The sequence below is a fragment of the Ruegeria sp. K7 genome (assembly GCF_056531785.1).
Window position 1 is genome coordinate 115,344 of record NZ_JBQFMJ010000007.1, and the last position, 106,029, is coordinate 221,372.

Sequence of the window (106,029 nt, forward strand, 5' to 3'; positions counted from 1 at the left end):
AATGCCCTGATCCCGGAAAATTGCTGACAAACAAGGAATCCCGACCCGTTGACAGACCTTTATCTGACACCGCCGCTGGCTGCGCTGATCTTTTTCGCCGTCGTGGTGTGTGGTCACAATTTCCGAATGGCGTGGAAACAGCAGCAGGCGGGATGGCAAAAACGGGCCTGGCTGTTTGGTGTACCTGCCGGGGTCGGATTGCTGGTGCTGGGTTTTCTGCCGCTGAAACTGTGATGTCGATTTGACTCTGTAATGGGGCGCTGGCATATGCCCGGCTAGGTTTTCCAGGGAGTTCCCCGATGCGCCATCTGCCTGTTCTGGCTTTAGTTCTGTTTGTTTCCGGCTGTTTGTTTGACAAGGAACCCGAAGTGGTCCGTCTGTCGGGCGAAACCATGGGAACAACATTCAACATCACCGCCATTGGCGAAGATGTGGATGAGGAAGCCCTGGCCGCAGCCGTGCAGGAAACACTGGCCGCAGTGAACGCCAAGATGTCCAACTGGGATCCCAACTCAGAGGTTTCGACATTTTCAGCTTCGACCGACACTTCGCCCGTTCCGGTCTCGGACGAGTTCGCTCTGGTTTTGTCCGCCGCTGACGATGTGCATGAAAAATCCGGCGGAACCTTTGACGTGACTCTGGGCCCGCTGATCGAATTGTGGGGGTTTGGCCCGCGCAAGCCCGAGGACCCGGTGCCGTCGGATGCTGAGATTCAAGCCGCTCTGGAAGGTGTCGGGCAATCCCGGCTGCTGACCTTGGACCGTGACGCCGGAACGCTGGCCAAATCCGATCCGGCAGTGGGCATCAACCTGTCGGCTATCGCCAAAGGCTATGGGATCGACGCGGTGGCCGAAACCCTAAGCGAGGCGGGGATCGAGAACTACATGGTCGAGATCGGTGGCGATCTTGTAACCAAAGGCGAAAATGACAAGGGTGAGGTCTGGCGCATCGGGGTCGAAAAACCCGAAGCGGGCGGGCAAAACCTGCAACTGATCGTATCACTGAACGATCTGGGCATGGCGACCTCGGGCGATTACAAGAACTTCTTCGAACAGGACGGTGTGCGATATTCCCATATCATCGATCCCACGACCGGACGACCGATCACACATCGCACCACCTCGGTCACCGTACTGGCCGAAAATGCGATGATGGCGGATGCGTGGGCGACGGCAATGCTGGCGCTGGGGCAGGAGAAGGGGCTGGAACTGGCCGAAAAGCATAAACTTGCCGTGTTCTTCATCTCTCGGGATGTGACAGGCGGCGAAGATGCCTTTATTACTGTTCACAGTACCGCGTTCAAAGACGCTTTGGGCACCAACTGACAGGCAGGACCTGAGATGAGCACATTTATTCTGGCCTTCGTATTACTGCTGATCATCATGGTCGGGATGTCGCTTGGCGTCATGCTGATGGGCAAGACGATCAAAGGCAGCTGCGGCGGCCTGAATGCAATCTCGGGCGCGGACAAATGCGTTGTGTGCAAAAAAGACGTCGACCCCAACAGCCCGCTGCGGGACCAGTTGCAGTGCAAACGCGCCAAAAAAATGCTCGAACAGATGGAACGGCAAGCCTGATTGAAGTTTGGACTTCGCTCTTGGGCAGGAAATAGCTAAGCAGGTCCCGGATCAAAGGGGGGCATTGCATTGGCCGAAGCCAAAAATATCCTGTTCATCATGTTCGATCAGCTGCGCTGGGATTACCTCGGCTGTTACGGACATCCACACCTGCATACCCCGAATATCGACAAACTGGCCGCACGCGGTGTCCGGTTTGATCGCGCCTATATTCAGTCCCCGATCTGCGGAAGTTCGCGCATGTCGACCTATACCGGGCGCTATGTGCATTCCCATGGTGCCTCATGGAACAACATTCCCCTGAAAGTTGGTGAAATCACATTGGGCGATCACCTGCGCAAAGCGGGGATGGGGTGCTGGCTGGTCGGCAAGACACATATGGCTGCCGATGCCGAAGGGATGGCGCGCCTGGGGCTGGAACCCGACAGCGTCATCGGCGCTCGCGTCGCGGAATGCGGATTTGACGTCTTCGAACGCGATGACGGGTTGCGCGCTGAAGGACCGGACGGGTTCTATGATCCGGACGGGGCAAAGAAATACAATCAATATCTCCGGGACAAAGGATACGACAGCGACAACCCCTGGCATGACTTTGCCAATTCCGGCCTGGATGCCGACGGCAACGTATTGTCAGGCTGGTTCCTCAAAAACTCATCCGAGCCGGCAAATATCGCGGAAGAAGACAGTGAAACGCCATACCTGACCACCCGTGGCATTGAGTTCATGGAAAGTCATGACGGGCCGTGGTGCTGTCACCTCAGCTACATCAAGCCGCACTGGCCTTACGTGGTGCCGGAGCCTTATGCCTCGATGTATGGACCCGAACATGTGCTGCCTGTGGTCCGGTCCGAGGCCGAGCGCGAAAATGCGCATCCAGTGCTCCGGGCCTTCATGGACACGAAAGTTGGGCAGGCCTTCTCGCGTCAGGAGGTCCGCGATGCCGTGATCCCGGCCTATATGGGGCTGATCAAACAGGCGGATGACCAGATGGGACGGTTGTTCGACTGGATGGAGGAAACCGGGCGGATGGACGACACGATGATCGTGCTGACCTCGGACCATGGGGATTTTCTGGGCGATCACTGGATGGGGGAAAAGACCTTCTTCCATGACGCCTCGACAAAGATGCCCCTGATCATCTACGACCCTTCCTCTCAGGCGGACGCCACGCGAGGCACCACATGCGACGCGCTGGTCGAGGCGATTGATCTGGCACCAACCTTTCTTGAGGTGGCGGGCGGCGAAAAGGCCGGGCATATCCTGGAAGGGCATTCCCTGCTGCCCATCCTTCGCGGGCAAGCCGACAAAACGCCCCGCAGTGTCGCAGTCTGTGAATACGACTACTCCGCTTCTCCCATAGCGCAAAAGCTGAATGCGTCTGTACGCGATGCCGTGATGTTCATGGTCGCCAACGAAAAATGGAAACTTGTCCATTGCGAAGGCGGGCACAGACCGATCCTGTTCGATCTTGAAAACGATCCCGACGAACTGGTCGATCTGGGTGACAGTGCGGATCATACGGACGTCATCGCCCAGATGTATGATCACCTGTTTGCCTGGGCGCGTCGCCCGTCACAGCGCACAACCCGGTCTGAAGAGCAGTTGATCGGAATGCGCAGCCGAAGCGGGGGCACAGGGATCATGATCGGTATTTACGACGAAAACGACACTCCGCTGGAACTGACGGTCAAATACCGCAACCGCAAGGCACATCCTTACAAGGATTATCTGAAGGACTGAATACGCGGGTTTCGCGCCAAAGTGACGAAGGGACCGATTAATTCTGCTTCACACACCGCAAAGACGGTTCACGCCCGGATGGGCAGCGGGTAGAAGACTGTCAAAGCAGTTTTCCGGAGAAACTTCATGGCCGCCCCCAAACCCGTTGTCCTGTGCATCCTAGATGGCTGGGGATTGTCCGAAGACACGCAGGCCAACGCACCTTATCTGGCGAAAACGCCGACTTTTGACGCGATCATGGAACGCGGTCCCCATGCGACGTTGATTACACATGGGCCGGATGTGGGTCTGCCCAGCGGGCAGATGGGAAATTCTGAGGTCGGGCACACGAACATTGGGGCCGGGCGAGTGGTTGCCATGGATCTGGGACAGATTGATCTGTCGATCGAAGACGGCAGTTTCTTTAAAAACAATGCCCTTCAGGCCTTCATCGGTAAGGTAAAGGCCTCGGGCGGGACGGCGCACTTGATGGGTATCGCTTCGGATGGCGGGGTACATGGCCATCTTGATCATATCGTTGCCGCGGCCAAGGCCGTAACTGACGCAGGTGTACCTGTCGCCTTGCACGCCATCACAGACGGACGGGACGTTGCGCCAAAATCCGCATTTGGGTTCTTGGCCGAACTGCAGGAGCGCCTGCCAGATGGCGCACGGATCGTGACTGTCAGCGGACGGTATTATGCCATGGACCGCGACAATCGCTGGGAACGCGTTGCAGAAGCCTATGAGGCGATCATCAAGGGGCAGGGGCGTACCGCCGCCACGGCGCATGGCGCTGTGGACCATGCGTATAATCAATCCGAAACGGATGAATTCATCACACCCACGGTTCTTAGAGGCTACACAGGTGTCCACGATGGCGATGGTATTTTCTGTCTGAATTTCCGCGCCGACCGTGCGCGGGAAATACTGCGCGCCATTGGCGAGCCGGGATTCGACGATTTCGACACCGGACCGCGCCCGGCCCTGTCAGCTTTGCTAGGAATGGTTGAATACTCCGACGGGCACAACGCCTACATGACCACCGTTTTCCCGAAACGCGCCATCGTCAACACGCTTGGGGAATGGGTTGCCAAACAGAGGTTGCGGCAGTTCCGCTTGGCGGAAACCGAAAAATATCCTCATGTGACGTTCTTTCTGAACGGCGGCAAGGAAACGCCCGAGGTTGGCGAAGACCGTTTCATGCCGAAATCGCCCAAGGTGGCGACCTATGATCTTCAGCCCGAGATGTCGTCAGCCGAGGTCACGGCCAAATTCGTCGGGGCCATCGAAGCCGGGTATGATCTGATCGTCACCAACTACGCCAACCCGGATATGGTCGGGCACACAGGCGATCTGAACGCCGCGATAAAGGCCTGCGAAGCCGTTGATCAAGGTCTGGCGCAGGTGGTTGCCGCGCTGGACAAAGCAGGCGGAGCCATGATCGTGACAGCCGATCACGGGAATTGCGAAGTCATGGTCGACCCTGAAACCGGTGGACCGCATACCGCTCATACATTGAACCGGGTGCCGGTCGCGCTGGTCGGTGGACCCGCTGGTGCCAAGTTGCGCGATGGCCGGTTGTCGGACCTGGCGCCAACGCTTTTAGCGCTGATGGGGCTGGATCAACCTGCGGAAATGACCGGCCAGAGCCTTCTGTCATGACAGTGCGGGCCGTGCTTCTTTCAGTCTTTCTGGCCTCGCCTGTTTACGCCCAGACGGACTCGTCGGCTGCCGCGTTGGAGGCAGCGCAAATGCTGGAAGAGGCCTCGATTTCGCTGGCCGAAGCCGACAGCGCCCGGGATCGGGTGCGCGCCCTGACCGAAACGGTGCAGGCTTATGAAGCCGGCCTAAGCGCCATGCGCGACGGCTTGCGCAAGGCCGCCACCCGAGAGGTGCAGCTGACAGAAGAACTGCGCGCGCGGGAAAAAGAAATCGCGCAGTTGCTAGGCGTGTTGCAAACCATCGAAACAACGACGCCGCCCGTACTGATCCTGCATCCGTCCGGTCCTTTGGGGGCCGCCCGTACCGGCATGATGCTGGCCGAAGTCACGCCCGGCCTGAATGCGCGTGCGCAGGCGCTTGCTCAGGACTTGCACGAGGTCCGGACACTTCGCCAACTGCAGCAAAACGCCGCCGAAACCCTGACCAAGGGTCTGACCGGAGTGCAGAATGCGCGCACCAAACTAAGCGAGGCCATTGCCGATCGAACGGACCTGCCGCGCCGGTTTGTCGAAGACCCCATCAGCACGGCAATCCTGATTTCCTCGACGGAATCACTGGATGGGTTTGCCAGCGGTCTGGCCGAAATATCGGAAGGCGGTATTGCCGAAACAGACGCCGATATTTCGAACAGAAAAGGAAACCTTGCTTTGCCCGTTCAGGGTGTTCTGCTGCACAGTTCAGGGGAAACGGACGCCGCCGGGGTGAAACGACCCGGTATCGTGCTGGGCACCCGCCCGCGCGCGCTGGTCATGACACCCACCGCAGCGACGATCCGGTATCGCGGGCCGCTGCTGGACCTTGGCAACCTGATGATCCTGGAACCCCAGCCCGGATTGCTTTTTGTCTTTTCCGGGTTGCAAGAGGTCTTCGGTACACCCGGAGAAGTGATCACCGAAGGAACGCCGGTGGGGCTAATGCCTGGTGAAACGCCGGAAATCGGCGCTATTTTGTCAACTACAAGTGATGGCACTGGAACTGACCGGTCAGAAACGCTCTATATAGAGGTAAGACAGGATAATAGCCCGGTGGACCCGGAATCGTGGTTTCGGACCCAAAAGGATGGATAAACAAACATGAAGAGATTTGTGATGGCCGGTCTGGCCGGAACTGTGGCAGGCATTATCGCAACCACTCAGATTGCCGGACCTTTGCTGGCGCAAGAGGCCGAAAGCAAGGCCAGCGTGTATGAGCAACTGGATCTGTTCGGGGACATTTTCGAACGTATCCGCGCCCAATATGTCGAAGAAGTCGAGCCGGAGGAGCTGATCGAGGCAGCCATTGACGGAATGCTGACCTCACTGGATCCGCATTCCAGCTACCTGTCGCCTGACGACGCCGAACAGATGCGCGTGCAGACACGCGGTGAATTCGGCGGGCTGGGGATTGAGGTCACACAAGAAGAAGGCTTCGTCAAAGTCGTCTCACCCATTGATGATACCCCCGCAGACGAGGCGGGGATCGAAGCCGGTGATTTCATCACCCACGTTGATGGTGAAAGCATTCTGGGCCTGACGCTGGACAAAGCGGTGGATCTGATGCGCGGGCCGGTCGGCTCGGAAATCGTGATCACGGTGGTGCGCGAAGGCGAGCAGGAACCGTTTGACGTCACCATTATCCGCGACACCATCAAGTTGACCGCCGTACGTGCACGGACTGAAGGCACCAGCGTCGTTCTGCGTGTGACCACATTCAATGATCAGACCTACCCCAATCTGGAAGCCGGTTTGAAAGAGCAGATCGAAGAAGCCGGCGGGATCGATAAGGTCAATGGCGTAGTGCTGGATTTGCGGAACAATCCGGGCGGCTTGCTGACACAGGCGATCAAGGTGTCGGACGCCTTTTTGAATGAAGGGGAAATCGTTTCGACCCGCGGCCGCGATCCGGGCGAAGGCGAAAGGTTCAATGCAACTGCTGGCGATCTGACCGAAGGCAAGCCGATCGTGGTTCTGATCAACGGCGGGTCAGCCTCGGCTTCGGAAATTGTGGCAGGGGCGCTTCAGGATCATCGCCGTGCGATCATTGTTGGTACCAAAAGCTTTGGCAAAGGTTCGGTCCAGACGGTCATGCCATTGCGCGGCGACGGTGCAATGCGTCTGACCACTTCACGCTATTATACGCCTTCGGGCCGCTCGATTCAGGCGCTTGGCGTCAGCCCCGACATTATCGTCGAGCAACCGCGCCCAGCTCCAGAACCCGAAGAGGAAGAGGGCAATGCACGCACCCGGTCCGAGGCCGACTTGCGTGGCAGCCTGAACAACGACAGTCTGAGCGAGGATGAAATTCGCCAGATCGAAGAAGACCGGGCCCGTGCCGAAGCGACTGCCGAGTTGCGGGAAAAGGACTATCAGTTGGCCTATGCCATCGATATCCTGAAAGGCCTGTCGGCCTTCAACCCCAACGGGCCTTCGCAGTAACAAATAAATAGGGCCGCCGGTTTCGGCGGCCCTCGTTACCGGAACGGATCTTTCATCGGCTGCGATCAGCTTTCGATTTTGTGCAGCTTGCTTTCATCCAGCATCAGCGCAAGTACGATCCCGACGGACACGGAAATCGCCGCAAAGATAAACGCCATGTTCATGCCGGTATCGAATGCTCCGGCTATTGCGGTTTTGACCGTCGCAACTTCACTTTCGCCGAGCTTCTGCATGACTGCCTGCGCGGATTTGGTGGTCAGCGTTCCGCCATTGATTGCCTGAAGTTCACCATCAGACAGTGTGACACCGGCCGCTGTCAGTTTGTCGCGCAGGCTGGCAAGGCTTGTGACATACATGATTGCCGTGGCGCAGGCGACGGCAATGGCCCCGTAGACCAGGTGGGTCATGAAGCTCAGCCCGCCAACAAGACCCGCCCGTTCGGGCTTTACAGCGCAGACTGCCGCCGTTCCCGACGGCCCGACAGTCAGCGTCGCCCCCAATCCGATGAACGCCATGCCTGGCAGAATTTGGAAATAGCCAAGGCCCTGCGGCAAGACGACAACAGTTACTGCGCCAATTGTCGCGATCAGGTAGCCCCAGAACATCAGCCTTTTTGGACCGAAATCGTTGTAAAGCGTTCCTGAAACAATGGATCCGACCGCCAATAGAACAGTCAGCGGTGCCAGCCCAAGCGCCGATTGAAAAACGGTCCAGCCCAGTACTTTCTGCATGTATTGCGGGAAATACAGCAAACCCACAAAGGCCGCAGACACATTGAACATGTTCAGGCCCAGCGTGATCAGAAATTCTCGGTTCTGCATCAACTGAGGCAGCAGCAAAGGTTCCTTTACGCGTTTTTCGACACGTGGGAACAACAGAAACAGGACTGCGCTGACAAAGAACAGAAGAAGCAGCGGAACCGAAGTCCAGCCCCAATCCGCACCGACATCCAGGGCGTACAGCAGCAGCAAGACCGCGAAGGACAGGATGCCCATCCCGGCAAAATCGATGTGTTCGCCTTGTTTGTGTTTGGTCTCACGTTCCATCAAAAACAGGGCTGTCGCCATCGAAATGCAGGAAAACACGACGTTGGCCAGAAAGAACAATCGCCAGTCACCAAGGTTGACGGCAAAGCCGCTGATCATCGGACCGAAGACATTGCCGCTGGTTACACCCGCAAGGATCAGCCCCATAACCAGAGCCCGATGCTCGAGCTTTGACACTTTGGTGGCGCCGAAGGCCAGTGTGCAGGGCCAGATACATCCGGCTCCGATGCCTTGCAGGGCCCGTGCTCCGATCAGGTAGTCCAGACCGGGGGCGACAAAGCATAGGATGGAAGAAAACAGGAAGATCGAAAGACCGATGATCATGATCTTTCGGTGCCCGTACATGTCGCCGAGCCGCCCGCCGGCGACCATGGTCATGGCGAAAAACAGGGCGTAGATGTTGAGCACCCACTGGGTGCTTGTAATGTCGGCATCAAAGCTGTTTTCGATGGCCGGGATCAGCATCAAAGCGCCGGTAAAATCAATTCCGATCCCAAATGCGGTCACCATAAGGGCGATGACCTTGATGATACTACTGCGGTCCATTGAGAAACCCAGGTTGCTCCGGATGTCCCGATAATGCATCAAGCCGGTCAAAAAAGATAGGAAAACAGCAGTTTAACGGTCCAGCCGGTACGACAGGCTGAACGCCCGGCCTATTCCGCGTTGCCGCAGATCCGGCGGAATGCGCGTTTCAGCATGTCCAGTTCGGCGCGCAAAAGCTCCACCTCAGCCCTCAGGTTATCCGCAGCGGGAGTGCCCGCGATCACCGTGATGTCGCCTAGTTTGTTCGTCGTTGCGGTGTCGACGATCACAAAACAGTGCACCCCTTCGGAAAGGGCAGAGATGGGCAACTGAATACTCAGATCCCAACCGCCATCCGCGCGTGAAACGCTGAACTTTTCCAGCGGTTCACCGAGATAGCGCACTTCGATCTTGGGTTCCGTTTCGGCCTGCAGATGGCCTTGCCAAAGCCCGTCTTCGAACCGTGTGCATGTGAGGGAGGGAAGGGTCATGCGGCAAGCACCTTACAAGTCAGCTCGGAAATGGCGGCAAAACGTCAAATCGCGCAAAACGATCCGATTCATCCCAGGATCGTCAAAGATCAGATCCAGCCAGATCTTTTCTATGCGTTTCTCGTTGAAAGACAGATGCGCAAGGTCAAAGTCCATTGCGTTCGAAGTTCGGCTTTCGTCAAGTTTGCGCAACACCTGTTCCGTATTTGGGCCGTGCTGAATGTTGAGACGTTCGAAAATTTCTCCGTTCCGCTCGCATTCGATCAGCGTATCGACACGCATCAGGTGTTGGCGCGTCAAGTCTAGCGCCGCATCTGGTGGCAGCTCAACCGACAGGGACAGGAAAGAACCCATGAACCCGAACACCTCGATCGCAAGGCTGAATGGGGCGAGGTCCTTGTCACGGCGATTGCGTATTTGGCGCATTCCGATTTCGGACTGCTCGCAATCATGAAACAGGGTTACCTGCCGGTCCATCGGCGCTTTTCGCGGGGCCGACGCGATACCGTGCCTGGACAGCGGCCCGCGCCACAGATCCGGACGCCAGGACCAGTCCGTGCCAAGCGGTTTGGGAAACTGCACCGAACCAATCAGTGGCCGGGCCAGCCGCCCGTCGGCCTGTTGGATCAACAGGTCAAGATGTGTCCGCAATCTGCGCGCCTCATCCCGTTGCCTGCGCAGCAATGGCTCAGGCGTTTCGGTCGCAGCCTTTGCGGCTTGGCGCCAATGCCCCAGAGACTTGCGATGCATATAGCGATCCAGAAAACTGCCCATGATCCTATCGTCCAAAGTTGTACCTGTTTAGTCAAAGACCAAGTGGCGGTTAAACCCGAATTACAGCATTTCAGCGCTTAATTTTCCGGAAATGTGATCTGCGGCGGGCTGGACAGAACCGCACCTTTCTGCCAAAGCCGCGCCCGTTCTTGCAATAGACCGGGGCAGTGCTTACCGTCTGATACCGGATCGCAGTGGAACATCCGTCAAACAGCGCACATCCGAATTTCTCAGGACAAGGGCGGTCATGGAACCCACTCTGTTTTCGTTTATCTGGAAATACTCGAAGAAACAGCAGCTTGTATTGTTGCTGCTGACCGTATTGTCGTTTCCCTTTCTCTATGCCTCGCTCGAGTTGCCCAAACAGATCATAAACGATGCAATTGGGGCGCCCACTGACACGGTGACGATCTGGGGCTACACTGTGACGCAGATCCAATACCTTTGGATTCTGTGCTTTGCTTTTCTAGCCACGGTGATTGCCAGCGGGTTGATGAAGATGCGCATCAACACGATGAAAGGCGTTCTGGCCGAGCGTATGCTGCGCCGCCTTCGCTTTTCCCTGATCCAGCGAACGATGCGGTTCCCGAAATCCTATTTCGCCACCACCAGCCAGGGCGAATTGGTTTCAATGATCACCTCCGAGGCCGAACCGATGGGCGGGCTGATGGGCGACGCGATTGCCCAACCGGTGTTTCAATTCGGGCAGATGATGACAATCGTCACATTTCTGTTCATGCAAAGCGTCTGGTTCGGATTGGCCAGTGTCGCGCTCATCCCATTGCAGGCCTGGCTGATCCCGAAACTGCAACGCCAGATCAACCTGCTGAACAAGGACAGAATTCAACAGGTTCGACATCTAAGCTCTGAAATCGGTGAGAGTGCGGCGGGCATCAGTGATCTGCGCACCAACGGCGGCTGGCGTTATCGGCTGGCGCAGTTCAGCCATCGGCTGGGCATCTTGTTTGAGATCCGCTTCAAGATCTACAACAAGAAATTTTTCATGAAGTTTATCAACAACCTGATCACGCAGATGACGCCGTTTCTGTTCTACTCGGTCGGTGGTTATCTTGCGATCACGGGAGAGGTGACAGTGGGCGCACTGGTCGCCGCACTGGGGGCCTACAAGGACCTGAGTGGCCCTTGGAAGGATTTGCTGACCTACTACAATCAGGTGCAGGACATGTCGCTGCGCTGGGAAATCGTGATAGAGCGTTTTGCCCCAGCCAACATGATCCCCGAGGAACTGTTTTCCGGAGAACCCGAAACCATCCCGCACCTGACCGGTGACATCGAGTTGCGAAACGTGACGGTTCGCGATGACGACGGCAAGACCATTCTTGAAGATATCGACCTGACAATCCCAAAGGGTGCCCGGGTGGCGATACAGTCGCCACAAGCGGCCGAGCGTGGTGCGCTGGCTCAACTGCTGACAAGAGAGCTGCTGCCGGTACAAGGCGACGTGATTATGGCGGGTCACAATCTCAATTCGCTGCATCAAACAGTGATTGCCGCCCGAATTGGGTATGCCTATTCACGCCCCTACCTGTTCGATGGAACACTGGGGGACAATCTGCTGATGCCCCTGCGAATCCGCCCGCAACATCAGTCGGACGCGATAAAGGCCCCTTCGCGTCGTCAGATCGAGGCCGTGCGGGCCGGAAACCCCCCCGATTCCCTGTCGGATGAATGGGTCGACCCCAGCCTGGCCGGGCTGGATAGTGCTGACGACATTCGCGACTGGTGGTTTCAGCTTGTCGAGGCGATGGGGATCGACGAGTTCATGTTCCGCCGTACTTTACGCTCCCGGTTCGACCCGGAACAGCATCCGGCTTTGGCAAAAGACGTTGTTGATCTGCGCGGGATCGTCGCCGAGCGTCTGCGCGAGCGCGGCTTGGACCGATATGTCTTCAGATTCGACCCGGAACAGTTCAACCCCGCCGTTCCCTTGGGCGGCAACCTGCTGTTCGCGTCTCCGTCGCAGGATATCTCTCCGGAAACGCTTGCCGAAGATGATCGATTCCAGGCAATGCTCAGCGCGAACGCCCTGGACGATGACGCCATGAGCATTTCCAGTGCCGTGCTGGAAACGCTGACTCAGGCATTTGGCAGGGATGGCACGGACCACCCTCTGTTTTTGCGCCTTGGCCTGTCCCGCGACATGTTCCACAGCCTGCTGGACATCGAAGACCGTCGCAAAGCCAAGGGTGATGCCGCGATCAGTCAGAAAGAAAAAGCCCTGCTGATGACCGTGCCCTTCCTTCTTACAGCCGAGCAGATTGGTCCGAATTTTCCGGACGAGTACAAGAACAGAATTTTGACGATTCGAAAGACGCAGGCAGAAAGAATCCGGGAATCGATGCAGGGGATGTTCCTGCCAGTGTCGCCGGATCTCTACATTCCGCGTCTGACCGTGATCGAGAATGCGCTTTACGGACGCATTTCGATCATGGCCGGGGCCAAAAAAGACGAGATCGAAGATGTAGTCGCCGAAGTTATGAACGAAGCCGGGCTGCGCCGCCGCGCCGCCGCGATCATTTACGATCTGCCGTCCGGACTGGGGGGAAACAACCTGCCGACCGTTTTTCAGGAGCGTGCCGCGTTTTCGCGGGCGGGCATCAAACGCCCCGACATTCTGGTGCTGGACAAGGTGCTGGCCAGCCACGATTCGAAAAGCCGACTGCGCACCCGCCTGAAACTGCGTGAGTTGCTGCCTAATTCAATCATGATCTTCATGGAAGATCATTTTGCCCATCCCGAAGCGTATGACCTGTTCGTCGAAATCAAGGACGGTCGTATTGACGGTGTTTCAAGAACACAAACAGAAGCGGAAGATGGCGCTACGGCGGACCTGAGCCGGAAGCTCAAGATCATCTCCTCGACCGAGTTGTTCTCCAAGCTGGATGGCAGAAACCAACGTTTGCTGGCGTTTTCCGCACAATGGTACGAGGCCGCAGCCGGGCAGACCATCTTTGCCCGCGGCGAGGCACCTGACGCGGCCTACCTGTGTATTTCCGGTCAGGCCAATTTGGAATGGAACGACAGCAAGGGTCTCAAGCGGGTAATCTCGGTCATCGAGCCGGGACGATTGATCGGAGACCTTTCGATTATCACCAAAGACGCCAGACAATTCGATCTGGTTGCAACACAGGATTGTACCTTTCTCAGGATCGGCGCCGGAGAGCTGCGCGCCGTCGTGGAGAGCGACGTTAATGTCGCCGTACAACTTCTTGAAACCGTTGCCGGTTACCTGATGACAGTGTCCGATCGTGTTGCCGCCGCGCAAACCCCAGAGGACATATTCACCGATTCCGGCAGTTCCAGTGGAACCTAAAATCACGACACATACGGCATACGCAGCCCATGAGATGCTTGTCCGCGACGCACGTGACAGACCGGAACTGTGGCGGCTGACGGTTGGGCTGGTGATTGTTGGTGGTGTTGCAATTTTCCTGAACCTCACCCTGTCTTCCGTGATTTTCAGTCTCGGCTCAGCGCGGTGGGTTTCCGGCTTTCAGGCGGGGGCAACACCGTCTGCTTTGTTGATTCTGTTGTCGAGTTTCGGGTTCATCACATTGGGCGTCAAACTGGCTGCCGGGGCGATGCAAAACCGCCCGTTGCACGCCATCCTGGGTCCCCGCCGTCTGGGCGTTCGCCAGTTCTGGCGCGTACTTCTGGCATTGGGGCTGCTGGCCGCGTTGATCTTCATCCTGCCGCCATACAATCTGGGCGCACCGTTCAAACCCAATTTGGCTTTCGAAACGTGGCTGCTGCTGTTGCCGCTGTCTCTGACTGCGGTTTTGATACAAACCAGCGCCGAGGAAATCCTGTTTCGCGGCTACATTCAGCAATCACTGGCTGCGCGGTTTCGGTCACGCCTGATTTGGATGGGTCTGCCTGCCTTGTTGTTCGCGGCCGGTCACTACGCACCGGCCACATCCGGAGAGAACGCCCTTCTGATCGCAATCTGGGCCGGCGCTTTTGGCCTGATCAATGCCGATCTCACCGCGCGGTCGGGTACCCTTGGTCCTGCTATTGCGCTGCACTTTTTCAACAACGTTGTGGCGTTGCTGTTTTTCTCGATACCTGACAACCTCAGCGGTCTTGCCTTGTTCCTTCTGCCCTATGACATGTCCCAAACAGACGCGATACGACACTGGCTGTATGTGGATTTCGTGATGATGGTTGTTTGCTGGCTAACCGCACGGCTTGCGCTGAGGCGCTGATTGCATTTCCTGACGTAGCGCCTTATTTGACGTCAAAACCGCATCAGCAAGGTTCCGACATGAACTGGATCACAAACTACGTCCGCCCCCGGATTAACTCGATCTTCTCGCGCAGGGAAGTGCCCGAAAATCTGTGGCACAAATGCGATGAGTGCGGAACCATGCTGTTTCACCGCGAACTGGCCGACAACCAGAATGTCTGCACGCAATGCGATCACCACATGGCAATCACGCCGCGAGAGCGGTTTAAGCATCTGTTTGATGGCGGTATTTTCACCGAGGTCGAAGTCCCCGCGCCGAAGGACGATCCACTGCATTTCCGGGATCAAAAGAAATATCCCGACCGCATGAAAGCGGCCCAGAAGAAGACCGGCGAGAAAGAGGCGATGCTTGTCGTGAGCGGTGAAATCGGCCGCACGCCAGTTGTAGCTGCGGCGCAGGATTTTTCGTTCATGGGCGGATCGATGGGCATGTATGTCGGCAACGCCATCATCGCAGCCGCGCAGGAGGCCGTGAAACTCAAACGCCCGCTTATCCTGTTTTCGGCTGCCGGTGGCGCGCGAATGCAGGAAGGCATCCTGAGCCTCATGCAGATGCCCCGTACCACGGTCGCGGTGGAAATGCTGAAAGAGGCGAACCTGCCCTATATCGTGGTGCTGACCCACCCGACCACCGGCGGCGTCACCGCGTCTTATGCGATGCTGGGTGATGTGCATATCTCGGAGCCGAACGCGCTGATCTGCTTTGCCGGACCGCGCGTGATCGAACAGACCATCCGCGAGAAACTGCCCGAAGGATTCCAACGCGCTGAATATCTGCTGGATCACGGGATGCTTGACCGTGTGACAAAACGCACCGAAATGCGCGATGAACTGATCACCATCACCCGAATGCTGATGGGCCTGCCGCCAGCTGTCAAAGGTGACCTTCCCGCACCAGAGCCGGAAGAAGCACCGGTCGAAGCTTCGACCGAGGGCGCAGGCGAGAAATGACGACCCCGACATCCGACGTCATCCTTGATCGGATGATGGCGCTGCATCCCAAGATCATCGATCTGACTCTGGATCGTGTGTGGCGCTTGCTGGCAGCTCTGGACCACCCGCAAAACCGATTGCCGCCGGTCATCCATATTGCCGGAACCAACGGCAAAGGTTCGACGCAAGCCATGATCCGCGCAGGGATCGAAGGGGCCGGGCTGACAGCTCACGCATACACATCCCCCCACCTGGCCCGCTTTCACGAGCGAATCCGACTGGCGGGAGAGCTGATCTCGGAGCCTGACCTTACGGCGGTTCTGGACGAGTGTTACGCCGCAAACAATGGTGAGAATATCACCTATTTCGAAATCACCACCTGTGCGGCCCTGCTGGCTTTCGCCCGCACGCAAGCTGACTATACGCTCCTTGAAGTCGGGCTGGGTGGCCGCCTGGATGCAACCAACGTCGTGGAACAGCCTGCGGTTACAGTCATCACGCCGGTTTCGATTGACCACGAACAGTTCCTTGGCGACACATTGGGCAAAATTGCAGCCGAAAAGGCCGGCATCATCAAGCCCGGAGTGACCTGTATCGTGGGCCCGCAAGAAGACGAGGCGCTCGAGGTCATTGAATACACCGCCGCGCGACTGGGTGCGCCACTGCTTGTTAATGGCCAACACTGGCACGTAAACGAAGAAAACGGACGCCTGATCTATCAGGACGAAACAGGATTGCGCGATCTGCCGCTTCCCAATCTGTTGGGCGCGCACCAAATTCAAAACGCGGGCGCAGCGCTGGCGGTTCTGCGCCATCTGCAAATGGGCGATGACGCCTATGAGGCCGCCGCGACCAAAGCCGAATGGCCAGCACGCATGCAGCGCCTGAAAACAGGGCCACTGACAGAACAGGCTCCGCTCGCTGAACTGTGGCTCGACGGGGGCCACAACGCTGCTGCTGGCGTGGCGTTGGCCGACGTTCTGGCGAAACTGCCCAAACGCCCGACACACATGATCTGCGGCATGCTGAACACCAAGGACGTCACTGGTTATCTGGCGCCGCTTGCCGATCAGGCCGAAAGCCTGACCGCCGTATCCATTCCCGGCGAGGCCAACACGCTCAGCGCTGACGACACTGCGGCTGCAGCCGCAAGGGTCGGCCTGCCAGCTTCAACAGCGGAAAACGTCGCGGCAGCCCTGACAGCAATCACGGACAAAGATCCACAAGCGCGTGTTCTGATCTGTGGCTCGCTCTATCTGGCGGGCAACATCCTGCGCGAAAACGGCTAGTTGTTTTTCTGTTTGGAAAACCTCGGAGCGCGCTGGGGCGAGGGGGCAGAGCCTCCTATTTCCCCCAGTCCTGATCCTGCATTTCCCGCAGGCGCGAAGCGGTGCGCTCGAATTCAAACGTTCCTTCACCTTCGACATACAACATCTCGGGCTCGGCCGCCGCCGAGCAGATCAGCCGGACCCGGGCCTCGTAAAGGGCGTCAATCAAAGTGACAAACCGCTTGGCTTCGTTGAAGTTGTTGCGGGACAGGCGCGGAACGTCTTCCAGAACCAGCACTTTCACCGCTTCCGCAATGGCCAGATAGTCTGCCGGGCCCAGCATACGTCCGCACAAATCATAGAAGCTGGCCCTCGCTACGCCATTGCGAAAGGCCGGAAGTTCAACGGCCCGGCCGTTCACTTTCAACACCAGCGGCTCCGCTGCGCCTCCCGACAGGTCATTCCAAACCGCCCGGATATTCTGCCGGGCCTCGGGCCCGATCGGCGTAAAATACACAGGCTCACCCGCCAGTCGGTTTTGTCGATAGTCGGTGGGCGAGATCAGCTCCCAGACTTTAAGCTGTTCCTTGATTTGCGCGATGAATGGCAAAAACAGCTGTCGGTTCAGCCCGTTCTTGTACAGCTCATCCGGGTGCCTGTTCGACGTAGTGATCACGACCACCCCGCCTGCATGCAAAAGATCGAACAGGCGGCCCACGATCATCGCGTCCGTTATGTCCGTGATCTGCATTTCGTCAAAGGCCAGCAATCGGACTGATTTGACCACTGCCTCGGCAACGGGTGCCAGCGCGTCCTCGACCCCTTCCTTTCGAGCCTTGTGCATACCCGCGTGAATTTCCTGCATAAAAGCATGGAAGTGCACGCGCCGTGCAGGAATATCCTCCAGCGCATCCACAAACATGTCCATCAGCATGGACTTGCCGCGCCCGACGCCACCCCACAGGTAAAGGCCTTTGGGGGCGGGGGGGGCTTTTCGGAAGAAACCGCGTTTGACAGGTTCGGCTAGGGTGGCGCGAATACGCTCGAACTGTGGCAGAACGGCCTCCTGCGCGTCATCCCTGATCAGGCTGCCATCGGCAATGCGGGCCTCGTAAAGCGAAATCAAATCCGTCATGTCTGAGCCATAGCGTCCGCTCTGCCCCTTGAAAAGCGGCCTTTTTCTCTCGGCTTCGTTTTTGACGGGCTTCGCTCTGAAAAAATCTGTCAACGTGTTGCACGAGCGTCGGAACCAAGACAAAGTCCGCGCCAGACAGAAGCGTGGCTAAACAGGATTGCGGACATGTCACAGGCAGGAAACGTCTTATTCATAATCATCGACCAACTGCGTGCAGATTGCCTAACCGGCGCATTGGCGAACCATGTGGATCTGCCCAATTTGCGCGCGTTCATGAGCGATGCGGTCACCTTTACGCGCCACTTCTCGGTGACCAACCCGTGCGGCCCGTCCCGGGCTTCAATACTGACCGGTCAATACGCGATGAACCACCGCTCTGTCCGCAACGGAACGCCGCTACGCCACGACATTCCCAATGTCGCGACCGAGATGCGCAAGGCCGGATATCTGCCGATGTTGTTCGGCTACACCGACACGTCCGCCGATCCGCGCGTGTTTGATCCCAACGACCCGTCGCTCAAGTCTTATGAGTACCCGATGCAGGGGTTTCACGAGGTGGTCGAAATGCGGCTCGAGGAATCTTTTCCCTGGCAATCTCATCTGATGCAAAAGGGCTATTCATTCGACGACTACTGGGATGTCTACAAGCCCGTATCACCAACTGGCAGCACGCCGAAACTGAACGACCCCGCGTTGTACCGGGCCGAAGACAGTGACACGGCCTTTCTGACGGACGCTTTTCTGAATGGTATCGCCGCGTACCACAAACAGAGCTGGTTCGCCCATCTGACCTATATCCGGCCGCACCCGCCGCTTGTTGCACCTGCGCCGTATAATGACATGTACGATCCTGCCGAGTTGCCTTTTCCTGCCGGGTTCCCGGACCAGCAGGCCGAAGCGGCGCTGCACCCGTTTTTTGCCCCTTCGATGCAATCCCAAACGGCCACCGGCTTTGTAAAGGGCATGGGGGAAATTGAACCGACACAGGAAAACGTTCAAACACTGCGTTCCGTCTATCTGGGTCTTGCGACCGAGGTCGATCATCACGTCGGCCGTGTAATCCAGTACCTGAAGGAAAGCGGGCAATATGAGAACACTTTGCTGGTGATCACCGCCGACCATGGCGAGATGCTGGGCGACCGGCATACCTGGGGCAAAATGACGGTGTTTGATGCCGCCTATCATACGCCCCTGATTATCAGGATGCCGGGGAATTCAGCCCGCGCGGGTTCGGTTGTCGATGTGCCGACGGAATCTGTGGACGTCACCCCAACCATTCTCGACTGGGTGGGCAAATCAGTTCCGAACTCGATGGACGGACACTCGCTTGTGCCGCTGCTGAAGGGTGATGTTCCCGACGACTGGCGCAGGTATTCGTTCAGTGAGCTTGATTTTTCAGAACCTGAAAAGCCAACTCCGTGGCAGCAGCAATTGGGAACCGGCAACAGCGACTCGAATCTGAGCATTCTTCGGGAGGACCGGTTCACGCTGGTTGAGTTCGCCGCCGATCTACCTCCGATCCTTTTTGACCATGCCGGCAAGGGTGAGCTTGAGAATGTCGCGAACGATCCGGAATTCGCGTCGGATCTGGGTCGGCTTGGGCGTCAGATGCTACGGCACCGCATGCGCAATGCGGACCACACGCTTTCCCTTTATTCTCTGACCCCAGAGGGTGCCAAATCGAAAGAGCGCTATCCAGACTAGGGCAGTGCAGCGTGACCATGAGCCCAAGGCAGGCCCGGCCTGTTTTTGTCGCATCTCTGCCCCCTACACCTGCGGGGGTTCTGATGTTACGCCTGTTCCGTGGGGAGAACTGTCTTGGACACCACCGAACAGCATATGAAAGCAATGACTATGGCCGGTCTGAATCTGATCGGCCAGGCCCTTTCGATTTACGACAGCCAATTGCGGCTTGTCGTCAGCAATCGCCGCTTTCAGGAAATGTTCGATCTGCCCGACACCCTGGTCCGCCCCGGCGCCTTGTTTCACGACACCATTCAGTTCCTGGCCAGCCGTGGGGAATATGGCGACGACGGAAATGTGGACGAAATGGTGAAGGCCCGCGTCGAGCAGGCGCTGAATTTCGAACCGCATTACATGGAACGGGCGCGACCAAACGGACAGGTTATCTCGATCGAGGGGGCACCGTTGCCACAAGGCGGCTGGGTCGCAGTGTATACAGATATCACCAGCACAAAACGGGCCGAGAACCTGCTGCGCGCACGGTCCGAGGAACTGTCCGGACAGTTGCTGAGCCATGCCGAGGAATTGTCAGCCGCGAACCGAAAGCTGGCCGCAACCAACTCAGCTCTGGAAGAGGCAAAGCGCCAACTGACCGAGATTGAGGCCCGCACCCGTTTGACGACGGAGATGATGCCGGCCCATATCGCTCATCTCAGACGAGACGGTATCTACGACTACTCAAACCGCCGCCTGAGTTCCGTCATGCCGGGCCGACCGTCTGAAATTGCAGGCCTGCACATCTCCGAGGCGCTGGGTCCTTCAGCGTTTGAACGGGTCGAACCCTATCTGGAACGCGCCTATGGCGGCGAAACTTCGGTTTTTGAGTTTACCGAGGATCAGGATTCGCGCCGGATACGGGTTTCTTTCACCCCGGACGGGGCAGGGGGCGTGTACATAATGTCGGTCGACGTGACCGAAGAAACGCAAGCCAGGGTCGCCTTGCAACAGGCCAGTCGCCGCGCAATGGCGGCACAGATGACCAGCGGCATGGCACATGATTTTTCAAACCTGCTGACGATCATTCTGGGGATGCAGGCGCGGCTGAACAAGATGGACCTGCCCGAAGAGGCGCAGGAACTTGTTTCGGCCACTCAACAGACAGCGCGCCGTGGCGGACAATTGCTGAACCGGATCGCGGATATGACGGGAAACCGGACACCCCAACCCAAAGCGACCGACATGCGAGGGCTGCTTGAAGACCTTCGCATTCTTGCGTCGCCATCGTTGCCGCGGGGGGTGGGGCTGTCGGTGGTCAATACATTGCCGGACGAGGCGCTGATGCTCGACCCGGGTATGGTTCAGGATGCAATGCTCAATCTTGTCCTGAACGCGCGTGACGCATGCGGCAATTCCGGTCAGATCACCATCAGCGCCCATGCGATCGGACGGATATGGGCCGAAATCACCGTATCCGACACCGGACCCGGGTTTTCACCCGAAGCTTTGGAAAAAGCTCTTAACCCGTTTTTCACTACCAAAGGCAGCGACGGTTCGGGGTTAGGCCTTCCAATGGTTTATGACACCGTCAAACTGGCTGGCGGAGACCTGAACCTGCGCAACACGCAATCAGGTGCATCCGTTGTCATGCGATTGCCTTATAGACCTGCCCCGTCTGGTCGCGGCGGTCTTGTCCTGCTTGTCGAGGATAACGACGAATTGCGTTGCCAGTTCCGCGACCTGCTTGTTGATCTCGGCTATTCTGTGATCGAGGCCACGTCAGTTGATGAAGCGCTCGGTTTGATCTTGGATATTGACGATATTGCGTTGGTTCTGTCCGATATCCGGCTTGATGGACCGGCCACCGGGATTGATCTGCTTGAGCGGCTGAAGCCTGGCCTTCCCTGTATTCTGATGACATCCTTGCCCTATTCCGACCCTCTGCATCGACAAGCGCTTGCTTTGGCGCCGGTGTTGCGTAAACCGTTCTCACGGGCACAATTGTCTGCACTGATCCGAACCGAGGCCGCCTGATGAACCAACCATTGGTGACCATCCTTGATGACGAGCCCGAAATACGGCGCATATTGACGGATGCGTTGGAAGAGGCCGGATTCCGCACACAAAGCTTTTCACGTGCCCGCGAATTCGAAGCCTCGCTGAAAAGGGTGACACCGGACGTCTGCCTTGTTGATCTGTCGCTTCCGGATACAGACGGGCTGGCGTTAGTACACCGACTGGCGCTGGAACAGGGGGCCGCCGTAATTATCATTTCGGGCAGGGTGCAGGTACAGGATCGCGTCACCGGGCTGGAACTTGGGGCTGATGACTATATCACCAAACCTTTCGATCCTGCCGAAGTTGTCGCCCGAATCCGTGCAAGATTGCGCGCACCGAGAACCCAGTCTCCCCAGTCGGAAGTGGCATACTTCAATGGCTGGACCGCATATTTCGATCGCTATGTTCTTGTGGACGGAACCGGTTCGGAAACTCCGTTCAGCCATGCCGAAGGCGAGGTTCTGCGCCTGTTTCTGGAAAGCCCGAAACGGTTGATCAGTCGTGGGCAGATGCAGGAAACTTTAGGCGGCGCCGCAGGTGAGAGTTTCGACAGGGCAATGGATGTGCGAATTTCGCGTTTGCGCACCAAACTGGGCGAAGACCCAAAAAATCCGCGCCTTATCAAAACAATCTACGGTGCCGGGTACATTTTTTTGGGAGAAGTTGATTGGCAATGATTTGCTCAGCCCACGATCTTCCCAACTGCGCCTGCTTGAGATTTTCGAATTTCATCTCTTTTTCAGATAGTTGGAGGATGTCCAATATTATCTTTGGGCCAGCTATGGATTCTTGTAACCGTCCCGCTTAACTAACACCAACCCGTCTTTCCTGAAAAGACAGGCGACGAGATCGTTTCCGACCTATCGAAGTATCGCGTCGGCAGCAGGTGTCGAAGGCAAGTGAGGGCCTGGAGAGTAGAATGGTCAGAGATTTCTGGGAAAAATGGCGATCCGGCCACATAGGCCGACTGGTTGGCAGCAGTTTGCGCAGCCAGGGTTGGCTTTACGGAATCGCCATGGCCGCCATGGTTGTTGTCGCGGGGACAACTGCGGGCACCGCCTGGATGATGGAAAACATCGTCAACGCCATGACGACGCCGGAAGCGCGCTCAAAGGTCTATCTCGTCGCGCTGGCGATTTTGGGGCTGTTTTTCGCCAAAGCAGCTGCATCCTACATTCAGTCTGTTTTTCTGGCCCGCGCGGGCAACCGGATCATCGCCGTTCAGCAGGAACAGCTATATGCGAAACTGCTGAAACGAGGTGTTGGATTCTTTGCCGACACGGAATCCTCTGATCTTTTGATGATCGTGACACAGGGTGCTCTGGCTGCAAGGCGCCTGGTTGATGTCGTGGTCACGAGTTTTGTTCGCGATGCGCTGACCCTTGTTGGTCTGGTATTTGTGATGGTCTATCAACAACCGGTGTTGTCCGTGCTGTTCTTCGTTGTCGGACCAATCGCCCTGCTGGGCGTCAGAGTTCTGCTCAAGAGCGTGCGTTCGATCATGCGTTCTGAAATGAAATCTCTGGCAGAGATCATGAAAGTCCTTCAGGAAACCTCGGGGGGCATCAAGATCATCAAGGTTTTTGCGCTGGAAGACCACATGGCCGATCGCATGAACCGCGCGATCAGGGCCGTCGAAAACCGCGCCAACTCCATTTCGCGGTTGCAATCTATCGCCAGCCCATTGATGGAATTTCTGGCAGGTATAGCGATCGCGGCCATTCTGATCATCAGCACGATTGGTATCGCAGGAAGTGAGCCGACCACACCGGGGCAACTGATGTCTTTTATCACCGCTTTGCTGATGGCTTATGAACCGGCCAAACGACTTTCCAAGATGCGCGTGGTCATCGAGACGACATTGGTGCCAATCGGCATGATGTTCGAGTTGTTGGACCAGGAAGATCCGATGCGCGAAAGCATCGAACCCGTGCAGCTGCGTCCGGGGCCCGGCGAGGTTCGGTTGCATGACGTCACTTTTGGCTATCAGGGCTCCTTGCCTATTCTCAAGAATATGGACCTTACTTTTGAAGCGGGAAAAACCACTGCGCTGGTTGGGCAGTCTGGCGGTGGCAAGTCCACCATCTTTGGCCTGATCATGCGTTTTTATGATCCGGATCAGGGGCGCATCGAAATCGACGGACAAGATGTCATGGACGTGAGCTTCGCTTCGTTGCGGCGCAAAATCTCTTACGTCGGGCAAGACACGTTCCTGTTTTCCGCCAGCGTAATGGACAACCTTCGATACGCACGTCCCGACGCAACGGTTGAAGAAGTCATGGAAGCTGCTCGCGCGGCACATGCCCATGACTTTATTACCGAATTGCCAAACGGATATGATACGCAAGTAGGTGAAAATGGCGCGTTTCTGTCCGGTGGGCAGAAGCAACGCCTGGCAATTGCGCGTGCAATCCTGCGCCAGGCAGAAATTCTGTTGCTTGACGAGGCAACCAGCGCATTGGATGCGGAATCAGAATCTTATGTGAAAGAAGCGCTCGACAAACTGACCAGAAATGTCACCACGATCGTGATCGCGCATCGGTTATCGACTGTGTTGGAGGCCGACAAGATTATGGTTGTTCAGGATGGAGAGGTGATCGAACAGGGTAATCTCGACAACCTGATGCAGCGTAACGGGGCATTCCGGCGTTTGTTTGATCAGCAGTTCAAGCAGCCTGCCTCCTGATCCACTTAGGTCAAGCCTCCGGGATTTGGAGTTAGGGTTCGGGTTATAGCATGCGTTATCTGGCGCGGCTAATAACGGGAAGCGCCGGTAGGTGCTATTCCCGCAATGCCCTGTCCTTGATTTTGACCACAGGCTGGACGAGATAGTCGAGGACTGACTTTCGACCGGCGAGAATATCCACTTCGGCAACCATGCCGGGGATGATCTCTATTTCTGCACCGTTGCCGTCCAGCATAGAGCTGCCGGTTCTAATCTCGACCACAAATACTTCTTCGTCGTTTCGGTCGGAACGATTGATCGTATCCGCACAAATGCGGAAGATTTCGCCGTCCAGTCCGCCGTAGCGGGCAAAGTCATAGGCCGTTATCTTGACTTTCACTTTTTGTCCGGCGTGCAAAAAAGCAATGTCTTCAGGGCGGACATAGGCCTCGACCAGCAAGGAGTCGTCCAGCGGGACAAGTTCGATCAACTCCTCGCCGCTTCGGGCCAACCCGCCAACGGTTGACCGGTGTATCCGGTTGACAATACCACGCACGGGGGCTCGGATCTGCGCCCGTGCCGCGCGGTCACGCAACGCAGGCAAGGCAGGTTGCAGCACGGCAAGCTCTGCTGTCGCAAGCGCCAGATCGGTAAGGGCACTGCTGCGAAACCGACTGTGTGTCGCCCGGATGCGATCATCAATTTCGTCGAGACCGGATTTCAACCTGTTGGTCACCGCTTTGGCCCTGACCTTGCGCCCGTTCCATTCCGCCTCACTGCGACGCAAGGAAAGCAGCGTCGTCGCCGGCTCCATCTGTTGCTCGACCAATGGTTCCATAATCAACCGTTCCTCGGCCAGCACCTTGAGCGTTTCCTCGGCCGTAAACTGATCCACCAGTCCTTCCTCGTATTCGCGACGGCGTTGCTGGCGTTGGCGTTCAAGGATGGCGATCTCCGCCTGCAACTCAGACTGTCGCCCCTGAAACAGCGCCGTTTCAGATTGAATGACCGCTGGCGCGTCTTTCAACAACACAGGCTTGAACTCTAATTCGGTGCCGTCGATTTCCGCCTGCAGCCGCTGCGTCCGCGCCATCAAACCAAAGGCACGCTGCTGTTCCTGACCCAATTGACTCGCTATCTGAGTGGTATCGAATTCCATCAGAAGAGTTCCCTCGTCTACCAGCTGACCTTCCCGAACATTCAGGGACCGCAGAACACCCGGTTCAGTAGCCTCGATCACCTGCAGATCACCAGATGGGACAATGCGACCGTCCACGCGGGTTACATCGTCAAGCTCGGTGATATGCGCCCAGAAACCTGCCGCGACCAAAAAGGACAAAATTAGAATTAACAAGGCAGACCCCCGCAGCGGGGAACGCCCCTGCATCTCACGGGCCAGTTTCGCAAGATCAGGATGCCGCGACATTCAGATGCCTCCCCTTGCGGTTTGCATATTGAGTCAGTAGGCCTTTCGAACCATCAGCCACAATCTTGCCGCCTTCGAGAACGATCACCCTGTCAACTAGGTTCAGCAAGCTTGTGCGATGCGTGATGACAATGACTGTGCTGTCACTGGTTGCGTGCTTTAGCCGCCGGATGACGTCCGCTTCCGTCCGGACATCCATGGCGCTGGTTGGTTCGTCCAACAGCAGGACTGGCGGGCGACCGACCAAGGCCCTTGCCAGCGCAATCGCCTGCCGTTGCCCGCCGGACAAACCTTCGCCGCGTTCAGCCAGTTTCAAATCGTAGCCGCCGGGATGGCGCGCCACAAAATCTTCGACACCCGCAACCCGTCCAGCCTTCAGCAGATCTTCATCGTTGGGGCGGATCGCCCCACTGGCGATATTTTCGCGAACGGTACCGGAAAACAACCAAACATCCTGCAGAACGGACCCAATGTTTCGGCGCAGATCACCGGGGTCAATTTGTCGAATATCCGCTCCATCCAACGAAACCGAACCAGTCTTGGGTTCGTATAACCCCAGCAAAAGACGCGCAATTGTACTCTTGCCCGAACCGATCGGGCCAAGGATTGCTACTTTTTCGCCCGGAGCAACCGAAAAAGAAATGCCGTCCAAAGAGTCGTTTGTCTGGTCAGGATAGGCAAAATGCACGTTGCTGAAGGAAATGCGACCTTCGAAACCTTTGCGACTGATCCAGCTTCGTCCTTGCGGTCGCTCACTTTCCGCCTGCATCAGAGAATCGAGATTGCGATATGCGCTGCGCGCCTGATTGATCCGCGTCAGGGTTTGCGCCAACTGCCCCAGAGGAGCCAGCGCACGTCCTATCAGCATTACCGAAGCAACCAGTGCCCCCATGCTCGCTTCACCGTCCGCGATCAGAAAAACGCCGTAGAAGACTATCAACACCTGAGCGGCTTGTTGGGTAAACCCGGTCAAATTCAGCGCAAATTGCGTGACGGCACGACTGCGCATGCCGTGCGCGGATTGACGATCCATCGCCTGTTCCCAACGGGACCGCATTTGCCGCGCCGCTCCGGTTGTCTTTATGGTTTCAAGGCCGGAAAGAACTTCGACCAGAACCGATTGTTTGGATTGCCCATCAGCAAAACTGTTTTCCGCAAGACGGGACAAAACAGGCTGAACGATCAACCCGGTCACCAGGACGACAGGCACAGCAAGTGCGGGGATCAGGGCCAATTGGCCGCCGACCATGTAAATGACGAAAACAAACAGCCCAATAAATGGCAAATCCACCACTGCGACCAGCGTTGCCGATGTAAAGAATTCGCGCAGTGTTTCGAATTCCCGGACGGTGCTGGCCATGGCGCCAGATGACCCGGTCCGGGACTTCATACGAATGTTCAGCAAGTGGTCAAATACACGCCGCCCCATGAACAGATCAGCCTGCTTTCCCGCTGCATCAATAAACCCGGCTCGTAGCAGCTTGAGCACAAAGTCGAAAATCAGAGCTAGGCAAACGCCTGCGGTCAAGGCGATCAGGGACTCCGTCGCCTCGTTGGGCAGAACCCGGTCGTAAACGACCATGATGAACACGGATGTCGACAGCCCAAGCAGATTGGCAAGGGCGGCTGCCACCGCCACCTGAATATATGACCAGCGATTGGCGGCAAGGGCGGACCAGAACCAATGACCTTTCCAATCGTTGCTGATCGAACCAATTTCCTCCTGATGGATACCGCGCACCAGAATTGCATATCCGGTGTATGTTTCAGAAAGGCTGGCTTCTGGTATCTCTCCGATTTCGCGGCCCAGTTCCGGATCAAAGATCAGTAAATCGCCGTTGGATGCTCGCCCGTGCAAGACCACTGCACACTCATTTTCCAAGAGAAGGATCGCCGGTACCAGATGATTGTTGAAAGCAGCCAGTTTCCGTTTGCCATACGCCGCCTGCATGTCCGCTCTGTTAAGGGCTGTAATGACATCCCGGATTGTCAGTTCACCGTCGCCGGATTGTGTCGCCTGGACCGCTGCCAATGTCAGTGGGCGGTCGAGATGCGCGGCGACGTGCAGGAGGCAGACCTCCATTGCCGTCAAAGAGTGGGGGCGTGTACCCGATTGTGCCTGCATCATGGTTGCCCAATCCTGTTGTTCAGAGTGACACCAAGAAGATCAAGAATATCCCCGGTTAGGCTGAGCGCCGCATAATTTGTCAGAAAGTAGTTCTGCTCTGCCAGGATCAGTCGTTCTTGCGCGTTCACATAATCCCTTTGTGCATCCAGAATCTCGATCAGAGTACGTCGCCCGATTGAAAACTGTGCTTGTGCTGCCTTGATGCTGTCGGCGTTTGCTTGGGCGGCCTGGCGCGCGGCCTGCAGGCGTTCGGCGCCAGCTTTCTGATCCGAACGAATGAACCCCAATTCCCGGGATATTTCGCGGCTTAGACTTTCACGGGAAAACTCGGCATCTCGGACCTGCGCTTCCGCAGCCGCAATCGCCGCACGTCGCTTCCCGGTACTGTCGATTTCGTAGTTAACTGCCAGATCGACACCGTAATTCGCATCCCAGCTATCGTCCCTGTTGGCAAAAGCGGCCAGTCTTATATCCGGTTGGCGACGGGCCAGAGCGGCAGCAAGTTCTGCCTTCGCGGCCACAACAGCAGCATCTGCGCGGCGGATCTGAGGGCTTGCCTCCACGATCTGTGCGTCACTCCGTGACAGCAGCGGAGCGGGGATGGCCGGGGCCAACACTCCGGGCGCAGTTCCGTAGATTTCAACAAATCGCGCCTCGGCGCGCGCCGTGCGCGTTTTTGCATCCGCAAAGCGTGTTTGTGCGTCAGCCATGCGGGAACGCGCGGTCAGAACATCCGCCTTCGATCCTGCGCCGCTGGCCGCCCGTTGCGAAATCTGCTGGACAAGCTGTTGGTGTACCTCGACATTCCTGGCGGTCAGGTCTTGAATCTTCCGGCGGTCCAAAACTGTCACATATGTTTCAATCGCGGCCAGCGCCGTTGCCGAGGCCGTTTGCAGACGGTCCCCCTGACTTTCGAAAATCCGGGCGCGTGCCGCAGCCAAATCCCCCGCCGCCGCGCCACCATCAAATACCAGTTGCGAAACACGCAGGTACGGTGAAAAATCAGCGACATCCGAAACAACTCGTTCGGAGCGCGCGTTCAGACCCAAGGAGACCTGGGGCAGAAACGCGCCCTTCGCGGCATCCTGACCGGCATTTGCCGCCGCAAATCTGGCATCGCTTTGTGCCAGATGAGGACTGCTTTCGACAGCTAGACCGTGCGAGGAACCGCTTATGGTCAGGCCCGAGTTTTGCGCGTCACTGAGAGAAACGGCACCGTTTGTCCCGACGTCATTCAGGGTCAACACCGGGCGGAAATCGGTCGTGAGCGTTGTCGTTGCAGCGGGCGCACTGTTGCCAGCCGCATCATCCACCATAGCCGTCAGCGTAAAGGCGGTCCCATCCGCCAATGCCGCCAGATCGCCCGAAAGAACGGTAGCGGACCAAGTTCCCGAGGAAACAACGGCCGTAAAGGTCTGCCCGCCGAGCGTTACCGAAACCGTCTGGCCATCTTCAGCTGTGGTAGTTCCCGACACTGCTAGATCGCTGTTTCTTTCAATCACATCCAGAACTGCACCGGTCGGAACCGGATCAAGCGTGATTGACGGTGCGCTAAAGTCCGTTGTGAAGCCGTCTGAAGCGGAGCTGCTGTTTCCTGCCGCATCCGCAACCGAAGCGGTGACACTGTAGCTTTCATTGTCCTGCAACCCGGCTAAATCCAAGCTTGCGGCGGTATAGTTCCACCCTCCACCTGTTACAGTCGCTGTTCCGCTCACATCAACGGTTCCGTCAGCACGTGCGATCTGAACTGTGACCGTTGTTCCGTCCGGCGCATCTGATGTGCCCGACACGGTTAGATCCGTGCTCTGTTCGGCGGCATTCATGATCGCGCCGTCTGACAGGGCGGAGATCGTGATTGAAGGTGCCGTAAAGTCCGTGTCAAAGCTGCTCGTCGCTTGAACGGAGGGGTTACCTGCGGCGTCCGAGATGTCAGCGGTAACCGTCACAGTACCATTGTCGGACAACAACGAAAGATCTGAGGACGGTACAGTCACACTCCAACTGCCACTCTGGACCTGGCCGGAATACGTCTGCCCGTTCATCGAAACGGTCACCATTTGCCCGTCTTCGGCATCCGTCGCACCAGTTATGGTCAGATCCGTAGCTTGCTCCGAGGCATTCAGAACGGCACCAGAAGAAAAACTGTCGATGCTGAGCGTTGGGGCGGTGAAATCCGTCGAGACCGAGCTGCTGGCCTGTGGCGCGTCCAATCCGTGATTGTCGGAAACGTCAGCGGTGATGGTAAATCCCGAACCGTCCGCAAGCGCCTGCAAATCTACCGTGGGAACCGTAATTGTCCATGTATCTCCTGATACAGCGCCCAGATAGGTTTGACCGCCCAGGTTAACCGTTACCTGCTGTCCATCCGGAACATTGCTCGTTGTACCGCTGACAGTCAGATCCGACCCGGCCTCGGCCGCGTTCAGAACCGAACCGGTGGGCAGTGGCGAGATTGAAATGGACGGCCCGCTCAGATCAACAGGCAGGGTTGCCGTTGCCGGAGTGGCGAAATTACCCGAGGTGTCGCTGACCGTGGCACTGACCGAAACCGGGGTGCCGGTAGTCAGACCCCCAAGATCGGCGCTGGGGACCGTTACGCTCCAACTGCCGCCAGATGTTGTGCCCGTGTAAACTTGGCCGTTGAAACACTCTGGCCATCGGCTGCCGTTGTCTAGCCGGTCAGAGCCAGATCGCTGTTCAGATCGACCAGTTCGATCGAACCGCCCGAAACCGGGTCAAGTGTGATGGTCGGAGCAGTGAAATCCGTGTCGATACTGTCCGCGGCCGGAACAGCCGGATTGCCTGCCTGGTCGGCCACGTCCGCCTGTATTATGATTGTCGCACCACCCTGCAGCGCGGCCAGATCAGAGGCGGGGACCGTTACGCTCCACGCCCCGTTGGCGACGATGCCGGTATACGACTGCCCGTTGAACGAAACAGTTACAAGCTGGCCGTTTTCAGCGTCTGTGGTTCCGCTCAGGATCAGATCGGTCGCCTGTTCAATGGCGTTCATCACGGCCCCGTCAGACACCCCGGTTATGGCAAGGGTCGGTGGTATGGTGTCAATTTCGAACTGAACCGATTCAGTTGACAACTCGGCGCCAAACGCATCGAGGCTTCGAATAGTGACTGAATTTACCCCTTGCGGCAGACTGGCCGCTTCGGCTTCGGTCAGCGAGATAACCCAGCTTCCGTCTGCATTCGGTGCAATGGTTTTCGTGATCGAACCGATGGTCACTTCAATAGTGTCCGCGTCTGCCGAGGCCAAAACTCCGGTGCCGAAGCTGCTGAGTGTCGTCGATTGGGCTCCCGCAAGGTTGAGGGTCGGGTAGCTGGGTGTCGGACTGGGGGTCGGGGTGGGCACGACTGCGGGGCTGTCATCTCCGCCGCCACCACCGCCACCTGCGCCCGCAGCAACGGCGCCAGCCAGACCTATCCCGCCCAATATTGCGCCAGCGCTGCCCATTCCACCTGCGGCTGCGCCACCGGCCTCTGCCGTAAGGCTGAACTGAGCGATTTCGGCAACGGCTTCCTCGGCGATCATGATTGCGCCGCTGTCCAGAACCTGAACGTTTTCGGCAGCCACGATCAGGGTACGACCATCGTTGAGTTTCAGCAAAACATCGCCGTTTTTCAACAGCTTTGCCGACTTCACTCCCGGAATGGTCTCCGCAAATTGAAAGGCATAAAGCTCTTCCACGGTGGCCTGTCCCAATGCCGGTAACGCCATAAGCACGGATCCGAGCCCCCCTGCGGCGCCCCGGCCTGCCCATTTGCGCAACCTCGCATCGATCCATTGGCGAATATGCTTCTTGCGATCCGTGTCAGGAGTGTTGAGTTCAGAATTCTTCGTCATCTTGTCCTCACAAGCAGTTGCCGCTTACGTCGGGAAGACGTTTGGCCTGGGCCAGGTTCCGTTCATCTGTCTTTCCTTTTGATGACTCACGTGGTCGGACCCGAAAATTTGAGTTAATCTGAAACCGAACTCCTCGTTTTCACCACAATTGCGCTTTGGTTTTGGTCTTTGCGTCAGAGCACCCTGTTGCCAAAGCCGGCATCGGCGTGGGGTGATCAGATATGAAGTTCAATTTCCAAGGCGTGGTAGAAACGGCGAGCACGGCGCTCGATACAGGTATCGGCGATACGGCTTTAAAAACGTTTAACGGGACTACGTGTCTTTACAGCGTGACCGGACCCGGCGGCGGTATTGCTGTCTGGACATTGGCAAACGGCGCGATTCCTCAACTTCAGGACACGCAATATTTCAGCGGTTCGATAACGTTTCAGGTCGGGCGCAGCGGGATGCCGGTGACACTTGGGGGCAGGACCGGCTGATTCTGGACGCCGATTCCGCAACGGGTCTGGTTGGATACGATCTGCTGGCTGACGGCTCCATCGGAACCTTGCGGGAAACAGGCACCCTGTCGGGCCAGTTGAATTTCTGGCAATTGCCCACGAGGACAGCGGCAATATTGCGACCTATCATGTGAGCACGGACGGATCGCTGTCATTGGCAGGCATCACCGCCGGACAGGCCGACTCGATGCAAAGCCTGAAATCCGGATCCGGACATTTCTTGATCACTGCGGATGCGGCCAGCAGTGTGATCTCCACCTACGAAATAGACGATACAACCGGTATTTTGACCACCGTGGATAACAGCGCCTCGCTGTCGACACTGGGCATTGCCACTCCGACAGCTATCGAAGTGGTGCAGGCGTACGGGCTATCCTGGGTGTTGGTGGCGGGTTCGGGCAGCAACTCTCTAAGCGTCATGAAGTTGGGCGGTGACGGACGTTTGACACCGACGGACCATGTTCTTGATTCCTTCGGCACGCGGTTTGAAACGGTTCAGGATCTGGCAGTCGTTGAAGCAAACGGGCGGGCCTTTGTTGTGGCCGGAGGTGGCGATGACAGGCTTACCCTGTTTACCCTGACACCCGACGGCCAGCTGATCTATCTGGATAGTTTCGCAGATACTCTGGCAAGCGGTTTGCAGAACGTCGAAACGATAAGCGTTGCGCAGGTCGGGGACGAGTTACAGATCCTTGCTGCCTCGCAACAGGAATCCGGCCTGACCCTATTGACTGTATCGATCGCCGATCTGGGGGTGGTCGACGAAGGGCTGGGCACCGTCAACGGAACTGCGCTGGATGATATGCTGACCGGCAGTATCCTGAATTCGACCCTTCTGGGTGGGGCGGGAGACGACATTCTGATCGCTGGCACAGGCGCCACAACGATGACCGGAGGTTCCGGCGCCGATATCTTTGTCATGAACTACGGCAGCGACACGACCACGATTATTGACTTCCAGCCGGGTCTGGACCGGCTGGATCTGTTCGACTACCCGCTGATGCGAACCCCATCGCAACTGACTTTCACCGCGACAGCGCAAGGCGCGCAGATTGACTACGTCAATGAAACCATTCTGGTTCACTCCGCAATTGGTGGCCCGTTGACCAGCGCCGACATCTTTGGGGCGGAGTTTGGCGGGCCTGACCATATCCCGGTCAATTTCGGCAATTTTGGCGGGCTCGTGCCTGACGGCTCGGGTGGCGTGCTGGGGGACATCACAGTCGACACACAAACGGCCAATCCTGCGCTGGCGGACGCAGAAATCAGGTTCACTCCAAACGGAGGTGGCACGATCAGTGTTTTTGCCGATGAGAACGGGCAATTTGATCTGGGCCTGCCTTCCGGCACGTTCCCTGGTCAATTCGATGTTGTAAAAAGCTATTCGACCGCCAGCGACCAGATAACCGCACTGGATGCGCTGCAGGTCCTGCGTTTATCCGTGTGGCTTGATCCGACCTGGGGGCCCGCCACGCCTGAAAACCTGATCGCGGCCGACATTACACAGGACGGAACGGTAAACGCTCTGGATGCGCTGGCGGTATTGCAGGTCGCTGTTGGTCTACCGACCACACATCCTGCGGAATGGGTGTTTCTGGACTCCGCTGCGGATCTTTCCGGGATTACCCCGACCAACGGAAACTATGCAACGGGCGCGAACGCTGTCGCCGTGGATGGACAATTTTCGGTCGACATGACCTCGATCCTGCTCGGCAATCTGGAAGCGGCCTGAAACCCGGCGCGATGATGCGCCTGGTTACTCGCGAAATGCCCGATTGAAATAATCGGCCATCGGCTTGATCAGATAGGACAGCGGCGTACGTTCATCCGTTTTGATCATCGCCTCAACCGGCATACCGGGAAGCAGAGCTTGCCCGTTCAGTCGTTCAACTTCGCCGTCGTCAGGGGCTACTTCGGTCCGGTAGAATGTAAATCCAGTACTCTCGTCCATGAAGGTGTCGGCAGATACATTAATCACATGACCATCGATCTCAGGTGTCTCACGCTGATTGAACGCCGGGAAGCGCAGGGCGACTTCTTGCCCGACATACAATTGATCAACATGCAGCGCATCCACACGCGCGGCAACCAGCAGTGGCGTGTTCTGCGGCACAACATACATCATCGGCTCACCGGGCTGAATCACCGATTGCAGCGCAAAGACCTGACTGTCATAGACTGACCCCGAGACCGGCGAACGGATGTCCAGACGCGACAAACGCTCGGTCAAGGCCAGCCTGCGTTCCGACAGTTCAGACACCTGAGCCTGTACTTCACGTAACGCGGTGATCGCCTCCTCCCGCCGGGTGGCGGTGAGCTCGACGATCTGAATCTCTGTTGCGGCGATCTGACCTTTCAGGCGGGCCACCGATGCTTCAAGACGACCAATTTCACCGGTCAGGCTGGCATTTTCACGTTGAAGGGCCGACACCCGGCTGGCCTGCGTCAAACCACGCTTTAGCAGGTTTTCCTGATCCTCCAACTCGTTCTGGATCAGATCGACCTGAGTGCGCAGCGACACCAACTGAGCCTGCGTGCCTTCGATCTCACTTTCGATCTGGGTGATTTGTTTGCCAAGTTGCTCTTTCTGCTGGGCCATCGTATCGATCCGCGCCTCAAAAAGCCTTTGTTGGCCATCAATCAAATCTGAATCGATTTTTTCTTTTTGCTGAAGGGCGCTTAGACTGGATGCCAAACCGTCTGCGTTGCTTCCGTCGCGTTCAGCCTCCAGCCGCGATTTCCGCGCCAGAAGTTCGAAAAGCTGAGATTCGACAATGCTTTTTTCCGAGGACAAAAACGTATCATCCAGCCGCAGGAGCAAATCACCCTCGGCGACGACATCGCCATCCCGCACAAAGATCTCGCCGACCACACCACCGTCGGGGTGTTCGACGACCTGACGGTTGCTTTGGACTTCGATCACCCCTTGCGAGACGATAGCGCCCGCCAGTTCTGTCTGCACCGACCAGAGCCCCAGTCCGCCGACCAGGATGGTCAAAGCAGAGAAACCGACAAGCGCCGGAACCGTAATGCGCCACGCCGGACGTGGATGTTGTTCAAGATTCGCCGCCATCAGCTGCCTACCTGATTGAATTTTCGTTTGATGGCTTCGGCGTTTTGCACAGCCGCGCTCAAAATCTCGTCCCGACTGCCGAACTTCACCACCTGACCGCGTTCGACCACGGCCAGATCATCGCATTCCGAGATTGCCTGCGGACGATGTGTCATGATGATCGCCCCCTTACCTTCGGCCTTCAGGCCACGAACGGCGGCATTCAAAGCCTCGGTTCCGTCTGCGTCCAAGGCCGAGTTCGGTTCGTCCAGAATCAACAGGACCGGGTCCCCATATAGGGCGCGTGCCAAGGCAATGCGTTGTTTTTGGCCACCTGAAAGCTGGCTGTCATTGCCTTCCAGAAAGGTGTCGTACCCTTTTTCCAGTGTCAGGATCAGGTCATGCGCATTGGCTTTCTTCGCAGCATCAACGACTGCCTCGGGATCGGGGTTTTCGGACATCCGGGCGATGTTCTCGGCCACTGTTCCGTTGAACAGGGTAACCTGTTGCGGCAGATAGCCGATATGCTGCCCCAGATCGTCCGGATCATACTGATCCAGCGTCGCACCGCCCAACCTTATTTCGCCGCCGGCCGGTTGCCACAACCCCAGCAGGGCTTTGGCAAGTGTCGTTTTACCCGACCCGCTTTTGCCGATAACTCCCAACGCCTTGCCCGGTTCCAGGCGCAGCGTGACATTGCGCAGTGTCGGTGTATCGGCACCCGGCGGAATGACGGTCAGGCGCTTGGCCTCCAATTTCGCTTTTGGCACCGGCAACTTGGTGCGCGGCATCTCAGGCGGGGTGGTATCCAGAAATCGGTTCAACGAAACCCAGGCCGTCCGCGCCTGCTGGATCATCCCCCATTGGCCCACCGCCTGTTCCACGGGCGCCAATGCCCGGCCCAAAAGGATCGAGCCAGCAATCATCGCACCGGGCGACAATTCATTGCGCAGCACCAGCCAGGCCCCAAGCGCCAGCATCGCGGATTGCAAAAACAGCCGCAGCGATTTGGTCAGCGAAGTAAAGCTTCCAGTCCAGTCGCTGGCGGAAATGGTCTGTGACAATGCACTCGACCGTTGCTGCAACCACCGCTGGGTCACAGCCCTCTGCATTCCTTGCGATCGGACTACTTCCGCGGCTTGCCTGGCATGTTCGGAAAACGAGTTCGCCTGCGCCGATGCCCGCTGTGCTTCCGCTACTTTGTTCCGGGTCAGAATCTGGTTGAGCAGAGCAATGAATATCAGCAGCGAACCGCCACCAACGGCCAGCCATCCAAGCAAGGGGTGAAACAGGAAGATCGCGGCCAGAAACACCGGCGTCCAGGGGATGTCCATCACCGCCAGAAGAATGGGGGACGCGCAGAGTTTCTGGATGATTTCGAGATCCCGCAACGCTGTCGCCGGTGCGGATCTTGTTTTCGGATCAAGCGATCGCCGCAACGTGGCGTCGAACACCCGTTCGTCCAAAGCGGATTGGAACCGGGCCCCGAACCGGGCGACAATCCTGCCGCGTGCATAATCCAGCATGGCCATCAAGACATAAAGCAGTGCAACCAGCAGGAACAGCGCCGTCAGCGTCTCGACCGCGCGGGATCCCAAAACCCGGTCATAGACCTGCAACATGAACAATGGCCCGGTCAGCATCAGCAGATTGACAAAAACACTGAACAGAAACGCGAGTGCCAGGAACGTCGTTCCCTGATTGCGGGTATTGCGCAATTCGTGTCTGGGGGACGCAGAAATTCTGAAATCCGGGTTCACAGTTCAAGCCTTTGCTGATTGCGGTACGCAGACGGTCCCGTCTGCAGCGTCCGGCATCTTAGAACGTTGTCGCGGGGCATAAAATGCGCCGTGTCGAAGATCGGCAAAAAACCTCTGACCAAAGTCATTGCAACCCCCTGGATGACTGGCGAGTCAAAGCGACTGCCTCTTGAACGCCACTATGACGGCGTATGCAGGACATGTCGAACCTATTGATACCAATTGCTGAATCTGTCGGGCATTTTCTTTTTGACACATCAACCCATTGAATTTGTGATGATCCAATAGCTTTGGTCCTGCATGTTCATTCTCAATCAGTATGCATGGAAAATCTCCGGGGCTTTGCCCCACAATATTTTGCAGGTCGAGCAACAGGTGATCGTTTAGTTTTGTCACGAATCGTGCCGTTATCCGACGAACGAGAAATGGTCGGATGACCAAAACCATGATGACTCAGAATATCTGACGTCTTTGATTTCGAGAAGGAACACCGATGAAGACGCACGCGCAGGCTGTAGTGATCGGAGGCGGCCTTGTTGGTTGCTCGATCCTGTATCACCTGGCCAAGCTGGGCTGGAGGGACGTTGTCCTGCTGGAACGGGACGAACTGACCAGCGGATCGACCTGGCATGCGGCGGCAAATATTCACGGGCTGCACGATAACAACAACGTCACCCGCATCCAGCATTATACAATGAACCTGTATAAAGAGCTGGAGAAGGAAACTGGACAGGGTTGCGGCGTGTTCCAACCGGGCTCGCTGTATCTGGCGCAGACCGAGAACCGTGAACACCAGTTGCGTCTGCAGGAGGCCAAAGCGCGGTTCTACGGGCTGAACTTTCACGAAATCAGCCGCGAGCAGGCCAAGGAGTTGCACCCACTGGCGCAGTTCGATGACATCCGTTGCATCATGTACGAACCCGACGGCGGCAATGTTGACCCTTCGGGTGTGACCCACGCCTATGCCGCAGGGGCCCGCGCAATGGGCGCATCGATCGAGCGGTTTTGCCCGGTCATCGGGACGGAACAACAGCCCGACGGTTCGTGGATCGTGCGCACCGAAAAAGGCGACATCCATACTCAATGGGTGGTCAATGCCGGGGGCCTCTGGGGACGCGAAGTCGCGGCGTTGGCGGGGATCGAGCTGCCATTGCAGCCGACCGAACACCAGTATTTCGTGACCGAGGCGATTAGCGAGGTCGCGAGCCTGGGCCGGCGTCTGCCCTCGATCGCCGACCGGGATGGCGAATACTACTTCCGCCAGGAAGGCAACGGCCTGCTGATCGGAGCTTATGAAAAAGACATGAAGTTCTGGGCAGAAAACGGTACGCCGCTGGACTTTGCCCATGACCTGTTCCCCGATGACCTGGACCGGATCATGGAGAATGTGATCCGCGCCACCGAGCGTGTGCCGGTGGCCGCCACGGCCGGGGTCAAGCGGGTGATCAATGGACCGATGATCTGGTCCCCGGACAGCAACGCGATCTGGGGGCCGGTCCCGGAGCTGCGGAACTATTTCTGCTGCACCGGCATTATCCCCGGCTTCTCGCAATCGGGCGGTCTGGGCTTGCTTGCGGCTCAGTGGATGATCGAGGGAGAGCCGCAATACGACATGTTTGCCTGGGATCTGGCCCGGTTCGGCGACTGGGCGGACAAGAAATTCACCAAGGCGCGGGTCGAGGACCAATATACCCACCGCTTCGCCATCCATTTCCCGAACGAGGAACGCAGTGCCGGGCGACCGGCCCGCGTGCGCCCGGCCTATGAGATGCAAAAGGACATGGGTTGTGTCTTTGGCCTGAACTGCGGCTGGGAACACCCGCTTTGGTTTGCAGATCAGCCCGGGGCGGTCGAAACCAACGGTTTCACACGACAGAACTGGTGGGAACCGGTGGGCCGCGAGGTGAAGATGCTGCGCGAGAGCGTTGGGGTCATCGACATCTCGAACTTTGCAAACTACGTGATCAAGGGACCAGGCGCCCATGCGTGGCTGGACAAGCTGGTCGCCAACCGGGTGCCGACCCAGGTTGGCCGGTCCTGCCTGACACCACTGATCTCGGTGCGTGGCGGTGTGGCCGGAGACTTTACCATCACCAAGGTGGCTGACGACGAATACATGATGATCGGCTCGGGCATGGCTGAACGCTATCATCAGCGCTTCTTCAACATGATCGACCTGCCCGAGAGCACCACGTTCGAGGTGGCGACAGACCGGATCGCGGGTTTCAACGTCGCAGGGCCCAAATCGCGTGACCTTCTGCAGCGGTTGACCAATGCGGACCTGTCGAACGAGTCCTTTCGTTTCATGCGATCGGCCACGATCGAGGTGGCAGGCGTGTCCTGCCTCGCGATCCGTGTCAGCTTTACCGGTGACCTGGGGTGGGAGTTGCACTGCGCCGAAGAGGACCAGATCAGGCTCTACTCTGCGCTGCTTGAGGCGGCGAAGGATTGCAATGGCGGCCCGGTGGGCGGCCGTGCGCTTGGGTCGTTGCGGATCGAGAAGGGCTATGGCTCGTGGGGTCGCGAGTATTCACAGGAATATTGGCCGCAGGAGGTCGGGCTGGCGGGCCTGATCAAGCTGGACAAGGATTTCCTGCACAAGGACGCCTATCTGGCCATCAAGGATAACGCCGCCCGCGAAGTTCTGTCGATCTTCGAGGTCGACGTAACCGATGCCGATGCGACAGGCGGCGAGCCGATCTTTACCCCGGACGGCACGCCAGTCGGTCGCGTGACCTCGGGCGCTTACGGCTATTCAGTCGGCAAATCCCTTGCCATCGGCTATGCCAACCCCGCTGTCGCCAAGCCCGGCGATACGGTCGATGTCTTCATTCTTGGGAAACCGCACAAGGCCAAAATCCTGGCTGAGCCGCCCTTTGACCCCGCAGGGCACCGCCTACGCGACACGGCCCCGGTTGTGGAAGAAGTCGGCGCATAACAAACAGTGCAGCTTGTTCCGGTCAGGTATTCATTTCAGCGGCAGCCTTCAAAAGCCAGTCCTGAAATAGCCTGACCGGAGGCGAGGCCGATTTTTCTTTGAGCTGCATGAAATAAGCCCATGGGCTTTCCAACTCAAAGCTAAAGGGTTCAACCAAAAACCCCCTGTCGACATAGGGTCGCGCAAGCGAACGGGGTAGTGCTATGCACCCCAGAGACTTGACCGCCATCTCCATTGCCAGGTTCGAAATATTGGTGCGCAAGCCGTCCTTTTGGTTCAGATCCGATAATCCGAAATGCTGCGCAATACGCTCCCAATAGGCGGGGCGACCCAGAATGTGGATCAGTGACGCATCCTGCAATTGGGCGGGAGAGGTCAGGGGCTTTCCATCGACTAAAAAATCCGGGGCACAGACCACGGCCAGCTTTTCAACCCAAAGACATCTGGCACCTTCCGCCACGTCTTCAGCATGATTGATCGTCAGAGAAATGTCGGAAACATTTGCGCCGACATCGGTCCAGACGGTGCCATGGACCGTCAGATCGATATCCGGATGCACGGCGTTGAAGCCCCGGATTACATCCGGCAACCAGTTTTCCGCCAGGCTGACAGGGCAGGACACCACGACCCGCCGCTTGTGCGTGTTCAGAATGACGGATTGCGTGGCCACGTCGATTTCGTTCAGGGCATGGCGCACGGATGGCAGATAGGCCTCACCCACATCTGTCAGGGTCAATGACCGGGCATGGCGAACAAAAAGCGGACGATGCAAAAATTCCTCAAGCGAGCGCACGTGGTTGCTGACCGCCGACTGCGTGCAGTTCAGTTCCTGCGCCGCGCTGGTAAAGCTCAGATGGCGCGCTGCCGCCTCGAACGAGCGCAGGAAGGTCAGGTGGGGCAAATTCATCATGGCAACGGTATCTCAGATGGGACGCAGAACCAAAGTGAAGCGCATACTGTGCACCTTCTTGTCCGTCAGCGACGCCTGAACGGTTCTTTTTGGTCCCGCAAAGATCGGAAAGTGTCGCAAAAAATCAAGGGCCAATGCCCCCGATAGTTTTCGTTCTGCCAATCGTAAACCCTGCTAGAATTTTCGGGAAGTCAAAAGAAAACGCCCGCAGGACACCGTGACAGACACCTTTCAAGCCGTTGCCGATTTCACACTGGGGCGCCAACCGCAGGACATTCCAGACTCCACTCTCAATGCGGCGGCTCTGATGCTGCTCGACACTTTGGGCATCGCCATCGGCGCTGGCCCCATGAAGGCCGGGCAAATCGCAAGAGACTGCGCGGCAGCCTTATACGGTGCCGGTGAACAGGGGCTAAGCGCACGCATGTTGTTCGATGGCCGCAGGGTCAGCGTGGCCGGAGCCGCTTACGCAGCCGCGACCCAAACAGACAATCTGGACGGTCATGACGGGTATAACCCGACAAAGGGCCATATCGGGGTCGTCGTGGTTCCCGCCCTGGCGGCACTGGCGGAAACGGTGCCCGATTTCTCGGGGCCTGAAGCGCTGGCCGCCGTGACGATTGGGTATGAAGTTGCCGGACGAGCCGGGATTTCTCTGCATGATACGGTCAGCGACTATCATACGTCGGGCGCCTGGAATGCATTGGGCGTGGTGGCGGTTGCAGCCCGTCTTCGCGGTTTGAGCGCTGAACAGATGCGGCAGGCAATGGGCATCGCCGAATATCACGGTCCGCGCAGCCAGATGATGCGCGAGATCGCTAACCCGACCATGTTGCACGACGGCTCGGGCTGGGGGGCGTTGGTGGGTATTTCCTCGGCGGTTCTGGCAGAAAAGGGCTTTACCGGCGCGCCTGCCATCACCATTGAGGCGAAAGAGGTCGCCGCGCATTGGCAGGACCTGGGCCATTTCTGGCAGATGGAACATCAGTATGTGAAACCCTATCCGATTTGCCGCTGGGCTCACGCTGCCATTGACGCAACCCGCGCATTGATGCGCGAAAACAACCTGAGCCATCAGGATATCGCGGCCATCCACGTGAACACCTTCAAGGAAAGCGCCTGCCTGTTCCGGGGCATGCCGGATGATACGTCCAAGGCGCAATACTCGCTGCCTTTTGCGGTCGCCACAATGGCGGCACATGGCCGGATCGGTGTCGAGCACATCACCGGCGCAGGTCTGTCCGACCCGCTGGTGGCCAGCATTGTCGAGCGCATCACGGTTGCGGAAACCGCACGTCACTCTGACCGCTTCCCGCAAAGCCGCACTGCCGATGTCAGCATAACTCTGACCGACGGACAGATGCTGAACTCGGGTGACGTACACGCGCGCGGCGGCCCCGAAGCGCCCATGGATCAGGACGAAGTTGTCGGAAAATTCATGGAATTCGCCAGCCCGTCGCTGGGTACAGAACGGGCCGCCGCCATTCGGGACGCGGTTCTCGGGCTCAACCACGCCGGATCGAAGTTTTCGGACCTTGGCGCACTGATCTACGACGCTGCAAACCGCACCTGAATAGGGGCGAAGATCAAAGCCACTCGAACAACTGGCCTGGTAACGCATCGTGACGCGGAAGATTCAGGGCCCGCATAAGGCAAAACATCATTGCCTGATTTGACGTCACCACCGGCTTTCCCAGCTTTTCTTCGATCCGGTCAATTGCTTCTACGGATCGCATGTCCGTGCAGCTGAGAACAATTGCCTGCGCGTCGGGATGATCGGCCTGACAGGCCAGATCAAAAACCTCATCCGGGGTCAGTTCACCCTGACCATAGTTCCCCAGTTCGCGGCCTATGTAAGCGCAACGAACGGTTTCGATGCCGTTTTGAGACATGAAATCAATCGCCTGTGCATTGATTTCCCCCAGGTAGGGTGAGGAAAACCCGACTTTGGCAGCTCCCAGCGCTGTAATCGCCGCAATCAGTGACCCTGCGGCGGTCAGAGAAAGCGCGCCCGAACCGGATTTGATCTGCCGCGCAAGATCCGCGTCAAATGACGGGCCATGAGTCAGCGTGGCAGAAGTGCAACCGTATAATACCGCGTCCGGCCGAACGCCCGCGATCATTCGCAGGTCGTGACTGATATCGGATGCGCCAAGTCCTGCCATCTGGTCCGATCCCGGAATCTCGTCCACGTCGTACCCACCCATGCGCTGGAAATGGACGGTGGTGTCCGGCGGGCGCATCAATTCCATATCCGGTTCCAGATTGGTATTGGTGAAGGGCACAAGGACGCCGATTTTGGCTCGTCTTCGTGTTTCGCAAATCATGATATCACCTTTTTTAGCACCGCCAGGCATCGATCCATGACCGGTGCCTCACATATGGTGGCGCGCAGGCAGTCGCTCAGCCCATAGCCGCCCATTCCGCGCATCAACAGATTTTCAGCACGCAGCGCCGCATCCGCACGTTGTGCTTCTTCGGTCGAGGCAAAACGCAGCAGGACGAAGTTGGTGTGGCTTTCGGGGACGTGCAGGCCCATGGCGCGGCATTGATCGGTGAAGCGGTCGCGAATGTCGGCGGTTCGGGCAATCACGTCCCGCATATGCGCCTGATCGCGCATCGCGGCGGTTGCGGCGGCTTGCGAGGCGATCGAGATATTGTTGGGATTCAGAAGCTTTCGTATCTCAGTCGCAATCGCCGGCGGGAAATACCCCCAGCCCACCCGAGCACCCGCAAGACCATAAGCCTTGGAAAACGTCCGCATGACCACGGTATCGCCCCTGTCAGTCAGGGCAAAAATCCCGGCGGGGTCATTGGTTTCGTCAGAGAACTCGGCATAGGCCTGATCCACGACCAGCAGAACATCTGCGGGCAACCCGTCCCGAAGGCGCAGAATCTCGGAGTTCGGAATCAAGGTGCCCGTCGGGTTGCCGGGGTTGCAGACAAAAACGATCCGCGTCTTGCGCGACATCGCAGCAAGGATGTCGTCAACGGATACTGTCAGGTCAATTTCGCGGGCCTGGACATAATCAGCCTGCACTTGCGCGGCAGCGGACGAGACGAACGCATATCCATAGTCCGTACCGAGAACCCGATCGCCAGGTTCGGCATAGGCCCGGATCAGGCAGCCAATCAGTTCCATCGATCCGGCGCCGCATAACACCCGCGCCGGATCCAGCCGATGGACATCGGCAATAGCGGCGCGCAGTTCCGGCCACTCCGGATCGGGGTAGAGTGGCAAATCACTCATTGCAGCCTGTCCCGCCGCGATGGCAGCGGGGCTTGCAGGAAAGGCACTTTCGTTCTGGGCCAGCGAGATGGTGTCCGCGCCGCCGAGATCGGCCAACGCATACGCCGCCATCGCGCCTACATGGGAAACCGGGCGGATCATGACACAACGCCGTAGGATTTGGCGCCGTCCTCGCTGATCAGGCCGCGTTTCAGATCCAGCGCAAGTGCCTGTGCGTCGCGTTCGGAGGGATCTCCGAAACCACCTCCGCCGGGGGTTTCGAAAATCAGATAGACGCCGCCATCGACCCGCAACTCGCCCTTGCCGGGAATGTCGCCTTCTCCGTCGCGGAAACGGATGCGCCCGGGTGCGCCTGGCCGTCCGCCCATACGCCCCAGGGCGGGGAACTTCAGCCGTTCGACCGAGAGGAATACGATGAAGGGTGCACCGTTGGCCGAGGTCATCTCGATCCGTTGACCCAATCCGCCGCGATACGTGCCTGCGCCGCCGGAATCGGGGCGCAGTTCGCGCCGCCAGATGATGACGGGTGCCACGCTTTCAGTGATCTCGACCTGTGATCCGAATACGCCCGAAGGGTAAGCAGTGGCCGACAGGCCATCCGCGTGTGGCCGCGCGCCGGTGCCGCCATTATGTACTGGTTCAACGGCGAACTCGCGTCCACCATCACGGGCCACTTCCGGCGCATGACGCATTGGCAGGTCGAACATGCACGAGGCACCTTCGGCCGGCACTGCATTGGGAAGCGCCTGATGCAGACACCCCAGCACCAGATCCGGCGTCACCTGTCCCAGCGTATGCCGCATGGCGACCGGCACCGGGCGCTGTGCATTCAGGATACAGCCCTTTGGTCCGTCCACGGTGAACGGTTCCAACGATCCGGCATTGTTGGGGATGTCAGAGCCGACGATGCAGCGCAACGCGAAAACGGTGTAGGCTGTGGCATAGTTGAGCGGCACGTTGATACCCTTGCGCGAACAACCCGAGGTGCCGGTGAAATCCACATGCATGCCCGATTTGCTTACGGTCAGGGTCGCGTGCAGTTCCAGTTCGTTCTCATAGCCGTCCATCTTCAGCGCGTTCCTGTAGACGCCTTCCGGCACTTCGGCGATCGCCTCAAGCGTACCGCGGCGTGAGGTGTCGATGATGTAGCTTCCCAGCCTGTCCAGATCGTCGATGCCGAACTCGTCCATCATGTCGACCAGCCGGGTCACACCCGCCTCGCAGCAGGCGATCAGCGCGTAGATGTCACCCTCATTTGCAATTGGCTCGCGGCTGTTGGCGCGGACGATGTCGAGCAGCAGCGCGTTCGGCACGCCTTCTTCGACCAGTTTGCAGGGCGGGATCAGCAGACCTTCGTCATAGATGTCCGAACCCTCTGGCCCCATGCCGAGGCCACCCAGATCGACCAGATGCGAGGTGCACGAAGTAAAGCCCACGACCTTGCCGTTCTTGAACGCAGGCATCATCAGCAGAAAATCGTTCAGATGCCCCGAGGCGAGCCAGGGATCATTGGTCATATAAATGTCGCCGAGCTTCATGTTCTGCACCGGGAAACGCTCGCGCAGATGCATCACCGCTTCGGCCATGGTGTTGATATGGCCCGGTGTGCCGGTGACGGCCTGCGCCAACATCCGACCATGAACATCGAAAATCCCGGCAGAGATGTCGCCACATTCGCGCACGATGGGCGAAAACGCCGCGCGGATCAGGGTTTGGCCCTGTTCTTCGACCACTGCCAGCAGGCGGTTCCACATCACTTGTAGGCGGGCGGGAGAATGATCGGCGGTCATCATGCGCCTCCTTTCTGGTCCTGGATCAGGACAAGGTTTCCAATGGCGTCCACATGCGCCGAGAAATCAGCCGAGACCAATGTTGTGGTCTGCGGTTCGGTGATCAGTGCCGGGCCATGTATCCGGTCGCCGGGTCTCAGGGTGTCGCGGGGGACAAAGCTTGCCTGCTTTTTCTGCCCGTCAACATCACAGGTTATGGGGCGCGTCTCGGAAGGTGTGATCGTGGTCAGATCAGGTGTTGTCGGAATATCCGGCAACTCGGCATCCGGCGTGGCAACGCGCACGGCCCAGTTCAGAATCTCGATCTGCATCCCCGGCACCGGGCGCGAGAACTGCTTGCGGTATTCCGTTTCGAACGCCGTTATCAGCGGGCCAATGTCATCAGCCGTTAGGGCACGATCGGGCAGGGGAATTTCGATCTCGTGGCCCTGACCGTTATAGCGCATGAAGGCAGTTCGCTGCGTTTCGGTGGCAGCATCCTCGGCCCCTTGTGCAACAACGCCGCTGGCCTCGGCAATCATGTCGGCGAACAGGGTGTTGATCCCATCAAAATCCAGCGTTTCCAGCAGCGAATAACGCGAGCGCACGATTTCGAAACTGACTGGTGCGAACAGGAAACCCACCGCCGAGCCGACGCCCGGATTGGGCGGGATCACGATCCGGCTGACCCCGGCCGAACGCGCCACACGGCTGGCGTGCAGCGGCCCGTTACCACCAAAGGCGATCATGGTGCGCGGACCCAGATCCTTGCCCGATTCCACGGCATGCATCCGGCCAGCGCTGGCCATGCTTTCATCGACGATCCGGCTGACCCCATCGGCCGATCCCGTCGCATCGGTGTCCAGGCGTGATCCGATCACACGGGTAAGCGCCTCTTTTGAGGCTTCGGCATCAAGCTTGATGTGCCCTTCGGCAAAAGTGTCCGGCACGATGTAACCCTGCGTGATGTCACTGTCGGTCACGGTTGGTTCTGTGCCGCCTCGGCCAAAGGCCACCGGGCCGGGTTCCGATCCGGCCGATTTCGGGCCGACGGTCAGGCGGCCCAGACGATCGACACCCGCGATGGAACCACCACCCGCGCCAATCTCGATCATTTCGATCACCGGAATGCGCACGGGCATGCCCGATCCCTTGATGAACCTAGCTGCGCGCGCGATTTCGAACTGGCGTGAGGTTTGGGGCCGGGCGTTATCAATCAGGCACAGCTTGGCGGTTGTGCCGCCCACATCAAAGGACAGAACATCGCAAATCCCAGCCCGCGCCGCGATGCGCGCGGCAAGGATGGCACCGCCCGCTGGTCCGCTTTCCACCAGTCGGATCGGAAACCGGGCGGCGGTTCGTACCGTGCACATGCCGCCCCCGGCGGTCATCATCAGAATCGGGCAGGTCACGCCTTCGGCCTCGAACCGGGCGACGAACCGCCTTAGATAGCTTTCCATCAGCGGCTGGATATAGGCATTGGCAACCGTTGTGCAGAGACGGTCAAATTCACGTGCCTCCGGGCTGACATCGGACGAGATCGAAACCGTCAGACCGGGGCGTTTCTCGGCTAGCGCATCGCGCAGACGCCGCTCATGGTCGGGATTGGCATAAGCATGCATCAGACAGATCGCGACCGCCTCGGCACCGCTGGCGTCTAGATCGGCCAACAATGCATCAATCGCGTCATCCTCCAAAGGGATCAGCACATTGCCATCCGCCGCCAACCGTTCACGAACGGTCAGCGCCCGTTCGCGCGGCACCAGCAGATCGGGCTTTTCCAGATTGATGTCATATTGCGAGTAGCGCCGCTCGTACGCGATCTCAAGGATGTCCCGGAACCCTTCGGTCGTCACCGTCGCCACAACAGCGCCGCGCCGCTCAATCAGTGCATTGGTTGCAAGGGTGGTCCCGTGAATGAACCCTGTTACTTCATTCAGGTCGTGCCCGGACTGTGCCATTACGCGCACCGCGCCCTCCATCGCGCCATCTGCCGGGTTCTGGTGCGTGGTCAGCGTTTTTGTCGAAGCCAGTATCGTCTCTTTACCGGATACTAGAACCGTATCGGTAAATGTGCCGCCAATATCGATGGCCAGACGCAGTCTTTGAAATGTCATGAAGTTTTCCGGATATGATCGTCACAGCGCAGATGAGCCCGGGCAGATGCCCGCGCTTCAGGCTGACGCGACCAGATCGCAACCGGTCGCGCGACGGTCCAGAGGGTTCAAGATGTGACTCGCTCTCATGCGATTGATTTTGCCGTCGCGCCAATGCTTCGACAAGCCGATTTGCGACAAAAGTTCTCGTTAGCGACATGCACTTGCTCGCTCGGCCGATAGTCGTGCGACAGAATTTTGTTTTGAAGCGGACCCCGTGGCCCCAGCAAAGGACTACTGAAAACCAAATAGCCAGCAACCTACACGCCACTTGGACCGGGATTCGTGCCCATTATTTTATGGCTCAGCCTGCAGAATATCATGAACCCATTGCGCAATGCCCAGCAACCGCGCGTCGGCACCGCATGGTGCGATCAACTGAAATCCCAACGGCAGGCCGCTTGGATCAGCCCCGAACGGTACGGCGCAGGACGGGACCTGCAACAGGTTCCACATTCGGGAAAACAGTGGATCGCCGGTGGCTTCCAACCCTGCAGGCGCAGGTCCCGGAGCCGATGGCACCAGCAAGGCATCAATATCCCGGAACAACTGGTTCAGAACGACAGACGCGCTGTCGCGGGTTGTCAGCGCCTGCCGGTAGTCCGCTTCGCTTGTCCGAAGACCATTCTCGATCAGCGAATGGAATTGCGGGCTGATCGCGGACTCGCCCGCGCTGTATTCGACAGCGCGCAACCGGGCGGCCTCATAACTCATGACGGTGTTTTGGGCGTCGGAAAGTCCGGAAAATACCCGCGGGCAGGCGACCTCTGCTGTGTCGGCTCCGGCCGCCGCAATTGCAGCCAGCGCACGAGTACATGTATCGCGCATTTCGACCGTGCCATCCATCCAGTGTGGGCCACGCATCAGCCCGATACGCGGCAGGTTGTCTTGGAAGTCTGGCGGCGGCGGCACATGGGTTCCCCGCAAGACAGAATCCGCCAACAAAAGATCACGGGGGTTTCGGGCCAGCACGCCCAGGGTATCCAGGCTTTGCGACAAACCCATGACTCCGTCCAGCGGATAGCCACCGATAGTTGGCCGAAACCCATATACCCCGCAATAGGCCGCTGGCCGGATCAGGGAAGCCGCCGTTTGCGAACCAAAGGCCAGCGGCACCATGAAGTCGGCCACCGCTGCGGCTGAGCCTGACGAAGATCCGCCGGGTGTATGCAAGGTGTTGTGGGGGTTTGCCGTCTTGCCCGGGCGAAAATAGGCGAACTCAGTCGTCACCGTCTTGCCGACTGCAATCGCGCCCGCATCTATCAATGTCTGAACGCAGGCCGCATTACGCGTTGGCTGCCGCCCGGCAAACAAGTCACTGCCCCATCCTGTTGGCATGTCTTCGGTATCAATGATGTCTTTAATCGCGAAAGGCACCCCAAACAGCGGCCCGTTGACAGGCAGAGCGTCGGCTCGGATCGCCCGCTCCATGGCATGCTCAGCATCGAGGTATTCGAAGGCGCCAATTTCAGGCTCTCTGCGTGCCATGCGATGCAAATGGGCGGCCATTACTTCGGACGGTTTGGCTTGGCCCGCCCGGATCAGCGCGGTAAGCTCAAACGCCCCAAGCTCATTCAGTTCTGTCATGAAGACAGCGCCCGCAAGGCAGCCGCAAAAGGATCGACCGGCATGTCATAAATCCCACCGCCTAAGCGCCCAGCCTGTCCCAGCCGATCCAGAATGCCAAGGCTGACCACCGGACCTGCCCCTTGCGCAACCGCCCCTCTGGCGGTCGAGCCCAGACGGATATCAAAAGCATTGAAATACGGGTGCGCGCCCACGGACAAACCGGATGTACGGGTCCTGGCATCGCCAGGCAAAAAGGCACCCAAACCCTTTAACTGCTCAGGGCTGTGTTCGATGGCCATGGCGCCCAGCCCAAACGCGTCGACCACAGCGCTGTCACCGATGGCGCCCAGGGCACGCTCGGCCGGTAGATCGACATCGAACTTACCTGATGGCGGAGCGGCCGGAATGGTGAACCAACGCCCGGGCAGGCCAGATACCTGTATGCCGACGTCGCGCCCGTTTCCGCCAGCCGCGGTCACGAAACTGGACCCTTCGACCCCTTCGGCCAGCTTCATCATGATCTTGGTTGCGGCCATCCAAAGGTTCAGAAACAAGGACGGTGAGGTCGCCATGAATTCCAGCGCATCCGCGTCATCAATGCCCTTCGGACTGCGGTCTTTCAACTCCTCGACAAGGGCAGCCGTGCTGACGGGGGTTCGCCCGTGACAATCATCACCACCCACCAGACCAATGACCGCCAGAGGCACAAGTGCAATACCCTCGGCGATGCCGTTTTGCAGGATGTCCAGAAATCGCGTGTTCAGCCAGCGGATATGATCCAGCACTGCCTGGGATCGGAGACCCAGCCGCATGGACGGGCGCGCGCCACCGTTGATCGGGGTGAATACCCGCGTCTGTCCCCGCCACGCATCGTAAATCGTGTGAAGGGGCATATTTGCGGAGACAACGGCAGCCAGTGGTGTGACCACGTCATGGTCTTGCGCTGGTTGCAACAGGATTTCCTGTGCCATGATCATCGCTTCGGCCTGATCGAAATCCCGGGCCAACCCTTCCCAGACTGCCGCGACACAGGCGGAATTCAGGATCGGTACAGTGATTTGTTCCGGCGCAGAGAACGCCGGACCAGCATGCAACAACACGTTTTCGGCCAACCCGACTGCTTCGGAGGCCGTGTTGAAACGGTTCCAGACCGGTTGCGTCACCATCGCCCGGTCAAACGCCAGCTGGTCGGCGGGGTGCTGAGTCATGAGACCTCCGGCGGGATGATCCAGGTTTCCGAAAAATAGAGGAACGCGGTCGTAGTCTCGAACCCGGCCTGAACCCGTGTCCCCAATTTTCCCGGCAATGCACGCCCATTTACAATGATCTGCGCGAATTTCGCCGGGATCAGAAGCGAGAACATGTTCTGTTCACCCGATGCCACCTCATGCGGGGACAACTCCAATGCGCGGGGTGGTTCAAGCTTCTCCCAGACCAGTTCAACCGTCAGGGTTCCGCCCACGATGGTTTCAGAGTAACGATGGCTCATCGGGTCACCCGAGCTGCGAACCACCTGCGCGCCGATTTCCGGAAGGGTTTCAAAAGCTGGCGCGTTGGCAAAGGCTGCAAGTTTGCTGATGAAGTTCTTTTTCAGAAAAGCAGTCAGATCGGGATTGTCGCTGAGGATGACATTCGGCGCATCCGAAGTGCCTTCGACCTGAGACGGGGTGCCGTACAGCAGCAGAACCTGCCCCTGTCCCACAGGCGACCAGGCAACACGGAAAAACAGGGCCATCGCGCTAAATTTCCCGTCGTCATCTTTCAACAGGATTCCGGGATTTTCCCCGGTCCAGTCAACCACGCCCGGTGTGATCGGTTCATTCAGTGGCATCAGGCATCCTCCTGCGGCGTGACCCAGGTTTCTGAAAAGGCCAGAAAGGCTGTGCTCATCCTGCGGCCAAAGAACTGACGTTCCGCCACTTGGCCGGGCAGGGTTGTGCCGTTGATCTTGATCTCCGCCTTGCCCGCCTCAAGGAAAACGGAATACATCTCGTGTTCCTTGGTCGCCGAGTTCTCTTTGGTCACCTCGACCGGCAGCGGCGGGCCCATATCCCGCCAGATCATCTCGAGTGTCACGCCAGACCCGCGCAGGGTCTCCGAATACCGGGATTTCAGGTCTCCGGGACGTTTTTCAACGCTGTCACAGTCCAGCCATGTCATCGCGGACAGCCCGGCCTTGCCTACGAATGTCGGCATTTTCGTCACCCAGCCATCAACGATCCAACGCATCATACGCTGATTATCTGTCATGATCAGGTTGGGCACCCTAGGCCAGCCGAGTGCGTCATCCGGCGCACCTAGCACGATGGCCGCATGACCCCGTCCGTACGGCGATACAACCACGCGGAAGAAAAGCGCCAGAGTGTCAAAGCTCTCCTTACCCGGATCCCGCTTCAGGTAGATGCCCGGGTTTTCCCCCGACCACTCGACCTGCCCCGGATTGTGCGGTATGCGCGTCATGTCCAATCCCCTTTTCCTGTCGCCTTGCCCTTAACCGTCAAGTCCAGCCAGATTCGTAAAACTTCAGTTCCTTCACGATAAAGTCGCGTCTCTGTTTGCCGGTCAGGTGATCGCCCGATTTCAGGATTTCGGCGACCTTGAAGCTGACTTCTTTCTGCAGGGCACCGTCGTCGCGGCCTTCCTGCTGCGGGATCTTCAACACCGTGTCACCGGCGTAGGTTGGGATCACCCTGCCGGTGAAATGGTCGGTCGGCTGTGCGGGGCGCTCGCCTTTTTGCAGCGCCCGGATCGCATTGCGTACCATCCGCCGCGCCTTGGCGACCCCACGGTCGGTAAACGACAGGTTTTCGCGGGCATGGATATTGATCGGGCCCTGACTGACCCAGGCGTCGTAGTCGCCTGGATCGCGTTGGCGCGTTTCATATGGGCGGTCGGGACCCTGTCCGTAGAAATCCGTCTTGCCGAACCCGACCTCGTCACGATTGGTCAGCCCTCGCGGGTCATCATTGAACTCGGGGGCGCGAAAGTGCCGCCAGGCGATGACCATCGTATTGGTGTCGTCAATCGGTGTGATCCAGCGCGTCAGCCCGCCGCGACCGAAATAGCGCGACCGGTCCGGCACCGGAAAATGCCCGCCATTCTGAGTGAAACTGGGCAGCATGTGGTCGTGCACGCGCACCCAGATATAGTCCCCGTCCCGGCGCACGTTGGTATAGAAATCACCGGTGGCGCAATCGTGGAACTCAATCATCGGCATATGCGCGAACGCTTCGGTGAACTGCACGCGGGCGGCCAGCGTGTGCAGGTATACGACATGGAATGGATCCCAGGCATTCTCCATCACCTGGAGCCAGTTGCACGGAGATTTGATCAGATAGGGAACAAGCTCGTCTCCTTCATCATCGAACGTGTCCATGACTGGGAATGGCGGCATTTCGGGCTTCGGACCCAGATAAGCAAAGGCAAGTCCCTTGTATTCGATCACCGGATAAGCCCCCAGACAGGCCTTTTTCCTGACCTGGCTGGCAGGGGGTTCGCAGGGCGTTTCCAGAACCGTGCCATCCAGACCGTATTTCCAGCCATGATAGGAACATCGGATGCCACCCTCTTCGACGATACCGAATTCCAGGCTCATGTTGCGGTGGCAGCAGTGCAGATGAGTCAGGCCCAGCTTGCCTTCCTTCTTTTCCCGGAACAGGACAAGATCCTCGCCCAGTATGCGCAATCGATAGGGCAGATCGCCAATCTGATCCGTCATCGCGACCGGCATCCAGAACCGACGCAGATATTCGCCGCAAGGTGTGCCGGGGCCGACTTCGGTCAGTTCCGGATCATGCTCAAGTGACCATACCTGTTGCTGGTCATGACCTCGGAAATCACCCTCGGGAACTGCGAACAAGGTGTCGTCGGCTGGATTGCTCATGTCATTGCTCCATACTTTCCGGGTCACAAAGGTTTGTTTCCGTCGGCTCCGGGAAGGGGTCGGGAACCGGGGAAGATCCGGTCCAGATCGATTTGCTTTGCAGGAAGTCCTTGACGGCATCCGGCCCCAGTTCCCGGCCATATCCCGACAGTTTGAACCCGCCGATGGGACTTGCCGGATCGACGCTTCGATAATGGTTGATGTAAACCGTGCCTGCATGAATGGCGCCGGCAAAGCGCGCGCCCTTGTCCGGATCAGAGGTCCAGACTCCGCCCGCCAGGCCGTAGTCGGTGTCGTTGGCCAATTCGATGGCCTCGTCTTCAGTTGCGAAGGTGGTGATCGCAAGGACCGGACCAAAAACCTCCTCACGCCAGAGCTGCATGTCCGGTGTCACTTCGGCGAAAATCGTTGGTCCGATATAAAAACCGGGATACCCGGCCCCTGTCTCGGTACCATCAAGAAGGCAAATCGCGCCATCGGCCTTCGCCTGCCGGATCATGGCCGCAACCTTGGTCCAATGCGGTTCGTTCGCCAACGGTCCGATCTGCGTCTCTGTTTTCATCGGGTCACCAGGCCGAAGGATGCGGGCGCGTTCCAGAAGGCGATTGGTAAAGGCGGCGGCAACCGTTTCCTCCAGAATCAGACGGGACCCGGCGACACAGGTCTGACCATTCGACAGAAAGATTCCCGACATGACGCCGTTGACCGCATTTTCCAGGTCGACATCGGCAAACACGACCTGCGGGGACTTGCCACCCAGTTCCAGGGTCGTTGGAACAACTCCGGCCGCTGCCGCCTCGGCAACCTTGCGCCCGCCGATATCAGAGCCGGTGAAGGTCACTTTGCGGGTCAGCGGGTGGCGCACCAGCGCCTCACCAGCCTCATGCCCGTGACCTGTCACGACGTTCAATACACCAGAAGGCAAGCCGCATTCACACGCCAGTCGCGCAAATTCCAGCGTCGAGGCCGACGCCATCTCGGATGGTTTCACCACCACCGTATTCCCTGCGGCTAGTGCGGGGGCCAGTTTCCACGCCAAGATCATCAGCGGTGAATTCCACGGTGTGATCGCGGCGACCACCCCGTAAGGCATCCAATGGCCGGTGCTTTCCACTCCGGACACCCCGTTCGATTGCGGCGCGGGCGAAAGCTGGCGTGCCTGATCGGCAAGATACCTGTACCAGCCGTGCAAGCCGGAAAACTGTCCGCGGACTTCGGCGATGCGTTTGCCGTTGTCACGGATTTCGGGCTCGACAAGCTCTTCCCAGCGACTCTGCAGCCCATCCGCTAGACCATCTAGGATATCCGCGCGCTGCGAAGATGTTGCATTGGCCCAGGGCCCGGTTCGAAACGCTTTGTCCGCATCACGAACAGCCTGATCAACCTCGTCAGACCCGCAACACGCAAACCGACACCATTCCTGACCCGTCGCAGGGTCAACACTCGGCAATGTCTCACCATGCCACTTCAGGAATGAGCCCGAGATGAAAGGGCCGTATGTTTTCAAGCCGCTATCGCCCATTTACCAGCTCCTGAACCGCCGCTGCAGGTTTCCGCTGACTTGAGATTGTGCACCTGTTGCCAAGACGGATCAGGCTCGCTGCACACATTCTCGGGATTTGATGGCCGGTGGTTGAAATGCATGAACTCATTGCAGGCGGATCCTATTCAGCTTTAATTCATAATATTTTTGAAATCGAAAAGCAAAAACTTACTTACTTTGTGATGGTGTAATCTAGAAAATGAACGGCAAGAGCATGCGACGCAGGGTAGCCCCCAGCAGGAAAAGACCCGTTCTGCGGCCAATTGAGGCGCCGTGCGGCCCGAGATTTTAGCTGGCCGCAATCGAGGAGTGGTCGTTTTCAGGCTTGGTATTTGTCCGTTCGCAGCGAATGAAATAAATGCCGGCCGCCAAGTTTTCGAACCTGAACACCGACAGGTTGGACACCGTCTGCGATCAGGGTGGTGGCCAACACCAGATGCTGTCGCGCGTCGCCTGATCGCACCAAACCTTCGCGGCCATATCTGGCGACTTTTTGGGGGTTTACCCAGACGTGTTCTTACGACCTCAGGCCATATGGCGCTGGCCGGGGGCCGGGGGCACTTCGGGGGGGCCCGCAAAACACTGCGCCATGCCCATCCATTCCGTGGCAATCGGGCCGGTCACTTGCACGGCGGTGTCGGCGATATTACGGGTTTGGGTGACGACCTGGCAAAACTCTGTGGCGCGGCCCTCGATCCGCTCGGCCTCATTGGGTTCCCCCCATTCCCAGACTTCACCGGAAGGGGCGGTCAGGTTTAGATGGGGCATCGTACCGGGCAAATCCAAGCTGCGGTTCTTGTAGGTCCAGCCAAAAGTGTTCACACCCAGAACGACGATATTCTTGATGTAGTCGTGATCCTGCCGCACGACACCGAACAGATCGTAAAGCGCCTGCGCGTGCGACCAGGTTTCCATCAGCCGGGCAGAAATGGACGATCGCACGGACATATCCGGCCCGACCCACGGTACCCGCGCCTTGGGATCGGCCTGCGCAAAGCGGTCGCACATACCAGTGGAGTAGAACATCCATTCATCCAGCAACGCGTGCCCCGATAAGCCCTCGAGGTATTTCGCCTCAAACCCGGCAAGATCACCGCTGCTGAAGTGGGCAATGGCGTCAGTGTTGAAAGGCGCGAAAGCCTCGGGTTTGCTCAGCGACAGGTCTGCACCGATGTTCCAGACATGCAGATGGCCCAGGATCCGGTTGGCGGTCCAACCCTTGAACAGGGTGGCGCGGGCCAGATCTTCCTCGCTCCGGTCCTTCAGAAGATCGTAAAGCGACTGACTCTCGACCTGAACGGCCTGCGGTTGATCAAACATCTTCTCCCTCCTCGGCGGGTTCAATGATCAGGATCACCTCATCGGCGGCAATCTGTCCTCCGGCACTGGCCTGAACTTCGGTCACGGTACCGTCGATTTCCGCTTCGATCGCGTGCTGCATTTTCATCGCTTCCAGAACCGCCAAACGATCGCCCTTGGCGACGGTGTCGCCCACGACCACATTGATTTCCAGCAGAGCACCATGCATCGGTGCCGCCACACGGCCTCCGCCGCGTGCCTCCTCGGCCAAAGCCGGAAATTCGAGCTCGTTGCGCAGGGCGAACGTACGGCCCTGATGGTCCAGATGAATATGGCCACGTTCGGTGACAAGCATACCGACCGGGACAATGCGTCCGTTCACCCGCAAGCGGGCTTCGGTGCCTTCTTGACGCTCGATGGTGATAGCGGCGTGGGTTTTACCACAGGTCACGTGATAGCGGCTTTCAGTGGCGGTCACCGTTACGTCGCGGGTCTTGCCTTCGTTGACATAACGATAGTCGGTTTCCAGATGCCCAGTTGAGCTGAAGTTGGCCAGTTCCGGGTTGATACCCAGCGTGGCCGCCATACTCCGGTGGCGCGAGTCGTCGTACTGCAGAACGGCCGCAATCATTGCTTCGGTTTCGGACAACACCGGTGGCGTCATTTCTTCTGCGCCGAACTCCTCGGCGATGAAGGCAGTGGTAGCTTGGCCCTTGGCGAAGGTTTCCTTGTCTAGAATTGCCGACAGGAAGCCCTTGTTGGTCTTGATGCCGAATAGTCGTGTTTTGGCCAGTGCCGCGCTCAGCCTCGCGGTGGCGGTTTCACGGTCCGGGCCCCAGGCGATGACCTTGGCGATCATCGGGTCATAATAGGGCGAGACGACGCTGCCGGTCTCGATACCGCTGTCGATCCTTATGCCTTCGCCGCGATGGGGTTGCCAAAGGTCCACATGACCCGTTATCGGCAGGAAGTCCTGCGCCGGGTCTTCGGCGTAAAGACGCGCCTCGATCGCATGGCCATTCAACTGCACATCATCCTGGACCAACGGCAGGGGTTCGCCCTGTGCGATGCTGATTTGCAGCGCCACCAGATCGAGACCGGTGATCATCTCGGTCACCGGATGTTCCACCTGAAGGCGGGTATTCATTTCAAGGAAGTAGAACTTGCCCGAGGCGTCCACCAGGAACTCCACCGTGCCCGCGCCCAGATAGCTGATCGACAGCGCCGCATCGACGGCGGCCTTGCCCATCGCCGCGCGCAGTCCGGGGGTCATGATCGGGCAGGGGGCCTCTTCAATGATCTTCTGGTGTCGGCGCTGGACGGAACAGTCACGTTCGCCAAAGTGGATGGCGTTACCATGGGCGTCGGCAAAAACCTGAACCTCGACATGACGAGGGCGGATGAGGGCCATTTCCAGAATCAACTCGTCCGAGCCAAAGGCGTTCAGCGACTCGGACCGGGCCGAGATCAGCGCAGCGGGCAGTTCCTCGGCCATCTGGACCAGACGCATCCCGCGCCCGCCGCCACCTGCGGCAGCCTTGACCATGATTGGAAAACCGAGCTCGGCTGCGGCAGTGATCAGTTGCTCGTCCGACTGACCCTTGCCCTCACGGCCAGGAACACAAGGCACACCCGCCTCAATCATCCGGCGCTTGGCGGCAGCCTTGTTGCCCATCAGGTCAACCGCTTCGGCCGTGGGACCGATAAAGACAATACCCGCGTCGACACAAGCCTTTGCGAAATCAGCGTTTTCGGACAAGAAGCCATAGCCCGGATGCACCGCGCCCGCACCAGCCTTCCTGGCAGCCTCAAGGATTTTGTCCGCACGCAGATAGCTTTCGCCTACAGGTGCCGGACCCACACAGACCGCATCATCGGCAAATTTCACGTGCGGCTCGGTGGCATCGGCCTCGGAATAGACGGCGATGGTGCGATAGCCCAGCGAACGCGCTGTTTTCATCACCCGCAAGGCAATTTCACCACGATTGGCCACAAGGATCGAGTTGAAGCGCGGCATGGATCAGACCTTTGCGGTTTCGGAGGTGGCATCGGCCTGGTCGGACCACACCGACCGGCTGTTGCACTGATTGTCCAGTTCGAAGGTTTGATGGGTCTTGAAATCAGCCAAGTTGCGCCCTCTCAAATCCTTGCGATGCCAAAGGTGTTGGGTTTCAGGTCTCGGTTGCGTGCTTCCCATGTGGTCTCGATCAAAAAGCCCAGAATTTTTCGAGTGTCGCGCGGGTCGATGATACCGTTGTCCAACATCCGGCCCGAGGTGTAGAAGACGCTTTCCTGCGGTTCGAACACGTCCTGAATGGCCTGTTTCTGCCTGGCCATCTTCGCTTCCATCTCGGGCGTGATCTCAACCCCCTTGCGGGCGGCTCCCGCGCGGGCAACAACATCCATGGTCATGGCGGCCTGCTCGCCACCCATTACTCCGGTGCGCGCATTGGGCCATGAGAACAGGAAATCCGCATCAAAAGCATGACCGCACATGCCGTAATTCCCGGCACCAAAGCTGGCACCGACATAGAGTGAAAACTTTGGAACGCGGAGATTCGACACGGCCTGAATCATCTTGGAGCCAAGCTTGATCATACCCGCCTGCTCGTACTCGGTACCCACCATGTAGCCGGTGATGTTGTTGAGAAAGATGATCGGCATGTCTGCGCTGTCGCAGAGCTGGAAGAACTGCGTTGCCTTGGCCGCACCCTGAGGGTCCAGCGGGCCATTGTTGCCAATGACTCCAACCGAATGACCAAAAACTCGGGCCTGAATACAGACGGTCGCAGGGCCAAAACGGGGTTTGAATTCCAGCAGGTTCGAGCCATCGGTGATCCGGGCCATGATCTCGCGGCAGTCAAAGGCGGTTCTGTAATCCACAGGGACGACACCGGCGAGTTCGTCCGGAGAATAGACCGGCGGTTCGACCTGTTTGCGGGGCAGGGGGCGGGCGTTCTTGTTCCAGTCCAGACGCTCGACCAGATCGCGACATATCAGGATGCCATCCGCATCGTCCTCGGCCAGGTATTCCACAAGGCCCGAAACCGAAGCGTGCATCTCGGTACCGCCCAGTTCGCGCTCATCGGCCACCTCACCAGTTGCGGCCTGCGTCAGCGCGGCTCCGGCCAGCGCCGCCATGCCATTGTGTTTCACGCCAATTACGTAATCCGACATGCCCGGCTGATAGGCGCCACCAGCAGTGGAAGGCCCGTGCAGAACCACAAAGGTCGGAATGCCGGCTGCGGACAGTTTGGCCAGACCGTAAAACAGCCCGCCGCCATTGGCCCAAAGTTCTACGGTGTACTGCATCAGATTGGCCCCGGCGCTTTCCACCAGATGCACAAAGGGCAGCTTTTGTCTCAGCGCGATCTTGAGAATGGCCAGTCCTTTGTTCACTGACATATTGGTCGACGCGCCCGCATTGATCCCGCTGTCATCGGCATAGACCAGACAGCGCGTGCCGCTGATATAGCCGATCCCGGTTATCATCGACGCGCCGGGAATGGAGGTTTCCGGGTCTGGGTCGTCGACCAGAAAATTCGCCATATTGAACAGCTCGACAAACGGTATACCCGGGTCCAGCAGGCGCTTGACCCGCTCGCGCGGGGTCAACTGGCCACGCTGGTCGAAACGGGCCTTGCGGCTGTCCGAACGCGCAGCGGCACGCGCTTCGTACTCGCGCAGTTCGGTGATCAGTGCCAGCATATCCCGACGGTTCTGCCCAAACGCTTCGGATGAGGTCGATATTCTGGTCTGGAAAACGGGCATCAGAGCGCCTCCGCAACAGAGGGGGGAACAGGAATGGGGTGATCCAGCAGAATCTGCCCATAGGCCTTGCCCAGCGGATCGTCCTGCAGTGCGGCCGTGCCACCGCCACCCAGTGCATCATGCAGTACGAAATTCAGCGCGTGCATGCCCGGCATATAAAACCGCTCTACCCCGCCTTTCAGTCGATGGGCAAAGCGGGCCGTCACCACATCCGAGGTTACCGCGGCAGCAATATAAGGCAAGTATTCGGACTTGCGGGCGATCAGGCCGATATTGGCCTTGTCGCCCTTGTCGCCCGAGCGTCCGAAGGCCAACTTGATCAGGGGCACTTCGACTGTGCAGGCTTCTAGAACAGCGGGGATGCCGGGCAGGGGTTCGGAATCCGTAAATGGTTGCCCCGCCGCTATATCCACTGATTGTGCGCCGCTCTCCGTGACGACATGGACCGGCACATCCGCTTTCGGGATCAGGCACGAAAACAGGCGCACGGTCGGCATCGGTTTTGGCTTGCCACCGCCAAATGCGGACAGACCGGCTGGCGTTGCAAGGCCCGCGCCAATTACCTCGGCCAAGAAAAGGGCGACGCCGGTTTTATCCATGTGTTTTACAGTGATCCGGCCCGCAATCTCGCGCACGCCCAATTCTCGGGCATAATCGCCATATTTGGCTTCGGATCCGATCGGCTCAACGCATATCCCTTCGAAATCCGGCAAGTTTCTGGCGGCCAGTTTTCCGCGAGCACGGGTCAGAGCCGCCTGCGCATAAGCGCGGAACTTGACCTCGGCGTCAAAGCCGGTAAACACCAGCATGATTGAGCCCTTATATCCATCCAGGAAAGTGACACTGGCCTTATAACACTCGGTTGGCGCGCGGCCCCGGGCCCCAGCAACCCGGACCAGATCGGGGCCGATTTGCGTCACGACAACCTGCGCGAAATCGCAGACAACATCAGGCAGGATATAGGCCTGTGGGTCGCCGATCTCATAGATGATCTGTTCAGCGACGGTCCCGACGGACACCAAACCGCCGGTGCCTTTGGGCTTTTCGACGGTAAAGCTTCCGTCGGCCGTGAGCGTTGCGACTGGATAACCGATGTTGGCCATATCAGGCACATCCCGCCAATCGGTGAAATTACCACCTGTGGCTTGCGGCCCGCATTCGATTACGTGTCCTGCAAGGCTGCCACCCGCGAGTTGGTCCAGATCATCCGCTCCCCAGCCGAATTCATGGATACAGGCCCCCAGCGTGACGGCACTATCCACACAGCGACCGGTTACAAGTATCTCTGCACCACCCGCCAGCGCCTGCGCGATGGGGAAGGCGCCCAGATAGGCGTTCGCGCTTTGCAGAGTTTCTGGTTTCGGCAGCGGAGTGTTCACAAACATCTCGCGCGCGTCAGCGAATTCCCCGGCCTTGAAGCGAGGTAGAATATCGTCCCCCAAAACCACGGCGACCTTCAGATCCAACCTCAGATCGGCAATGAGTGACCGTACGGCTTCGCCGCAGGCTTCGGGGTTCACGCCACCCGCATTTGCAATGACCTTGATCTTCTGCCGCGCGATCTCGGGCAGGTTCTGACGCAGGACCGAATTCACGAAGTCCACCGCATAACCCTTGTCTGCATCAGCTGCGCGCGCGCGCGCCAAAACGGACATCGTGATTTCAGCCAGATAGTCGAACACCATATAGTCCAGCCGCCCGTTTTCCAGAAACTGCGGCACGGCCATATCGGATTCACCCCAAAATCCGCTGGCACCGCCTATTCGGATTTGTTTCGGCATGAACTCCCCTTTGAATCCACTGGACCTGCGTCAGTTTTGATGCCATCAAACAAACAGAACGTTCTGTTTGTCAACTGCTTCGTGTCGCATCAAACCTTTCGAAATCGCAAAGGGGCAGACCGAAGCTGAATAAGGTGGAATATGGCCAACAGCAAACCGACCAAACGCGAGACCAGGGCGCAAAAGTCGCGGCAGACGATCCTTGAGGCGACGATGCGGTGCCTCGTGAAATACGGCTACTCCGAAACCAGCACGTCGCGTGTGTGCAAAGAGGCAGGGCTTTCGCGCGGAGCTTTGACCCACCACTTTACCTCGAAGACCGCATTGATGGTGGCGACCAGCGACTGGATCATGCAGGCCTCGATCCGCTGGCTGGCTGGCCGCGAAAACCGACCTGAGCAGACAATCGAGAGGGATCTGGAACGGCTTTGGCGGCAGGTCATGAACACCGACGCGATGCGCGCCCTGCACGAGATTCTGGTGGCGATCCGCACGGATAAAGAGCTTGCGGACCAGATCCACGACTCGCTGCTGGACTGGAACGACACCATCAATGAAAACGCATTGCTTCATCTCAAGACGACGGATGGCGACAATGCGAAATTTATTCGCCTGTGGACCATCGCCCGAATTTTCTATCGTGGCTTGCTGACACATGACTCATTTGTCCGGAGCGAAGCTGAGACCGCGGAAATCGTGCAGGAGTTCATTTACCTGCTGACCCCGCATCTGCAACGGCGAAGCGAAGTGCGGCTGGTGAGTTCCGAAAGCTAGGCAGTCATGCCCCAGATCGGGCACTGTAACCATTTTGAGGGGATTTCGATGATGTTCACACAAAGACACGAAGAATCCCGACGTACTTGCGAACGTTGAGCAGAGACCGAGATGAACCTTTGCAAGGGCCTTCCCCGGCCATGAGACTTTCAAATCACTGGACACCCGGGAGATCAAGCGGGTCAAAAGATCGGTATGAATGGCTCGACACGGTCAAACTGGGCGCGACCAGTGCATTATCCGAACAGCCGGTTGAGAAAGTACTGAATGGCTAGGAGGCCGAGATGGCGCTGATTTCACCCTTTATGACACCCGAGCGCGAACACTTCCGGGACAATTTCCAGCGATTTGTCGAAAGCGAGATTCACCCCCACATCGAAAAGTGGGAGGCCGACAAAGCCGTTCCCGCCGAACTGGATGAAAAAGTGGCCGAATTCGGTGTGTTCGGCTTTGGGGTGCCCGTAGAATACGGTGGGATGGGAATGGATGATGCCTTTCTGCGTGCCGACTTCAACGAAATGATCTTTGGCTGCGGTGCATCGGGGGTGGCGGCGGCCGTGGGCGGGCGCGCGATTTCAATTGCGCCGATGGCGCGGTTTGCATCAGATGACTTCCGCACCACCGTTCTGCCCGAAATTATCGCGGGCAGGATGTCGTCTTCGCTGGCGATCACTGAGCCCAGTGGCGGATCAGATGTGGCCAACATGCGCACGACCGCCACGCGATCAGGTAACGGGTGGGTTTTGAATGGTGAAAAGTGCTTTATCACCGGCGGCATGGCCTCGAAGTGGTTTGTCGTCGGCGCACGGACGGGCGATGCGGGTCTGGGCGGTATCTCTCTGTTTCTGATCGAAGCCGGCACACCAGGCTTTACCCGCACTAGAGGCGAAGAAAAGATGGGTTGGCATTGTTCCGAACAGGCCTCTTTGTTCTTCAAGGATTGCCACGTTCCCGCCGACGCGCTGATCGGTCCTGAAAACCGGGGCTTCCTTGCGATCATGGAAAACTTCAATCATGAACGGCTTGCTTTGATCGCCGGTTCGCTGGGCATGATGAAGCTGTGTTTCAACGCCTCCCTGGACTGGGCGCGCGAACGAAGGACCTTTGGCAAACGCCTGATCGATCATCAGGTCATCGCCCATAAGTTTGCCGAAATCTCGGCCCGGATAGACATGAATCAGGCCTATCTGGATCAGATTTGCTACACCATCAACGCGGGCCAAATGCCTGCCGCCGAAATCGCAAAGGCGAAGGTACAGGCGACGAAATCGCTGGAATTTGTGGCGTCTGAATCGATGCAGATCTTTGGTGGCGCAGGTTACATGCTCGGCAATCCGGTCGAGCGCGTTTATCGCGAAGTCAAGATCATGGCCATCGGCGGCGGTTCGGAAGAGATCATGCGCGATCTGGCTGTACGCCAAATGGGCCTAACCACATAACCGTCAGCCGGCGCGAAAGTGTATTGCACAGGTTGGATCGGGTGGCACTCAACTGGGCGGGTCGACCGGTACGGCGCTAACCGACGCGATAAACTACCCGCGACCACATCGACAAAAGAAGTGCCGACCCTCAGGATACACGCGATGGTTTTTGCGACGAAGCGAAGCAAGGGAGAGGCGGGGTAGCATGGGCAGGACGTATCAGGACAGGTATGGCAATTGGGCGATGGTCACAGGTGCCAGTTCCGGAATTGGCGCCGAATTTGCGAACCAGCTTGCGGCTGCCGGGATGAACCTCATCCTCGTGGCGCGCCGCGCCGACGTGCTGGACGCTATGGCCAGCGATCTCAGCGCTCGCCACGGAGTGGAAGTACGCTGTGTCGCCGCTGATCTCGGAACGGAGGCCGGCATCGACGCGGTGTGTACCATCCCCGAAGAAATCGGTCTGTTGGTTCATTCTGCCGGTGTCGAGGTGAACGGCGCGTTTGAAACGACCGATGCGGATCAGGGAATGGCATTGCTGCGGCTGAATGTTCTGTCGACCTTTCGCCTGACCCACCACTTTTGCCAAGGAATGCTAAAGCGCGGACGGGGCGGGATCGTTCTGGTCTCAAGCCTGTCGGGCCACATGCCGAACCCCTATTTTTCAAACTATGCAGGCAGCAAGGCTTACGTGTTGAACTTCGGCGCATCCCTGCGGGCCGAGCTTCGGCCGAAGGGCATTGACGTTCATGTCCTGTCGCCCGGACCGACCGATACCCCGATGGCTGCCGGTACCGGGTTGGATTGGAGCAAGGTTCCATCAAGCGTTATGAATGCAGACGCAGTTGTCACCGAAGCGCTCGGCAATCTGGGTGGCAAGTTCCTGACGGCTCCGGGGCTGATGAACAAAATGACCATATGGATGGCCAAACACAGCCCGACGGCCATGTTCGGTCGCATAAATGAGAAAGTGCTGAAAAACGCCCTACCGCCGGAAAAGCTCGGGTGAAGAACTGCGGCGATCACAGCTATGGCGACGTCAGGGAACGTCTTATAAGGGAACCCAGGGAACGTCATAACGGCCTGCAACGCGCGACTGAACAGTGCAATCCACCTCTGGCGCTCATGGCAGGACAAGAACTTCCGGACATGATGACCGTGTCCTGAACCGAAGAAGGGCACAAAAGATGAGCAGTGAAACTCCGAGAGGTGAACTGACCTTGCGCACGGCAGCAATGCCGGCGGACGTCAACGTTAACGGCGATATCTTTGGCGGCTGGGTTCTCAGCCAGATGGATATCGCTGGTGGAATTGTTGCAGCTACACGTGCGCAAGGCCGCGTTGCCACAATCGCTGTTGACGCGATGAAGTTCATACGTCCGGTGAAAGTCGGTGACGTGTTATGCATCTACGGAGAGGTGTCGCGTGTGGGCCGAACCTCAATGGCCATATCCATCGAAGCCTGGGTTTTGCGCGGCCTCATCGGCGTCCGTGAAAAGGTGACCGAAGCGATCTTCACCTTTGTTGCGATCGACGAGAATGGAGTTCCGCGTCCGGTTCCAAGCGCTGAATAGGGGCTGTCACTGGCGTTTGCGGTATCCAACTTTGTCGGGAAAGTTAGAATTTGACCGTTTTGGAGCGGTACTGGAGTGCGCTTCCAAAATTCGAACTGCTAGAAACTGTACTAAGGCTTTCATGCCGGCACAATTCACATGCCAGCCGGTCAGGAGAGTTCCTGCCTGAGTTCGCTAGATCGATAACAACTACTAAAAACGCGAGGATTTCTACCGCGCACCTCGATTGGAGCGCGATTTCCAATCAGGCAAGCCAGTCAGGTCCACATTAGTCGCCTGAACGGTAAGTCGGTGGATCAGGACACCTCGCTGCGCATGGTGTCGCTGGAACGGCATACGCGTTTTACGTGCTCCACCAACTTGTCCTGGAACTGCTTGGCCGCCGATCCCGACTGTTGATACTTCGGAAGCAACATTCCAAATGTCATCCATTTTTCCGGCTCGATCGGGATTGATACCAAGCGATCCCCGAACGACGCCGCCACCATCTCATCGGCGATCGTGATACCTGCACCTTCGGCCACCAAGGCACAAGCAAGTTGGGACAAGGACACTTCATGGGTCACTTCGGGCGCAACACCAGCCGAGTTGAAAGCGTCGTCCAACTGATCCCGAAGCAACAAGCCCTGCATCAGGCGGATGATCGTTTCACTGGCAAGCTGCTCTGCGGTTATCGATGCCTCATTGGCCAACGGATGATCCCGGGGCAGGATTGCCAGGGCTCGCACGCGGACAAGCGGCACCGTTCTGATGTCCGGATGGCTGACCGGCAGGGCTGCTATTCCGATATCGTACTCTCGCCCGGCCAGCCATTTGCTCGCGTCCCGGCGCGCGCGGACGTCCAAGGTCACACTCACTTCGGGGTTTTCCCGGGTGAATTGCGCGACAGCGGGTGCCGACAGAAATTGGGCAATCCGAGGCATCGTCACAACCCGAAGGCTTTCGGTGCGACCAGCGCGGATTTCGGCTGCAATGCGAGGAACCTCATCCAGGTTATCCAGAATGCGCCCGGCTTCGCGGTAAAACGCGATCCCCTCGGTGGTTGGGGACAGGCTGCGCCCGCTGCGGTCAAACAGCCTAAGCTTCAGTTCTGCTTCCAAACCGCTGATCAGTCTGCTGATGGCAGGCTGACTTAGATGCATGATGTCCGAGGCCGCCGCAATGGAGCCTTCGGAAAAAGCATGGCGGAAGGCGCGGAGAGCTTTGATGTTCATCGACAGGACTCTTTCATTATTTGCATTATTTAATGCTACATTTGCAAAAATCGCAATCAAATGGCCTGCTAGAAAGGCTGCGTCACTTTTTGGAGGAGCCCACATGAAACGCAGAGCATTCCTTGCTGCCGTCACAGCGGCGACCGCGCTGGTCGCAACGGCAACCGCCAGCTTCGCCGCCGACTGGCCGAAACGCCCGATCAATATCGTGGTACCCTATCAGGCCGGGGGCGGCACCGATGCCTATGCGCGTGCCATTTCCGCCGCTGCAGATGGCGTATTGGACGTTCCGGTGGTCGTCGTGAACAAACCCGGTTCCGGTGGCCTCATTGGCGCCAACGCCGTGGTCGGGGCCAAGCCTGATGGCTATACGATGATGATGACCTCGGGCGGGTCTTTCCTGCTGTCGACCATGACACGCGACACAGACATTGATGCACTGGATAGCTTTGACTTCGTCGCTCAGGTCGGCCAGCTGCAGACCTCGCTGATGGTGCCCACAGACAGCACCTATCAAAGCGTAGAGGACGTTATTGAAGCGGCAAAGGCAAACCCTGGGTCATTGCGTTGGGCCCATTCCGGGCGCGGCGGGTTCCATCACGTGGGCGGTCTCGGGTTCCTGGCCAACAACGGAATCGAGGCGCAGGATGTGCCGTTCAAGGGCGGCGGCCCGACCCGAGCTGCGCTGATTGGCGGACAGGCCGACTTCGGTTTCCTCGGGGTGCAGCAATTGCGCGGTTTTGAAGAGCAGCTTCGCGCACTGGCCGTCAACAGCGCCGAGCGGGACAATATCATGTCCGATGTTCCGTCCTTTGGCGAACTGGGCGTTCCCTTTGCCGCGGTATCGTCGCCGGTGATCGTTTTCGCGCCCAAGGGAACGCCGGCCGAAGTGGTTTCCGCCATGGAAACGGCGCTGGCCGAGATCACGGCAAAGCCGGAATTTGCAGAGCTTCTGGCAAAGCGCGGCACCGGTCCGGTCTTTGCGACAGGCGCGGATGCCAAGGCTACGCTGACCGCGATGACAGCGGATGCCGTGCCGCTGGTTGCGACTCTGAATAACTGAGGTGGGCAACGGCCGGGGCGGACTCAGCTTCGGCCCGGCCGCTCCACCCGAGATGTTTCTGAAGGAGAACACCATGCGGGACGTGATCGAGGGATTTGTACTCGCGCTGTTGTCATTGGTCGTGATCTGGGGGGCCTGGCAGGTTCCGGCTGCAAGCCCCGGAGACACATGGGCCGGGATCGTGCCCTTTTTCGCATCGGTTGCCTTGCTCGCCCTCTCGGGCCTGGTACTGATGAACGGGCTGCGCCTGGTGCAGGCACGACAGGCCGCTGTTGAAGAAGGCGACACGGGCACGCTGAACATCCTGATCCTGTTTGCCATTCCTCTGATTTATCAGCAGTCATTCCGCTGGTTCGGCTACGTCCTGCCCACAGCCATCACCGCGCCGGTAGTTCTGTATATCTTCGGTGTCCGCAGTCGGATCGGGCTGGCCATATCCGTGATCGTCTGCCCGCTCATCTTCCACATCATCTTTTTCGAGTTGCTCGGCGTCTTCCCGCCTTATGGCGAGGTGTTCGATCTGCTCGACTGGTTCCGAGGGTAGACACAATGGAGATCTTTCCCGCCCTTCTGTCGGTCATCACCGATCCGACACTCCTGTTAGCCATTGTTCTGGCTGCTGCCGTCGGCATGATCGTCGGTGCCACCCCCGGCCTGACCGCCTCGGCGGCCATCGCAATGCTGCTGCCCATTACCTTCTACATGCCGCCTCTGTTTGCATTGGCGTTTCTCTATGTGATTGGCAAATCGGGGCGTTATGGAGGTTCGGTTGCCGCGATTCTGTTCAATACGCCCGGAACGGCGGCAAGTGCAGCGACGCAGATCGACGGCTATCCGCTGGCCCGTGCAGGCAAGGCAGGTAAGGCGATGAAGGTTGCGACGATCTCGTCGGTTATCGGCGATTTCATGGGGGACATCCTGCTTGTGGCGGGTGTCGGTTTCATCGCCGCCATCGCGCTGAAACTCGGCCCGCCCGAAACTTTCGCCATCTACTTCGCGGCCTTCGTGGTGATCGGGTCCGTGATCGGAAAATCCATCACCAAGGGCCTGATCTCGGCCCTGCTCGGCATCCTTGTGGCCATGGTCGGTCTCGACCCGATTTCCAGCGAAGAACGGTACACGTTTGGTTCGTTTGATCTGTCGAATGGTATCGGACTGGTGCCTCTTATGATCGGCGTCTTCGTTCTGAGCGAGGTTTTTGCCCAACTGGAAGAGCGCAAGAAGACCAAAGGTGAAGTCAGTGGAAACAAAAGCGACCCTACCGGGCACAGCCTGACCTTTGAAGAATATAAACCCTGTATCCCGCACGCCATTCGGGGCGGATTCATCGGCGCGGGGATCGGGGTTCTTCCCGGGCTCGGCTCGGCCATTGCGGCCTTCATTTCTTACGGCGAAGGCAAGCGCCGCGCCAGGAACCCCGAGCAATGGGGCAAGGGTGCGCTGGAAGGCGTCGCCGCGCCCGAGGCCGCCAACAACGCGGTGTCCGGGCCGTCGATGGCGCCGCTGCTGACGCTTGGCATCCCGGGTTCGACCATCGGGGCCATCCTGCTGGGCGTTTTCCTGATCCACGGCGTTCAGGTCGGACCCACCCTGTTTCTCACGGACAAGGAACTGGTCTATCAGCTTTTTGCCTGCGGGATGCTGGGAATCTTTGCCTACGGGATCATCGGCTACTTTGGGGCCACGCAGGTTGCGCGCCTGATCCTGAAGGTTCCGGTCAACGTGCTCTATCCGCTGATCTTTCTGACCGCTTTTGTCGCCGCCTATTCCGCCCGAGGTTCGATGTTCGACGTGACTGTCATGACTGTGGCCGGGTTTGCGGGCTGGCTGATGCGCAAATTCGACTTCAACGTGGCGGCCTTCGTCATCTCTTTCGTCCTGGCGAAGGGGGCCGAGGAAACCTTCCGCCAGGCGCTGCTGATGTCCGATGGCGGCGCGCTCATCTTTGTCGAACGCCCCATCGCCGCCGGATTCCTGCTGCTCGGCCTTTTGGCTATGGGGTTCCGCATTCGGTCAATCATGAATGAACGGCGTATCGCCGACGGTGGACTGGGCGATGCTTGATTACCGGATCTACCGCAACTGCTTTTCCTCCGCTGAAATGCGCAGGATCTGGTCCGAGCCCGCCACCATCGCTGCGTGGTTGAAGGTCGAACAGATCCTTTCGCGCTGTCAGGCCGATCTGAACCTGATCCCGACCGAGGCGGCCTTGGCGATCGAAGCCGTGGGTATCTCTGATCTGGATACCGAAGCACTGGCTGCGGAAATGGATCTGGTCGGGCGCCCCATCGTGGGGCTGGTGAAACAGATTCGGTCATTGGTGCGCGCGCATGCAGATCACGTTCACCACAGGGCGACCACACAGGACATTATGGACACCGCCATGGTCATGCAGATGAAGCTTGGCCTTGCGGAAATCGAGATTGGCATCAACCGGCTGCTCGAACTGCTGGACGGGCATATCCGCGACTACCCCTCGACCATTCTTATGGGGCGCACCAACGGTCAGCATGCGGTTCCCATGAAGCTGGCCACCAAACTGGAGGTGTGGCGGTCAGAACTGGCGCGCCGCAACAAGGCGTTGGAACAGGCTTCGGGTCGTGGCCTCAACGTGCAAATCGGCGGCCCGGTTGGTGATCTGCGGGGCTACGAGAGCGGAGAGGGAGAGAGGGTCAAGACAGTGGTCGCGGAAAGCCTGGGGCTGGGCAGTGTCGCGCCCCACTGGCAAAACGCCCGCGACGGGATCGCGGATGTGGTGACTGCACTAGGATCACTCTGCGCCACGCTCTGCAAGATCGCCCACAATATCAACCTTCTGTCCTCATCCGACATTGCCGAGATCTCTGAAGTACATGCCAAAGGCAAAGGCGCGTCCTCGTCCATGCACCACAAACGCAACCAGCGGGCATCTGAATTCATGGAGGCGGTGTCGCGCCTCGGCCGGCAGAAAGCGGAACAGATCGGGGAGTTCACCCTTCACCAACACGAAAGGTCCGGCGGCGCGTGGATTGGAGAGTGGGTGATCGTGCCCGAAGTGTTCCTGCTGACATCAGGGGCACTACACTGGGCGCAGGCCTTGTTTGAAAACCTGACCTATCATACCGAACGAATGGCAGAGCACTGCACAGCGTCGGCCGAGGCCGCCCGGATGCGTTGAAGTTTGACGTTCCAAAATAATAACCTGTCACTGTTGACAATAAATGGAGGCAGCCCTAAATACTGTCACAGTTGACAACTTATGGTGACTCGATGCAACCTTTCAAACTTGTCTCAGTGGCGGCCCTTGCTGCTGCCACCGCAGTCGCAGCCATTGCGCAATCGTCCGAAACCGCACCGCTTTCGGTGACTGTCGACGGGTTGCGGAATGGCAATGGCGCAGTGATCGTGGCGGCCTTCGATCAGGCCGCGGGCTTTGAGACGATGGACGTGGCCACGGCGATCGCGATGGCCCAAGTCCCCGCAGCCGGTCCGACGGTCTCGGTCACGTTTCACAACCTTCCGGCTGGCACCTATGCCTTCGCCGCAATGCACGACGAAGACCTGGACAGCGATCTGGACATGAAAGGCGAAGTACCGACCGAAGGATATGCGTTTTCCGGAATGGGGCGACGGGGTTTGCTGCCGAAATTCGAGGATGCGGCTGTCGCCACTGGCGCGACGGCCAATTCGACATTGCAGCTGAAGTACTGGAACTGACGTGGCCGGGCGCCCATCAAACCGAGACGAACGCTATGCACAGGTGATGAACGCACTGGTGCGTTGCGTGGCACGTTTCGGGCTTGAAGGCGCCTCGCTTGCGCAAATCGCGGACGATGCGGGGCTGACCCGGCCGCTGATCCGACACCATCTGGGCAATCGGGACGAAATGATCATGGCGTTGCAGGACTATGTCCTGCGCAGCTTTGCCGAACAGACCGAAGCGCTGTTGGCCGCGCTTCCGGAAGATGGCGCGGGGTCGGCTCTGGTCGAGCTTCTGTTTTCCGAAACGATGGAATCGACCCCGGACATGGTGTTGGCGTTTGCGGCACTGACAGCGCGTGCCGCAGAAGATGCGGACCTGCGCGCCGCCTGCCGAGACTCCCTTCTGGCGTTCGAGGCCGCGATTGCAGGTATTTTGAGCAAGGACTATCCACAAGCCGACCATCACGCGATCGCTGTCGCGGCCCATGGCATCGTTGCGCTATATCTGAACGTGGCGTCTCTGGCGCCGTTGAACATGCCGCAGGAGTGGCCGCAAGCCGCACAATCCCTCGCGGGCAACCTGCTGGAAGGATTGGAAAGCCGCTCATGATCCAGATGCGTCCACTCAACTACATCGCTTTCGCCGTGCTGATGATTGCAACAGTGCTTGGCTATCAATCGCTCTGGGGGCTGCTGTTCCTGTTTTGGACAGTCCAGAGTTACCGCACGGGCTATGCGTTTTTGTTGTCTGAAGTAACGCGGGACGAAGACCCCGTTCTGTACTGGTTGATCCAGGTTGCCTGGGTCGTCTTCGGTATCTTGCTGATAACCGCCGATTTTCTGCCCGGCTAGGGCTCACACCAATCTTGGGAACACCCGAATGACCCGAATGCTTCACATGCTGCCTGTCGAGGCCTACACTTCTCAAGAGTGGTTCGATCGCGAAATGCGCGAGATCTTCTCGAAAACCTGGCGTTATGCCGGGTTCATGGAGGATGTCAGCGAACCCGGCCAGTACATCACCGTTCAGGCCGGGCTGAACAACATTTTCGTGGTAATGGGCCGCGACAGGCGCCTGCGCGCGTTTCATAACATTTGCCGTCACCGCGGCACGCAACTGATCCGGGCCGTCGGCAAGACGCAAAAAGCGCTGACATGCCCGTATCACGACTGGACCTATGACCTTGAAGGCAACCTGATCTCGGTGCCCGAAGAACAAGAGGAATTCGGCAAGGTAGATAAATCCTGCCTGGGTCTGAAACCCGCCAGGGTCGACATCTGGAAATCGATGATATTTGTGCATCCTGACCCGGACGCGCCCTCTATCGCTGAATGGTTCGGGCCGGTGGAACAGCATATTGGCCCGCACGTACCCGAGGAACTGGTCGAATATGAAGACCTGAACAACAGCTACGAGATTAAGGCAAACTGGAAGGTGGTTGTCGAAAACTACATCGACGTCTACCACCTGAGCCACCTGCATTCGAACACGCTGCAAATGTACGACCACAAAGCCGCGAAATACCACTGGGAAGGCCCACACTACATGTTCTGGGAACCCCCGGTCGAAGACTTTCTGAAGGATCAGGAAAGTAAGCTGATTGCCCCGCGTGTAATCCCCGAGGACTTGACCGGCGCGTGGGTGCCGATGCTGTTCCCGGGGATTGGGTTGGCTGGCTCCGAGGACGGTTGGAACCTCTTCATCGTCGAGCCGCTCGGCCCCGAACTGACGCGAGTGTCCAACCGGGGGCGGGTGTCCAACAGTTCCGGCTGGGAGTTTGCCAAGCAGTCGATGAAATCCTCGAATTTCTGGACCAAGTTCGGCCTGAGCGGCAAGTACGAAGCCCATGACGCCATGAGCGAGGATGACCCGATGGTCGCGGGCGACTTCACGGGGGAAGACATCTACGCATGTGAACAGCAGCAGAAATCGCTGAAATCGCCCTATTTCGAAACCGGTCCCGCAGCGGTTGGTGAAAGCCCGGTCGTGCAGCATCAGAAAGTCGTTCTCGAATGGTTGGGGGAAGCCAAATGAACCAGCGAAACTTCCACCCGCTGACCGTTCTCGATACCCGCGAGGAAATCGGCGGCCAGGCCAAGACAGTCATGTTCGACGTGCCCGACGCCCTGCGCGAAACCTTCGTCTGGCGGCCCGGTCAGCACCTGTCGTTCCGCTTCGTGGTGAACGGAGAGGAGCAAAGGCGCAGCTATTCAATCTCCTCGTCTCCGTTCACGGGTGATCCCCTGCGGATCACCGTAAAGCGTGTCCGGAACGGCCTCGTCAGCAACCACGTCAATGACACTGTGAACAAGGGCGATGTGATTGATGTGATGCCACCTTTCGGCGGGTTTTTCCTGGACCCCGGAGCGACAGCGCGGCGTACCCATTACTTTTTTGGCGCAGGTTCAGGCATCACCCCGCTTTACGCAATGCTCAGTTCAGTCATGGCGGCCGAGCCCAATTCCTTCGCGCATCTGGCTTACGGCAACAACAACGAGCACTCTGTCCTGTTGTTGGACGAGCTGAACGCCCTTGGGGAAGCCAATCCGGATCGGATGACCATTCACCATGTCTTTTCCAAATCCGGTTTCTGGTCCTCGGCCGAGTATTGGCGCAGAGGTATCATCGACGAACCCGCGATCGAGGCGCTGATTGCCGAAAACCCGCCCTATGCACAGGACGCGCAGTATTACGTCTGCGGACCCGGCGGCATGAACAAGGCCGTGAAAGCATCGCTGATGTCGCTCGATGTTCCTGCCAATCGCATCCACATGGAAAGCTATGGCGGCGCGGCAGAGATTGACACCACTGCCGAAGGTCTGGCTGCCAAGGCAGAGATCACGTTGGGCGGCGTCAGGCATTCGGTCGACGTGGCCAGCGGCCAAACGGTTCTCGAAGCGGCAAAATCCGCAGGACTGAAACCGCCCTTTTCCTGCCAGTCCGGGGTTTGTGGTGCCTGCCGTGCCAAGCTGGCAAAAGGCGATGTCCACATGCGCGCGCGAATGGCGCTGGAAGACTCGGACATTGCAAAAGGGGCGATCCTGACGTGCCAGTCGCTGCCGCAGACGGACACCCTATCGCTCAGCTATGACTGATCGCATTATGAGCAAAAGGTGAGTCGTTCTGCGCAACCCGTTGCACCATCTACCAGACTTCACCTGCGGCACGAATGGCCTGTGCCGGGGCGGGCAGGGCCGTCGATAGAGCGGTCTGCCCGTCGTGAAGGTGTGTCTTCCTTGTGCCAAAGCCCTTCCTTGTCTGGGCAGGGGCCCGAGGCCAAACGATTAGAAAACACTGGCCGCGGGACTGTTCCGGCGGCTTGCTTTTTGAAGCCCGGATTTGTGTGAATCGCACTTAGAATGCCTTGCCTCAAGACCGTCAAACAGAACTGTCCCCGCAGGTTGCCGGGTCGATTATTTCTGAGACAAGAAAAAAAGAATTCTCTACACTAGCGCATCAATTTGGGGGAACCAGTAATGAAGGGACGGCAACTCGTTTCGAACGGCAACCCGATGGAAGAGATCGTTGGGTTCAGCCGTGCTGTTCGGGTCGGATCGTTCATCGCCGTCGGGGGAACTGCGCCGGTCGATGCAAACGGTAAAAACGGTCGGCATCGGCGATGTCTATGCCCAGACCAGACAGTGTTTCGAAATCATCAAGGCGGCCCTCGAAGACGCCGGATCCGGCTTGCAGGACATTGTCCGCACCCGCGTGATCCTGACGGATATCGACAACTGGAAGGAGGCGATCGAGGCGCGGAAACACTATTGCAGGGACTCCCGGCCGGTGGACACGATCATGGCGATTGAACGCTTCGTGAACCCGGAATGGCTGGTCGAAATCGAAGTGGATGCCGTGATCCCCGAAGACACAGGCGGAGCATCGTCATGACCACATCTGCTAAATTCGACAGCTGGGCCGCCGGTGATGCCTACGAACATTACATGGGCCGGTGGAGCCGTCAGATCGCCGGCGATTTCCTGGATTGGCTGGCACCTTCGCCTGACGCCGACTGGATAGATGTCGGATGCGGAACCGGCGCGCTTTCCGCAACCATTCTGGACCACTGTCGCCCGAAATCCGTGCTCGGCGTTGATCCGTCGGACGGCTTCGTCGCCTTCGCCCGCGAAAACTCGGCAGATGATCGTGCTCGGTTTGCCGTCGGCGGTGCGGAAGATCTGCCTGCCGAGACCGGGATGTTCGACATCGCGACGTCTGGTCTGGCCGTCAATTTTTTCCCCGATGCAACTGCGGGGCTGCAGGAAATGATACGCGTTGTAAGGCCGGGAGGCACTGTTTGCTTCTATGTCTGGGACTATCCCGGCGGTGGCATGGGCTTCATCAGCACTTTCTGGAAAGCTGCGGCATCGATTGATGAAAACGCGGCCAGTTTAGACGAGGCGGCCCGGTTTCCTCAATGCACGCCCGACGGGCTGGCCGAGCTTTGCAAGGCTGCGGGCCTGCAATGCGATGTGGCACCCATCCAGCGCGACACCCGCTTTTCCGACTTCGAAGCGTTCTGGGACCCGTTCACACGAGGGGCTGGACCGGCACCTGGCTACCTCGCAAAGCTCGCTCCGAAACAACAGGCCGAACTGAAAGGCAGATTAAAGACCGATCTTGGCGAGAACGAGATCGTGCTGCCGGCCCGCGCCTGGGCCGTCAAGGCAACCAATACCCGCGCCTAGTAAACTTCGGACTGCAATCCAATGTCGCAAGACAACACCTTTCATCTTTCGACCTCTGCAGCGGAAAAATACGAGAAACAACGCGTCCCGGCCATTTTCGGCCCGATGGCAGAAGCCACGCTGAATGCCATTTCGCTGCCCCCCGCAAAAACCGTGCTCGACGTGGCCTGCGGAACGGGGGTCATGGCCCGCGCCGTGGCCAAGCGGCTGACCACACCCGCTCGTATTGTCGGATGCGATCTGAACCCGGCCATGATCCAGGTTGCCGACGCAAACACGCCGGACGGCCCGCACCGATTTGAATGGATCGAGGCACCGGCACAGTCGATGCCCTTGAAAGATGGGGCAGTCGATCTGGCGTTTTGCCAACATGGTTTGCAGTTTTTTCCTGACAAACCCGCAGCCCTGGCCGAGATCAGAAGGATCGTAAAGCCAGACGCGCTGGTTGTCGTGACATGCTGGAAAGCGATCCCGCCCTTTTTTGCGGTCGTTGCCGATGTGCTGAAAGTCCACATTGGTGACACGGCCGCCACAACGGCTGTTCAACCCTTCACATGGAACGACGCCGATGAGGTTCGCGAATTGATTGGAGCCGCTGGTTTCAACGTCGCCGCACCGAAGACCATTTCCGTCGACCGAAAACTGCGCTGCGACGCGCAAGCCATGCGAGACGAACTGTTATCAACTCCGAACGAAAAGGCGCTTCGCGCGGCGGGAGAGGAAGCCGCCAACGTTGTTGCTTCAGAGATACTAAAGGCGGTCACTCACTTTCGCGACGGCGAGTTCCTGATCATGCCGCAAAAGGCGCTTTTGTTCGAAGCGGTCGCCAGATAGCAGACGGCCGAAGTTCGGATCGGTTCCCTCGCACTTAATGATTGTTCGACTCAACTGACAAAGCCATCTGCATCCGGGCCGAATTCCAGAAAGAATTCATCAGGGACTGCAGGATACTTCGTCTGAAGCTCCGCCAGAGAGGCCAGGCCGTCACCGTCCATATCCAGATCGGCGGGCATGGGGAACACAAGCCGGGCAAACAGCGACGAGAGCAGTGACACAACAGAATCTCGACCCATTTTAGTCTCCGTCAGATATGGGCAACTACCCATTGCAAGGTTGGTGTAGCGCTCCGGTGCCGGTGAAATTTCTTCGGGCATCAGACTTCATTGGTTCCTCAGCTTGGGTGCTGCAATACGAAATTAGAAGTGTTGATTGGTGATCCGATATGGCAGGGGCACTTTCGCGCTACACATAAAATATGGCACGGCCTCATTTTATTGAAAAACGAATTTTTATCACGGATAATATCGATCAATCAAATAGGTGGCTCATGGATATTGAACTTGCCCGCACGTTCCTGGCGGTCGTTGAGACGGGCACCTTTTTCGATGCCGCAAACAAGGTGCATGTCACACAATCGACCGTGAGCATGAGGATTCGGACGCTCGAGCAGCAGCTAGGCCAATCCGTTTTTGAACGTGGCAAATCCGGCGCGACCCTGACGCCAGCGGGGCGGCATTTCCTCAAACACGCTCAGGTTCTGGTACGCACCTGGACACAGGCAAAGCTGGATGCAAGCCTTCCGGCGGCGATGACAGCCGCGCTGGCGATCGGTGCGGCGCCGAGCTTATGGGACGGCTATTTGACCGACGCCCTGCCCAAGTTGATGACATTGATGCCCGATGTTGCCATCAAAGCGTCAGCCGCGTCTTCCGCAACCCTGACCCGCGAAATCGAAGAGGGCGGCCTGGACCTTGCAATTATGTACGAGCCGCGAAGCGTGTCAGGGCTATCTGCGGTGCAACTTTTCGAAGATGAGTTTGTACTGGTCACCAGCGGCCCGGATGCCCTGCCAGCCAATCTCGGCAACGCCTACATCCTGATTGATTGGGGCCCGGAATTCCGAGCCGACCATTTGCTGAACTTTCCCGAGCTTGATACGCCACGTCTTCAGCTGGGGATCGGAACCCTCGGCCTTCAATACCTACGCTCAATTCCCGCCGCTGGTTATTTTCCGAAACGCGTGATCGAACCGGAACTTGAAGGCGGGTGGCTTAAGCTGGTCAAGGCGGCCCCCCGGTTCGCATATGCCGCCTACGCGGTTTTCGACGAAAGCGAGGGGGATGGGCTGCCAGCCCAGGCCTCATCAGAGCTTCGTGCTGCCGCGAGTTCGTTGGGTCTTGCATCGCGCAGCGGATAAGATCGCCCTGCGAGCTTGATCGGCCACTTGCGGCTACCGCCACGGACATCGCCCCGACGGTTTCGTATGTGATCAGGCTGGATTTGCGCCGGGGAAGCCTGTGCCTGTCCTGAGCGACGGAGTTGCCAGCAATTCACCATCTATGTTGGCACTTGGATCAGTAGTCGGCGGATCCGGGTTTGGCTCGATCCAAAAAAACACACACAAAACTGTTGCCGAAACCGGTTTCGGAACCGAACCTGAGCACATGAACGCGAATCCGTCCACTTCCAAGGCAAGAAACAACGGGGCGACGCCCTCGGCGGCGGGTCGCGTCAAAATCGACGAACTGGCCGAACATCTGGGGCTGTCAAAAAGCACCGTTTCCCGCGCACTGAACGGCTATTCCGATATCGCCGAAACAACGCGAAAAAGGGTGGAAAACGCCGCGCGAAAGCTCGGTTACCGTCCGTTGAGCCATGCACAGGCAATCCGAACCGGACGTGTTCGCGCCATCGCCATGGTGCTCAACAGTGAAGAGCCGGACGGGCACAATCCGTTCCTTCAGGAATTTCTTGCCGGTGCGTGCGAGGCCGCCAGCGGTTTTGACTGGACCATGACAATCTCGACCGCCAAATCCGAGCAGGACACGTTGAAAGTCCTGAGCCGTTTGGTCGAGGAGCGCAAGGCCGACGGCTTCATCCTGCCTCGGACCGCCGTGAATGATTCTCGTGTTCGTCTTCTGCGCCATCTCGAGGTGCCGCATATTTTGTATGGACGAACCGGTTACGGACGCTCGAACCCGCCCGAAGGTACATCCTGGTTCGACATTTCCGGCGAAAGCGCAATGCGTAACGCAGTCCTGAGGCTGGCCGGGCACGGCCATACGCGGATCGGCTATGTCGGCAGCGATCTCAAATTCAACTACAGTCACCTGCGTCGGGACGGGTTTGTCGAGGGGCTGGGCATCGCAGGTCTGCCCTATGATCTTGAACTTGTGCGCGACGGAGCCCGAACCCGAGAGGAAGGGGCCGTGCAGGGCCGCGCACTGATGCGGCTGAACCGCCCGCCCACAGCGATCGTTTTTGCCACTGATCTTGCTGCATTGGGCTTTTATACCGTGGCCGCTGATCTGAACTTGCAGGTTGGTCGGGATGTCTCGGTCATTGCTTATGACGGCATTCCCGAAAGCCAGCATGCCCACCCGGCATTGACCACCTTCAACGTGGATTCCGGCCAAGCCGGGCACAGGCTTGTGACACTGCTGATCCGTCAGATCAGGGGCGAAACCGCAGATACGCTGCGCGAGTTGGGTGAGGCCACGTTGGTTGAGCGCGCTTCAGACGGGCCGCCCACCTGTTCTCCAGAAGAACTGGCGCAAAAGATTTCCATACATGTCGAATAATCCGGGGAGGAACCAAATGACTATTCGCATCGCAACCCGTACGGCCAGGCTTTTGCTTGGCACATCCCTTGCACTGACCTTGTCAGCGCTGTCGGCGCAAGCTGATACCATTCGCTTCTGGACCACGGAAGAACAGCCCGAACGCCTGGCAAAACAGCAGGAAATGGCTGATCAGTTCAAAGCCGATACAGGCACCACCGTCGAGGTGATCCCGGTGACGGAAAGCGATCTGGGCACGCGCGCAACCGCAGCGTTTGCCGCCGGCGATCTGCCGGACGTGATTTACCATACCCTGCAATATGCCCTGCCATGGGCAGAAGCAGGCATTCTGGACACAGAAGCCGCTTCCGAAGTGATCGAAGAACTGGGCGCTGATACATTCGCACCCGGAGCGATCGCGATGGCCGCGTTCAACGATGAAACCGCATCGGTGCCTGTAGACGGCTGGACCCAGATGGTCGTCTATCGCAAGGACCTGTTTGAGGAAAACGGTCTCGAAGCCCCGGATTCCTTTGCCGATATTCAGGCGGCATTGGAAAAACTGCACAATCCGCCCGAGATGTACGGGTTCGTGTCCGCCACCAAAGTCGATGAGAACTTCATGAGCCAGGTTCTGGAGCATGTTTTCCTCGCCAATGGCGTCAGCCCGGTTGGTCCGGATGGCTTCCAACCACTGGACGAAGCCAAAACCACCGAAGTTCTGGATTTCTACAAGGCGATTTCCAAAGCCTCACCTCCGGGAGAGTTGTACTGGAAGCAATCGCGCGAGCTGTATTTTGACGGCAAAGCAGCAATGATCATCTGGTCGCCTTTCATTCTGGACGAGCTGGCCGGTCTGCGCGATAGCGCTCCGCCGACCATCAACGACGACCCGACCTCGCGTGATCTGGCGGGCAAGACAGGTATCGTGACCAAATTGTCCGGCCCTTCCAATCCTGACGGCGCGGCCTGGGGTGACGTCCGGTATTTCGGCATCACCAGCGACGCGGACACCGATGCAGCCATGGAATTCGTGAAATACGCCATGGATGACGGTTATACTCAGACGCTGGCAATCGCGCCCGAGGGCAAGTTCCCGGTCCGCCGAGGCAATGCCGAAAATCCGACGGCCTTTGCAGAAGCCTGGGCCGAATTGCCGGTCGGGGTGGATCGCAAGGCACCCTTGGGTGAGCTTTATGATCAGGCGATGATCGACGAAATCGTCGGTGGTCTTGACGTCGCACAACGCTGGGGCGTGACCGAGGGGCAGTTGTCCCTGGCATCAAAAATGATCAACTCGCAGGCCATCAACCGTGTCGTTCGTCAGTATATCGACGATGAAATCGACGCTGCCCAGGCCGTAGCGGCCATGAACGACGAACTGGCCAAAGTTCAGTAGAACCGTCTCTCAATCGGAAACCGCAGCGGCGTGCGCGCCGCTGCACCCAACCCTCTCCGAGGTCTTCCATGTCTTCTTCGGTAACCCCACCGACCGGAACCGGGGCACTTGCCAAACGCGATGCGCGTATGGCCTGGGCTCTGCTGGCTCCGACCGTGATCAGTGTGTCGCTTGTCGTGATCCTGCCGTTGCTGGCAATCATCTGGATCAGCTTCAAGCCATTTTCCCTGTCCGACCTGCGCCCACCCGCGCCGGTTGTCCGTGAAAGTCTGCGCGGATCGGGCGACGATCTGCGGATCGAATACCGCTTGCGCAACTCCAGCCAGGAGATCGCGATCGAAGGCGTGACCCTGGCCGATGTTCTTCCTGACGGGGTGACCGCCGGAGAAGTCGTTGCGCCATGTGCTCTGGACGGGCAGGATTTATATTGCGATTTCGGCACTTTGCAGGGTGGACAGCGTGAGCGTATCCGCATCCCGGTCACATTCGACGGCGACCCGGATGCGGTCGAGGATGCGGTCGAGGGATCAGAGCCGAAAGTCACCGGCAGCGGGCCGAATGTACTGACCAGCCTTGAATTCAGCCTCGAAAACTTTGCCCGCGTCTTTGACGGGAAAGAATTCTGGGGCGTTCTTTGGGTCACTCTGTTCTATACTGTATTCGGCACAATCGGTGCGCTGGTCATGGGCCTCTTTGCGGCCCTGCTGCTGAACAAAAGCTTCAGGGGGCAGGGCATCATCCGAGGCCTCTACCTGTTCCCTTACGTTGCCCCGGTGATTGCGGTCGCCTTCACATGGGTCACGCTATTCGACCCATTCTCAGGTTCCGCCAACGCGTTGCTGGTGCAGATGGGACTGACCAGCGATCCCATCAACTTCTTCGGTGAACGCCCATTGGCCCTGATCATGGTCACAGTGTTTGAGATCTGGCGCTATTTCCCTCTGTCCTTCCTGTTCATCCTCGCCAGGATGCAATCTATCGACTCCAGCATGTATGAAGCGGCGGATATGGACGGGGCTTCGCCATTCCAGAAATTCTGGTTGCTGAGCATCCCGCAATTGCTGGGTATCCTGTCAGTGCTGTTCCTGCTGCGCTTCATATGGACGTTCAACAAATTCGATGACATCTTCCTGCTGACCGGCGGCAATGCGGGCACTCGCACGCTGACCGTGAATGTCTATGAACAGGCTTTTGCAATATCGAACATCGGCGCCGGTGCGGCGGTGGCGGTTGTGATCCTGGTGTGCCTAATTGCCTTCAGCTTTGTCTTCTTCCGCTTCATTAGCCGTGAGGAGGGTCTGTGATGCGCAAAGGGTATATAACCGGCCCAATTCTGGGCGCGCTTTGGCTGGTTGTCATCGCGACAACCGTTGCCGTCACCATGTCGTTTTCCACCGGGGCGGCATTTCGTCCCCAGATACTGCTCTGCCTGATCTGGGGTGCGCTGGCAGGATGGATCTACATCCGGTTCCCGGCGCACCATGCACCGGCCCGCCTGGGTATATCGGCCATGCTGGGCCTGTCCGGCCTGACCGGGTTTGGCCCCGTTCTGATCGGCCCGGACACGTCGGTGCAGGCAGTCCTGGTTACTGTTCTGGCAATGGCCGCCGTAATTCACGTCTCGTTGGCTGCAATTCTCAGGGAAACCCCGTTCGGAGAGCTGACCCGGCACGAATTCGAGGATGCGGTAATCCGGTTCTGCACCGGCTTCGGGTATATTTTCTTCACGGCAATCGTGGTCATCCCGTTTTACGTCATGGTGATGACCAGCCTTAAATCCCAGCAGGCGTTGCTGCAAAATCCGCTGGATTTCTCGATCGACCTGAGCCAGGGCACCGCGCTTTTCCGCAGTTATACCGAGCTGTTCCGTGACTTCAATTTCGGCACCTATTTGTGGACGTCCTTCTACGTCTCGGTCCTCACGGTATTCATTACGCTGGCCTTCAGCGTCCCCGGGGCCTACGCTGTTGCGCGGTTCCGGTTCAAGGGGCAAAAGGCGTTCTCACGCTCGATCCTGTTGATCTACATGGTCCCGATGATCGTACTGGCGCTGCCGATCTATATCGCATTCTCTCTGACCGGCTTGCGCAATTCGATCCTTGGCATTGTCATGATCTATCCGGTGACAACTATCCCGGTCGCGCTCTACATGTTGCAAGGCTATTTTCGCGGCTTGCCGACCGAGGTCGAGGAAGCCGGTTTGATGGATGGGTTGTCACGCCTGTCGGTGATCTGGAAGATCACCCTTCCGCTCAGCCTGCCGGCTCTGGCGTCGGTCTCGCTTTACGTCTTCATGATCGCCTGGAATGAGTTCCTGCTGGCCTTCATGCTGCTGGACGATCCGTCAAAATTCACCCTGACCCGAGGGGTCACGATGCTGAATTCCTCAGAAATTCCCCGTCAGCACCTGATGGCCGGTGCCGTCATCGCCACTGTCCCGATCATGGCGCTGTTCCTGGGGCTTGAACGTTTCATGACCAAGGGCCTGACTGCGGGGTCCGTCAAAGGATGACACAGATGAACCAACATACGAACCCCGACCGCGAGGCGCGCAATATCCTGATCGCCAATGACCGGGGAGGCTACACCATCCCGACCGAAGGGCTGTATCCGTATCAATGGAACTGGGACAGCGCGATCGCCGCGCTTGGGTTTGCCGAATTTGACATAGATCGCGCCTGGATTGAGCTTGAGACGCTGTTCTCGGGACAATGGGCTGACGGGATGGTCCCGCATATCCTGTTTCACAAACCCGATCCTGGGTATTTCCCCGGTCCGGATGTCTGGGGGTGCAACGGCCCGATCCCGTCGTCGGGCATCATCCAGCCACCCATTGCGGCCACCATGGCGCGCCTTATCTGGGACAAGGACCGGACACTGGGCGAAGTTCGTATTCGCCCCCTTTTCGCCGCCATGCTGGCCTGGCACCGTTGGATCATGAAATGGCGGCTGGACGATCTAGGGGCTGTCTGCACCACCCACCCCTGGGAGGCGGGCCGCGACAACGCCCCGGACTGGGACAAGGCCATGGCACGTATGGATGCCTCGGACGTGGGCGAATATGTCCGCCGGGACACAAGCCACGTCAACAGCGACGACCGGCCCACCAAGTTCGACTATGACCGGTACATCAAGCTGGTTCAGATCGGACGCGAGGCCGGATGGGATCAGAAGACCTTGCTCAGCAAGAACCCGTTCCGCGTGGCGGACCCGACAATGACCTTCACCACCTTACGCGCGGCCCGCGATCTGTTGGCCGTAGGCACCGAACTCGGTCAGGAAACCGACGGCTTGAGCAACGACATCGCCCGACTGGAGGAGGGCGCGCGGTCGCTGTGGAATGCCGATCTGGGGTCTTTTGACTCGCGCGATGCCCATAGCGGCGACTGGGCGAACAGTATCTCGAACGCTTCCTTCATGTGCTGGTTTGCCGGCATCGAGTCGCCCGAAATGCTGGAAAGGCTCAGAAAAGTTCAGAAAACGGTCCCGCACCCTATTCCCAGCCACGACAAAGAAAGCCCGAAATTCGATCCCCGCCGATACTGGCGCGGACCAACCTGGGCGATCATGAACATGATGATCGGCATTGGCCTTGCCGAAATGGGCCATGAGGCCGAAGCGGAAGACCTGCGCGCCAAAACCGCCGCGTTGATTTCCAATTTCGGGTTTGCTGAATACTTCGATCCCAATACCGGCAGTCCCGCGGGCGGGAATTCGTTTACATGGACAGCCGCCGTTTGGCTGATCTGGGCAGGGAGGAACTGATGGGCAGCATCAAGCTCAACGCGGTCGAAAAGTGGTTTGGTAACGTTCAGGTCATCAAGGGCATTGACCTTGACATAGACGAAGGTGAGTTCATCGTGTTCGTCGGCCCATCGGGCTGCGGTAAATCAACCCTGTTGCGTATGATCGGCGGCCTTGAAGATACTTCGCGCGGCGCAATTCTGATCAACGACAACGACGTCACCGATCACCCGCCTTCGAAACGCGGGCTAACAATGGTGTTTCAATCCTACGCCCTTTATCCCCATCTGACCGTGGCCGAGAATATGGGGTTTTCGCTGAAGGTTGCCGGTGCCCCAAAAACAGACATTGATGCTCAGGTCAGTAAGGCTGCCGAAGTTCTGAAACTGACGCCATTTCTGGAACGCAGGCCAAAGGACCTTTCAGGTGGTCAGCGCCAGCGTGTCGCTATCGGCCGCTCGATCGTGCGTGACCCCACCGCATTCCTGTTCGACGAACCTCTTTCGAACCTCGACGCCGCATTGCGTGTCGAAATGCGCTACGAGATCGCCAAGCTGCACCAGAACCTGAAACGTACCATGATCTATGTCACGCACGATCAGGTCGAGGCGATGACGCTGGCAGACCGGATCGTCGTGCTGGAATACGGTCATATCGCCCAGGTCGGCACTCCGCGTGAATTATATGAGCATCCAGCGAACCTGTTCGTAGCCCAATTCATCGGCAGCCCGAAAATGAACATCCTGCCGTGCACGACCGACAATGGTTCTTACCGCCTTTCGGGGGGTGGCAGTGGCACCTACGATCGGGCTGTAGCCGCGACACGGTTGGGTATCCGCCCCGAACACATAACAGTCGTGGCACAAGGTGCAGGTCAGTGTGATGGCGTTATCGAGGTTATTGAGTATCTTGGCGCAGACACATTCCTGATCCTCGATTGTGGTGGCGAAGACAAAGTTACAGTCCGCATCACCGGTGATACCGAATTGCAGCCTGGCGCAACGGTTGGGTTGCACCTTGCACCAGAATTCCTGCATTTCTTCGATGCCGAGGATCAGCGCGTTGATGTGTAAAAGGGATTATCAAGGCTAAGGTCGACACAAATGCACCCATGACATGGCCCGGAGTAGGCATGCGCCGCCCGTTTGCACGTCGCACGGCCTGGATGTTTTTCCGGGCGCCCCTTCGGGATGAATTTACCTCAATCCCGGCGTGAAGAATTCAGTTTCGATCTTTGCTTCCGACTGAAAAACATGGACTCTGAAACAGGAGGCAATGTGATGCGGACAGGCGGACAGGTTTTGATCGACATGCTGCGGGTCAACGGTGTTGAGGCCATTTTCGGTGTCCCCGGTGAAAGTTATCTTGCGGCCCTGGATGCGCTGCATGATTGCTCGAACACACTAAAGTACTACACGACACGGCAAGAGGGCGGCGCGGCCTTCATGGCGGCGGCGTATTCGGACGCCACAGGCAAGCCCGGGGTCTGTTTCGTGACACGGGGCCCCGGGGTGACCAATGCCTCCATCGGGGTACATACTGCGCAACAGGGCTCGACCCCGCTGATCCTGCTGATCGGTCAGATCCCACGCACTCATCGCGACAAGGAGGCGTTTCAGGAGGTCGATTACCGTCGGTTTCTGGGCCATATGGTGAAATGGGTGGCCGAAATCGACGATCCCGCCCGCATCCCGGAATATGTGAACCGCGCCTTTCGCACCGCCCTTTCGGGACGGCCCGGCCCGGTGGCGCTGTCCCTGCCCGAGGATATGCTGGCCGAACTGACCGACGCCACCGATCTGCCACAGGTCAAACTGACCCCTCCCGCACCCACACCTGCCGATCTTGAACAGGTGTCCGCGCTTCTGGCCGAAGCCGAGCGCCCGCTGCTGCTGTTGGGCGGCACCTGCTGGACCGAAGAGGGGCATGCAGCCGCGATCCGCTTTGTCGAAGACCACGGGCTTCCGGTTGCCTTAGGGTTCCGCCGCCAGGGTCTGTTTCCGCATGACCACCCCAATTTTATCGGGAATCTGGGTTTTGGCGGCAATCCGATGCCAAATGAATACGCGACATCTGCTGATCTGGTGATCGCACTGGGCGCGCGCCTGAATGACGGGACCACACTGAAATTCAGCCTCATCCAATCGCCCCAACCGAATTGCAAGCTTGTCCACATCCTGCCGGGTCCCGAGGATCTGGGGCGGCTCTATCAGGCCGACCTGCCCATTCTGGCCGACCCGAACGAAGCTGCAAAATCCCTGGCCTTACTGCCAGTCGCAAAACGCCACTCGCCTGCCAGCGCGCGTGCCGATTACCAGGCGATGCGCGCCCTGACTGTCCAACGCGGTCCGGTCGACATGGCCGAAGTGATGCGCGTGCTGAACGCCACTTTGCCTCGGGAAACTACGATGACCACCGGTGCGGGCAACGCGGCCGACTGGCCCAACATCCATTTCGACTACCGTCAGTTTCTGGGCGCTCTGGCCCCGATTTCCGGCGCGATGGGAATGGGCGTTCCGGCGGCGGTCGCCGCCAAGGTGGTGCGCCCCTATGCACCAGCCGTCTACATCGCCGGGGATGGAGATTTCCTGATGAACGGTCAAGAGGTGGCGACGGCAATTCAATATGGGTTCGATCCCATATTCATCATCGTTGACAACAGCATGTACGGCACCATTCGCTCCAATCAGGAGCGAAAGCATCCCGGACGTACTTCGGGCACCTCACTGACAAACCCCGATTTCGCGGTCGTCGCGCAAGGCTATGGCGCACATGGCGAGCGGGTGGAGACGACCGCCGATTTCGCACCCGCGCTGGAACGCGCAATGGCATCCGGAAAAGCCGCCGTCATCCATATTCTTGTTGGCCCCGACAGTCTTGGCCCAAATCTGACCCTGACTGATCTGGCGGAGGCATCATGATGCTGTCCCGACTGGTCGACGCGCTGCCCGCATCACCGATCATCGGTGTCTTCAACAAAGCCTTCGAAATGCGGCAGGCCGGGGCCGATCTGATCGACTTTTCCGTGGGCGAACCGGATTTCGACACCCCCGCCCATATTTGCGCGGCCGGGATTGCCGCCATTCGGGCGGGCGACACCCGGTACACTCCGACCGACGGAAACGGAGCCGTCAAGGCGGCCGTGATCGAAAAGTTCCGCCGGGACAACAACCTGACCTTCTCAGCACAAGAAATCATCGTCTGTTCAGGCGCGAAGCCGTTGCTGGCAACCGCCATTCAGGCAGTCCTGAACCCAGGGGACGAGATGATCCTGCCTGTGCCGCTCTGGGCCTCTCACTTGGGTATGGTTCAGGCCGTGGGCGGAACGCCGGTTTTGGTCGACACTGCAGACAGCTGCTTCAAACTGACGCCCGAAATTTTTGAAACGGCAATCACGTCCCGGACGCGGCTGATGATGATCTGCTCACCCTCCAATCCGACCGGAGCCGTGTATTCGGCCACCGAGCTGGAGGCGCTGGCCGTGGTCCTCAGACGCCATCCGCAGGTCTATGTGATCTCGGACGATCTGTACGAACACATTATTTTCGATGGCGCGGAGTTCGAGACCCTGGCTGCCGTCGCGCCGGACCTGCAGCAGCGGATACTGACTGTGAACGGCGTGTCGAAATCCTACGCCATGACGGGCTGGCGCATCGGGTTTGCCGGTGGGCCCGAATGGTGGACCAACGGTATTCGCAGCCTGTTCAGCCAGACCAATGGCGGTCCGTGCTCGATCAGTCAGGCGGCGACGGTGGCGGCTCTGATCGGGCCGCAGGAATTCCTGAAGAACTGGTGCGCCATCTACCAGAAGCGCCGCGATCAGGCTTTGACCGGGCTGGCCGAAATCGAAGGGCTGCAAACACAGAGCCCCGGCGGCGCGTTCTATTTGATGCCCGATTGCGGCGGACTGCTTGGACGCCGGACGCCCGAGGGTAAGATACTAACCAGCTCGACCGAACTGGCGGCCTATTTTCTGGAACACGGGGTCGTCGTGGTCCCCGGGCCCGGATTTTCATGTGATCCGTTCTTTCGCATGTCAATCGCAACGTCTGAAAACAACATATCGGAAGGTTTGAAGCGCATGAAATCCGCCGTGGACTTGCTGAGCTGATGGGACACAGATTCGACCAGTTCGCCGCCAATCTGCGTTACGATGATCTACCCGAAGCCGTCCTGTGGACGCTGCGCCGGTCCTTTGTCGACACGATCGGCGTGGCAGCCGTCGGCGTGACCACCGAGATGTCGGGCATCGCACGCCGCGTTGCACCGATGATATTCGGGGCGGGCACATCCGGTTCGGCGAGGATTCTGATGGATGGCCGCTCGGTCAGCCCTGTCGGGGCCGCCATGGCCGGCGCATTCACAGTGGACAGCATCGACGCCCATGACGGTACCACCCCGTGCAAAGGTCATGCGGGTTCAGCCGTGTTCCCGGCGATGATCGCAATGGCACAGGCCAGCGGCAATCAGATCGACGGCAGGCGCTTTGCCGAAATCCTCGCCACCGCATACGAAGTCTCCTACCGTGCCGGGTTGGTGCAACACGCAACCTGCGCTGATTATCACACCTCGGGCGCGTGGACCGCCGTTGGGGTCGCCGCCGCCGGAGCCAAATTGCTGGGTGGTAACGCGGAACAGATCCGGCAGGCTGCGGGGATCGGGGAATACCATGGCCCCCGCAGCCAGATGATGCGCTGCATCGACCATCCCACCATGGTTCGCGATGGCGTCGGTTGGGGCGCGCCCTCGGGGGTGACGGCGGCTTATCTTGCAATGGAAGGGTTCACCGGTGCCCCGGCGCTGACCTGCGAGGGCGAAGACGGCGCGGAATTCTGGGCCGATCTGGGCACCAGCTGGCGGCTGGTCGACCACACGCATTACAAGGCCTATCCCTGCTGCCGCTGGGCCCATCCCTCGCTCGATTCCGTACACGACATGATGCAGAAACACGGCTTCACCCACGAAAAGGTGAACAGCGTCGAAATCCGCACCTTCCACTATGCAACACGGCTGGCCGGTCACGAACCGCAAACTCAGGATGAGTTCGCCTATGCAATCGCCTTTCCCGTCGCCGCGATGCTCGTACGCGGTCAGGTGGGCGTCGACGAACTGAGCGCCGAGGCCCTACGCGACCCCGACATCCTGCGCGTAAGCCGCACCATCAAGCTGATAGATGATCCGGAAATGACCCGCATCAGTACCGACAAACGCTGGGCGCAGGTGACAATCATCCTCAGGAACGGTCAGCGGATCGTGGATGAGCCCCGCACACCGCGCGGTGACGCGGACATGGCACTCAGCGACGACCAGATCACCCAAAAGTTCCGCATGCTCGCCGCTCCGGTTCTTGAGGAATCCCGAGCCGAAGAAATCCGCGACCTGTCCGCGCAGTTCGATCAACTGTCGGCACAAGACTTGCGGCATCTGTTTGATCTGTGCACGGCTCCCGTATAAGGGGACAGGACTGGGAGCAGCGTATCATTTGTTCTAGGGTCCGCACGTTGGCCCGTAACCGGATGTTCAGATGTCACGCAAGATACCGCCATTTGCCGCCATTCGCGCGTTCGAAGCCGTCGTACGGCTGGGGCGCAACGTCGAGGCCGCGCGCGAGCTCAATATCACTGCCTCGGGCGTGAGCCATCAGATCCGGTCACTCGAAACCTTTGTCGGCGCGACCCTATTGAAGCGCGGAGCACATCAGAGCGTCGAACTGACAGACGAAGGGAAAGCGCTGTTCGGCCCCGTGCGCCAAGCCCTGGACACGCTTGATGCCGCCTTCGCCGAATATACCGGCGACAAGAGCGGGCAAACCGTGTCGGTCCATATGTACCAGTCACTGGCCAACATGTGGCTGATCCCGAACCTGCCCAATCTGCGCGAGGCAGCGCCGAACGTGACCGTCAAAATCATCACCATGCCAGAGGAAATCACCCTTGCAGGCAGTGACGTCGACATGGCGATCGTCTTTGCCGACAAACCCCCGCAGGAGGCACGCTGCGTCAAGCTGTTCGATGAGATCATTCAGCCGGTTTGCGCCCCCGATTATCTGGAGGCCAGAGGCAGCATTCCACTGCCCGAAGAGATGCAGTCCGAGCCGCTGATCAGCAGCCACCACCACGCGAATGAATGGAGCCGTTGGTTTTCAGCAGCTGGTCTGAGCGAGATTTCATGGAAACCGGTCGCCGAGATGGATAATCGCTCGAACGCCCTGCAGGCCGCCAAAAGCGGGCTGGGCTGGGCCATGGACCGCCGCCCCTTTGGTGAGGAAAGCCGGCGCAAGGGCCAGTTGGTCGCTCCCCTTGATCTGAGCCTTCCGACCGGCAATGCCTACTACCTGCTGACCTCGTACCGCGCCGACGGGTCGCGTGCGGTCACTCAGTTCCGCAACTGGCTGCTGCGCATTTGCGCCAGAGAATTCCTGCTCAGGTAAGTAGTTCTGTTTCGCGCTTGAATGAATTCATTGATGGGAAATGCATCTGTGCGTGTTGTTCCGGAAACCTGAGGCATCGGCATTAGAAGGCTGGTCTCCCACAAAACCTGTTTCAACGAGGCTAAACCCGTATTCTTCGACTGCCAGACAATGCCTGAGGGCGACCGCGGTCAATAGGTTGTGCGCATCTGATAGCCTTGATGGAATGTCATACGCACGAACGTGACGGGTTCGTTCTGAAACCATGTCGTGCGTTCCAGCTGGAACAGCGGTGTTCCGGACGGGACGGACAAAAAGTCCTGCAACGGGCCTGTGGCGGGAACGGCCGAAAAGGCGATTTCCGCATTTGAAAAGGGTACTTCAGCCAGCAGCCATTCGTTGGGGCCAACGGTCAGAAAATCTTCGTTCGTGACATGAGGCACGGCGTGGATATTGATCCAACGCTCTTCGAACTGGAAAGGGCGGTTGTCGGCGTGGTGCATACAGGACAGATGAAGGACCTGCGCCGCCTCGGGCAGGCCCAGCTTTGCCTGCAGCCAGGCCGGGCAGGCAATGACATTTCGGCTGACAAGCGCATAACGGTATTCGGCATTCATCTCTTCGATGGTCTGACGAACCACGGTGATGGGCAGTTTTGCCTGTTTGACCGGCATGGTGACCACGCGGGTGCCGCCCTTGCGTTTACGGGTGACGATCCCCTGATCTGCCAGTTCGCGCAGGGCCCGGTTGACCGTTGCACGGGCGCAGCCGAACTCAGCCGCCAGTTCCAGCTCGGTCGGCAGCAGGCTGCCCTGCGGCCAGACACGCGTCTGGATGCGGTTCAGCACTTCATCGCGGATCGCCTGAAAGCCTATGTTTTTCTGTTCGGTCAAGTTCTGCTCACTATATCATTTTGCCCATATTCATATTATGTCCAGATTAATGACAACATGCAAAGAAATTGACCCGCATGCGTATCAGGCTTGAGGAGACGGCAGCCGCCCCCTGGGCCAATGGCGGTGGCGTGACCCGTGAACTGGCCGTCCAGCGGATCAAAAATCAACTCGACTGGCGCATAAGCGTTGCTGAGATCGGCCGTGACGGGCCATTCTCGCGCTTTCCGGGTCTGGCGCGGGTGCACACGATCATCGACGGGGCCGGGCTGAATTTGCAAGGCTCGACCGACATTTATAAGGCCCGGCCGTTCAAGCCGCTGTATTTCGATGGGGCGTTGCCGCTGAATGCGCGGCTGCTGGGCGGGCCGTGCCGGGCATTCAATGTGATTTACGATCCGCAGGCTATCACGGCCAGCGTGGATGTTCATATCGGTGCACAACATTTCGATGTGGCACCGTTTAGCTTCGTCTTTGTTGCGAAGGGTATGGCTGTCACATCAGTTGGTGCTCAGTTGATCGCGGGAGAGGCGGAATGGCCGGAAGACGCCTTAACCGTCACTCCGGCCCCTGATGCCATAGTCCTGTCTGTCCGATTTGCACAGGTTCGGGCCTAGAGACCAGACAAAAGCCCGGCCATGGCGGCCCGGTAGCCGGAGATGATCTGGTCCCGTGCCACGTGGCGGCCATTTTGCACGCGATGGCGGCCGGCAGACCACAGATCTGTCACCACATGGTCCTTTGCGGCAAATACTAGCCCGTCCAGAAGCTGGTCCGGGCGCAAGGCACACAAGGCTGGGTTTTGGCCGTCCACAGCCACGAGGTCGGCGAGCTTGCCCTCGGCAATCTGCCCCGCATCGCGGCCAAGCGCCTGCGCGCCACCCTCTGCCGCGCCGCAATAAAGCGTCCGCCCGACCGAGCCCTCACCTACGACCATCACATTGCGCGACAGATCGCGCAGACGCTGGGAATACTCCAGTGTGCGCAACTCTTCAGTCAGGGATATCAACACGTTGGAATCCGAACCCACGCCAAAGGCGCCGTTTGCAATTAGGTAAGTAGGGCCGTTAAAGGGACCATCGCCCAGATTGGCCTCGGTCACGGGGCAGAGGCCCGCAACGGCACCGCTGCCAGCCATGGCGCAGGTCTCGGCCTCAGTCATATGCGTGGCGTGGATCAGGCACCAGTTGGCATCGACCGGCGCATTGTCCAGCAGCCATTCAACCGGGCGCGCACCCAGACCCGCCTGCACTTCAGCCACCTCCTTCGGTTGTTCGGCGATGTGAATGTGGATCGGGCCAGCGCCCTGCGCGGCGATAACCTGCGCCAAATCTGCTGGCGAGGTGGCACGCAGGGAATGCGGTGCGATGCCGACCCGGCAGTCATCTGGCAGATCACCAAGCGCGCCACGGGCTTGCTCCACCAATTTGCAGAAACGGTCCACATCGTTGCCAAAGCGGCGCTGGCCACTCTCCAGAGGCTTTTCCCCGACGCCCGCATAGGAATAGAGCACCGGCAGATGCGTCAGTCCAATCCCGGTCTCGGCGGCAGCGGCCATGATCCGGTCCGACAGCTCGGCAAGGCGGTCATAAGGCGTCCCGTCCGGCTGGTGATGCAGATAGTGGAATTCGCCGACCGCGGCATATCCGGCCTCCTGCATCTCAAGATAAACCAACGCCGCGATGGCCTGAACCTGTTCGGGGCTGAGATGGCCGGTAAAGCGATACATCAAATCGCGCCAGGTCCAGAAACTGTCGCGACCGGCCAGACGATACTCGGTCATCCCGGCCATGGCGCGCTGGAAGGCGTGACTGTGCAGGTTCGACAAGGCAGGCAGCAGAATGTCGACGCGGGTATCTTCATCACACGCCGCGGAATCCGGGGTCAGGCGCGCAATCCGCCCGCTTTCGACCTCAAGCCGCAGGTTCTCTGCCCAGCCAGTGGGCAGCAGGGCGCGATTTGCGAATATGGCTGTCATGTGTGTCTCCGCTTTATGGATAGACATATGACATAAAGACCTGTACCAGAAAAGAGAGAATTGCAGGGGAGAGGGATTCGAATGCAGGCCCGCGATCATCTGTTCACCGATCTGCACGCAGCGACGATGTTGGAAGCTGCCAATGCCTATGGTCTGATCGAGGATGCCGCGATTGCGGCTGTGGATGGTCGCATCGCCTGGGTCGGTCCGCAGACCGAACTGCCCGCTGAATTTGCAGCGCTGCCCCGGACCTCGTTCGAGGGTCGACTGGTGACACCTGCATTTATTGACTGTCATACGCATGTGGTCTTTGGCGGCCACCGCGCGGTCGAGTTCGAGATGCGGCTGAACGGCGCCAGCTATGAAGAAGTGGCGCGTGCAGGCGGTGGCATCATCTCGACCGTGAAGGCGACGCGCTCTGCCAGTTTCGAGGATTTGGTCACGCAGGCGCTGCCACGGGTGGATGCGATGCTGGCTGAAGGTGTTTCGGTGATCGAGGTCAAATCCGGCTACGGGCTGGATATAGAAACCGAATTGAACATGCTGCGCGCCGCAAGGGCGCTGCCACGACATCGCCCTGTCCGGGTCGTGACCAGCTTTCTGGGCGCCCATGCAGTACCGGTGGAATATCAGGACCGCCCCGAAGCCTATATCACCGAAGTCTGCATTCCGACCCTGCGTGCCGCCCATGCGGAAGGGTTGGTGGACGCGGTGGATGCCTTCTGCGAAGGGATTGCGTTCCTGCCCGAGCAACTGGTGCCATTGTTCGATGCGGCCACAGAATTGGGACTGCCGATCAAATGCCATACCGAACAGTTGTCCAATCTGGGCGGCACGAAACTTGCCGCATCCTACGGGGCGATCTCAGCCGATCACATTGAATATCTGGACAAGGACGGCGTTCAGGCCATGGCGGCCGCCGGCACGGTCGGAGTCATCTTACCCGGTGCCTTCTACACCCTGCGCGAAACACAAGCCCCGCCAATCGACCTGCTGCGCAAGCACAAGGTACCGATGGCGCTGGCCACTGATTGCAATCCGGGTTCTGCGCCAATGACCTCGCTTTTGCTGGCGATGAACATGGGTTGCACCCTGTTCCGGATGACGCCCGAAGAGGCGCTGCAAGGTGTCACCACCCATGCGGCCCGCGCGCTGCGCCTGGACGATTGCGGCCGTATCGCCCCCGGTTTGCGCTCAGATCTTGCCGTCTGGAATGTAACGAACCCGGCGGAACTGGCCTATCGCATCGGCTTCAACCCGCTTCATTCCCGCATACTCGGAGAACTCAATTGACCACCCTGACACTCACCCCCGGCTCTGTGTCTCTGGCGCAACTGGAACAGGTTTATCGGGAAGAATGCGCGGTTCGGCTGGACCAGACCTGCCGTCCCGCTATCGAAGCTGCCCATGCGCACATTGCCGATGCGGCAGCAGGTGATGCGGCGGTTTATGGGGTCAATACCGGGTTTGGAAAACTGGCCAGCGTCAAGATCGCGGCCGAAGATACGGCGACCCTGCAGCGCAACCTGATCCTGTCCCATTGCTGTGGGGTGGGGCCGGCCATTCCGCGCGCCCATGCGCGGCTGATGATGGCGCTGAAACTGCTCAGCCTCGGGCGCGGTGCATCCGGTGTGCGGCTGGAACTGATCGACCTGATTGAGGCGATGCTGGACAAGGGCGTGACCCCGGTGATCCCAGCGCAGGGGTCCGTGGGCGCGTCAGGTGATCTTGCGCCCCTGTCGCATATGGCAGCTGTGATGATGGGCGCAGGCGAGGCCGAGTTTGGCGGCACCGTGATGCCGGGCGACCAAGCACTGGCCGCGGCCGGTCTGACCCCGGTCGAACTTGGCCCCAAAGAAGGTCTGGCCTTGATCAACGGAACCCAGTTTTCGGCCGCGTTTGCTTTGGCCGGTCTTTTTGGTGCGTGGCAGGCCGCTCAAAGCGCGCTGGTGACATCGGCGCTGACCACCGACGCGATCATGGGGTCGACCGCGCCATTGCAGCCCGAGATTCACACATTGCGTGGCCATCGCGGCCAGATTGAGGCCGGGGCCACGATGCGCGCATTGCTGGCCGGATCGGTGATCCGCGAAAGTCATCGCGAGGGCGACACGCGGGTGCAGGACCCTTATTGCATCCGCTGCCAGCCGCAGGTCGTAGGTGCCGCGATGGACGTCCTGCGACAGGCCGCCACGACGCTCGAAATCGAGGCCAATGCCGCGACCGACAACCCGCTGGTGCTGGCCGACGCGGGGCTCATCGTCTCGGGTGGCAATTTCCATGCTGAACCCGTGGGGTTTGCCGCCGACATGATCGCGCTGGCGATTGCGGAAATCGGGGCCATTGCGCAGCGCCGTATCGCCCTGATCGTGGATCCGGTGCTCAGCTTTGACCTGCCGCCCTTCCTGACCCCCAATCCTGGGCTGAACTCGGGGCTTATGATTGCCGAGGTCACCACCGCCGCCCTGATGAGCGAGAACAAGCATCTGGCCAACCCCTGCGTGACAGACTCGACCCCGACCTCGGCCAATCAGGAGGATCACGTGTCCATGGCCGCCCATGGTGCACGACGTCTGGGGCAGATGGTGACCAATCTGGAACGCATTCTGGGGGTCGAACTGCTTTGCGCCACGCAAGGGATCGAGTTCCGCGCGCCGCTGCCTACCAGTGAAACCCTGCAGGGCGTGATGGGGCGTCTGCGCGCGGTGGTTCCTCCCCTTGGCGATGACCGCTATACCGCCCCGGATATCGAAGCCGCCTCGGCTCTGATTGCCAGTGGTGAGATTGCCAATGGCACAGAGATAGAAATGCCCAGGCTTGGCGCATGACCCATCCGGTGGAAATCATCCGGGGCGACAGCCCCCTTGTGCTTGGGTTGCCCCATACGGGCACCTACGTGCCGCCTGACATTAAGGCCAGGCTGAACGACCGCGGCCGGGAACTGGCCGATACGGACTGGCATATTGACCGACTTTACGACGGGCTTCTTCCGGGGGCCACCACGGTGCGGGCCACATTCCACCGTTATGTGATTGATGCCAACCGTGATCCGTCGGGCGTGTCTCTCTACCCCGGGCAGAACACCACGACGCTGGTGCCGCTGACGGATTTCGACGGGCATGACATCTGGAACCAACCACCTTCCGAGGCAGAGATCACCGAGTGCCGGGAAACGTTCCATGCGCCGTATCACGCAGCGCTCGAGGCCGAACTGGCGCGGGTGAAGGCAATTCATGGAATTGCGGTTCTGTATGACTGTCATTCGATCCGCAGCCACATTCCATTCCTGTTTGACGGTGTCCTGCCGGACATGAATCTGGGTACCAATGGCGGGACAACCTGCGCGCCCCAAATTGAGGCCATTGCCCATAAATTTGCCGCCTCGTCCCCCTACAGCACCGTATTGAACGGGCGGTTCAAGGGCGGGTGGACAACCCGGCACTACGGCCGCCCGGCTGAGGGCCTGCACGCCATTCAGATGGAACTGGCCCAATCCACCTACCTGACCACAGAATGCCCGCCCTGGTCCTATGACGACCGCAAGGCCACCCGCCTGCGCCGCTGGCTTTCCGACATTCTGGACGCCATCCAAGACACTGCACTGGAGCTTGCCCCATGACCGACCCCCGCAAGAACACCCGCGACATCTTTCCGCCAACCGGCCCTGAGCTGAACGCCAAAAGCTGGATGACCGAAGCCCCCCTGCGGATGATGATGAACAACCTGCACCCGGACGTTGCTGAAAACCCGCATGAACTGGTGGTCTATGGCGGCATCGGGCGCGCAGCGCGGACGTGGAAAGATTTTGACACCATCGTCGCCAGCCTCAAGGATCTGGAAGAGGATGAAACGCTGGTGGTGCAGTCCGGCAAGCCGGTGGCCATCGTGCGCACCCATGCCGATGCTCCACGTGTGCTGATCGCCAACTCGAACCTCGTGCCGCACTGGGCCAACTGGGATCACTTCAACGAGCTCGATAAGAAGGGCCTGATGATGTACGGCCAGATGACCGCTGGCTCGTGGATTTATATTGGCACGCAGGGCATTGTTCAGGGCACTTACGAAACCTTTGCCGAGGCCGGACGTCAGCATTATGGCGGCGATCTGAAAGGAAAATGGATCCTGACCGGCGGTTTGGGCGGCATGGGTGGCGCACAGCCTCTGGCCGCCGTCTTTGCCGGGGCCTGCTGTCTCGCGGTCGAGTGCAATCCCGACAGCATCGATTTCCGCCTGCGCACCAAATACTTGGACGAAAAGGCCGAGACACTGGACGAGGCGCTTGAGATGATCGACCGCTGGACCAAAGCGGGCGAGGCGAAATCCGTCGGCCTCCTCGGCAATGCCGCCGAAATTTTCCCCGAAATCTATGCTCGGATGCAGGCCGGTGGCATGCGTCCCGATATCGTCACCGATCAGACTTCGGCGCATGACCCGGTCAACGGTTATCTGCCCCTGGGCTGGACCATGGCCCAGTGGAAAGACAAGCGCGAAAGCGATCCCAAGGCGGTCGAAAGAGCGGCACGGGCCTCGATGAAACAACACGTGGCCGCCATGGTCGATTTCTGGAATGCAGGCGTTCCGACACTGGATTATGGCAACAACATTCGGCAGGTGGCACAGGATGAGGGTTTGGAAAACGCCTTTGCCTTCCCCGGATTTGTCCCGGCCTATATCCGTCCGCTGTTCTGCCGTGGCATTGGCCCGTTCCGGTGGTGTGCGCTGTCGGGCGATCCCGAGGATATCTACAAGACCGACGCCAAGATGAAAGAACTGTTCCCCGAGAACACCCATCTGCACAACTGGCTCGACATGGCGCAGGAACGTATCGCCTTCCAGGGCCTGCCCGCGCGCATCTGTTGGATCGGGCTGGGCGACCGTCACCGCGCCGGGCTGGCCTTCAACGAAATGGTCAGGAACGGCGAGTTGAAAGCACCTGTCGTCATTGGTCGCGACCATCTGGACAGCGGTTCGGTCGCATCACCCAACCGCGAGACAGAGGCAATGCTGGATGACTCGGACGCCGTCAGTGACTGGCCGCTGCTGAACGCGCTGGTCAATACTGCCTCAGGCGCCACATGGGTGTCGCTGCACCACGGTGGCGGGGTCGGAATGGGGTTCAGCCAGCACGCAGGCGTCGTGATTTGCGCCGACGGCACGGATGCGGCCGCCAAACGGCTTGAGCGCGTCCTGTGGAACGACCCGGCCTCGGGTGTCTGGCGGCACGCGGACGCCGGCTATGACATCGCAAAAGACTGCGCCCGGGAACATGGCCTGCGCTTGCCCGGCATCCTGGGGTGAAAGTAAGTGGCGGAGGGGTTGCCCCTCCGCATCTGTACGGAAGATTGCGACTACCACGGAACCCCGCGAGGCCGGTGCCTGGCGGCATCTGAGTTCAGGTTCCAACTCCTTGGTGATCGCGCGTTCCCTTATCTTGGGCGACCCGATATTAACGGGTATTCCCGGTCGCCTCAGCCCTCCATCTTGGCATCGACCATCGCCTCTTCGGCGATCATTGCTTCCAGTTGGCGACGGAACCGCAGTTGGCCTCCGTCGATGCTCAGGTCGATATGGGGGCTTTCCTTTTCGTCCATGCCGATCTGAACCTCTTCGAGAACGGCCAGGTCTTCTTCGAATGCGTGGCGGACATCCTCACTCATCATCCTGGAAAGCTCAGCGTCGTCCGGGAGGATGTTGCGCAGTTGGAACCAGTAATACCGGGTCTCGGTTTCCGAGGTCGGCGTCATGAAGTTGTAGCTGTCCATGATGAAGGTCCGTTCATGCAGCGGTCCGTCCGGCCCCCCAGTACCAGCAGGGGTGAAGACGGCCTTAATCAGCGCATGGCTGGGATAGCGCACTTCATAGTGCTGCAGCCGGTCGCAATTGCCTTCGAACTCGACCACCTTCTTGTAAAACGGGGCAGGTTCCACATCCATCATCCACCGACGCACGACGATGCCGTTGTCCTTTTTTGTAACCGACAGCGGCGTGTCCTTCGTGGCATCCTGCGCGAAAGAGCTTTGGTGCACCCACGCGACATGCGTTGGATCCAGCAGGTTGTCGGTCATGTACAGATAGTTGCACCTGATCTCCATCGCCGCACCACGGTTGATGCCCCAGTCGGGGTCGTCGTAATGCTCGATCTCGAAGATCTCGGAAAGCTCGGCCATGGCCGGATTGCCCATCCAGATCCAGACCAGTTCGTATTTTTCATGCACCGGATAGGAATGCACCTTAGCCGAGGAAGGAATGCGCCCTTTGCCGGGGGCCGAGACACACTGACCGGCGCAGTCTAACGTCAGCCCGTGATAGCCGCATTCCACATCGTCGCCTTTCATGCGGCCTTTTGACAGCGGCAGTTTGCGGTGCGGGCAGGCGTCCTCCAGCGCGACAACCTCACCGGCCCGGGTCCGATAGATACAAATTTTCTTGCCCAGAACCCGGATTTGCCGCAGCTCATGAGTGATCTCGGAACTCCAGGCCGCAACGTACCAGGCATTTTTCAGAAACACGGTTCACCTCCCGCAGAATAGTTTGTTCGAGCTTTAGTAACTTATGTGCGGGGAATGCGGGCTTGTATAGTACTGCTGCCTGCCTTGTTGTTCAGGAAAACTAAATCATTTTACCGATCTCTTGAGGAGTTTCCGAGCGATCTTGAGACGTCCCGTCCTGCCTGCAGAATCTAGTCCAGAAAGCTGCGTGCCGTTCGTTCATCCAGCGCGCCTTCACCCCAGCAGACCAGATAGGGTCTGGGCAATGGTATTTCCTGTTCGGACAGGCGACACAGATAGCCCATCTGCAAGTCCCGTTGAACAAAAGACGTTTGCGCCAGCGCCACACCACGTCCCTGAATGGCGGCATCCAAAGCTAGGCTGGACAGCGAAAAGACGGCATCCTTCCGTCGTGGTGAGGCGTCGATATCGTTCGCTGCAAACCAGTCTTCCCAGTCCGGGACGTCTTCGAAGCCGGGCCCCCAGTCTGTGCAGAGCAGGGGCGCGCGCGACCGGTTTGTTCTTCCAGCACCTTGAGCTGCTGACTGACCGCACCGGGTGTGACGTTCAGCTCCCGCGCGGTATCGGCGACGGAATTGGTACGCCCAAACACCTCGAATGTTTGCAGGGCCCGGAGGGAGGGGAGGGGGGGTCGACGCATATATACCGCTTGGCGAAGTTTAGAAAAACTGCATTGTGATGCAGGCTACCCAACTTGGCGTCTGAAGAAAACAGATCCAGTTCAGGTATGAACACAAGAAGCGGCGACATGACCGACGGCTTTCACCTATAGGCCTTAAGCAACATAGGTGGACACCAACCCGGCCGTTCGAGCTGGCCACAGATCGGAATTGGCGAAGAGCGGCACCGCGGGGAGCTTCTGGTCAGGGGGGCGCCCCCCGAATTGTTGATTGGCCCAAAAAGCGATCCGATGATCACTGATGGCCAATGCAAGATCAGATCAACGAAGGCTTTGATCTCAAACATAAAGATGAGAGCATGCGCGCGGTGGTCGAATTTGAAGCCGCTGACAAACGTGACATTTTCAGAAGGTGCCTCGATGGTTCAGAATTGCCCGGTCCGATGCTCGCTTGATCTTGTAAGTCCGGGCAAGCGGACCGGTTTCATCGACGTGACCCTGTCCAACAATGCGCTTGCTTTCAGCACCATTCGCGTTCCCATTGGCGTGTTGTGCGGTGCGGCCGGACCTACGGTGCTACTTACAGCGGGCAACCACGGGGACGAGTACGAAGGGCAGCTTATCCTTCACCGGATGCTGAGAGAGCTCGAGCCGGAGCAGCTGAACGGGCGCATCATTGTGCTGCCGGCATTGAATGCGCCTGCCGTGCGTGCGCGTACCCGTGTGTCGCCACTGGATCAGGGAAATATGAACCGGGCGTTCCCCGGGACACATGCTCCCGGACCGACGGCTGCTATTGCCCGGTTCGTGTCACAGGAGTTGATCCCGCAATCCGACATCATTCTGGATTTTCACTCAGGGGGAACTGCGACGCGCTACATTGACTGCGCGTTCGTTTGCCTGGGGAATGATGCGGCGCTGAATGCAGACAATATTGATCTTGCGCGCCAATTTGGTGCCGATTTTACAATGGTAAGCCGAACGTCCGACGAGGGTGCAGATTTCGACTCGGAAGCCTATCGTCAGGGCAAAAAATTCCTTTCCTGCGAGCTTGGGGGGATGGGCACGATGACCACCCGCTCTTTCCAGATTGGCTGGTCGGGCTGCTGCCGTGTTCTGTCTAACCTAGGGCTTTTCGCAGCCGATGAGGTCATGACGGAACCCGCGGATGCTGCCATGACCCGTTTTGTTGATGTGGGTGCAGACTGCTCGCATGTCACCAGCAATTTTGAGGGGTTGATTGACCTTCACGTGCAGCTTGGTGACGAGGTCGGCAAAGGACAGGTCGTTGCGACCTTGTATGACATACACAACATCGGGGACCCACCTGCGTCATTGACGACTCAGCAGAACGGAGTCGTTTGCGTCACGCGTCGAAACCCCTTGGTCTCACCCGGTGATCACCTGCTGATGATTTGCGGGGACTACGCAATTTAGCCAATAGGCTGCGTGGGCCGACCGAGATTCTGCCGCAGACCGACAATCACAGCATGGGCATGGGGGACGTGTTCAAGCAAGTGACGACGAACTGTGACCTATGTCAAGGACAGCGCTCGGGTCTCGGTGTCCATTGGGCGCGGTTTGTTGGCCGGGTTGCGACCCGTCCGATCATGAACAGTGTTGACGCTGATTTGCCGGGGTTGTCCTTGCATTCGGCTGAACCCGGAGAAACACAGATGGCTGATGGATGCGCCTGCGACCGGCACGCCCACATGTACGTGTCCGTGGCTGACGCCCTGACACGGGGGCTGGCCGCCGCCAATCCGATTGTCGAAACAAAGCCCGTACCGCTGACTGAGGCGATTGGCCGGGTTCTGGCCGAGGATTGCCTCAGCAAAACTGACATGCCCGCCTTCGACAACTCTGCCATGGATGGCTACGCGATCCGCACTCGCGATCTGGGCGCGGGGCCGGTCTTTGATCTGCCCGTCGCCGGGCGCGTGGTCGCCGGGGACAGCGGCGCGCATCAGGCACCCGCAGGAAGCGCCTTGCGTATCTTTACCGGTGCGCCGGTGCCAAATGACTTCGATGCCATTCTGATGCAGGAGGATTGCGAGCTAACAAAAGGCGGTATCCGCTTCTCAAGTCGCCCGACCGCCGAACAGCATATCCGCCGCGCGGGTGAGGACCTGAAAGCGGGGGCACTGATCCTGCGTCACGGCTGCGAGATCGGCGCGCGCGAGGTCGCGGCGCTGGCCTCAGCCGGGTTTGGCCAGGTCAAGGTATACCGCAAGCTCAAGATCACCATCTTCTCGACCGGCAGCGAATTACGCCAGCCCGGAGAAGACCTTGGCCCCGGCCAGATTTACAACTCGAACCGTAATATGCTGCGGGCGCTGCTGGACAAGCGCTGGATCGACCTGACGGACATCGGCCCGGTCGAGGATGACCCGGTTTTGCTGGAACAGGTCTTGCGGCAGGCATGCGACACATCCGATCTGATCGTCACAACCGGCGGCGTGTCTGTTGGCGACGAGGATCACATGCCGCGCCTGTTTTCCAAAATCGGCGGTCAGACGGATGTGATGAAAGTGGCCATGAAACCGGGCAAGCCGATCATGTTCGGACGTCACGGCGATGCGCTTTATATCGGGTTGCCGGGCAATCCGGTTTCCGCCTACGTTACCTGGCAAATCATCGGGTCGCCGATGATGGCACGGCGCGCCGGTTTGCATCCAAGCCCGCTTGTCGCCGAACAGGCGGTGCTGGCGGAACCGCTGCAGCGTCATCCCGGGCGGCAGGAATTTCGCCCGGTGCAGATCCGGGGCACAGCTCCGGACGGCAGGCCGCGCCTGCACCTGATGGCACCGTCCTACAGCGGGCGCGTGGCGTTGCTGGCGCAGGCGGACGGGTTGGCCATTATCCCTGCGGATGTCGAAACCCTACCAGAGGGGTACGCGCTGGAAATGTTGCGGTTCTGAACGCTCGGTGCCCGAGCTGAAGGTTATGTCCCTATTGTGTGTTAAAAAGCGGTGGCTTGATCCTTTGGTGGGCAAAAAATCAAGCATTCTCTGTACTTTCCACTAGTGGCTGTGAGCTTCATCAACCAAGACCTTGGGCAAGCTTCTTCAGCTCACATTGTGGGGCCACCAATCGTTCTGCCAGCGCGACATTGTCCTCCATCAGCGCGCGGCAAATCTCTTCCTCCAATTGGTTTGCAAGTCGCAGCAACAAAGGCGCGACTTCGTTGACACCGTTGTTGTTGCCAGAGGCTCCGGTTTGACCCAGTTTGTTCGTTGATACTTGTGGCATAGCGCGAATTCCCGATTGGCTCTCCGGGACAGGGTATCCGCATGAACTTGGTGATGCCGTTGACTTATCGTTGATGTATCGTTGATCTTGCAGGCAGTGTGGTAGGAGCACATGCGGCGATGGGTATTGAATCTCAAGGATGGCAAATTGTCATCGGGACAGGATCAATCGACACTATCGCCAAAAGCTACCGAAGTGCTGGAGTACATGATTTCCAGGGCCGGTATGGTTTTGTCTCGCGAAGAAATACTTCAAGCCGTATGGCATGGCTTGTTTGTGAACCCGGATCTTGTGCGCGAGTACATTTTTGAGATCCGAAAATCGCTCGGGGATGACGCAAAAAATCCAAGTTATATTGAGACTGTAGGCCGGCGCGGATTTCGGCTGATTGGACCAGTTTCCGTCCAACACGGTGAAGATCAGGCTGCACACTCTGCTCTTTCCCAGGCGCAACCCAACCCATTGCCTTTGGTGAAATATTGTCGTTCCAAGGACGGGACCTCCATCGCGCATACTGTTTCCGGCGAAGGGTATCCGATGTTGATTTCCGGAAGCTGGATGACCCACCTGGAACAAGACTGGCAAAACCCTGCTTACGGCGATTACATTCGACACCTTTCGGATAAATTTACGGTCATTCGCTATGACCAACGGGGGAATGGTCTGTCCGAGTGGGCGGATGTCGACATCAGTTTTGAGCGCATGGTCGACGATATGGAAGTCGTGATCGATGCCTACGATTTTGAACAAGTAGCGATCCTGGGTTTGTCGCAAGGTGCATCTGTTTCGTTGGCATATGCGCTGAGGCATCCGAAACGAATTTCGCATCTTGTACTAAGTGGAGGGTATTCAAGGGGGCGAAAACATCGCGGCAACGAAGCCGAGATTGAAGAAAGCGAAGCTCTTGTCAATTTAATCCGCAACAGCTGGGGAAACGAAAACCCCGCAATCCGGCAAATCCTGACCACGATGTTTATGCCGGACGCCACAAAAGCAGAAATGCAGTGGTTCAACGCTTTCCAAAAGCTCTGCGGACCAGCCGAGAATATTGCTCAGTTTCGCGCTTTGTTTGACGACATTGACGTGAGCAACCTGCTAACAGAGATTTCATTGCCGACCTTGGTTCTTCACAGCGACAGGGATGCAGTGGCACCGCTTTCGGAAGGGAAAATACTGGCTTCCCAGATTCCGGATGCTTCATTCGTGCAACTGGATAGCCCCAACCACTTACTTTTTTCGTCAGAACCAGATTTCGAAAGAATGATTGCCAGCATCGAGAGCTTTGTTCGGTCCTGATGCTTAAACTTGATGAGTTGTCGTTCCTTTTCCAACAGTTGCAGAACAGGCCTGCCAAGAAGCACTGCTTCAGCCCGGCGCTCTGA

Annotated in this window: 87 protein-coding genes and 2 pseudogenes; 55 read left to right on the forward strand and 34 right to left on the reverse strand. The window is 58.5% G+C overall.

Features of this window, described 5'->3' with window-relative positions; all coding sequences use genetic code 11:
- The first annotated feature begins 48 nt into the window (after positions 1-48).
- The 7 genes from ACR0FE_RS13175 to ACR0FE_RS13205 all read left to right on the forward strand — a co-directional run bounded on the left by ACR0FE_RS13175 (position 49) and on the right by ACR0FE_RS13205 (position 7,435).
- Positions 49-234: a hypothetical protein gene (locus ACR0FE_RS13175; RefSeq protein ID WP_170678855.1), complete on the forward strand. Its 186-nt coding sequence runs from the start codon at positions 49-51 to the stop codon at positions 232-234.
- Between the two features lie 65 nt (positions 235-299).
- Positions 300-1,325 (forward strand): FAD:protein FMN transferase, encoded by a 1,026-nt coding sequence (locus ACR0FE_RS13180; protein ID WP_480913162.1) that lies wholly within the window; start codon positions 300-302, stop codon positions 1,323-1,325.
- 15 nt (positions 1,326-1,340) lie between these two features.
- Positions 1,341-1,577 carry a (Na+)-NQR maturation NqrM gene (gene nqrM, locus ACR0FE_RS13185; RefSeq protein ID WP_170614086.1) on the forward strand — a complete coding sequence of 79 codons (237 nt, stop codon included), beginning with the start codon at positions 1,341-1,343 and terminating at the stop codon, positions 1,575-1,577.
- 69 nt (positions 1,578-1,646) lie between these two features.
- Positions 1,647-3,317: a sulfatase-like hydrolase/transferase gene (locus ACR0FE_RS13190; RefSeq protein ID WP_480913165.1), complete on the forward strand. Its 1,671-nt coding sequence runs from the start codon at positions 1,647-1,649 to the stop codon at positions 3,315-3,317.
- 126 nt (positions 3,318-3,443) lie between these two features.
- On the forward strand, positions 3,444-4,961 hold the full coding sequence (gpmI, locus tag ACR0FE_RS13195) for a 2,3-bisphosphoglycerate-independent phosphoglycerate mutase (protein ID WP_480913166.1): 1,518 nt from the start codon (positions 3,444-3,446) through the stop codon (positions 4,959-4,961).
- Positions 4,958-6,088, forward strand: a complete 1,131-nt coding sequence (locus ACR0FE_RS13200) for a murein hydrolase activator EnvC family protein (protein WP_480913169.1) — start codon at positions 4,958-4,960, stop codon at positions 6,086-6,088. The genes gpmI and ACR0FE_RS13200 overlap by 4 nt, the downstream gene beginning before the upstream one ends.
- A gap of 6 nt (positions 6,089-6,094) precedes the next feature.
- Positions 6,095-7,435 (forward strand): S41 family peptidase, encoded by a 1,341-nt coding sequence (locus ACR0FE_RS13205; protein WP_480913172.1) that lies wholly within the window; start codon positions 6,095-6,097, stop codon positions 7,433-7,435.
- Between the two features lie 65 nt (positions 7,436-7,500).
- Here ACR0FE_RS13205 and ACR0FE_RS13210 read toward each other — a convergent pair whose 3' ends face one another.
- The 3 genes from ACR0FE_RS13210 to ACR0FE_RS13220 form a co-directional block, all read right to left on the reverse strand.
- A complete protein-coding gene (locus ACR0FE_RS13210; RefSeq protein ID WP_480913174.1) occupies positions 7,501-9,027 on the reverse strand; it encodes an MFS transporter in 1,527 nt (508 codons plus the stop codon).
- A 110-nt stretch (positions 9,028-9,137) separates the two neighbouring features.
- Positions 9,138-9,497 carry a hypothetical protein gene (locus tag ACR0FE_RS13215; protein WP_480491866.1) on the reverse strand — a complete coding sequence of 120 codons (360 nt, stop codon included), beginning with the start codon at positions 9,495-9,497 and terminating at the stop codon, positions 9,138-9,140.
- Between the two features lie 12 nt (positions 9,498-9,509).
- Positions 9,510-10,271, reverse strand: coding sequence for a DUF6478 family protein (locus tag ACR0FE_RS13220; RefSeq protein ID WP_480913177.1), 762 nt, complete (start codon positions 10,269-10,271; stop codon positions 9,510-9,512).
- Positions 10,272-10,518: 247 nt separating this feature from the next.
- Between ACR0FE_RS13220 and ACR0FE_RS13225 the strand changes: the two genes are divergently transcribed.
- The 4 genes from ACR0FE_RS13225 to ACR0FE_RS13240 are packed head-to-tail and all read left to right on the forward strand — an operon-like array spanning position 10,519 to position 16,760.
- The gene (locus tag ACR0FE_RS13225) at positions 10,519-13,605 is read left to right on the forward strand and encodes an ABC transporter transmembrane domain-containing protein (RefSeq protein WP_480913180.1); all 3,087 of its coding nucleotides are present in this window, start codon (positions 10,519-10,521) and stop codon (positions 13,603-13,605) included.
- Entirely contained in the window at positions 13,595-14,497 is a 903-nt protein-coding gene (locus ACR0FE_RS13230; RefSeq protein ID WP_480441121.1) for a CPBP family intramembrane glutamic endopeptidase, read from the forward strand. The genes ACR0FE_RS13225 and ACR0FE_RS13230 overlap by 11 nt, the downstream gene beginning before the upstream one ends.
- A 59-nt stretch (positions 14,498-14,556) precedes the next feature.
- The gene (accD, locus tag ACR0FE_RS13235; protein ID WP_170614077.1) at positions 14,557-15,489 is read left to right on the forward strand and encodes an acetyl-CoA carboxylase, carboxyltransferase subunit beta; all 933 of its coding nucleotides are present in this window, start codon (positions 14,557-14,559) and stop codon (positions 15,487-15,489) included.
- Positions 15,486-16,760: a bifunctional folylpolyglutamate synthase/dihydrofolate synthase gene (locus tag ACR0FE_RS13240; RefSeq protein ID WP_480813229.1), complete on the forward strand. Its 1,275-nt coding sequence runs from the start codon at positions 15,486-15,488 to the stop codon at positions 16,758-16,760. Before accD ends, ACR0FE_RS13240 begins: the two co-directional genes overlap by 4 nt.
- 55 nt (positions 16,761-16,815) lie before the next feature.
- Here the strand turns inward: ACR0FE_RS13240 and zapE are convergent, their stop codons facing one another.
- Positions 16,816-17,874 carry a cell division protein ZapE gene (zapE, locus tag ACR0FE_RS13245; RefSeq protein ID WP_480913185.1) on the reverse strand — a complete coding sequence of 353 codons (1,059 nt, stop codon included), beginning with the start codon at positions 17,872-17,874 and terminating at the stop codon, positions 16,816-16,818.
- A 165-nt stretch (positions 17,875-18,039) separates the two neighbouring features.
- On the opposite strand from zapE, the gene ACR0FE_RS13250 reads away from it, so the two are divergent.
- From ACR0FE_RS13250 to ACR0FE_RS13265, 4 genes are all read left to right on the forward strand, one after another.
- Entirely contained in the window at positions 18,040-19,578 is a 1,539-nt protein-coding gene (locus ACR0FE_RS13250; RefSeq protein WP_480913188.1) for an alkaline phosphatase family protein, read from the forward strand.
- 144 nt (positions 19,579-19,722) lie between these two features.
- Positions 19,723-21,588: a PAS-domain containing protein gene (locus ACR0FE_RS13255; protein ID WP_480913295.1), complete on the forward strand. Its 1,866-nt coding sequence runs from the start codon at positions 19,723-19,725 to the stop codon at positions 21,586-21,588.
- Positions 21,588-22,289 (forward strand): response regulator transcription factor, encoded by a 702-nt coding sequence (locus tag ACR0FE_RS13260; protein WP_170614072.1) that lies wholly within the window; start codon positions 21,588-21,590, stop codon positions 22,287-22,289. The genes ACR0FE_RS13255 and ACR0FE_RS13260 overlap by 1 nt, the downstream gene beginning before the upstream one ends.
- A 242-nt stretch (positions 22,290-22,531) precedes the next feature.
- Positions 22,532-24,298, forward strand: a complete 1,767-nt coding sequence (locus ACR0FE_RS13265) for an ABC transporter ATP-binding protein (protein WP_480913191.1) — start codon at positions 22,532-22,534, stop codon at positions 24,296-24,298.
- Positions 24,299-24,392: 94 nt separating this feature from the next.
- Here the strand turns inward: ACR0FE_RS13265 and ACR0FE_RS13270 are convergent, their stop codons facing one another.
- The 5 genes and pseudogenes from ACR0FE_RS13270 to ACR0FE_RS13290 form a co-directional block, all read right to left on the reverse strand.
- Positions 24,393-25,703 (reverse strand): HlyD family type I secretion periplasmic adaptor subunit, encoded by a 1,311-nt coding sequence (locus ACR0FE_RS13270; RefSeq protein WP_480913194.1) that lies wholly within the window; start codon positions 25,701-25,703, stop codon positions 24,393-24,395.
- Entirely contained in the window at positions 25,687-27,831 is a 2,145-nt protein-coding gene (locus tag ACR0FE_RS13275; RefSeq protein ID WP_480913197.1) for a type I secretion system permease/ATPase, read from the reverse strand. The genes ACR0FE_RS13270 and ACR0FE_RS13275 overlap by 17 nt, the downstream gene beginning before the upstream one ends.
- Entirely contained in the window at positions 27,828-29,147 is a 1,320-nt protein-coding gene (locus ACR0FE_RS13280) for a TolC family protein (RefSeq protein ID WP_480913296.1), read from the reverse strand. The genes ACR0FE_RS13275 and ACR0FE_RS13280 overlap by 4 nt, the downstream gene beginning before the upstream one ends.
- Positions 29,148-29,177: 30 nt before the next feature.
- Positions 29,178-30,416, reverse strand: a pseudogene (locus ACR0FE_RS13285) (Ig-like domain-containing protein); the annotation flags it as partial.
- Between the two features lie 86 nt (positions 30,417-30,502).
- Entirely contained in the window at positions 30,503-31,687 is a 1,185-nt protein-coding gene (locus tag ACR0FE_RS13290) for an Ig-like domain-containing protein (RefSeq protein ID WP_480913200.1), read from the reverse strand.
- A 221-nt stretch (positions 31,688-31,908) separates the two neighbouring features.
- On the opposite strand from ACR0FE_RS13290, the gene ACR0FE_RS13295 reads away from it, so the two are divergent.
- Positions 31,909-32,166 (forward strand): hypothetical protein, encoded by a 258-nt coding sequence (locus tag ACR0FE_RS13295; protein ID WP_480913203.1) that lies wholly within the window; start codon positions 31,909-31,911, stop codon positions 32,164-32,166.
- Between the two features lie 151 nt (positions 32,167-32,317).
- Positions 32,318-33,919, forward strand: coding sequence for a dockerin type I domain-containing protein (locus ACR0FE_RS13300; protein WP_480913205.1), 1,602 nt, complete (start codon positions 32,318-32,320; stop codon positions 33,917-33,919).
- Positions 33,920-33,943: 24 nt separating this feature from the next.
- On the opposite strand, the gene ACR0FE_RS13305 is transcribed toward ACR0FE_RS13300, so the two are convergent.
- The gene (locus ACR0FE_RS13305) at positions 33,944-35,260 is read right to left on the reverse strand and encodes an HlyD family type I secretion periplasmic adaptor subunit (protein ID WP_480913208.1); all 1,317 of its coding nucleotides are present in this window, start codon (positions 35,258-35,260) and stop codon (positions 33,944-33,946) included.
- Positions 35,260-36,957 (reverse strand): type I secretion system permease/ATPase, encoded by a 1,698-nt coding sequence (locus ACR0FE_RS13310; protein WP_480913211.1) that lies wholly within the window; start codon positions 36,955-36,957, stop codon positions 35,260-35,262. Before ACR0FE_RS13310 ends, ACR0FE_RS13305 begins: the two co-directional genes overlap by 1 nt.
- 535 nt (positions 36,958-37,492) lie before the next feature.
- Here ACR0FE_RS13310 and ACR0FE_RS13315 point away from each other — a divergent pair.
- Positions 37,493-39,937 (forward strand): GcvT family protein, encoded by a 2,445-nt coding sequence (locus ACR0FE_RS13315; protein ID WP_480913213.1) that lies wholly within the window; start codon positions 37,493-37,495, stop codon positions 39,935-39,937.
- Between the two features lie 22 nt (positions 39,938-39,959).
- On the opposite strand, the gene ACR0FE_RS13320 is transcribed toward ACR0FE_RS13315, so the two are convergent.
- The gene (locus tag ACR0FE_RS13320; protein WP_480913214.1) at positions 39,960-40,847 is read right to left on the reverse strand and encodes a LysR substrate-binding domain-containing protein; all 888 of its coding nucleotides are present in this window, start codon (positions 40,845-40,847) and stop codon (positions 39,960-39,962) included.
- Between the two features lie 217 nt (positions 40,848-41,064).
- Between ACR0FE_RS13320 and ACR0FE_RS13325 the strand changes: the two genes are divergently transcribed.
- Positions 41,065-42,420 carry an MmgE/PrpD family protein gene (locus tag ACR0FE_RS13325; protein WP_480913215.1) on the forward strand — a complete coding sequence of 452 codons (1,356 nt, stop codon included), beginning with the start codon at positions 41,065-41,067 and terminating at the stop codon, positions 42,418-42,420.
- Between the two features lie 13 nt (positions 42,421-42,433).
- On the opposite strand, the gene ACR0FE_RS13330 is transcribed toward ACR0FE_RS13325, so the two are convergent.
- The 14 genes from ACR0FE_RS13330 to ACR0FE_RS13395 all read right to left on the reverse strand — a co-directional run bounded on the left by ACR0FE_RS13330 (position 42,434) and on the right by ACR0FE_RS13395 (position 61,868).
- A complete protein-coding gene (locus ACR0FE_RS13330; protein ID WP_480913217.1) occupies positions 42,434-43,132 on the reverse strand; it encodes a maleate cis-trans isomerase family protein in 699 nt (232 codons plus the stop codon).
- 38 nt (positions 43,133-43,170) lie between these two features.
- Complete coding sequence (locus tag ACR0FE_RS13335; protein ID WP_480913219.1) at positions 43,171-44,238, reverse strand: pyridoxal phosphate-dependent aminotransferase; 1,068 nt, start codon at positions 44,236-44,238, stop codon at positions 43,171-43,173.
- A complete protein-coding gene (locus ACR0FE_RS13340; protein ID WP_480913221.1) occupies positions 44,235-45,887 on the reverse strand; it encodes a hydantoinase B/oxoprolinase family protein in 1,653 nt (550 codons plus the stop codon). The genes ACR0FE_RS13335 and ACR0FE_RS13340 overlap by 4 nt, the downstream gene beginning before the upstream one ends.
- Positions 45,887-47,983 (reverse strand): hydantoinase/oxoprolinase family protein, encoded by a 2,097-nt coding sequence (locus ACR0FE_RS13345; RefSeq protein ID WP_480913223.1) that lies wholly within the window; start codon positions 47,981-47,983, stop codon positions 45,887-45,889. Before ACR0FE_RS13345 ends, ACR0FE_RS13340 begins: the two co-directional genes overlap by 1 nt.
- A 336-nt stretch (positions 47,984-48,319) precedes the next feature.
- On the reverse strand, positions 48,320-49,609 hold the full coding sequence (locus tag ACR0FE_RS13350) for an amidase (protein ID WP_480913225.1): 1,290 nt from the start codon (positions 49,607-49,609) through the stop codon (positions 48,320-48,322).
- Positions 49,606-50,799, reverse strand: coding sequence for a YlbE family protein (locus tag ACR0FE_RS13355; protein WP_480913227.1), 1,194 nt, complete (start codon positions 50,797-50,799; stop codon positions 49,606-49,608). Before ACR0FE_RS13355 ends, ACR0FE_RS13350 begins: the two co-directional genes overlap by 4 nt.
- A complete protein-coding gene (locus tag ACR0FE_RS13360) occupies positions 50,796-51,422 on the reverse strand; it encodes a hypothetical protein (RefSeq protein ID WP_480491834.1) in 627 nt (208 codons plus the stop codon). The genes ACR0FE_RS13355 and ACR0FE_RS13360 overlap by 4 nt, the downstream gene beginning before the upstream one ends.
- Positions 51,422-52,051: a hypothetical protein gene (locus ACR0FE_RS13365; RefSeq protein WP_480492385.1), complete on the reverse strand. Its 630-nt coding sequence runs from the start codon at positions 52,049-52,051 to the stop codon at positions 51,422-51,424. Before ACR0FE_RS13365 ends, ACR0FE_RS13360 begins: the two co-directional genes overlap by 1 nt.
- Positions 52,052-52,088: 37 nt before the next feature.
- Positions 52,089-53,474: a Rieske 2Fe-2S domain-containing protein gene (locus ACR0FE_RS13370; protein WP_480913230.1), complete on the reverse strand. Its 1,386-nt coding sequence runs from the start codon at positions 53,472-53,474 to the stop codon at positions 52,089-52,091.
- 1 nt (position 53,475) lies between these two features.
- Positions 53,476-54,996 carry an aldehyde dehydrogenase family protein gene (locus tag ACR0FE_RS13375; protein ID WP_480913232.1) on the reverse strand — a complete coding sequence of 507 codons (1,521 nt, stop codon included), beginning with the start codon at positions 54,994-54,996 and terminating at the stop codon, positions 53,476-53,478.
- A gap of 546 nt (positions 54,997-55,542) precedes the next feature.
- Positions 55,543-56,337 carry a TIGR03084 family metal-binding protein gene (locus ACR0FE_RS13380; RefSeq protein WP_480913234.1) on the reverse strand — a complete coding sequence of 265 codons (795 nt, stop codon included), beginning with the start codon at positions 56,335-56,337 and terminating at the stop codon, positions 55,543-55,545.
- Entirely contained in the window at positions 56,330-58,333 is a 2,004-nt protein-coding gene (locus ACR0FE_RS13385) for an acetyl-CoA carboxylase biotin carboxylase subunit (protein ID WP_170614052.1), read from the reverse strand. Before ACR0FE_RS13385 ends, ACR0FE_RS13380 begins: the two co-directional genes overlap by 8 nt.
- Positions 58,334-58,455: 122 nt before the next feature.
- Positions 58,456-60,087 carry an acyl-CoA carboxylase subunit beta gene (locus tag ACR0FE_RS13390; protein WP_480913235.1) on the reverse strand — a complete coding sequence of 544 codons (1,632 nt, stop codon included), beginning with the start codon at positions 60,085-60,087 and terminating at the stop codon, positions 58,456-58,458.
- Positions 60,087-61,868 carry an acyclic terpene utilization AtuA family protein gene (locus tag ACR0FE_RS13395; RefSeq protein WP_170614050.1) on the reverse strand — a complete coding sequence of 594 codons (1,782 nt, stop codon included), beginning with the start codon at positions 61,866-61,868 and terminating at the stop codon, positions 60,087-60,089. Before ACR0FE_RS13395 ends, ACR0FE_RS13390 begins: the two co-directional genes overlap by 1 nt.
- A gap of 141 nt (positions 61,869-62,009) precedes the next feature.
- On the opposite strand from ACR0FE_RS13395, the gene ACR0FE_RS13400 reads away from it, so the two are divergent.
- From ACR0FE_RS13400 to ACR0FE_RS13415, 4 genes are all read left to right on the forward strand, one after another.
- Positions 62,010-62,642 (forward strand): TetR/AcrR family transcriptional regulator, encoded by a 633-nt coding sequence (locus ACR0FE_RS13400; RefSeq protein ID WP_170614049.1) that lies wholly within the window; start codon positions 62,010-62,012, stop codon positions 62,640-62,642.
- Positions 62,643-62,926: 284 nt separating this feature from the next.
- A complete protein-coding gene (locus ACR0FE_RS13405; RefSeq protein WP_480492377.1) occupies positions 62,927-64,081 on the forward strand; it encodes an acyl-CoA dehydrogenase family protein in 1,155 nt (384 codons plus the stop codon).
- Positions 64,082-64,268: 187 nt separating this feature from the next.
- On the forward strand, positions 64,269-65,072 hold the full coding sequence (locus ACR0FE_RS13410; protein ID WP_170614047.1) for an SDR family NAD(P)-dependent oxidoreductase: 804 nt from the start codon (positions 64,269-64,271) through the stop codon (positions 65,070-65,072).
- Positions 65,073-65,250: 178 nt separating this feature from the next.
- Positions 65,251-65,637, forward strand: coding sequence for an acyl-CoA thioesterase (locus ACR0FE_RS13415; protein WP_170614046.1), 387 nt, complete (start codon positions 65,251-65,253; stop codon positions 65,635-65,637).
- Between the two features lie 296 nt (positions 65,638-65,933).
- Here ACR0FE_RS13415 and ACR0FE_RS13420 read toward each other — a convergent pair whose 3' ends face one another.
- Positions 65,934-66,851 (reverse strand): LysR family transcriptional regulator, encoded by a 918-nt coding sequence (locus ACR0FE_RS13420; protein WP_480913239.1) that lies wholly within the window; start codon positions 66,849-66,851, stop codon positions 65,934-65,936.
- A 103-nt stretch (positions 66,852-66,954) separates the two neighbouring features.
- Here ACR0FE_RS13420 and ACR0FE_RS13425 point away from each other — a divergent pair, with 103 nt between their 5' ends.
- The 12 genes from ACR0FE_RS13425 to ACR0FE_RS13480 all read left to right on the forward strand — a co-directional run bounded on the left by ACR0FE_RS13425 (position 66,955) and on the right by ACR0FE_RS13480 (position 77,118).
- Positions 66,955-67,914 (forward strand): tripartite tricarboxylate transporter substrate binding protein, encoded by a 960-nt coding sequence (locus ACR0FE_RS13425; RefSeq protein WP_480913241.1) that lies wholly within the window; start codon positions 66,955-66,957, stop codon positions 67,912-67,914.
- Between the two features lie 73 nt (positions 67,915-67,987).
- Positions 67,988-68,458: a tripartite tricarboxylate transporter TctB family protein gene (locus ACR0FE_RS13430; protein WP_480913243.1), complete on the forward strand. Its 471-nt coding sequence runs from the start codon at positions 67,988-67,990 to the stop codon at positions 68,456-68,458.
- 5 nt (positions 68,459-68,463) lie between these two features.
- Positions 68,464-69,978, forward strand: coding sequence for a tripartite tricarboxylate transporter permease (locus ACR0FE_RS13435; protein WP_480913245.1), 1,515 nt, complete (start codon positions 68,464-68,466; stop codon positions 69,976-69,978).
- Complete coding sequence (locus tag ACR0FE_RS13440) at positions 69,938-71,071, forward strand: lyase family protein (RefSeq protein ID WP_480913247.1); 1,134 nt, start codon at positions 69,938-69,940, stop codon at positions 71,069-71,071. Before ACR0FE_RS13435 ends, ACR0FE_RS13440 begins: the two co-directional genes overlap by 41 nt.
- A gap of 92 nt (positions 71,072-71,163) precedes the next feature.
- A complete protein-coding gene (locus ACR0FE_RS13445; RefSeq protein ID WP_480913249.1) occupies positions 71,164-71,610 on the forward strand; it encodes a DUF2141 domain-containing protein in 447 nt (148 codons plus the stop codon).
- A 1-nt stretch (position 71,611) separates the two neighbouring features.
- The gene (locus ACR0FE_RS13450; RefSeq protein WP_480913251.1) at positions 71,612-72,205 is read left to right on the forward strand and encodes a TetR/AcrR family transcriptional regulator; all 594 of its coding nucleotides are present in this window, start codon (positions 71,612-71,614) and stop codon (positions 72,203-72,205) included.
- Positions 72,202-72,447, forward strand: coding sequence for a hypothetical protein (locus ACR0FE_RS13455; protein ID WP_170808052.1), 246 nt, complete (start codon positions 72,202-72,204; stop codon positions 72,445-72,447). Before ACR0FE_RS13450 ends, ACR0FE_RS13455 begins: the two co-directional genes overlap by 4 nt.
- Before the next feature lie 28 nt (positions 72,448-72,475).
- Entirely contained in the window at positions 72,476-73,630 is a 1,155-nt protein-coding gene (locus ACR0FE_RS13460; RefSeq protein WP_480913252.1) for an aromatic ring-hydroxylating oxygenase subunit alpha, read from the forward strand.
- Positions 73,627-74,691, forward strand: a complete 1,065-nt coding sequence (locus ACR0FE_RS13465; protein ID WP_480913254.1) for a 2Fe-2S iron-sulfur cluster-binding protein — start codon at positions 73,627-73,629, stop codon at positions 74,689-74,691. The genes ACR0FE_RS13460 and ACR0FE_RS13465 overlap by 4 nt, the downstream gene beginning before the upstream one ends.
- A 430-nt stretch (positions 74,692-75,121) precedes the next feature.
- Complete coding sequence (locus ACR0FE_RS13470) at positions 75,122-75,487, forward strand: Rid family hydrolase (RefSeq protein ID WP_480913256.1); 366 nt, start codon at positions 75,122-75,124, stop codon at positions 75,485-75,487.
- Positions 75,484-76,284 (forward strand): class I SAM-dependent methyltransferase, encoded by an 801-nt coding sequence (locus ACR0FE_RS13475; RefSeq protein WP_480492364.1) that lies wholly within the window; start codon positions 75,484-75,486, stop codon positions 76,282-76,284. Before ACR0FE_RS13470 ends, ACR0FE_RS13475 begins: the two co-directional genes overlap by 4 nt.
- Before the next feature lie 21 nt (positions 76,285-76,305).
- On the forward strand, positions 76,306-77,118 hold the full coding sequence (locus ACR0FE_RS13480) for a class I SAM-dependent methyltransferase (RefSeq protein WP_480913258.1): 813 nt from the start codon (positions 76,306-76,308) through the stop codon (positions 77,116-77,118).
- A gap of 50 nt (positions 77,119-77,168) precedes the next feature.
- Here the strand turns inward: ACR0FE_RS13480 and ACR0FE_RS13485 are convergent, their stop codons facing one another.
- Positions 77,169-77,438 (reverse strand): EF-hand domain-containing protein, encoded by a 270-nt coding sequence (locus ACR0FE_RS13485; protein ID WP_480913260.1) that lies wholly within the window; start codon positions 77,436-77,438, stop codon positions 77,169-77,171.
- Between the two features lie 173 nt (positions 77,439-77,611).
- On the opposite strand from ACR0FE_RS13485, the gene ACR0FE_RS13490 reads away from it, so the two are divergent.
- The 11 genes from ACR0FE_RS13490 (at position 77,612) to ACR0FE_RS13540 (ending at position 91,417) form a co-directional block, all read left to right on the forward strand.
- A complete protein-coding gene (locus ACR0FE_RS13490; RefSeq protein WP_480913262.1) occupies positions 77,612-78,481 on the forward strand; it encodes a LysR family transcriptional regulator in 870 nt (289 codons plus the stop codon).
- A 247-nt stretch (positions 78,482-78,728) separates the two neighbouring features.
- The gene (locus ACR0FE_RS13495; RefSeq protein WP_480913264.1) at positions 78,729-79,865 is read left to right on the forward strand and encodes a LacI family DNA-binding transcriptional regulator; all 1,137 of its coding nucleotides are present in this window, start codon (positions 78,729-78,731) and stop codon (positions 79,863-79,865) included.
- A 16-nt stretch (positions 79,866-79,881) separates the two neighbouring features.
- Positions 79,882-81,243, forward strand: a complete 1,362-nt coding sequence (locus ACR0FE_RS13500) for an extracellular solute-binding protein (protein ID WP_170808046.1) — start codon at positions 79,882-79,884, stop codon at positions 81,241-81,243.
- A 68-nt stretch (positions 81,244-81,311) separates the two neighbouring features.
- Positions 81,312-82,547: a carbohydrate ABC transporter permease gene (locus ACR0FE_RS13505; RefSeq protein ID WP_480913266.1), complete on the forward strand. Its 1,236-nt coding sequence runs from the start codon at positions 81,312-81,314 to the stop codon at positions 82,545-82,547.
- Positions 82,547-83,755, forward strand: a complete 1,209-nt coding sequence (locus ACR0FE_RS13510) for a carbohydrate ABC transporter permease (RefSeq protein ID WP_480909106.1) — start codon at positions 82,547-82,549, stop codon at positions 83,753-83,755. The genes ACR0FE_RS13505 and ACR0FE_RS13510 overlap by 1 nt, the downstream gene beginning before the upstream one ends.
- Positions 83,756-83,760: 5 nt before the next feature.
- Positions 83,761-85,008 (forward strand): MGH1-like glycoside hydrolase domain-containing protein, encoded by a 1,248-nt coding sequence (locus ACR0FE_RS13515; protein ID WP_480913268.1) that lies wholly within the window; start codon positions 83,761-83,763, stop codon positions 85,006-85,008.
- Positions 85,008-86,060: an ABC transporter ATP-binding protein gene (locus ACR0FE_RS13520; RefSeq protein WP_480913298.1), complete on the forward strand. Its 1,053-nt coding sequence runs from the start codon at positions 85,008-85,010 to the stop codon at positions 86,058-86,060. Before ACR0FE_RS13515 ends, ACR0FE_RS13520 begins: the two co-directional genes overlap by 1 nt.
- A gap of 207 nt (positions 86,061-86,267) precedes the next feature.
- Positions 86,268-87,908 (forward strand): thiamine pyrophosphate-dependent enzyme, encoded by a 1,641-nt coding sequence (locus ACR0FE_RS13525; protein ID WP_480913270.1) that lies wholly within the window; start codon positions 86,268-86,270, stop codon positions 87,906-87,908.
- Positions 87,905-89,098, forward strand: coding sequence for a pyridoxal phosphate-dependent aminotransferase (locus ACR0FE_RS13530; RefSeq protein ID WP_480909112.1), 1,194 nt, complete (start codon positions 87,905-87,907; stop codon positions 89,096-89,098). Before ACR0FE_RS13525 ends, ACR0FE_RS13530 begins: the two co-directional genes overlap by 4 nt.
- Positions 89,098-90,441 carry an MmgE/PrpD family protein gene (locus ACR0FE_RS13535; RefSeq protein ID WP_480913272.1) on the forward strand — a complete coding sequence of 448 codons (1,344 nt, stop codon included), beginning with the start codon at positions 89,098-89,100 and terminating at the stop codon, positions 90,439-90,441. The genes ACR0FE_RS13530 and ACR0FE_RS13535 overlap by 1 nt, the downstream gene beginning before the upstream one ends.
- A gap of 70 nt (positions 90,442-90,511) precedes the next feature.
- The gene (locus ACR0FE_RS13540) at positions 90,512-91,417 is read left to right on the forward strand and encodes a LysR substrate-binding domain-containing protein (protein ID WP_170678742.1); all 906 of its coding nucleotides are present in this window, start codon (positions 90,512-90,514) and stop codon (positions 91,415-91,417) included.
- Positions 91,418-91,587: 170 nt separating this feature from the next.
- Here the strand turns inward: ACR0FE_RS13540 and ACR0FE_RS13545 are convergent, their stop codons facing one another.
- Entirely contained in the window at positions 91,588-92,289 is a 702-nt protein-coding gene (locus ACR0FE_RS13545; RefSeq protein ID WP_480813176.1) for a GntR family transcriptional regulator, read from the reverse strand.
- Positions 92,290-92,366: 77 nt separating this feature from the next.
- Between ACR0FE_RS13545 and ACR0FE_RS13550 the strand changes: the two genes are divergently transcribed.
- Positions 92,367-92,906 carry a HutD/Ves family protein gene (locus ACR0FE_RS13550; RefSeq protein ID WP_480913274.1) on the forward strand — a complete coding sequence of 180 codons (540 nt, stop codon included), beginning with the start codon at positions 92,367-92,369 and terminating at the stop codon, positions 92,904-92,906.
- On the opposite strand, the gene ACR0FE_RS13555 is transcribed toward ACR0FE_RS13550, so the two are convergent.
- Positions 92,903-94,267, reverse strand: coding sequence for a formimidoylglutamate deiminase (locus ACR0FE_RS13555; RefSeq protein ID WP_170614031.1), 1,365 nt, complete (start codon positions 94,265-94,267; stop codon positions 92,903-92,905). The two genes, ACR0FE_RS13550 and ACR0FE_RS13555, sit on opposite strands and share 4 nt — an antisense overlap.
- A gap of 81 nt (positions 94,268-94,348) precedes the next feature.
- On the opposite strand from ACR0FE_RS13555, the gene hutI reads away from it, so the two are divergent.
- Genes hutI through hutU form a run of 4 tightly spaced genes read left to right on the forward strand, consistent with a single transcriptional unit; the run spans position 94,349 to position 99,565 of the window.
- Positions 94,349-95,560: an imidazolonepropionase gene (gene hutI, locus ACR0FE_RS13560; protein WP_480913276.1), complete on the forward strand. Its 1,212-nt coding sequence runs from the start codon at positions 94,349-94,351 to the stop codon at positions 95,558-95,560.
- Positions 95,557-97,095 (forward strand): histidine ammonia-lyase, encoded by a 1,539-nt coding sequence (gene hutH, locus ACR0FE_RS13565; RefSeq protein ID WP_480913278.1) that lies wholly within the window; start codon positions 95,557-95,559, stop codon positions 97,093-97,095. The genes hutI and hutH overlap by 4 nt, the downstream gene beginning before the upstream one ends.
- Positions 97,092-97,886, forward strand: a complete 795-nt coding sequence (gene hutG, locus ACR0FE_RS13570; protein WP_480913280.1) for an N-formylglutamate deformylase — start codon at positions 97,092-97,094, stop codon at positions 97,884-97,886. Before hutH ends, hutG begins: the two co-directional genes overlap by 4 nt.
- Positions 97,883-99,565, forward strand: a complete 1,683-nt coding sequence (gene hutU / locus ACR0FE_RS13575; RefSeq protein ID WP_480913282.1) for a urocanate hydratase — start codon at positions 97,883-97,885, stop codon at positions 99,563-99,565. The genes hutG and hutU overlap by 4 nt, the downstream gene beginning before the upstream one ends.
- A gap of 170 nt (positions 99,566-99,735) precedes the next feature.
- Here hutU and ACR0FE_RS13580 read toward each other — a convergent pair whose 3' ends face one another.
- From ACR0FE_RS13580 to ACR0FE_RS13590, 3 genes and pseudogenes are all read right to left on the reverse strand, one after another.
- Positions 99,736-100,776: an aromatic ring-hydroxylating dioxygenase subunit alpha gene (locus tag ACR0FE_RS13580; RefSeq protein WP_480913284.1), complete on the reverse strand. Its 1,041-nt coding sequence runs from the start codon at positions 100,774-100,776 to the stop codon at positions 99,736-99,738.
- 170 nt (positions 100,777-100,946) lie between these two features.
- Entirely contained in the window at positions 100,947-101,255 is a 309-nt protein-coding gene (locus tag ACR0FE_RS13585) for a LysR substrate-binding domain-containing protein (RefSeq protein WP_480441199.1), read from the reverse strand.
- Between the two features lie 23 nt (positions 101,256-101,278).
- Positions 101,279-101,416, reverse strand: a pseudogene (locus ACR0FE_RS13590) (LysR family transcriptional regulator); the annotation flags it as partial.
- A gap of 287 nt (positions 101,417-101,703) precedes the next feature.
- On the opposite strand from ACR0FE_RS13590, the gene ACR0FE_RS13595 reads away from it, so the two are divergent.
- The 3 genes from ACR0FE_RS13595 to ACR0FE_RS13605 all read left to right on the forward strand — a co-directional run bounded on the left by ACR0FE_RS13595 (position 101,704) and on the right by ACR0FE_RS13605 (position 104,316).
- The gene (locus tag ACR0FE_RS13595; protein ID WP_480913286.1) at positions 101,704-101,850 is read left to right on the forward strand and encodes a hypothetical protein; all 147 of its coding nucleotides are present in this window, start codon (positions 101,704-101,706) and stop codon (positions 101,848-101,850) included.
- Positions 101,851-101,887: 37 nt separating this feature from the next.
- A complete protein-coding gene (locus ACR0FE_RS13600) occupies positions 101,888-102,832 on the forward strand; it encodes a succinylglutamate desuccinylase/aspartoacylase family protein (protein WP_480913288.1) in 945 nt (314 codons plus the stop codon).
- A 173-nt stretch (positions 102,833-103,005) separates the two neighbouring features.
- On the forward strand, positions 103,006-104,316 hold the full coding sequence (locus ACR0FE_RS13605) for a molybdopterin molybdotransferase MoeA (RefSeq protein ID WP_480913289.1): 1,311 nt from the start codon (positions 103,006-103,008) through the stop codon (positions 104,314-104,316).
- A 121-nt stretch (positions 104,317-104,437) separates the two neighbouring features.
- Here the strand turns inward: ACR0FE_RS13605 and ACR0FE_RS13610 are convergent, their stop codons facing one another.
- Entirely contained in the window at positions 104,438-104,647 is a 210-nt protein-coding gene (locus ACR0FE_RS13610; protein WP_170619357.1) for a hypothetical protein, read from the reverse strand.
- Between the two features lie 111 nt (positions 104,648-104,758).
- Between ACR0FE_RS13610 and ACR0FE_RS13615 the strand changes: the two genes are divergently transcribed.
- Complete coding sequence (locus tag ACR0FE_RS13615) at positions 104,759-105,943, forward strand: alpha/beta hydrolase (RefSeq protein ID WP_480913291.1); 1,185 nt, start codon at positions 104,759-104,761, stop codon at positions 105,941-105,943.
- Positions 105,944-106,029 lie beyond the last annotated feature (86 nt).

What these genes read in the sequence shown, in the direction of transcription:
- ACR0FE_RS13180 (WP_480913162.1), top strand. Translation starts at nt 300, where the DNA reads ATGCGCCATCTGCCTGTTCTGGCTTTAGTTCTGTTTGTTTCCGGCTGT.
- nqrM (WP_170614086.1), top strand. Translation starts at nt 1,341, where the DNA reads ATGAGCACATTTATTCTGGCCTTCGTATTACTGCTGATCATCATGGTC.
- gpmI (WP_480913166.1), top strand. Translation starts at nt 3,444, where the DNA reads ATGGCCGCCCCCAAACCCGTTGTCCTGTGCATCCTAGATGGCTGGGGA.
- ACR0FE_RS13200 (WP_480913169.1), top strand. Translation starts at nt 4,958, where the DNA reads ATGACAGTGCGGGCCGTGCTTCTTTCAGTCTTTCTGGCCTCGCCTGTT.
- ACR0FE_RS13205 (WP_480913172.1), top strand. Translation starts at nt 6,095, where the DNA reads ATGAAGAGATTTGTGATGGCCGGTCTGGCCGGAACTGTGGCAGGCATT.
- ACR0FE_RS13210 (WP_480913174.1), bottom strand. Translation starts at nt 9,027, where the DNA reads ATGGACCGCAGTAGTATCATCAAGGTCATCGCCCTTATGGTGACCGCA.
- ACR0FE_RS13215 (WP_480491866.1), bottom strand. Translation starts at nt 9,497, where the DNA reads ATGACCCTTCCCTCCCTCACATGCACACGGTTCGAAGACGGGCTTTGG.
- ACR0FE_RS13220 (WP_480913177.1), bottom strand. Translation starts at nt 10,271, where the DNA reads ATGGGCAGTTTTCTGGATCGCTATATGCATCGCAAGTCTCTGGGGCAT.
- ACR0FE_RS13225 (WP_480913180.1), top strand. Translation starts at nt 10,519, where the DNA reads ATGGAACCCACTCTGTTTTCGTTTATCTGGAAATACTCGAAGAAACAG.
- accD (WP_170614077.1), top strand. Translation starts at nt 14,557, where the DNA reads ATGAACTGGATCACAAACTACGTCCGCCCCCGGATTAACTCGATCTTC.
- ACR0FE_RS13240 (WP_480813229.1), top strand. Translation starts at nt 15,486, where the DNA reads ATGACGACCCCGACATCCGACGTCATCCTTGATCGGATGATGGCGCTG.
- zapE (WP_480913185.1), bottom strand. Translation starts at nt 17,874, where the DNA reads ATGACGGATTTGATTTCGCTTTACGAGGCCCGCATTGCCGATGGCAGC.
- ACR0FE_RS13250 (WP_480913188.1), top strand. Translation starts at nt 18,040, where the DNA reads ATGTCACAGGCAGGAAACGTCTTATTCATAATCATCGACCAACTGCGT.
- ACR0FE_RS13255 (WP_480913295.1), top strand. Translation starts at nt 19,723, where the DNA reads ATGACTATGGCCGGTCTGAATCTGATCGGCCAGGCCCTTTCGATTTAC.
- ACR0FE_RS13260 (WP_170614072.1), top strand. Translation starts at nt 21,588, where the DNA reads ATGAACCAACCATTGGTGACCATCCTTGATGACGAGCCCGAAATACGG.
- ACR0FE_RS13265 (WP_480913191.1), top strand. Translation starts at nt 22,532, where the DNA reads ATGGTCAGAGATTTCTGGGAAAAATGGCGATCCGGCCACATAGGCCGA.
- ACR0FE_RS13270 (WP_480913194.1), bottom strand. Translation starts at nt 25,703, where the DNA reads ATGTCGCGGCATCCTGATCTTGCGAAACTGGCCCGTGAGATGCAGGGG.
- ACR0FE_RS13275 (WP_480913197.1), bottom strand. Translation starts at nt 27,831, where the DNA reads ATGATGCAGGCACAATCGGGTACACGCCCCCACTCTTTGACGGCAATG.
- ACR0FE_RS13280 (WP_480913296.1), bottom strand. Translation starts at nt 29,147, where the DNA reads ATGGTGGATGATGCGGCTGGCAACAGTGCGCCCGCTGCAACGACAACG.
- ACR0FE_RS13290 (WP_480913200.1), bottom strand. Translation starts at nt 31,687, where the DNA reads ATGACGAAGAATTCTGAACTCAACACTCCTGACACGGATCGCAAGAAG.
- ACR0FE_RS13295 (WP_480913203.1), top strand. Translation starts at nt 31,909, where the DNA reads ATGAAGTTCAATTTCCAAGGCGTGGTAGAAACGGCGAGCACGGCGCTC.
- ACR0FE_RS13305 (WP_480913208.1), bottom strand. Translation starts at nt 35,260, where the DNA reads ATGGCGGCGAATCTTGAACAACATCCACGTCCGGCGTGGCGCATTACG.
- ACR0FE_RS13315 (WP_480913213.1), top strand. Translation starts at nt 37,493, where the DNA reads ATGAAGACGCACGCGCAGGCTGTAGTGATCGGAGGCGGCCTTGTTGGT.
- ACR0FE_RS13320 (WP_480913214.1), bottom strand. Translation starts at nt 40,847, where the DNA reads ATGATGAATTTGCCCCACCTGACCTTCCTGCGCTCGTTCGAGGCGGCA.
- ACR0FE_RS13335 (WP_480913219.1), bottom strand. Translation starts at nt 44,238, where the DNA reads ATGATCCGCCCGGTTTCCCATGTAGGCGCGATGGCGGCGTATGCGTTG.
- ACR0FE_RS13340 (WP_480913221.1), bottom strand. Translation starts at nt 45,887, where the DNA reads ATGACCGCCGATCATTCTCCCGCCCGCCTACAAGTGATGTGGAACCGC.
- ACR0FE_RS13345 (WP_480913223.1), bottom strand. Translation starts at nt 47,983, where the DNA reads ATGACATTTCAAAGACTGCGTCTGGCCATCGATATTGGCGGCACATTT.
- ACR0FE_RS13350 (WP_480913225.1), bottom strand. Translation starts at nt 49,609, where the DNA reads ATGACAGAACTGAATGAGCTTGGGGCGTTTGAGCTTACCGCGCTGATC.
- ACR0FE_RS13355 (WP_480913227.1), bottom strand. Translation starts at nt 50,799, where the DNA reads ATGACTCAGCACCCCGCCGACCAGCTGGCGTTTGACCGGGCGATGGTG.
- ACR0FE_RS13360 (WP_480491834.1), bottom strand. Translation starts at nt 51,422, where the DNA reads ATGCCACTGAATGAACCGATCACACCGGGCGTGGTTGACTGGACCGGG.
- ACR0FE_RS13365 (WP_480492385.1), bottom strand. Translation starts at nt 52,051, where the DNA reads ATGACGCGCATACCGCACAATCCGGGGCAGGTCGAGTGGTCGGGGGAA.
- ACR0FE_RS13370 (WP_480913230.1), bottom strand. Translation starts at nt 53,474, where the DNA reads ATGAGCAATCCAGCCGACGACACCTTGTTCGCAGTTCCCGAGGGTGAT.
- ACR0FE_RS13375 (WP_480913232.1), bottom strand. Translation starts at nt 54,996, where the DNA reads ATGGGCGATAGCGGCTTGAAAACATACGGCCCTTTCATCTCGGGCTCA.
- ACR0FE_RS13380 (WP_480913234.1), bottom strand. Translation starts at nt 56,337, where the DNA reads ATGTTTGATCAACCGCAGGCCGTTCAGGTCGAGAGTCAGTCGCTTTAC.
- ACR0FE_RS13385 (WP_170614052.1), bottom strand. Translation starts at nt 58,333, where the DNA reads ATGCCGCGCTTCAACTCGATCCTTGTGGCCAATCGTGGTGAAATTGCC.
- ACR0FE_RS13390 (WP_480913235.1), bottom strand. Translation starts at nt 60,087, where the DNA reads ATGCCCGTTTTCCAGACCAGAATATCGACCTCATCCGAAGCGTTTGGG.
- ACR0FE_RS13395 (WP_170614050.1), bottom strand. Translation starts at nt 61,868, where the DNA reads ATGCCGAAACAAATCCGAATAGGCGGTGCCAGCGGATTTTGGGGTGAA.
- ACR0FE_RS13400 (WP_170614049.1), top strand. Translation starts at nt 62,010, where the DNA reads ATGGCCAACAGCAAACCGACCAAACGCGAGACCAGGGCGCAAAAGTCG.
- ACR0FE_RS13405 (WP_480492377.1), top strand. Translation starts at nt 62,927, where the DNA reads ATGGCGCTGATTTCACCCTTTATGACACCCGAGCGCGAACACTTCCGG.
- ACR0FE_RS13410 (WP_170614047.1), top strand. Translation starts at nt 64,269, where the DNA reads ATGGGCAGGACGTATCAGGACAGGTATGGCAATTGGGCGATGGTCACA.
- ACR0FE_RS13415 (WP_170614046.1), top strand. Translation starts at nt 65,251, where the DNA reads ATGAGCAGTGAAACTCCGAGAGGTGAACTGACCTTGCGCACGGCAGCA.
- ACR0FE_RS13420 (WP_480913239.1), bottom strand. Translation starts at nt 66,851, where the DNA reads ATGAACATCAAAGCTCTCCGCGCCTTCCGCCATGCTTTTTCCGAAGGC.
- ACR0FE_RS13425 (WP_480913241.1), top strand. Translation starts at nt 66,955, where the DNA reads ATGAAACGCAGAGCATTCCTTGCTGCCGTCACAGCGGCGACCGCGCTG.
- ACR0FE_RS13430 (WP_480913243.1), top strand. Translation starts at nt 67,988, where the DNA reads ATGCGGGACGTGATCGAGGGATTTGTACTCGCGCTGTTGTCATTGGTC.
- ACR0FE_RS13435 (WP_480913245.1), top strand. Translation starts at nt 68,464, where the DNA reads ATGGAGATCTTTCCCGCCCTTCTGTCGGTCATCACCGATCCGACACTC.
- ACR0FE_RS13440 (WP_480913247.1), top strand. Translation starts at nt 69,938, where the DNA reads ATGAACGGCGTATCGCCGACGGTGGACTGGGCGATGCTTGATTACCGG.
- ACR0FE_RS13445 (WP_480913249.1), top strand. Translation starts at nt 71,164, where the DNA reads ATGCAACCTTTCAAACTTGTCTCAGTGGCGGCCCTTGCTGCTGCCACC.
- ACR0FE_RS13455 (WP_170808052.1), top strand. Translation starts at nt 72,202, where the DNA reads ATGATCCAGATGCGTCCACTCAACTACATCGCTTTCGCCGTGCTGATG.
- ACR0FE_RS13460 (WP_480913252.1), top strand. Translation starts at nt 72,476, where the DNA reads ATGACCCGAATGCTTCACATGCTGCCTGTCGAGGCCTACACTTCTCAA.
- ACR0FE_RS13465 (WP_480913254.1), top strand. Translation starts at nt 73,627, where the DNA reads ATGAACCAGCGAAACTTCCACCCGCTGACCGTTCTCGATACCCGCGAG.
- ACR0FE_RS13475 (WP_480492364.1), top strand. Translation starts at nt 75,484, where the DNA reads ATGACCACATCTGCTAAATTCGACAGCTGGGCCGCCGGTGATGCCTAC.
- ACR0FE_RS13480 (WP_480913258.1), top strand. Translation starts at nt 76,306, where the DNA reads ATGTCGCAAGACAACACCTTTCATCTTTCGACCTCTGCAGCGGAAAAA.
- ACR0FE_RS13485 (WP_480913260.1), bottom strand. Translation starts at nt 77,438, where the DNA reads ATGCCCGAAGAAATTTCACCGGCACCGGAGCGCTACACCAACCTTGCA.
- ACR0FE_RS13490 (WP_480913262.1), top strand. Translation starts at nt 77,612, where the DNA reads ATGGATATTGAACTTGCCCGCACGTTCCTGGCGGTCGTTGAGACGGGC.
- ACR0FE_RS13495 (WP_480913264.1), top strand. Translation starts at nt 78,729, where the DNA reads ATGAACGCGAATCCGTCCACTTCCAAGGCAAGAAACAACGGGGCGACG.
- ACR0FE_RS13500 (WP_170808046.1), top strand. Translation starts at nt 79,882, where the DNA reads ATGACTATTCGCATCGCAACCCGTACGGCCAGGCTTTTGCTTGGCACA.
- ACR0FE_RS13505 (WP_480913266.1), top strand. Translation starts at nt 81,312, where the DNA reads ATGTCTTCTTCGGTAACCCCACCGACCGGAACCGGGGCACTTGCCAAA.
- ACR0FE_RS13510 (WP_480909106.1), top strand. Translation starts at nt 82,547, where the DNA reads ATGCGCAAAGGGTATATAACCGGCCCAATTCTGGGCGCGCTTTGGCTG.
- ACR0FE_RS13515 (WP_480913268.1), top strand. Translation starts at nt 83,761, where the DNA reads ATGAACCAACATACGAACCCCGACCGCGAGGCGCGCAATATCCTGATC.
- ACR0FE_RS13520 (WP_480913298.1), top strand. Translation starts at nt 85,008, where the DNA reads ATGGGCAGCATCAAGCTCAACGCGGTCGAAAAGTGGTTTGGTAACGTT.
- ACR0FE_RS13525 (WP_480913270.1), top strand. Translation starts at nt 86,268, where the DNA reads ATGCGGACAGGCGGACAGGTTTTGATCGACATGCTGCGGGTCAACGGT.
- ACR0FE_RS13530 (WP_480909112.1), top strand. Translation starts at nt 87,905, where the DNA reads ATGATGCTGTCCCGACTGGTCGACGCGCTGCCCGCATCACCGATCATC.
- ACR0FE_RS13535 (WP_480913272.1), top strand. Translation starts at nt 89,098, where the DNA reads ATGGGACACAGATTCGACCAGTTCGCCGCCAATCTGCGTTACGATGAT.
- ACR0FE_RS13540 (WP_170678742.1), top strand. Translation starts at nt 90,512, where the DNA reads ATGTCACGCAAGATACCGCCATTTGCCGCCATTCGCGCGTTCGAAGCC.
- ACR0FE_RS13550 (WP_480913274.1), top strand. Translation starts at nt 92,367, where the DNA reads ATGCGTATCAGGCTTGAGGAGACGGCAGCCGCCCCCTGGGCCAATGGC.
- ACR0FE_RS13555 (WP_170614031.1), bottom strand. Translation starts at nt 94,267, where the DNA reads ATGACAGCCATATTCGCAAATCGCGCCCTGCTGCCCACTGGCTGGGCA.
- hutI (WP_480913276.1), top strand. Translation starts at nt 94,349, where the DNA reads ATGCAGGCCCGCGATCATCTGTTCACCGATCTGCACGCAGCGACGATG.
- hutG (WP_480913280.1), top strand. Translation starts at nt 97,092, where the DNA reads ATGACCCATCCGGTGGAAATCATCCGGGGCGACAGCCCCCTTGTGCTT.
- hutU (WP_480913282.1), top strand. Translation starts at nt 97,883, where the DNA reads ATGACCGACCCCCGCAAGAACACCCGCGACATCTTTCCGCCAACCGGC.
- ACR0FE_RS13595 (WP_480913286.1), top strand. Translation starts at nt 101,704, where the DNA reads ATGCAAGATCAGATCAACGAAGGCTTTGATCTCAAACATAAAGATGAG.
- ACR0FE_RS13605 (WP_480913289.1), top strand. Translation starts at nt 103,006, where the DNA reads ATGAACAGTGTTGACGCTGATTTGCCGGGGTTGTCCTTGCATTCGGCT.
- ACR0FE_RS13610 (WP_170619357.1), bottom strand. Translation starts at nt 104,647, where the DNA reads ATGCCACAAGTATCAACGAACAAACTGGGTCAAACCGGAGCCTCTGGC.
- ACR0FE_RS13615 (WP_480913291.1), top strand. Translation starts at nt 104,759, where the DNA reads ATGCGGCGATGGGTATTGAATCTCAAGGATGGCAAATTGTCATCGGGA.